Annotated in this window: 90 protein-coding genes, 2 tRNA genes, 1 pseudogene and 1 riboswitch; of the genes and pseudogenes, 37 read left to right on the top strand and 56 right to left on the bottom strand. The window is 56.8% G+C overall.

From position 1 onward, the window contains the following. Together AABO57_12135 and AABO57_12140 are read left to right on the top strand one after the other, a co-directional pair. A partial coding sequence (locus tag AABO57_12135; GenBank protein MEK6286482.1) for a hypothetical protein occupies positions 1-302 on the top strand: 302 nt, incomplete at its 5' end. Next, entirely contained in the window at positions 295-888 is a 594-nt protein-coding gene (locus tag AABO57_12140; GenBank protein MEK6286483.1) for a DUF1844 domain-containing protein, read from the top strand. The genes AABO57_12135 and AABO57_12140, both read left to right, overlap by 8 nt. A 25-nt stretch (positions 889-913) precedes the next feature. Here the strand turns inward: AABO57_12140 and eutB are convergent, their stop codons facing one another. Continuing rightward, positions 914-3001: an ethanolamine ammonia-lyase subunit EutB gene (eutB, locus tag AABO57_12145; GenBank protein ID MEK6286484.1), complete on the bottom strand. Its 2088-nt coding sequence runs from the start codon at positions 2999-3001 to the stop codon at positions 914-916. Between the two features lie 78 nt (positions 3002-3079). After that, positions 3080-4579 carry an amino acid permease gene (locus AABO57_12150; protein MEK6286485.1) on the bottom strand — a complete coding sequence of 500 codons (1500 nt, stop codon included), beginning with the start codon at positions 4577-4579 and terminating at the stop codon, positions 3080-3082. Between the two features lie 183 nt (positions 4580-4762). On the opposite strand from AABO57_12150, the gene AABO57_12155 reads away from it, so the two are divergent. From AABO57_12155 to AABO57_12205, 11 genes are all read left to right on the top strand, one after another. Further along, entirely contained in the window at positions 4763-5323 is a 561-nt protein-coding gene (locus AABO57_12155; protein MEK6286486.1) for a Uma2 family endonuclease, read from the top strand. A gap of 165 nt (positions 5324-5488) precedes the next feature. Then, on the top strand, positions 5489-6157 hold the full coding sequence (locus AABO57_12160) for a TetR/AcrR family transcriptional regulator (protein MEK6286487.1): 669 nt from the start codon (positions 5489-5491) through the stop codon (positions 6155-6157). A gap of 176 nt (positions 6158-6333) precedes the next feature. Next, positions 6334-7137, top strand: coding sequence for an enoyl-CoA hydratase/isomerase family protein (locus AABO57_12165; GenBank protein ID MEK6286488.1), 804 nt, complete (start codon positions 6334-6336; stop codon positions 7135-7137). Positions 7138-7247: 110 nt separating this feature from the next. After that, the gene (locus AABO57_12170; GenBank protein ID MEK6286489.1) at positions 7248-8693 is read left to right on the top strand and encodes an aldehyde dehydrogenase family protein; all 1446 of its coding nucleotides are present in this window, start codon (positions 7248-7250) and stop codon (positions 8691-8693) included. 69 nt (positions 8694-8762) lie between these two features. Continuing rightward, on the top strand, positions 8763-9335 hold the full coding sequence (locus tag AABO57_12175; GenBank protein ID MEK6286490.1) for a Uma2 family endonuclease: 573 nt from the start codon (positions 8763-8765) through the stop codon (positions 9333-9335). A gap of 40 nt (positions 9336-9375) precedes the next feature. Next, entirely contained in the window at positions 9376-9951 is a 576-nt protein-coding gene (locus AABO57_12180; GenBank protein ID MEK6286491.1) for a Uma2 family endonuclease, read from the top strand. A 34-nt stretch (positions 9952-9985) separates the two neighbouring features. Next, positions 9986-11422: an aldehyde dehydrogenase family protein gene (locus tag AABO57_12185; GenBank protein ID MEK6286492.1), complete on the top strand. Its 1437-nt coding sequence runs from the start codon at positions 9986-9988 to the stop codon at positions 11420-11422. Between the two features lie 48 nt (positions 11423-11470). Next, positions 11471-12253, top strand: coding sequence for an enoyl-CoA hydratase/isomerase family protein (locus AABO57_12190; GenBank protein ID MEK6286493.1), 783 nt, complete (start codon positions 11471-11473; stop codon positions 12251-12253). Positions 12254-12272: 19 nt separating this feature from the next. Then, entirely contained in the window at positions 12273-12920 is a 648-nt protein-coding gene (locus AABO57_12195) for a GNAT family N-acetyltransferase (GenBank protein ID MEK6286494.1), read from the top strand. Positions 12921-13024: 104 nt separating this feature from the next. Then, positions 13025-13804 carry an enoyl-CoA hydratase-related protein gene (locus AABO57_12200; GenBank protein MEK6286495.1) on the top strand — a complete coding sequence of 260 codons (780 nt, stop codon included), beginning with the start codon at positions 13025-13027 and terminating at the stop codon, positions 13802-13804. A gap of 72 nt (positions 13805-13876) precedes the next feature. Continuing rightward, the gene (locus AABO57_12205; GenBank protein MEK6286496.1) at positions 13877-16522 is read left to right on the top strand and encodes a M14 metallopeptidase family protein; all 2646 of its coding nucleotides are present in this window, start codon (positions 13877-13879) and stop codon (positions 16520-16522) included. Positions 16523-16637: 115 nt separating this feature from the next. Here the strand turns inward: AABO57_12205 and AABO57_12210 are convergent, their stop codons facing one another. The 13 genes and pseudogenes from AABO57_12210 to queD form a co-directional block, all read right to left on the bottom strand. Beyond that, complete coding sequence (locus tag AABO57_12210; protein ID MEK6286497.1) at positions 16638-18248, bottom strand: hypothetical protein; 1611 nt, start codon at positions 18246-18248, stop codon at positions 16638-16640. A 106-nt stretch (positions 18249-18354) separates the two neighbouring features. After that, positions 18355-19842, bottom strand: a complete 1488-nt coding sequence (locus tag AABO57_12215; GenBank protein MEK6286498.1) for a S8 family serine peptidase — start codon at positions 19840-19842, stop codon at positions 18355-18357. A 104-nt stretch (positions 19843-19946) separates the two neighbouring features. Next, positions 19947-20453 (bottom strand): hypothetical protein, encoded by a 507-nt coding sequence (locus tag AABO57_12220; protein MEK6286499.1) that lies wholly within the window; start codon positions 20451-20453, stop codon positions 19947-19949. A gap of 837 nt (positions 20454-21290) precedes the next feature. Next, complete coding sequence (locus AABO57_12225) at positions 21291-22259, bottom strand: hypothetical protein (protein ID MEK6286500.1); 969 nt, start codon at positions 22257-22259, stop codon at positions 21291-21293. Between the two features lie 28 nt (positions 22260-22287). Then, complete coding sequence (locus AABO57_12230) at positions 22288-23550, bottom strand: alkaline phosphatase D family protein (protein ID MEK6286501.1); 1263 nt, start codon at positions 23548-23550, stop codon at positions 22288-22290. A 191-nt stretch (positions 23551-23741) separates the two neighbouring features. Next, positions 23742-27530 carry a patatin-like phospholipase family protein gene (locus AABO57_12235; GenBank protein ID MEK6286502.1) on the bottom strand — a complete coding sequence of 1263 codons (3789 nt, stop codon included), beginning with the start codon at positions 27528-27530 and terminating at the stop codon, positions 23742-23744. Between the two features lie 27 nt (positions 27531-27557). After that, positions 27558-29498, bottom strand: a complete 1941-nt coding sequence (locus tag AABO57_12240; protein MEK6286503.1) for a hypothetical protein — start codon at positions 29496-29498, stop codon at positions 27558-27560. A 71-nt stretch (positions 29499-29569) separates the two neighbouring features. After that, a complete protein-coding gene (locus tag AABO57_12245) occupies positions 29570-30202 on the bottom strand; it encodes a glycoside hydrolase family 25 protein (protein MEK6286504.1) in 633 nt (210 codons plus the stop codon). Positions 30203-30304: 102 nt separating this feature from the next. Continuing rightward, positions 30305-31693: a hypothetical protein gene (locus AABO57_12250; GenBank protein ID MEK6286505.1), complete on the bottom strand. Its 1389-nt coding sequence runs from the start codon at positions 31691-31693 to the stop codon at positions 30305-30307. Between the two features lie 235 nt (positions 31694-31928). Then, positions 31929-32231, bottom strand: a complete 303-nt coding sequence (locus AABO57_12255) for a hypothetical protein (protein MEK6286506.1) — start codon at positions 32229-32231, stop codon at positions 31929-31931. Positions 32232-32668: 437 nt separating this feature from the next. Beyond that, positions 32669-33010 (bottom strand): annotated as a pseudogene (locus AABO57_12260) (6-carboxytetrahydropterin synthase). A gap of 87 nt (positions 33011-33097) precedes the next feature. After that, positions 33098-34738: a glycosyltransferase gene (locus AABO57_12265; GenBank protein MEK6286507.1), complete on the bottom strand. Its 1641-nt coding sequence runs from the start codon at positions 34736-34738 to the stop codon at positions 33098-33100. A gap of 83 nt (positions 34739-34821) precedes the next feature. Then, complete coding sequence (gene queD, locus AABO57_12270) at positions 34822-35196, bottom strand: 6-carboxytetrahydropterin synthase QueD (protein ID MEK6286508.1); 375 nt, start codon at positions 35194-35196, stop codon at positions 34822-34824. Positions 35197-35412: 216 nt separating this feature from the next. Between queD and AABO57_12275 the strand changes: the two genes are divergently transcribed. The 9 genes from AABO57_12275 (at position 35413) to mtgA (ending at position 43217) form a co-directional block, all read left to right on the top strand. Next, positions 35413-36411 carry an isocitrate dehydrogenase (NAD(+)) gene (locus AABO57_12275; GenBank protein ID MEK6286509.1) on the top strand — a complete coding sequence of 333 codons (999 nt, stop codon included), beginning with the start codon at positions 35413-35415 and terminating at the stop codon, positions 36409-36411. Positions 36412-36500: 89 nt separating this feature from the next. After that, entirely contained in the window at positions 36501-38027 is a 1527-nt protein-coding gene (locus AABO57_12280) for a leucyl aminopeptidase (GenBank protein ID MEK6286510.1), read from the top strand. Positions 38028-38217: 190 nt separating this feature from the next. Continuing rightward, positions 38218-39201, top strand: a complete 984-nt coding sequence (gene trxB, locus AABO57_12285; GenBank protein MEK6286511.1) for a thioredoxin-disulfide reductase — start codon at positions 38218-38220, stop codon at positions 39199-39201. Between the two features lie 16 nt (positions 39202-39217). Further along, positions 39218-39769: a DUF4149 domain-containing protein gene (locus AABO57_12290; protein ID MEK6286512.1), complete on the top strand. Its 552-nt coding sequence runs from the start codon at positions 39218-39220 to the stop codon at positions 39767-39769. A gap of 116 nt (positions 39770-39885) precedes the next feature. After that, positions 39886-40173 carry a hypothetical protein gene (locus tag AABO57_12295; protein MEK6286513.1) on the top strand — a complete coding sequence of 96 codons (288 nt, stop codon included), beginning with the start codon at positions 39886-39888 and terminating at the stop codon, positions 40171-40173. A gap of 16 nt (positions 40174-40189) precedes the next feature. Then, on the top strand, positions 40190-40465 hold the full coding sequence (locus tag AABO57_12300; GenBank protein ID MEK6286514.1) for a hypothetical protein: 276 nt from the start codon (positions 40190-40192) through the stop codon (positions 40463-40465). Between the two features lie 75 nt (positions 40466-40540). Continuing rightward, entirely contained in the window at positions 40541-40897 is a 357-nt protein-coding gene (locus AABO57_12305) for a hypothetical protein (protein ID MEK6286515.1), read from the top strand. A gap of 78 nt (positions 40898-40975) precedes the next feature. Continuing rightward, positions 40976-42421: an amino acid permease gene (locus AABO57_12310; GenBank protein ID MEK6286516.1), complete on the top strand. Its 1446-nt coding sequence runs from the start codon at positions 40976-40978 to the stop codon at positions 42419-42421. Between the two features lie 25 nt (positions 42422-42446). Next, entirely contained in the window at positions 42447-43217 is a 771-nt protein-coding gene (gene mtgA, locus AABO57_12315) for a monofunctional biosynthetic peptidoglycan transglycosylase (protein ID MEK6286517.1), read from the top strand. Here the strand turns inward: mtgA and AABO57_12320 are convergent. From AABO57_12320 to AABO57_12360, 9 genes are all read right to left on the bottom strand, one after another. After that, positions 43214-43600: a RidA family protein gene (locus AABO57_12320; protein MEK6286518.1), complete on the bottom strand. Its 387-nt coding sequence runs from the start codon at positions 43598-43600 to the stop codon at positions 43214-43216. The two genes, mtgA and AABO57_12320, sit on opposite strands and share 4 nt — an antisense overlap. Positions 43601-43682: 82 nt before the next feature. Then, complete coding sequence (locus tag AABO57_12325) at positions 43683-44606, bottom strand: cobalamin-binding protein (GenBank protein ID MEK6286519.1); 924 nt, start codon at positions 44604-44606, stop codon at positions 43683-43685. Between the two features lie 553 nt (positions 44607-45159). After that, positions 45160-45432: a YgiT-type zinc finger protein gene (locus tag AABO57_12330; protein MEK6286520.1), complete on the bottom strand. Its 273-nt coding sequence runs from the start codon at positions 45430-45432 to the stop codon at positions 45160-45162. 49 nt (positions 45433-45481) lie between these two features. Beyond that, positions 45482-45706: a hypothetical protein gene (locus AABO57_12335; protein MEK6286521.1), complete on the bottom strand. Its 225-nt coding sequence runs from the start codon at positions 45704-45706 to the stop codon at positions 45482-45484. A 38-nt stretch (positions 45707-45744) separates the two neighbouring features. After that, on the bottom strand, positions 45745-47661 hold the full coding sequence (gene thiC, locus AABO57_12340) for a phosphomethylpyrimidine synthase ThiC (protein ID MEK6286522.1): 1917 nt from the start codon (positions 47659-47661) through the stop codon (positions 45745-45747). After that, positions 47651-47760: riboswitch (TPP riboswitch) on the bottom strand. It overlaps the preceding gene by 11 nt. A 58-nt stretch (positions 47761-47818) precedes the next feature. Then, positions 47819-48370 carry a Uma2 family endonuclease gene (locus AABO57_12345; GenBank protein MEK6286523.1) on the bottom strand — a complete coding sequence of 184 codons (552 nt, stop codon included), beginning with the start codon at positions 48368-48370 and terminating at the stop codon, positions 47819-47821. A gap of 123 nt (positions 48371-48493) precedes the next feature. Then, positions 48494-49495, bottom strand: coding sequence for a phosphatase PAP2 family protein (locus tag AABO57_12350; GenBank protein ID MEK6286524.1), 1002 nt, complete (start codon positions 49493-49495; stop codon positions 48494-48496). Further along, positions 49492-50508, bottom strand: a complete 1017-nt coding sequence (locus tag AABO57_12355) for an NAD-dependent epimerase/dehydratase family protein (protein MEK6286525.1) — start codon at positions 50506-50508, stop codon at positions 49492-49494. The genes AABO57_12350 and AABO57_12355 overlap by 4 nt, the downstream gene beginning before the upstream one ends. 7 nt (positions 50509-50515) lie before the next feature. Further along, positions 50516-51808: an amidohydrolase gene (locus tag AABO57_12360; protein MEK6286526.1), complete on the bottom strand. Its 1293-nt coding sequence runs from the start codon at positions 51806-51808 to the stop codon at positions 50516-50518. Between the two features lie 297 nt (positions 51809-52105). Between AABO57_12360 and AABO57_12365 the strand changes: the two genes are divergently transcribed. From AABO57_12365 to AABO57_12375, 3 genes are all read left to right on the top strand, one after another. Beyond that, the gene (locus AABO57_12365) at positions 52106-54286 is read left to right on the top strand and encodes a prolyl oligopeptidase family serine peptidase (GenBank protein ID MEK6286527.1); all 2181 of its coding nucleotides are present in this window, start codon (positions 52106-52108) and stop codon (positions 54284-54286) included. Between the two features lie 112 nt (positions 54287-54398). Further along, complete coding sequence (locus tag AABO57_12370) at positions 54399-55553, top strand: sterol desaturase family protein (GenBank protein MEK6286528.1); 1155 nt, start codon at positions 54399-54401, stop codon at positions 55551-55553. Between the two features lie 228 nt (positions 55554-55781). Then, complete coding sequence (locus AABO57_12375; protein ID MEK6286529.1) at positions 55782-57347, top strand: OmpA family protein; 1566 nt, start codon at positions 55782-55784, stop codon at positions 57345-57347. Positions 57348-57515: 168 nt separating this feature from the next. Here AABO57_12375 and AABO57_12380 read toward each other — a convergent pair whose 3' ends face one another. From AABO57_12380 to AABO57_12395, 4 genes are read right to left on the bottom strand one after another with little or no spacing between them, the layout of a single operon-like run. Next, the gene (locus AABO57_12380) at positions 57516-58109 is read right to left on the bottom strand and encodes a hypothetical protein (protein ID MEK6286530.1); all 594 of its coding nucleotides are present in this window, start codon (positions 58107-58109) and stop codon (positions 57516-57518) included. Then, the gene (locus tag AABO57_12385) at positions 58106-58813 is read right to left on the bottom strand and encodes a lysophospholipid acyltransferase family protein (protein MEK6286531.1); all 708 of its coding nucleotides are present in this window, start codon (positions 58811-58813) and stop codon (positions 58106-58108) included. Before AABO57_12385 ends, AABO57_12380 begins: the two co-directional genes overlap by 4 nt. Before the next feature lie 20 nt (positions 58814-58833). Then, positions 58834-59784, bottom strand: coding sequence for a phosphatidate cytidylyltransferase (locus AABO57_12390; GenBank protein MEK6286532.1), 951 nt, complete (start codon positions 59782-59784; stop codon positions 58834-58836). A gap of 11 nt (positions 59785-59795) precedes the next feature. Beyond that, entirely contained in the window at positions 59796-60422 is a 627-nt protein-coding gene (locus tag AABO57_12395) for a CDP-alcohol phosphatidyltransferase family protein (protein ID MEK6286533.1), read from the bottom strand. Between the two features lie 695 nt (positions 60423-61117). Between AABO57_12395 and AABO57_12400 the strand changes: the two genes are divergently transcribed. From AABO57_12400 to AABO57_12425, 6 genes are all read left to right on the top strand, one after another. Then, positions 61118-62662: a clostripain-related cysteine peptidase gene (locus AABO57_12400; protein MEK6286534.1), complete on the top strand. Its 1545-nt coding sequence runs from the start codon at positions 61118-61120 to the stop codon at positions 62660-62662. Positions 62663-62757: 95 nt separating this feature from the next. Continuing rightward, complete coding sequence (locus tag AABO57_12405; GenBank protein ID MEK6286535.1) at positions 62758-65919, top strand: CHAT domain-containing protein; 3162 nt, start codon at positions 62758-62760, stop codon at positions 65917-65919. Between the two features lie 231 nt (positions 65920-66150). After that, entirely contained in the window at positions 66151-66594 is a 444-nt protein-coding gene (locus tag AABO57_12410) for a hypothetical protein (protein MEK6286536.1), read from the top strand. A gap of 40 nt (positions 66595-66634) precedes the next feature. Continuing rightward, a complete protein-coding gene (locus tag AABO57_12415; protein ID MEK6286537.1) occupies positions 66635-67588 on the top strand; it encodes a hypothetical protein in 954 nt (317 codons plus the stop codon). Positions 67589-67805: 217 nt separating this feature from the next. Then, complete coding sequence (locus AABO57_12420; protein MEK6286538.1) at positions 67806-68420, top strand: phosphoribosyltransferase; 615 nt, start codon at positions 67806-67808, stop codon at positions 68418-68420. Between the two features lie 37 nt (positions 68421-68457). Next, a complete protein-coding gene (locus tag AABO57_12425) occupies positions 68458-69480 on the top strand; it encodes an alpha/beta hydrolase (protein MEK6286539.1) in 1023 nt (340 codons plus the stop codon). A 67-nt stretch (positions 69481-69547) separates the two neighbouring features. On the opposite strand, the gene AABO57_12430 is transcribed toward AABO57_12425, so the two are convergent. Then, positions 69548-70663 carry a tetratricopeptide repeat protein gene (locus AABO57_12430; protein MEK6286540.1) on the bottom strand — a complete coding sequence of 372 codons (1116 nt, stop codon included), beginning with the start codon at positions 70661-70663 and terminating at the stop codon, positions 69548-69550. A 65-nt stretch (positions 70664-70728) separates the two neighbouring features. Between AABO57_12430 and AABO57_12435 the strand changes: the two genes are divergently transcribed. Then, a complete protein-coding gene (locus AABO57_12435; protein MEK6286541.1) occupies positions 70729-71235 on the top strand; it encodes a hypothetical protein in 507 nt (168 codons plus the stop codon). Between the two features lie 109 nt (positions 71236-71344). Here AABO57_12435 and AABO57_12440 read toward each other — a convergent pair whose 3' ends face one another. The 13 genes from AABO57_12440 to tsaB all read right to left on the bottom strand — a co-directional run bounded on the left by AABO57_12440 (position 71345) and on the right by tsaB (position 85893). Then, entirely contained in the window at positions 71345-72472 is a 1128-nt protein-coding gene (locus tag AABO57_12440) for a MaoC family dehydratase (GenBank protein MEK6286542.1), read from the bottom strand. Positions 72473-72562: 90 nt separating this feature from the next. Next, entirely contained in the window at positions 72563-72832 is a 270-nt protein-coding gene (locus AABO57_12445) for a hypothetical protein (GenBank protein ID MEK6286543.1), read from the bottom strand. A gap of 447 nt (positions 72833-73279) precedes the next feature. Further along, entirely contained in the window at positions 73280-73696 is a 417-nt protein-coding gene (locus AABO57_12450; protein ID MEK6286544.1) for a DUF1801 domain-containing protein, read from the bottom strand. Positions 73697-73719: 23 nt separating this feature from the next. Further along, the gene (locus tag AABO57_12455; protein ID MEK6286545.1) at positions 73720-75666 is read right to left on the bottom strand and encodes an ankyrin repeat domain-containing protein; all 1947 of its coding nucleotides are present in this window, start codon (positions 75664-75666) and stop codon (positions 73720-73722) included. Between the two features lie 14 nt (positions 75667-75680). After that, positions 75681-76742 carry an aldolase/citrate lyase family protein gene (locus AABO57_12460; GenBank protein MEK6286546.1) on the bottom strand — a complete coding sequence of 354 codons (1062 nt, stop codon included), beginning with the start codon at positions 76740-76742 and terminating at the stop codon, positions 75681-75683. A gap of 87 nt (positions 76743-76829) precedes the next feature. After that, positions 76830-80144, bottom strand: coding sequence for a PDZ domain-containing protein (locus AABO57_12465; GenBank protein MEK6286547.1), 3315 nt, complete (start codon positions 80142-80144; stop codon positions 76830-76832). Positions 80145-80338: 194 nt separating this feature from the next. Further along, a complete protein-coding gene (locus AABO57_12470; protein MEK6286548.1) occupies positions 80339-81319 on the bottom strand; it encodes a DNA-processing protein DprA in 981 nt (326 codons plus the stop codon). A gap of 2 nt (positions 81320-81321) precedes the next feature. After that, the gene (locus AABO57_12475; GenBank protein MEK6286549.1) at positions 81322-83412 is read right to left on the bottom strand and encodes a RecQ family ATP-dependent DNA helicase; all 2091 of its coding nucleotides are present in this window, start codon (positions 83410-83412) and stop codon (positions 81322-81324) included. Then, a complete protein-coding gene (gene msrA, locus AABO57_12480) occupies positions 83409-84071 on the bottom strand; it encodes a peptide-methionine (S)-S-oxide reductase MsrA (GenBank protein ID MEK6286550.1) in 663 nt (220 codons plus the stop codon). The genes AABO57_12475 and msrA overlap by 4 nt, the downstream gene beginning before the upstream one ends. 81 nt (positions 84072-84152) lie before the next feature. Continuing rightward, a tRNA-Cys gene (locus AABO57_12485) sits at positions 84153-84227 on the bottom strand. A gap of 72 nt (positions 84228-84299) precedes the next feature. Then, positions 84300-84374: transfer RNA gene (locus tag AABO57_12490), tRNA-Gly, on the bottom strand. Between the two features lie 122 nt (positions 84375-84496). Continuing rightward, complete coding sequence (gene rimI, locus AABO57_12495) at positions 84497-84994, bottom strand: ribosomal protein S18-alanine N-acetyltransferase (protein MEK6286551.1); 498 nt, start codon at positions 84992-84994, stop codon at positions 84497-84499. A 149-nt stretch (positions 84995-85143) separates the two neighbouring features. Further along, positions 85144-85893 carry a tRNA (adenosine(37)-N6)-threonylcarbamoyltransferase complex dimerization subunit type 1 TsaB gene (gene tsaB, locus AABO57_12500; GenBank protein MEK6286552.1) on the bottom strand — a complete coding sequence of 250 codons (750 nt, stop codon included), beginning with the start codon at positions 85891-85893 and terminating at the stop codon, positions 85144-85146. A 408-nt stretch (positions 85894-86301) separates the two neighbouring features. Here tsaB and mutS point away from each other — a divergent pair, with 408 nt between their 5' ends. Then, entirely contained in the window at positions 86302-88968 is a 2667-nt protein-coding gene (gene mutS / locus AABO57_12505; GenBank protein MEK6286553.1) for a DNA mismatch repair protein MutS, read from the top strand. 33 nt (positions 88969-89001) lie between these two features. On the opposite strand, the gene AABO57_12510 is transcribed toward mutS, so the two are convergent. Both AABO57_12510 and AABO57_12515 read right to left on the bottom strand, forming a co-directional pair. Continuing rightward, positions 89002-89454 (bottom strand): nuclear transport factor 2 family protein, encoded by a 453-nt coding sequence (locus tag AABO57_12510; protein MEK6286554.1) that lies wholly within the window; start codon positions 89452-89454, stop codon positions 89002-89004. A gap of 53 nt (positions 89455-89507) precedes the next feature. Beyond that, entirely contained in the window at positions 89508-90257 is a 750-nt protein-coding gene (locus AABO57_12515) for a hypothetical protein (GenBank protein ID MEK6286555.1), read from the bottom strand. A gap of 239 nt (positions 90258-90496) precedes the next feature. Between AABO57_12515 and AABO57_12520 the strand changes: the two genes are divergently transcribed. After that, positions 90497-92332, top strand: coding sequence for an ABC transporter transmembrane domain-containing protein (locus AABO57_12520; GenBank protein MEK6286556.1), 1836 nt, complete (start codon positions 90497-90499; stop codon positions 92330-92332). Between the two features lie 278 nt (positions 92333-92610). Here AABO57_12520 and AABO57_12525 read toward each other — a convergent pair whose 3' ends face one another. From AABO57_12525 to AABO57_12540, 4 genes are all read right to left on the bottom strand, one after another. Beyond that, entirely contained in the window at positions 92611-93366 is a 756-nt protein-coding gene (locus AABO57_12525) for a DUF6065 family protein (GenBank protein MEK6286557.1), read from the bottom strand. Further along, positions 93367-94128, bottom strand: a complete 762-nt coding sequence (locus AABO57_12530; protein ID MEK6286558.1) for a class II aldolase/adducin family protein — start codon at positions 94126-94128, stop codon at positions 93367-93369. A gap of 75 nt (positions 94129-94203) precedes the next feature. Continuing rightward, positions 94204-96228 carry a RiPP maturation radical SAM C-methyltransferase gene (locus AABO57_12535; protein MEK6286559.1) on the bottom strand — a complete coding sequence of 675 codons (2025 nt, stop codon included), beginning with the start codon at positions 96226-96228 and terminating at the stop codon, positions 94204-94206. Positions 96229-97416: 1188 nt separating this feature from the next. Continuing rightward, positions 97417-97617, bottom strand: a complete 201-nt coding sequence (locus AABO57_12540; GenBank protein ID MEK6286560.1) for a hypothetical protein — start codon at positions 97615-97617, stop codon at positions 97417-97419. A 231-nt stretch (positions 97618-97848) separates the two neighbouring features. Between AABO57_12540 and AABO57_12545 the strand changes: the two genes are divergently transcribed. Continuing rightward, a protein-coding gene (locus tag AABO57_12545) for an ISKra4 family transposase (GenBank protein MEK6286561.1) occupies positions 97849-99575 on the top strand; the annotation gives its coding sequence in 2 pieces (ribosomal slippage) (positions 97849-98227 and positions 98227-99575; 1728 coding nt in all). Between the two features lie 179 nt (positions 99576-99754). Here the strand turns inward: AABO57_12545 and dapF are convergent. After that, on the bottom strand, positions 99755-100642 hold the full coding sequence (gene dapF, locus AABO57_12550) for a diaminopimelate epimerase (protein MEK6286562.1): 888 nt from the start codon (positions 100640-100642) through the stop codon (positions 99755-99757). 408 nt (positions 100643-101050) lie between these two features. Between dapF and AABO57_12555 the strand changes: the two genes are divergently transcribed. Further along, complete coding sequence (locus tag AABO57_12555) at positions 101051-101443, top strand: hypothetical protein (protein ID MEK6286563.1); 393 nt, start codon at positions 101051-101053, stop codon at positions 101441-101443. Between the two features lie 62 nt (positions 101444-101505). Here the strand turns inward: AABO57_12555 and AABO57_12560 are convergent, their stop codons facing one another. The 7 genes from AABO57_12560 to AABO57_12590 form a co-directional block, all read right to left on the bottom strand. Beyond that, positions 101506-102426, bottom strand: coding sequence for a PfkB family carbohydrate kinase (locus AABO57_12560; protein ID MEK6286564.1), 921 nt, complete (start codon positions 102424-102426; stop codon positions 101506-101508). A gap of 182 nt (positions 102427-102608) precedes the next feature. Continuing rightward, complete coding sequence (gene bamD / locus AABO57_12565) at positions 102609-103022, bottom strand: outer membrane protein assembly factor BamD (protein MEK6286565.1); 414 nt, start codon at positions 103020-103022, stop codon at positions 102609-102611. Positions 103023-103039: 17 nt separating this feature from the next. After that, positions 103040-103912, bottom strand: coding sequence for an S-methyl-5'-thioadenosine phosphorylase (locus tag AABO57_12570; protein ID MEK6286566.1), 873 nt, complete (start codon positions 103910-103912; stop codon positions 103040-103042). A 120-nt stretch (positions 103913-104032) separates the two neighbouring features. Continuing rightward, the gene (locus tag AABO57_12575; protein MEK6286567.1) at positions 104033-105319 is read right to left on the bottom strand and encodes a peptidylprolyl isomerase; all 1287 of its coding nucleotides are present in this window, start codon (positions 105317-105319) and stop codon (positions 104033-104035) included. After that, positions 105320-105733, bottom strand: coding sequence for a methylmalonyl-CoA epimerase (gene mce, locus AABO57_12580; GenBank protein ID MEK6286568.1), 414 nt, complete (start codon positions 105731-105733; stop codon positions 105320-105322). Positions 105734-105855: 122 nt separating this feature from the next. Beyond that, positions 105856-106806, bottom strand: coding sequence for a methylmalonyl Co-A mutase-associated GTPase MeaB (gene meaB / locus AABO57_12585; GenBank protein MEK6286569.1), 951 nt, complete (start codon positions 106804-106806; stop codon positions 105856-105858). A gap of 11 nt (positions 106807-106817) precedes the next feature. Beyond that, positions 106818-107960, bottom strand: a complete 1143-nt coding sequence (locus AABO57_12590; protein MEK6286570.1) for an acyl-CoA dehydrogenase family protein — start codon at positions 107958-107960, stop codon at positions 106818-106820. Positions 107961-108165: 205 nt separating this feature from the next. On the opposite strand from AABO57_12590, the gene AABO57_12595 reads away from it, so the two are divergent. Next, the coding region (locus AABO57_12595) for a hypothetical protein (protein ID MEK6286571.1) at positions 108166-108387 on the top strand (222 nt) is incomplete at its 3' end.

Genomic DNA, 108387 nt, shown 5'->3' on the forward strand with positions numbered 1-108387 from the left:
GAGGATGGAAGATCGAGGATAGAAGATTGAGGATGGCTCGAGGATGGAAGATCGAGGATAGAAGATTGAGGATGGCTCGAGGATGGAAGATCGAAGATGGAAGATCGGAAGGAAGATGCCTCGATCCTCGATCCTCGATCTTCGATCCTCGATCTTCGATCCTCGATCTTCGATCCTCGATCCTCGATCCTCGATCCTCGATCCTCGATCTTCGGCTTCGCCCTTCGCTCTTCTCCGCCTCCGGTGTTAGCATAACTGCTCTCAATGATGAATCTCTTTCCTGGGTGAATCGATATGGCTGAACGAGAAGAAACTGGTTTCAAAGTTACCGACCGAAGAAAGTACAACACTGACGGGAGTCCGCGCGACTCGGCTGAACCAGAAGCGCCCGGCGTCGAGGAAGCCGAAGCGCCAGCTCCATTGCCTGAGCAGCCGGCCAGCAATGTCGTTTCGTTTCCCGGTGACGGGGCGAAGGGGCAACCTCAGGCGGGCGCTTCGCCTCAAGCCGCCGCCGCCGCGAGTGAAAGTAGCGCGACCAGCCCCGCTTCGACTAAGGCGCCGATTGCCGCGGGCCAGGCTGCCGCAGGCCAGGTAGAGCAGGCTTACAACCAGGCTCGCGGGCCCCAGTCTTCGAGGTTGCCCGAACCTTCCTTTTTCAGCCTGGCGAACATGCTTGCAGTCGAAGCCGCAGTGCACCTCGGTTTGATTCAGACCCCCGGCGAAGAAGCTCCCCCGCTGGATCTCGAGGCGGCGCGTCATCTGATCGATATGCTGGGCATGCTTGAAACCAAAACGCGCGGCAACCTAACGGAAGAAGAAGCCAATTTGCTTGAAAACGTTCTGGCCGATCTTCGGATGCAGTTCGTGGCGCTTTCGAAAGAAAGGTGAACGTCACCGTTTTTCGGCAGTGGCGCTATGTCAGCCCGACCCCCGAACAACGCTGCTCGAACATCCGATTCACCAATCGCGCGATCTCGTTTGCTGCTGCGTCAGGACGCTTCGCTTTACGATGAATACCACACACTGCGTTAGTCCACGAGTGGTCAACATCAGACCCCCATCTTGATTGGCCGGCCTTGTCCCGGCCGTAGGTCAAGTATGCCGACATCGTGTCGATCCCGGTGCCCGGCCGCTCACCGATGAAGTGAATGACCACCTCGATGTCGAGTAACAGTCCGACATGATAGCCTGCCCGCACGCGGCCGTTTTGGATGACAATGTCGATGTCGCCGACGCGATGTCCCGCTTGCACAAGGTGCCGGCGCACGACGGGAAGCACCAGGGGCAGGTTTTCATTGAGTGCGTTCGGATTGAGTCCGTCTGAGATCACCACCTGCACACGCGGGCGGCTTGATAGATAGAGCGCCCTGACGTGCGCGGCGTCCTCGTCGCGAATCGCCTCGCCGCAAGGCGGATGTGCGAGGTACTCGTCGCGGCCGGAAGCCTTGGTGCGAACGCGAAGAAAGTGCGGGCAGACTGCTCCGATGACGACGTCATCCAGCGTTGCGTACAGCGCTCGCCGGGCGTGTGAGTAGATCGCGTCGATTCGGGCGTTGACTTCAACCGGAGCCGTGAAATCCGCATTGCAGCCGTAACCGAGATCAAATCCGCGTTCGGCAAGAACAGCGATCCTCTTTGTTGCTTCCTCGCTCAACGTTGCAACCGCGCGAGTGTCGCCGCCAGCCTTCTGATAAGCCGCATAGAGCGACTGGGCGCCGTGTCCTGCGGCCTCGCCCGACTCCTTCATCACCCCGAGCGCAAGCAAGCGGCCCTTCATCGCAGAAGAAATCTGCTTGCTGCTTCGGTGGCGAATTGCAGGATGTTCCCTGAACGAAGTCGTGAGGTAGCCGAGCATCGGATCGGCATTCCCGGCTACCGCCATCAGGTAAGCTGGGGCCGCGCGTTCGACGATCGACTCGGCGAGCAGCCGAAGCTCGCGCGGTTCTATTCCCATATGAAACGTTGCACACACGTCGAGCCCCATCGTGATCCCGTGGAGCTTGGCCATCATCGTGTCCTCGAGACACGCGCGAAGAAGTTGATCGCCGGTGCGAAAAACTTCAGGCCCGATGAATCCGGCGACGTCGTTTACAATCATCCATGCGCCGGTGCGCTGCCGAAGATATCGAGCGACGCCGTATGCGCGAGCTTCGAGCGTGACCATGTCCACGCCTTCCGCTGCTTGATTGGTGACGGCCGAGCCCTGGCCTGTTTCGAAATAGAGGCCGTTGAATCCGCCCGCCAGATCGAGCAGCCCGTCCACGTCGAGCCCAACCATCCCCCTGATCGCTTTCGAGGTTCCAGCCAGGCTTTGAAAGCCTGCGTCGACACGAGTTCGCGCGCGTGCGCTGGTCTGTTTCACTATGTCTGACAGCACTGCGTAACGGGTGGGCAGTTCCAGACGCTCGACGACGCTGCAGAGTAGCTGCTCGAGACGGACGATTGTGTCAACGTCGTCGCTTGCGGGATTGAGACCGATGATCACGTCGCCGCAGCCGTAGGTCAGCCCTTCGAGAATCGAGAAGAGGATTTCCTCTTCGTTATCTCCCGGGCTGTTGGGCTGAATGCGAGAACCGAAATGCTGCTGTGAGCCAATCGCGATGCCGTCGCCAGGCAGCGGATTGAAAAGCGAACGCGACACCGATCCAAGCTCGTCGTTGGTCATCAGCTTCGCTGTGGCCGCAATCGCTTCGCTTGTGAGACCGTCGCGATATCGCCGCGCCCAGGATGCTGCATCAGCCGCGAGCAGGATTTGCTTCAGCTCACCGACCGTCAAGCGAGACAATTCGTTTGAACGTTGGGTGTCGATGGCCCGGCCGAGCGCCTCTGTGACTTGATCTTCAACCAGTGCCGTTTTGGCGATCTCGCCGAGGCGAATTGAAGCGAGCGCTTCGCGGGCTTCTTTGCGTACTTGCTCGTCGCGCGTCCCGCCGACCAGCAGATCGCCTTCTTTGAACTCGTTGGCGAGGGCGAATGTTTGCGTCAGCTCGTTGAGGTTCAAGTTGTTGCCTCGACTGAAGATCACCGCCGAGGCGCGAAGAACGCAGAGATCACGCAGAGAAGATGGCAAGTCTCTGCGTCATCTCTGCGGACCCTGCGCCTCTGCGGTGAGAGATGTTGCTGACCAGGCTGGTCCGGTGAACGTCCGTCGCGCTCTCACCACGTACCAAAACACGAGCAAGACCGTGACCGCCGCGATTGTCTTTCCAGCGCGACCGTTGTCGGGAACACTCAGAATCACACAGATGAATGCAACCCAGATGATCGCAACTACGTTGATCGCCGAGCTGTACCGTCCGAGATGCCACGGTCCTCGCTGCGCGTATTCGGCGCCGGCGTTCGATCGCCTGGCTCGCAAAGCTAGGAAGACCGGGATCGTATACGAGAAGTAGAGTCCGATCACGCTGATCGAGGTCACCACCGAATAGGCCCCGCCATAAACCGCCGCCGCGAATGCAACCGCGACGCACAGCCAGATTGCCGGCGCGGGGGTGAGGTGCTTTTTGCTTACCTGTTTCCAAAGCTTCGATGCCGGCATACCGTTGTCACGCGAGAAGGCGTAGATGACTCGTGAGCACCACGTCACCGCCGACAGTCCGCAAAACCACATCGCCATCGCCACCAACGCTGAGAACAGCGCGCCGGCTCTAGCACCGAGCGCACCGTCGAGAATCGTAATCACCGCGGGAACATCATTGCCACTCGCGTCCTTGGCGCTCAGCACCGCGGGAATGTCTTTGATAGCCAGGGTCAGTGCAATCAGCAAGAGGTATCCGACGAGGCTCGATACAACGACTGCCATTACCATTCCCCACGGCACCCTTCGGCGCGGATCGACGGTTTCTTCGGACACGCTCGCGGACGCGTCGTAGCCAGTGAACGTCCACTGCGCTTGCAGCAGCCCGACGATAAACGCCCACCAGTATGGCGAGCCTTGAGGGTTGTTAGTGACTGCGCTGAAGAAAAAACTCGCGGGCTGCTTAGGCGCGAAGATGAACAACGCGGCTACTATCGCGAACACGCCGATGATGTGAACGGTCACGCTAAAGTCGTTGAGCAACGCAACCAGTCGAATGCCGTAGTGGTTGATAAACGCGTGCGAAGTCAGGATTGCCGCATACACAAGCAACAGGTTCGTCGTCGTCGCGTTCAGGCCTAGAAGCGGCGTAAGAAACTGGGCGCAGCCGTAGTCGATCCCTGCGAGCACGGTTATGTTGCCGACGATGTTGAACCAGGCCGTGAACCAGCCCCATCCCTTGCCGCCAAGCTTCGAGGACCAGTGATACATCGCGCCGGCGGTCGGCAGCGCAGAAGCAAGTTCGGCCATGCTCATAGCGACCGTCAGCGTGAACAGCGTCACCAGCGGCCATCCGAAAGCCATCTCAGCCGGACCGCCCATGGTCAATCCGTGCCCGTACAACGTGACCGCCCCGGTGAGGATCGAGATGATCGAAAACGAAATAGCAAAGTTCGAGAAGCCGCCCATCGTGCGGAAGAGCTCCTGTGCGTAGCCGAGCTTTCCGAGTTCGTGTGCGTCTTGAACGGCGCTGTCAGTGTTGCGATCAGGGTGTTTGGTCATGCCGGATTTCGAGCGCCGGTATTCTACCACTCACTGCGCGATCGAAAAGGGCCGTCCAGCTTGTGGCCCAATGCTCTGTGTCGTTTCACTCGCTGTGAATAGTCCATCGCACAACCATTGTGGTATTATTTTGGCGCCGATGCGCTTTCGCAATCGGTCAAACAACACACAGCCTGGGTGATTATGTCGGTTCAATTTCAAAAGCACTACTTCACCGTTGATGAATACTATCGGATGGCGAAGGGTGGCGTCTTTTCCGAGGACGATCGGGTTGAGCTGATTGAAGGCGAGGTCGTAGAGATGAGCCCAATTGGCAGCACCCACCAGGGATGTGTAGACGCGTTGAGCACGATTCTAACCCGTAGGCTAGGGCGGGCGGCGATTGTGAGAGTTCAAGGACCGATTGGCATCGATGAGTACTCAGAGCCCCAACCAGATATCTGCCTGCTGAAGCCGCGCAGCGATTTCTATCGCCGTTCACACCCGGTGCCCGCCGATGTGTTGCTGGTCATCGAAGTGGCCGACACTTCGATACAGTTTGATCGCAACGTGAAACTGCCGTTGTACGCGCGAGTGGGCATTCCGGAGGCCTGGTTGATTGTATTGATGAAAGACTTCATCGAGGTTCACAGCGAACCCACGAACGGGAAATACCAAAAAGTCCAACGACTCAAGCGCGGCAAGAAGCTTATATCACCAACGATACCAAGCCTAACTCTCAACGTTGATAGCATCCTTGGCTAGGCGTTCGTCTCGCGTGTTCTCAGCAACCTAACCCCTCTCAGTTCTCCTACCCTCGAGAAATCGGAAACCGATCTCGGCCATCTAAAGCAGCTCGCCTTGACTGAGAGCCTTTCAGACTTCTATCATCGAACACTTGTTCGAGGCGTCATATTCGAGTCTTACACTATGCCCTCTGACCTGCAGTCAAAATACGACCAGAAACTAGTGCACGTGCTCAAGACCTCGGCGGCGGTGTTCGCGGACAAGGGCTACCACTCAACCAGCATGCGTGACATATCGCGTGCTACAAAGATGAGCCTGTCGGGGCTATACTACTACTTCAAAAGCAAAGAAGAACTGCTCTTTCTCATACAGGATTACTGCTTCAGCACGGTGATCGGCGATTGCCGAAGACTGCTCGAGGGCGTCGATGATCCAGTTCGGCGTTTGAAACTGCTCATCGAGAACCACCTGAATTACTTCGTTCAAAACATGAACGAAATGAAAGTACTCTCGCACGAAGCAGATTCGATCAGCGGTGACTTGTTCAAGAAGGTCAACGCGAAGAAGCGCCAGTATGTGAACCTTGTTATGAACTTGCTTGATGAGATAGCTCGTGAGAACCGGGTTGAAGGACTCGATGCAAGAGTCGCGACGTTCTCGCTATTCGGCATGATGAACTGGACTTATAACTGGTATAACGCGCGGAAGGACGTGGACGTGGCGGGGTTATCGAACAACATCACCCGGCTGTTTCTGAGCGGGTTCCTCGGAGACAAGGCGCTTGAAGCCGAGAGGCTAGAGACCGGGCGTGAGGCGCACCTGGCACGTTCGGTTTCAATTTGGCAGAAATGAATGCGGGACTAGCCACGAAGGCACAGGCGGGACTAACCACAAAAGCACAAAGACACAAAGGAAATGCTCTATATTGAGAACGAATTTAGCGAAACCTTTCTCGTTCCTGTCCGGCTTAGTGTCTTTGTGCCTTTGTGGTTAATTCTGTGTCGTGGTTAAGTTGATGGAGAGAATTCATGACTAGAGAAGCGATGGAAAACAAGCTGGTCAACTACAGCATTCAGAACGGCGTTGCGATCATCGAACTGCACGACCCGCCCGCGAACACCTATACCTACGAGATGATGCGCGATCTGGACGACGCGATCCTCGAAGCCAGGCTCGACGAGGACGTGCATGTGGTTGTGATTCGGGGGGCGGGTGACAAGTTTTTCTGCGCGGGCGCGAACATCAAGATGCTGTTGTCGGCAACGGCACAGTTCCGTTACTTCTTCAGCTTGCACGGCAACGAAACCCTGATGCGAATGGAGAACACCGCGAAGCTGATCATCGCCGCGATCAACGGCCATGCGGTCGGCGGCGGGCTCGAGATCGCGCTGGCTTGCGACGTGCGCATCGCGAAGAAGGGGCCGGGGATGCTCGGGTTGCCTGAGATTAATCTCGGTTTGTTGCCGGGAATGGGCGGGACGCAGAGGCTGCCGAGAATCATCGGAAAGGCGAAAGGCCTGGAGCTTCTTGCGACGGGACGCACGATCTCAGTCGAAGAAGCTCACGAGATTGGGCTGGTGAACCACGTGTTCGAAGAGGAAAACTTTTTTGAGAAGGTCCTCGAATACGCGCGGCAGTTTGTAGCACCGGCAAAGGCCAGCAAGGCTGTCGGACTGATCAAGCGCTCAGTCCAAACAGGGTTTGAGGTGCCGCAGGCTGAAGCGTTGGCGCTCGAACGCGAGCTGTTGCAACAACTGTTTGAGAGTGAGGATGCCCAGGAAGGGCTAGACGCCTACGCGAAGAAGCGGCAGGCGCAGTTTAAGGGGAAATAGTTATTAGTCCGAGTTCAGAGTTCAAGCTTTAGCTTGCGTTCCTTCAAAGGATCAGAACCGCAAGCTAAAGCTTGAACTCTGAACTCGGACCAAATCGGGAGGAATAATAGATGGCGAAGATGTTCATAGCAGGAGAATCGGTCGATGCGATCAGCGGCGCGACCTATCAAGTACACAATCCAGCCAACGGCGAAGCTGTAGACACCGCTCCGAAAGGCGCCGAAGAGGATGCGCGCCGAGCGATCGACGCAGCCGAGGCGGCTTTTGAAGAATGGTCGCACACGTCGGCAGAAGATCGCGGCAAGCTTCTCTTCAAGGCCGCGGAACTCGTAGTAGCCGAGCGCAAGAGCCTGGCGGAATTGCTGTGCCGGGAGCAGGGTAAGCCGTTTCAGGAAGCGAGCGGCGAGCTCGAGCACTTCGATCACGGCTTGCACTTCTACGCGGGACTCGCTTCGAAGGTGCGCGGCGCACACGTCCCGCTACCGGCTAAGAACGCTTATGGCATGGTGGTACACAAGCCGCTCGGCGTGTGCGGCGCGATCGTGCCATGGAATTTTCCGCTCACTTTGATGGGCACCAAGGTCGGGCCGGCGCTCGCGGCTGGGAATACTGTTGTCGTTAAGCCCGCTTCGACGACACCGCTTACGACGATTCGCATCATCGAGTTGATGAACCAGGCCGGCATTCCGAAAGGTGTGTTGAATGTCATCACCGGACCGGGCGGCGTTGTCGGCGAGGAGTTGCTGAAGAACCCAAAGGTGCGGCGCATCGCGTTCACCGGAGAATCTGCGACTGGCAAGCACGTTGCTGAGGTTGCTTGCGGAGACTTCAAACGGGTGACGCTCGAGCTCGGCGGATCAGATCCGATGATCGTCTGCGACGACGCCGATATTCAAAAGGCGATAACCGGCGCGATGGTTGGCCGCTTTTGGAATGCGGGTCAGGCGTGTCTTGCGGTGAAGAGGCTTTACATATTCGACAAGGTCTTCGATGAATTCGTCCAGGGACTGACGAGCAAGGTCGCGCGCTACGAAGTCGGCGACGGTATGACTAAAGCCGAGAAGCCGAAGATTCGAATGGGTCCGCTGCACACGGCGGCGCAGCGCGAAGAGATCGAATCACAGGTCAAAGACGCAATCGATCGCGGCGCGAAGGTGCTGCTCGGCGGCGCGCGACCTGAAGGCGCCCAGTACGAGAAAGGTCATTACTATCTGCCGACGATTCTTGTAGACGTTCCCGATGACGCGCGAGCTGTGCAGGAGGAAACATTTGGGCCGGTGCTGCCGATCTTCCGAGTGAGCAGCCTCGATGACGCGCTTCAACGCGCGAACGCGTCGATCTACGGGCTGGGTTCGTCGATCTGGACCAAGAACCTGGACAACATTGAAACGGCGATCGATAAGCTTCAAGCGGGGAACGTGTGGGTGAACTCGCTGCATTATGGCTACGATGAGCTGCCGTTTGGTGGTGTGAAGGCGAGCGGCTTCGGTCGTGAGCATGGACCTGAGGCGCTTGATTATTATCTGGAGCCTAAGGGTGTGGTTATTACGCGTTAACGTGAGATCAGTTTTTTCGTGGTTAGCGAGACGAGCCAAGCTTCACCTGGGGAAAGCGAGGTAGACAATATGAGTACAACGACACGTTGGACCTCTGCGGATCTCGAAAGGATGCCGGACGACGGCAATCGTTACGAGATAATCGACGGAGAATTGTATATGTCGACCCAGCCCCACTTCTATCACCAGTTCGTTTGCAGCAAGTTTGTTCATCAGCTCGAAACATGGAATGAAGAGGCGGGACTTGGCGAGGTAGCAATCGCGCCAGGCCTGATCTTCGCCGAGGATGACGATGTTGCGCCGGACATCGTCTGGATAAGCAATTCCAGATTGGCTGCAGCGCTTCGGTCGGATGGCCATCTCCACGATGCGCCCGAGCTTGTCATCGAGGTTCTGTCGCCGGGCAGCGTGAATGAGCGGCGAGATCGGGTGGCGAAGCTCAAGCTCTATTCTCGCCGCGGTGTCAGCGAGTACTGGATCGCGAGTTGGCAGACCCGCACCGTCGATGTCTATCGAAGAGAAGAGGCAGAGCTGAAATTAGTTGGAACTCTCGGTGAAGCTGACACGCTCCAGTCGCCCGTACTTCCCGGATTTTCCTGTCCGGTGTCGGTGCTATTCGCGCGAATCCCGATCGGGGAGTAGCCAACAGTTGTAGTCCTGCGGAAAGCGAGGTAGAGCGGATATGAGTACAACGACGACGCGATGGACCTCTGGAGCCTTGGAATCGATGCCGGACGACGGCACTCGATACGAGATCATCGATGGAGAGCTCTATATGTCAAAGCAACCGCATGCAAATCATCAAGATGTTTGCGGAGAGATCTTTGGTGAGTTGCGAGACTGGAACAAGACCATGGGTTTGGGAAGGACATACTTCGCCCCAGGTATTATCTTTGCCGAAGACGATGATGTTGCGCCCGATGTCGTCTGGGCTAGCAACGAAAGGCTCGCCATTGCGCTTGGCGCGGATGGTAAGTTCCACGACGCCCCCGAGCTGGTTGTGGAAGTCCTTTCTCCCGGCAGCGCGAACGAGCGTCGGGATCGTGAAGCGAAGCTGCAGCTCTACTCGCGCCGCGGTGTGAGCGAATACTGGATCGTAAGCTGGATGCTACGCTCTGTCGACGTGTATCGGCGGGACCAAGCGCAACTACACTTTGTCGCAACGTTATACGAAGCTGACAAACTTGAGTCGCCGTTGTTGCCGGGCTTCTCCTGCCAGGTTGCCCTGTTGTTCGAGCGGATATCCCGGAACGAATAAGCTTCAACCGGAACCCATCATTGGGAGAGATAGTATGGCTCAAATGTTAATCGGCGGCGAGTGGGTAGGCTCCCGTAGCGGAAACTCAATCGAAGTTCTCAATCCGGCGACCGGCGAGCTGGTCGATACCGCCCCGCGCGGAACGGTCGAGGACGCGCGCGAAGCAATCGACGCTGCCCATCAAGCGTTCGCCGTTTGGAGCGAGTGGACTCAAGCAAAGCGCGCCGATGTGCTGCGGCGGGCGGTTGGTCTGATTCAGCTTCACGAGAAGGAACTCGCGACGTTGCTGACGAAAGAACAGGGCAAGCCGCTGCGCGAAGCTACTCTTGAAATACGCCGCTACGCCCACACTATCGAATACTACGCCGGGCTCGGCAAGAACATCCGGGGCGGGTACATTCCGCAGATTGACGCCCACAAGTACGGCTTGATCATCAAGCGTCCTCTCGGTGTCGTCGGCGCTATTGTGCCCTGGAATTTTCCGGTGTCTTTGATGGGCAACAAGATCGGCCCGGCGTTGCTTGCGGGAAACACGATGGTGATCAAACCCGCCGAAACGACGCCTCTCACGGATCTCCGGGTAGTTGCTTTGTTCCTCGAAGCAGGCTTGCCCAAAGGGGCTCTCAACGTCGTCACCGGTCAAGGCTCTGTCGTCGGCGAAGAGATCGTCACCAATCCCCTGGTTCGCAAGATCGGCTTTACGGGCTCGACCGAAGTGGGCCGCCGGGTGATGGCTTCCGCGGCGCAAGGGATCAAGCGCGTTACCTTGGAGCTCGGCGGGTCGGATCCGATGATAGTGTGTGACGACGCTGATCTCGAGGAGGCGGTGAAGGCTGCGGCGACCGGGCGATTCTTCAACTGCGGTCAAGCGTGTCTTGCGATCAAGCGGCTCTACCTGTTCGACTCGATCGCCGACGACTTCACTGAAAAGCTTGCCGCGCGGGCCACGAAGCTCCGCGTGGGAAACGGAATGACTGAAGGCACTATGATCGGGCCGCTTCACTCAGCGAACCAACGCGACGAGGTTGAAGCTCAGGTGCAGGACGCGATTGATCGCGGGGCGAAGGTGCTGGCGGGAGGTGATCGCTTGCGAGGAGGCGAATACGATCGCGGATACTTCTACGCGCCGACGGTGCTCGCCGACGTGCCCGAAGATGCGCGCGTGGCGACTGAGGAAGTCTTCGGGCCGGCGCTTCCGATCTTTCGAGTGAAGAGTCTGGATGAAGCGATTGAGAAGGCCAACAACTCGATCTTTGGTTTGGGTTCCTCGATCTGGACCAACGATCTGAATCGAGCGACCCACGCCGCCGAACGCATCGATGCGGGCTATACGTGGATCAACTCGGCGCAGGTCATCTATGACGAGCTTCCATTTGGCGGCCTCAAACAGAGCGGCCTCGGCAAAGAGCACGGCATCGAGGCGCTCGACTACTACACCGAAACAAAATCAGTTGTCGTCGCGACGAAATAAACTTTGTGCTCTTTGCGAGTCTTTGCGGTCTTTGCGCGAAACGAGATCATGCCCTACAAGACAATCCTCTTCGAGCTTACCGGCCGCATCGCAACAATAACCTTCAATCGTCCCGACCGCCTCAACGCCATCAACGAAGAGATGCGCGAAGACTTCTCGCGCTTGTTCACCGAGCTTCAAACAAACGAAGACATTGGCGTCGTGATCTTCACCGGCGCGGGCCGCGCTTTCTCAGCAGGCGGTGACATCGAGTACTTCGAGCGCGACTGGCCTACGCGGAAGTTTCGAGCCGAGAACCACCGCCTCACTCAGTTCTTCGATGAGCTCGAGGTGATCGAGAAGCCCGTGCTTGCGGCGATCAACGGACCGTGCACGGGCGCGGGCTTGCAGATAACGCTGTCGTGCGATATTCGCATCGCCTCCGACCAGGCGAAATTCGGGTTTCGCGAAAACAACATCGGATTGATCCCCGGCGCCGGCGGATGTTCAAGGCTGGTGAAGCTGATCGGCTACGGCAAAGCGAAGGAGCTGATCTTCACCGGAGAGATGATACCGGCCGAAGAGGCCGAGCGAATCGGATTGGTCAATCGAGTGGTCCCGCACGAAGCGTTGTTGACTCACACTCGCGCTCTGGCCGAGCATTTGTTGACGCGAGCGCCCGAGGCGCTCGGGCTTGCTAAGCGAGTCCTGTGGCACTCGGTCAATAGCGACTTTCAGACCGGGCGCACGCTCGAGGCTCTCGCTCAGAGCATCCTTGTAAAGAGCAAAGACCATCGCGAGGGCATCCGCGCCTTTCGCGAAAAACGTAAGCCCGAGTTCACGGGCGAATAGCACCTTAGTGGCCGCGCGTATGCCCGAGATTGAGACGGCGAGACTGCTTCTTCGGATGTTCACAGCGGACGATCTGGATGATCTTTCGCGTATCTACGCTGATTCGGACGTGATGAAGTACCTGTCTGGTCACCCACTGACAAGAGACGAGAGTGCGAGCTGGCTCGCCTATTTCCTCGCCGGATGGGAGCAGTACGGCTTCGGTTGGTGGGCAATCACCCTGAAGGAGAGCGGGGAATTGATAGGTCACTGCGGTCTGCAGTTCATCCACGTGACGCCGGACGTGGAAGTCACCTACGGCCTCGCCAGGGCGTACTGGCGGAAGGGCTGGGCTTCGGAAGCTGCGCGAGCGTGCCTTCGATACGGGTTCGAGCAGTTGAAGCTTGATCGCATCTACGCCCTCGCGGACCCCGGAAACATTGGCTCGCATCGCGTGATGGAGCGAGTCGGAATGACGTACGACAAGACCGAGTATTACAAGGACAATCTTTACGAGGGTGACCTGATCTACTATGCAATCTCTCGGGGCCAGTATCGACCTGACGTAGCGCAATACAGCTTGCGACCGTTACCCGGAGATGAGGTTCGCATTAGCTTCGGCAAAGCGTTCGAGGAGCGTCAGCGGGAATGGAGCACGAGAGATCGGCCCAGTAATCTTCAGAATTGATGGGATTAACCGCAGAGGACGCGTTTAGGCGCGCAGAGGAATCCGAAGTTTCCCAGCGTTCCTCTGCGCCCGCCGCGGTTAGACTAAAGACCAGAGAGGAAAACATGGCACTAGAAAACGTACTGATCGAAAGGCGTGGGCGAATCGCGATCGTAACCGTGAACCGCCCGGACAAACTTAACGCTTTGAACATCGCGACGCGCAAGGAGATCCTTGCTGCGTTCGAGCAACTGAAAGGCGACGACGAAGTTCGGGTCGTCGTCATCACCGGCGCTGGCGAGAAGTCTTTCATCGCCGGCGCGGACATAAACGAATTTGCAGGCATGACCGCGCTTCAACAGCGGGCAGTAATGAAAGGCGGAAGAGCTTTTGACTCGGTCGAGGATTTTCCCAAGCCGGTCATTGCGATGATAAACGGTTTCGCGCTGGGTGGCGGCTGCGAGCTTGCGATGTCGTGCGACATTCGCATTGCGTCAACCAAAGCGAAGCTCGGCCAGCCGGAGATCAAGCTCGGGATAATTCCGGGTGGCGGCGGGACTCAACGGATGACTCGGTTGATTGGGGAAGGGAAGGCGATGGAGCTCATCCTAACCGGCGATATGATCTCGGCCGAAGAGGCCAAGCAGCTAGGGCTGGTCAATCACGTCTTCGCTCCCGAAGAGCTTGAAGCAAAGACGATGGAGCTTGCGAACAAGATCGCGGAGTTGAGCCCGGTTGCGCTGGCGATGGCCAAGGCATCGGTCAAAAACGCCGTGCGAATGAATCTCCGCGAAGGGCTTGATTCAGAGATCGACCTTTTCGCGTTGTGCTTTTCGAGCGAGGACAAGGAAGAAGGCGTGCGTGCGTTCATTGAGAAACGCAAGCCAGAGTTCACAGGCAAGTGAGGTATGGAAAAGGAGCCATTGATGAGGTTCTTACATCGCTCAGTTATGACACTGGTTCTAACTGGAGTCTTAATGTCAGCGCTATCTGCCATTGCCGCTGATCAACCTCCGACTCCGGAGAAGTTTCTCGGCTTTCGAGTCGGCGAAGACAAGAAGCTCGCTCGTTGGGAGAAGATCGTCGAGTACATGCGGTTGATCGCGAACGGTTCCGATCGCGTGCGACTGCGCGAGCTTGGCAGAACGACGAACAACAATCCGTTCATCCTTCTCGAAATCAGCTCGGCCGACACGATAAAGAACCTCGATCATTTCAAGCAGCTCGAACGCAAGCTCTACTTTCAGGGTGGTGCGCCTACCGGCGCCGAACGCGACGAAGTGTTCCGGTCAGGCAAAGCTGTGGTGCTTGTGACCTGCAATATTCATTCGACCGAGATCGGTTCGTCGCAGATGGTGCTCGAGCTGGTGCATCGTCTCGCGACCGAAGACTCGCCTCTAGTGAAGAAGATTCTCGACAACGTGATTTTCCTGCTGGTGCCGAGCTTGAATCCTGACGGCCAGATCATTGTCACCGATTGGTACAACAAGAACGTCGGGACCGAGTACGAAGCCAGCCCGCTGCCGTGGCTCTACCACCCGTACATCGGGCACGACAACAATCGCGATATGTACATGTTCACGCAGAAGGAGAGTCAGCTCACCGCGCGCTTGTTGTGGCACGACTGGTTTCCTTCGGTTTGGCTGGACGAGCATCAGATGGGAAACCAGGGCGCGCGAATATTCGTGATGCCGGCGACCGATCCGATCAATCAAAATGTGCACCCGCTCATCTATCGTTGGAACGGAATTCTCGGCCAATCCCAGGCGGCGGCGCTCGAGGCTGCGGGTAAGGAAGGGATCATTTACAACTCGACTTACACAAACTTCTGGCAAGGAGCGATGGCATGGAGCGGTTGGTGGCACAACCAGGTCGGCTTGCTGACTGAGGTCGCGAGCGCGCGCATTGCCAGTCCTATCGAGCAGCGCAAAGCCCAACCCGGCCAGCAGGCTATGGCCACGACCGAGGACTTTCAGACTCAGCAGCGCCGCCAGATGGAGAATCCCAACGAGCCATTGCCTCCGCCCCGCGACATCACTCCTCGCACTGAGTATCCGCGGCCGTGGCTGGGAGGGAAGTGGACTCTGCGCGACATAGTTGATTACGAATTGATCGCGACCATGGCGTTGCTCGAAACGGCGGCCGATCATCGCGAGCAGTTGCTACGTCAGATCTACGAAGTGAATCGCGCTACGGTCGAAGCTGGCGCGAAGGGCGATCCAGCGGCGATCATCATTCCCGTCGAGAAGCAGCACGATCCTCGCGAAGCGATGCACCTTGTCGAGCGCTTGCAGATGGCCGGCGTCGAGGTCTCACGCGCCGAAGCTGACTTCGAAGCAGACGGCAAGAAGTATGCGGCCGGAACGTTTGTTATCCCGATGAACCAAGTCTTCGCGCGCTATGCGAAGGACTTGCTCGAAAAGCAAACCTATCCTGAAGTGCGCCGGTCGCCGACCTCGCCGCCCGAGCCGCCTTATGACGTGACTGCGTGGTCGCTTGGGATGCAGATGGGAGTGGAGACGGTGTTCGTCAAGAAGCCTCTGCCCAACACAGCAAAGCTGAGCAAGCTGGATGCGGCTCCGAAGCCAGCCGGCGAAGTACGAGGCGAGGGCTCACGGTTCAGTTTCGACTATGCGGGTGCTGATTCGGCAATCGCGGTCAATCGGCTGTTGAAGGGCGGGGTGCAGATGGACATCGTTCTCTTATCGAGTAACGAAAAGCCCAGAGTATCCGGGGCGGGGGCTCCGCGCGAAATGCTTCAAGCGTTGTCCCGAGATTTCGGTCTCGTCATTCAAGCGGCTCCGGCCCCGAACGGCAAACCGGGCAAGTCAGCGACCCTTCCTGGCAAGATCGCGCCTGACAAGGTGCTGCCGCTTTCAACCTCGCGGCTGCGTGCGCCGCGCCTCGGACTCTATCAACCATGGACCTCGAATATGGATGAAGGCTGGACTCGTTGGGTGCTCGAGCAATACGAGTTTCCTTACACGACGCTTCACAACGCGGACATCAAAGCGGGCAAGCTTCGAGAGAAGTTCGACGCGATCGTCCTACCCGATCAGCAGCCACGCGACATTCTCAACGGTTACGACTTTAAGACAATTCGCGAGGAGTATCGCGGCGGTATAGGCGATGCAGGCCTCGAAGCGCTTCGTCAGTTTGTTCGCGAAGGCGGGACATTGATTGCGATGGGCGCGAGCTGCGATCTCGTGATCGACAAGTTCCCGATCCCGGTTCGCAATCTCAAGCGCGGGCTGACTCGCGACCAACACTTTGCACCGGGCACTATCGTTCGCATCCAAGTAGACAACACGCATCCGCTAGGCTTGGGCATGCCTGCTGAGACATATGGCTTCTACAACAACAGCCCGTTCTTCGCACTGGTCGAAGGCTTCTCATCGCAGAAAGCGTCGGTTGTGGCGCGCTATCCGAATTCAGACGTAGTCGCATCAGGCTGGCTGAAAGGGGAAGAGCTGATGGCGGGCCGAGCGGCAGTTGTTTCGATCGAAATGAACCTTGGCCGCATAGTGTTATTCGGCTTGCGGCCTCAGCACAGGGCGCAGACTCACGCAACGTTTTCGATGTTGTTTAATGCGCTGAATTGTGGTGCCGCGCGTGGCGTTTGACTGCGGAGGATCTCGAAGACGATGGCGAGGGCGAATGCCTCGCGGACACAGGAAGTCCCGCTGGATCATTGCGATCTCAGCGGAACTTCCCGAATCCTTCCTCAGGCCTTTCCAACTACTTAATCTTGTAGGTGAGTGATATCCCAACGGTCCACTTGTAGTTCTTTTGGACGGGTAACTCCGCAGTGCCTTCCGGCACGCGTGCTCCTTGGAAGAGATTTCCGAGCAATTGCTGCTTGCGTCCCGCGTACCCGCCGATTGTGAGGAATAACTGCTCGTCAGCCATACTGAAAGATGGCCCTACAAGGTATTCCACATCTGTTCCCTTGTTGTCGTTTTTGGCGGTTACGCCAAGAGACAGGTGCAGGCCATCTATAAACCCGCCCCATCGCATCAGCCTGCCGTTCAACTGAAGGAGCGGCAGAATGCGTGTCGGGGACTGTTCCTTTGCTTCCACAACGGTTGTAACTACCGGCTTGCCATCGACAATCACCTGATTGCCGCTACTATCAAGCTGGATTCCCTGAACACGGATGAACTCTTGTTTGACTAGGCGGGCGAAAACTATGCCGCCTGACAATGAAAAGAAAGGCGCATCTCCGAACTTGATCTTGACGGATTTGCTGGGGCCCGCTTTCTCTTCACCAGGCTTGCCGTCTACAGAAGAAATTTCCTTGGTAGTGACATCGATCTTGACTTCAGTTGTGCGGGTGAAGGGACCTATTTCAACTACTTCGACGAAAGACGACTTGTTTCCGCGAACGTTGTCTATGGCTTTCTTCAGATCGCCAAACTTGGTGATGTCTTCTTTGATGGTGTTGACATCAGTTTGAAGTACACCGGCACCAGTTCGAATGCCGGCTGCGAAGACGATCATAGTAGTGAGGAAATCTACTTGATCTGGCTTAGCGCAGCGTGCGTAACGCTTAATCGCATCCTTGGCTAGAGTGTCTACGACGGTTGCGTGTCCCGTCAGCGCGTCAATTTGATCTTGAAGGCTCTTGATTTCCGCCGGCGTGACGGTATCTCTAAGGCTATCGAGAAACCCGTAGGACGCAGAACAAAGCTCATCGCACCTAAGCCCTGCCGACAAGTAAAGAGTTGCCCTGGTCGCCGTGTAGACGGTTCTAACCAGCTCGTGTTTAGCCTTGAGGCGGGCCAATTCGGCTTTTGCGGCGTTCAGAGCATCTTTGGCTTTAACCGCCTCTAAATCTATTGTCTTGATTATCGCATTTAGTTGATCTCTGCACTCATCATCCGCCGTCCTGGTTAGTGAAGGCGCAGCGGTCCCCACGGCTGGCGGGGGCGCGGGCGGCTTCGCTGGCGTAGCCGCATCTCCGACAAAGGAGCCGAGGAGCGCAAGAAAGGCGCTGATGGCGGTTTCCTGGATAGTTGTTTCTGTCGTGTCAATCTTGTACTTGTATCTGTATGGGTTCTTGTTCTTGAGCACCACCGTGACTCTGTCGCTCTTCTTGTAGGTCAAGTCCCCTTGAGTCGTCATGTTGCTGGCATCGATTATGAGTTGCTTCACCCCAGCGGGTATGGCCGGGTCCGCGCAATTGTCTGTGCAGCGGGGATCAGGTGGCAAGCTGATGGCTTCTGCTCGGCCGGACCGGGGATCAGCCTTTACGCCCAATACCGGTCTGAAAGACTGGGCGCCAACCGATGTTGCGAGGAACATCGTTATGAAGATCAGATGGGCAATTCTCTTCGCGTCACGATACATGGTAGTTCTCCTTGTGTCGGTTAGAATCTGATTGATGCCAGGCAGGAGTTACCTGCCACAAAACGCTGTGAAGACTATCGAGTACAATTGCGGACGAACAAAGAGTTCATTGGTTGTCCGCTCGGCTGTTTGCTTCTCTTACCGCGGCCTCGGCATTCAGGAAAGTACCAACGGGCTTTGCAGCATCGGTTACTATGAAGGTTCCAGTGTCCCTAAGAATCGCGCTGACTTCAGCATGACTGAGCCGAGGGTTTACCGATAGCATTAACGCCGCTGTTGCCGCAATTTTTGGGGTTGCGCCAGATGTGCCACCAAAAGCATTCATATAACCGTCATCGGCGGCGCTGCTACAGGTCAGGTCGTGCGACGAGTCGCCCGGCGCGGAGACGATGATTCCAGATCCGAAGTTGCTGAAGTCGGCTCGCCTGTTTTCCGTCGGATGGTATTCGGTTGCTCCAACTAGAATTGAGCCTGTTGGTGGAATGGGATCGCCTAAATCGTCAATCCCGGCATCGCGGTCGCCGTTTCCCGCCGCCACACAAACGACTACGCCACTGGCTATAGCATCCTTTATTGCCTGGTTCACGGCCGGTACCATTTCAATGTTTCCGAACCCGCCTGTTTGGACCTCCAGGTTAATTATCTTGCGCCTCCCGCCGCTGTCAGTTCGCCGAACCCAATCAATCGCGTTCGCCCACGAGTCTCCGCCGACAGGTGTGCCGGGTCCGGAATCAGCTTGAATTGCCCAGAGGGTTGCACCATATGCAATTCCGGCCATTCCTAACTCGTTGTCTGCGCCACCGGCGATACCCAGCACGGCTGTACCGTGGCTAACCGAATCCCCCTGGGTAACATCGCTCCCTCCATCGAAGGAGTTATGTTTTACGCTTATGCGGGATTCCAGGTCTTGATGAGTTATGCGGTAACCCCAGTCTATGTCCGCGATGATGACGCCTTCGCCAGAAACTTCGTCATCCCAGATCCGATCAACGTTACACCGGAAGATGTACCATTGGTTTTCTAATCCGCTTCCAGGGTCAACGGTTACTTGGCCAGAAGTCCCCACTCGCGGCTCATTCCCTGGCGTGCCTGGTGGTAGGACCTTAGGAACCGGAACGGCGCGTTCGACTTCAGGCAACTGGTTGAGTTCTTCCGATATTCGCACCAAATCAGCGTCCTCTGGGAAGTGAAGTATGACAAAGTGCTCGCGATTTGACGGCTCGGGAGGCTGCAGGTCACGAACGCGCGCAGTCATATCCGCCGGCGACGGTACCGCCTGAAAACTCGGCTCCGCCTGTCGAAGACCGTTCGCCTGCAGTAGTTGATTCAAGTTACTGAGATTGACGTTCGCAACGCTACGAATCTCGGGAGCGAGAGTAGCCGTCGACGGTAGCAATTCCGGTCGAGTACCAATCTTGAATTGGACTTGAATCTTGCCGGCCTCCCAGTGTGGTTGTAAGTCACCGGCGGTTGGGTCTTTTGGCGAAAATCTCGGCGCTCCGGCATCATCTGGTTCTAGGAGTCTGGCGGTGAGTTTCTTGCTCCCAGATTTTGTTGATCTAGATTGTTTGTCCCTATAGCCCTTCTTTGTCATCTTCACTTCTCCCGTGCCTGTCTAGATGCCCCAGCCTGTGTTTGGGCTAGCGCCGCTATCTCAAGAAGAACCCGGCCGAATGCTGGTAGATCGTGGTGCGCAACTCATTGTGTAAACGGACCGGGGTCTGGCACCTCGCCCCTACCAATTCGTTTGCTAATGAAATGTGCGATCAATAGCCCAAGCCATTTGAGTCGAGGCTTCAGCCACTGGGCCTGTTCCAGGCAACTGATTTCGCCCAGCTCCAACACCAACTCAGCATCAGAGGTGTTCGCGAAGCCGAAGCCGTAGTAGTGCGAAAGATTCCGAGTGAAGTTGTCTGGCATCCACTTAAATGGCCAGTAGCGCGAATAGAGCGCCTTCCATTCGTCCGCTGCAGGCTTGTCAGTGCTGTCGTCGTACCCGATAGATGCGCCGCTCACGCAAACGTCATCGGCGCCATCGAAGTGAATGAAAACAGCTATCCGAACGTTGTACCTGCCGCTGAATTCCGCTTTTTCGCGGATGACCGAAACTCCGGCCGCTCGCAAAACCGCTGTCGCTTCGTCCGCGACAATTGGCGTCCACTCGATTTCATCGCCCAACGGCCCCGAAGCTCCGGTGGCACCCACTCTTCGCCCTTCATGGCCGGCCTGAATCAACACGTCGGCGTCCCTATGGAGGCTCCTCCGTTCGCTACAGTATGTGAAAACTATTACGCTCTCAGATGGGAATGAGAATTAGGCTAGAAACATTTCATCGCAGTTAGGATGCGACCCGAGATGAGGTGTGTTCGTCGCGACGAGAGGACTACTTCTTCGTATCATCAGCCGTTTCCGCGATGAATCCGAATTGAAAGGTATTTGTTCCGGCGACCACCGGCGGGAGGCTTCCCCCGTTGTAGGATATCTTGAATCCAAATCTTCCCGTCGGTGTGTCTGCCAAATGGACCTTGCGGTCGCTTTGAAAAACCAGTGCTCGTCTTAAGGCAAGGACTAGGTATGAAGGATCCCCCACCTGCGGTCGTGGGATTAAGGCACGTTGTAGTAGGAGCCACCGACACTAGAGCGGCTCACCAAGATAGACGGTGCTTATACGTTGCGCCCAGTCCTCCAGCGTAGCCCCATCCCTGACTTATCTGTTGCACAGTGTGAAGCCCCAGCATTCGATAGCTCTCAAACTGGTTTTCGCTGAAGGACTGGTCCGCGGTGCTCTCTCATGCGGAAGCAGCTTGCTCTGTTGTGCGCAATTGAACACATGTGCGGGCTCGCCTCCGCATATCGCAGGCTTGATGTAGATCAGTGTGCCGTCGTTTTCAGGGCCGCCTCCCGTCTACTTCCGAATAGCGAATCTTACCAACCGCGCAATACTCCCCGAGCTTGCAGCTCTTTCGAGAATAGATGATTCGTCTCTTCAGACGAGCGGTTTTCCTTCAAAACTCAAAAGGGCTTCCGGTGTACCTTCTCCGCTCAAACCAATTCGTAGCCAAGTTGCAAATTACGATTCGAGCGCAAAAGATATTCGTGAATATCGAACGGATGCGTTCCACCAGAGACAGGATGAACGAGAATGACGTCGATCAGGTGATTGAGGAGATCACCGTGCTCGTCAATATCCGCATCAAGGAGCAGCACATCCCTGCCTTCATTGTCTCGCGCCGGCGCCATCGTCAGTTGCAGGTTGGCCAGGCTCTCATCAGTCTTGATGCTGAACATCTTTGTCTTGAAGACGCGATAGTCGGGTAGATTGTCCTGTAGCTTCTGGAAATGGAGACTGTGATCGGCGCGCTCGTAGTGGTCAAAGCCGCGAATATTCTCGCGGATGCGAGCTACGATCTCACCCATTGCATCGTCAACCACGGCATACAGTCTCTGACGATCGATGACGAGAATCTGTCGGACGAAGGAGAACCAGGGAAGCAGTCCGCCAACCGGTTCGGTCGTCATCGTGAGTTTGGTGAACAGATTCAGCAGAGAGGACTTCGCAAGTTTGGTGCGCTCCGGGCCGGCTTGATCATACCTGTCCTCTGTGTACCTGCCGAGCGCTTCGCCCTGGATCACTTTGATAGTTGAATCGTTCAGCACTGTTTTCAAAGGCTCGAATTGTGACGGCAGTTGGGTCCAGGCGATAAAACTGGCCTGCCACTGTTGCGGGATGCGCAGGACGCGCAGGTCGTAAGACAGCTCTTGACGATCCGTGAGAGTGAAGAAATCGGTTCTGCAATCGCGGTAGCGTTTCGGACGCACCTCGCAGCGCAGGTTCGCTGCCTGCGGAAAGGCGTCCAGTTCCAACCGAGCAGGTGGCGGAAGGCGCAGATCTGTAAAGCGCGCGATCACTCTGCCGTCCAGTCGGATTGCATCGACTCTCGTCTTCGGATCGGCGGCTTCTTGGCCTCTTACATCGATGAGGCCGAGCTTGAGGAAACCTGTGTTGGCCATCGAAATACTCCTATGATCGATTTTCGTTTCACCGGGGAAAATCTAAGGGGAGGGACACCAATTCAGCGCTCTCGCGCTTGCCGGTTATAGTAACGCTCACTGTCGGCCCGCCTTCGTCATTGATGGTGATCAGCCCATACTGGCCCTTATGACGGTCAAAAATCCCGTGGCTGAAAGGCTCACCCTTGACTTTGCGGCTGTTGGGACGGTCCAGCGGCGCCGCGCAGAAAACTGGGAATCCACCGACTCCTGTCGAACCGCGATTATTCGAGCCGTCATCAAGGGCGATCATATGGGCATCCGCGTGCAGCATTAGCACATTGCGAATATCATTCTCCTCAATGAAAGAGCCGAGTTCGCTCCGCTCGGTCGAATAACTGTACCAGGCGTCAGTGTCGTCGTCTTCTTCGTTGGGGTCGCCAATCCATGGAACCGAGTTTACCCACACCAGCAGCGGGTAACGATCCTTGCCCGCAAGCAGTTCGTCCTTCAACCATTGTTTCTGTCTCGCTCCGAGCATGGTCTTCGCAGAGTTGTCCGTGGCAGTGCGGTTCGCCCGCATTGAGCGCGTGTCAGTCACCAGAACGCGAACGCGCCCCACAGTGAATGCCTGGTAGATGGCGACGTCGCCCTCCCCTTCCGCGAGGGGGTAATGCGGCACGCATCGCTGATAGGCCAGACGGGCCGCCCTACGACCAGCCGCTCGCGCGTCGCTAGCGTTGCCACAAAAGTCGTGATCGTCCCAGATGTAAGCAAGGGGCACCTCGCGGTAGAGTTGGGCCTGCCTCGGCTTGTTTAACACCTCGCGATAGGTCTCCACGTGGTCTGCGACGTTGGTGCTGCCAATATTTGCATAGTGTAGATCGCCAAGGTGGAGGAAGAAGAGTGGATTCTCTCCGCGGATGTGGTCGAAGACTTCGTGGTTTGAGTAGGCACGGAACGTCTCTCCCCCTTTTGCGTCGCCTGCGCAGGCGAAAGTAAAGGACGCTGGGGCGTCCGGAGGTGGAAACGTACGGAATCGGCCACGCCTATCGAGAGCGGGCTCCCCGTTAACCTCTAACGCATAGTGATATTCACGATCCGGGTCCAGCCCATCTACCTCAAAAGTGAAGACAGTCATCTCCGGTGAGGCGCTGATCCCAGACGGCGCCATTGACTGCGCGCCGGTCAGGTCGCTATTTTCGCTGACGAGCAATCTCACCGATGCGCCGTTCTCTATCCCGGCTTTAATGACCGACGACGTCGCCGTGACGGCTCCAACCCAAGGACCAAAGACTATTTGGTCTGACATGCCTTAAGCTCCTTTCATCTACAAATGGTAATCGCTCGAAAACATTTCAGCGGGTTTTCTGAACGCCACGCCGAAACAGGAACTGGAGGCTGAAGAATGTGAGCACGGAATCTTCTTGCGGTTGCGAGCGCGCGATTCGTTGTAGCGGAGTCTCACCGAAATAAGGGCGCTGCATAAGATGAGGCTCGGGCCTAAGCTGAATCTCCAGGTGAATCTTGAGCTGAGAGCCAGTCTATGAGCGGCTGTAACGGTTTTTCCTTGCCCTTCGAATGGTCGTAAGCCTTACCCAACAACTGTTTGATCGTGAGAGGGTCGTCGTCGTCTCCGCATATCTTGTCCATGATATAGGAACCGAGCATCCGGTGGCTCTCGAATTGGGGCTCGTCAAACCACTGGTCAGCAGTTGACTCGTGTGGAAAATCCGTGTTGGTTTTTGCGTAGTTGAAGATGTCGCGCGGCTCGTTTCCGTAGAAGGCCGGCTTGATGTAAAACAGAAAGCCATCGCCGGCTTCTTTTCCCTCAACTTTATCGACGCACGAATAGCGAATCAGACCAACCGCGCAATACCTGCCCTGGCCTTCTTTGACCTCCTCATCTCTGGTGTGTATGGGAACGCGGCCGAATTCAATTGGTATTCCAAGATCGATTCGTATCTTGCGAACAGCATTGCCTAGATCGGCGAACTCGCCTTTGGCGTCTCTGCTACCGTCCACGACAACAATCACCTTGCTGCGGCGCAACACCATCTCATAGAGACCGAGGTTCTCGAAGTGGCCGCCGTCGGAAAGAAGGACATAGTTATTCTTGTCATCAGTCCAGCCGAACGCTTCCGCGATGATCGGATAAACCGCGGATTTTGGGTATGCCAGGTGGTAGTAGCCCTGCCCAGCCGGTCCGGCGTTGCCCAGCCACCACCCCAGTCGCGCATTGAAAAGAGTCAGGACTAATGTGACCAGGGGTGATGTCGAGTAATAGCCCATGTTTGAGTTTACCGCTGCTCCGGAGATTGCCGCCGCCGTGCCAAGAGAGACGCCGTCTCGCCCGCCATATTCCCTCGATCTTCGGTAACCGCCGTAGAGGCTTCCACAATGCAGCGGCGAGATGGAAAAGGACTCAGCCCTTCGCTGTTGCCAGGCCAGCTTATCGCCGCTCACCAGATTGAGCGCAGTATTCACCACATGCATCAACCTGTATGGCGGGGGCGGATAGTGCAAGGGTTCTATTTCCTCCGCGAAAAACTGGTCCAGTAGCAGCCGATTGAAGAGGATGAGATAGTCACCGCGCAACAGTTGCCCAACCGCTTCCTTGATGTGTTCGTTCTTCCGCGACTGGGGCAGGTTCTCAATGGCCCTGGCTGCCGCTTCGTTCTGTTCGGCCAGAGGCAATTGCTGGAACAGGCTCTGGGTCCTTTCAGCCATGTCGGACTTGGCGAACGCCGCATCCGCAAAAAACTCCGCGCTTTCCAATATCCGGTTGAGGTCCTCGATCAGATTCACCTGTAGCGAGGGCGAAGGAACTTTTGGGCTTTGATAGCTATCCAGCATGTCCACCGTTTCTATGGACAACCGGCTTCTCAGAAACTCTGATGGAGGATCATTTCCAACACGGTCGGCCTGCAACCTTAAAACGAATTTCGTCAGTCCTGCTTCTCGGCCGCGGAAGCTGTTCGGGCGGAGCAGTCCGACCCGCAGCTCATGCATCTGCACATTGTCGGATGGATCGAACCCGGTAAACGCGTTGGGCTTTCGCTCGATGTTGTTTCTACTCGCTCCCAGGAATGCGCGTATCAGGCGATCCCGGTAGGCTGCGTGCAAAGAGAATTTGTTGAGGTTGATCATCTTTGACATTAGCAAACCGAATCCGAGGAAGAACAGGGACAGGCCGGCAACGATCCACCATGGCGCATAGTAGATGTTCTTCATCAGGCTCGCACGCCCGGCTGGCTCTGAATCGTCATTGAATATTGCCGGCTTTAGTTGATCGATGATGCTCGCGGAATCCATGGAAGTGACCCGGTCTACGAGTCCCCACTTTGAGATGTCGATGATGGGCGCCTTTGTAAAAAGCCATTTGATTATCAGACAAGTCAAGAATGAAAGCGATGCGGTTAAGAACAGCAAAAACACCAATGCAGCCAGCGATAGAGCATTGTGCATCACCAGCGAATAGACACCGCCTTTTGCTGCGTTCTCCTTGGTTGCCGGAGTGTTTGCGCTGCGCCCAGCCAATATGGAAAACAGAGCCGAGATGCCTCCGACAGAAGCGATGATCTCAGGGAGACGGTGTATGGCTAACGGGCCGAAGATCACCAGCGGGCTGGCGATGCTCCAGACCATGATTACTATTAACAGCCAGCCGGCAAAACGGGCCAACCATTCACGGTCTTCATCCTCGAGTGCAAATCGGCTGCTAATCCAGGGGCTTGGGCGCATGCCCCGTTTCCCGGTTCCTTGTCCCCCCCAGCCCTTACGGCTCGAGATTCCGACGAAGAAAGTGGCCGCGAGAAAAAAGGTCGCCATAAACAGAGGAAGCGCGAAGCAGACAAAAAGCCCGGTGATCGGGTCGGGGTGAGTAGCATCCTCCTTGGGGCTGGGCACTGGGTTCGGCAACACCTTCGTCGCCATCAGCCACAGGAGCCACCCTCCAACTGGTCCCGTGACAAACACGGTCGCGATGTCCGAGCGTCTGAACTTGCGAAACCAGATTGCGTAGATCGCCCAACCCACCAGATGAATCGCAAGTCCATAGAGCATGAAAACAAACCAGCTATATAGCGCCCAATTGGGGAGATAGCCCGCGAATGCCGAAGTGATCTGATTCTCCAGGTGCTCCTGGGAATCTTGAAAGTGACGAAACCATGCCCAAAAGGCGCTCAGAAGCATCGCCGACAAAATGAGTGGCACCAGGCAGAGCATCAGAAAACTCTGCTGATCTGTCCGGCGTTGCAACACTCCGCCACGCGCTTTGAGAGAGTCACTCGCGCTTGGTCTGTTCATGCTCACGTAGGCAATTGCCCACGCGGTTGAAAGTGATCCCAGCGCGAAACAACCCCATTTCATCCACCCGGCCGCTTGTTCCTGCACGGCGGCTACGCCAAGTCTCGGAATCGCGAAAACCGACACAAGAAGCGGAACGAGCACCAGCCAGTTCAGGATCAGGTTCCTGGCATACACTGCGACGAAGGCCCAGACGTCTGCTGACAAGAGGCCAAGTTTCGGGGTTATGAAATTGCTGTAGCTGCGAAGATAGCGAACGGGCTCCGGGTCGGGCTCAATCTTTGAGTCCTTTGGATTGTGCTTTAGTTCTTCGGTGACTCCCGCGAGTCCATCGGGATGGCGATGTGTCCACGCCGAAAGCCAGCTTCCGATGTAGCCGCCGCCCGAGACTGTTGATAAGTAGGTGAACTGATTGAGCATGTTATGGCGCGCAAGTCCTTGAATAATTCCAAGGGCAAAGCTGCCACTGCGCATGCCTCCGCCGGAAAGGCAAAGCGCGGCAGGCTCTTTCTTGTGGATGAGGCCGATTATGCTGCTAAGACGGATCTCGTGAATCCGTCTTATCCAGCCGGGATAGGCGTCTTCGAGAAGCAAACGATTAAAGTGCAGGAGGTCATCGCCTTCAAAGACGATGCCGCTTCCGTCTTCCAGACCCAGCTTGACGAACTCTTGCGTCTCTTCCCTCAATGAAACCTGCGCGAATGCTTTTTCGGAGTAGAGCCCTTGATCCTCGAGCAACTTGTTCAGTGTGGGAATCACCTGGTCCTGTTTGAAGTTCTTGAATGCCTCTCTCGTTTTGATATGCTCAGCTAGAGGCTCATCGGCGCCTGCCAGTCTGGATGCCAGGGACCTTATGCCGGCGCCCTTGAAGTGGGCTTCGCTGAAAATCCATTCAGGTTTCGCCTCGATCTGGCTGTGCAGGTTGATATATTCTTCTTCCAACACCTGGCAGAGTTGAAGGGGAAGCCTGGGAATGTTCGACATAGTGACGTTCCTATAGCAACTGGGTTTTCAGGCCGCTTGAGGCTTGGCGGCATCTCTCATCTCGCGCCGTGTTTTGTTACCGGTCATCTCTCGCAGACGTTCCATTGCCTGCGAGTTTTGTATGTAGATGTGCCAAACGAAAACCAGGTCAAACATCAACGCCGCGAGCCACCAGAGATAGAGAAAGCCCGCGAGTGCTAAGACCACCGGCCACATTGGGCCTTCCGCTCCACCCGCCGCTATGCGGTAGATAACCATTCCTAGTACCGCAAGAAACCCTGGCAGCAACAGCGTGTATAAACCTAGCTTGGGAAGGAAGTGGTTAAGCCAATAGACAATGATCACAATCGCGATGGCGAGTGCGAGTAATGGATCCATTCCAAGCCAATAGAAGATCAGCCGCGGGAAGTCGGAGAAGCGGTGTGCCGGCTCCTGAAAAGGAATTAGAAAATAGTAGATAGCCGCGAAAACAGCGAACCCGAACGCTCCCACCGGAAGTCCGAACTTCAAGTTAGTCAGTCGAGGTATTCTCGCCACAAGCGTCACGCCGGCCAGCAGACTGCCAAGTCCAACAACGTTTCTGAAGATGGTCCCGGATGACTCGGCCTGAGGTTGGGGAACGGCCGACCCTATCGCCTTGTAGAGAACATAGACCGCCGCGAACAGGATCGCTGCAACCACCAAATATGGGACTGTCTTGGTGGTCAGACGGCGCCCTGGTGCGTTGCTGGGCGGGTCGGGGAACTCCCTCAGCTTTTTGGTCCTGGTCCCTGCTTTCTCTCCGACTACGTTCTGGAAGAAGTAGCCAAAAAGCGCTTCATCGCCCCAATAGTCAACATGGGCCTTTCCAGGAAACCAATAACGGTAGAACCCCTTGTCATGAGCTTCGCCGTCGAAGTTGAAGGCCCCATCGAGTTTAGTCTTCTGCTTCAACCACTCTCGCGTTGTCTCTAATTCGAACCCGACAGGGTCTCCATAGTCGTAGAAATTGCGCCACTCAATACGAGGATCGGGGGGGTAAGGCTTGGGACTGTCTTTCTCGAAGTCTTGCCATAGTTCCGGCCACAGGATCAGATGCTTATCGATGGGCGAACCGATAGTCAAGAACCCGCGAACCTTGGTGATCCAATCCCAAGTAGCGGGCGCCTCGTGGTGTCTGCACATTGCTCTAAGAAGGCCCATGAATGCCACGACGGTACCCTCGCTGTGCGAGACGATATGGATATCGGCGTTAGGGTAGTGTTCTCTAACCCGCTTCATCACTTTGCAGAACTGTGACAATATCCCTTCCCGGAAATTCTCATACTCGGTCACTATCTGAACGTCGGCCAGGTAGTCTACAAGTATTTTTCTAAGGTCAAATTTGAAGACACCACCCTTCTCTGCCAGCGAGCACACCCTTTCAAGCACGGCCAGGGTATCAAGCATTTCCTGAAGAACGTTTTTAACCTTCTCATACTCTTTTTCACTCAGACCCTTGTTGCCGGCAGCGCAACGGAAGTGAAGGCGATCGACTATCGTTCGGGCCCACTTTTTCGACTCTTCAATAGTATGTCCTTCCTTGACTGGCGCTCGCGGGATATCGGCCCAGTACACTTCTGCAAAGCCTATGTGTCTAATCCCCTCGGGGTAGTCGTCACTTTCAAACAGGAAGGCGCCGGTTCCGCCAACGCGCTTCGCATGAAAGCTTCCCAGGGGAATGGCTGTAGGCAATTCGAAAAAGCTGCAGAAACGATGCGCTACGGTCTGGATTGTCTCGTAGTTGAACTGATCGCCGATACCGTGAACCGCTACGATCACCTTCTTGATTGCGGGGTTTGGCGCCTCGGAATCACCGAAGCCGCTTTTATTTTCCAGCGCTTCGAGTACTGCTGCGATCACTTGCTTGACATCGTAGTTTGACGGCTCCGAATCACGGGAGCCGCTTTTATTTGCCATCGCTTCGAGTTTGTCGTTTTGACCAGTCATTCCTAACCTCCACGAGGGATGTTTCAACAAGCATTGGCTAATTACGGTTGCTCCGCCGAAGCACGCCTCAGTCAAAAATCCGCAGGGCCCCACAGTTTCTTCAAAGCGTCGATGTCGCCGTTGAACTGGTCCCTGTCGCATGGCCCTATTCCGGGAACCGTGTGTGGCTGCGGGCCCAGGTTTCCGTCGGTGTATTGCCACAAAGTCCAGGTCGGCCAGTTAGGCGGGACTACGGCGGTTGGCCCGTATTGAGCTAGCCAGAAGAAGCACTGCGCGAGAATTGGATCTTTGGTGTTGCCGAGTTGCGCTTTGATAAGACTGCCAGAGTAGAGCCCGGAAAACCTTCCGATTTTGGCGTTGACCTCGCTCACGAAGGCTCGCGCATCATCGAGCGACATCGTAGCGCCCTGAGTATTTGGTTCGTAGTCGAGCACGATCAGAGTGTCTGGTTCGGGATTGACAGTGGCGAGGAAGAAGTCGGCCTGAGCCGCGCCGGCGCCGCCGACACCAAAGTGGTAAGCCCCCCAGAGCAGTCCGGCGTCCAGCGCCTTCTGGCGATTGGTTGTGTACATCGGGCCCCTATAAGTCAGACCCTGAGTAGCCTTGTGGATAACTCCGACAATGCCTGCAGCCGCGGCTTGTTGAAAATCCGGATTCGCGTTGTGATGAGATATGTCAATGACAGCGTTTAGCGATTGAGCCACGGCTTATCCTCCTATTGCCGGACGGCCATCACCGAGTTGCAGACATCGAACCGTGTTTGCCAAACTCCTCATCTCTTCTCGGCGATGGATTAACTCCGAGAACTATCTGGTTTTTGCTGTATCATCCGCGGTCTCGATGACAAAGCCGAATTGAAAGCTATTGGTGTTTGCGAAGACCGGCGGGAGGCTTCCACGCTTGTAACTAAGCTTGAACCCTAATCTTCCGGTTGGCGTATCTGACAGGTAGAACTTAAGGTCGGTCTGGAACCAGGGCTTGTGTCCCTTGTCCGTCATAACATTCAATTTGGTCATCTCATCGAACTTCACTTCGGACAGGAAGAGGTATCTATCGACACCCCGAATATCTGCCTCAACACGCTTGAAAGGAAAACGGGTCTCTGGGTCGCTGTAGAAGAACGTCAGCGCGCCGCCGAACTTGGATCGCGCGATGTAGTTTACATCTTGCAGTTCCTGCATTTGTTGCGGACTGCCCGCCTGCTGCGCATCATTCCCTGTATTCAGGTTCTTTCCGCCCTCCATGCCTCCTAAGAACCGCAGCTTCCAAAAGCCCTTCTTTGAACCCAAAAGGGTTTTGGTGCGCGAGACTAGCTGGATTGTGGCATCACCTACGAAGTTGGTCACCTCGAGATCCATTGCCTGGCCTTCAAGATTGCTCGCAACGTCCAATAACACGGCGCCCCACAACTGGGCCTGTCGCTGTTTAGTCAATTCATCGACTTTGATTTTGGCCTCTTCGATTTGCTGAGGTGTGCTGGCGGGGTTTCGGATAATCGCAAGCTGTTCCCTGGTTTGATCAGCCCCCTTCGCCCCAATTAGAAAACTAGAGCGATAGGTAATACCGCTCTGGAAGTACTTAGGATCGGCATTATCGGCCGTAGTCTTGTCCAGGTGCATCGCAACGGTCAGGCCTGGCACACCCAGATCATTACTGTTCAAATGTATTTCCGCACCGCCCTGAGCGTCGTTCCCCTCGCCCTTGGCAGCAAACCCACTCGCAAAAATATTCTTCTCAGTAGAGGTCTTTGGGGTTTGAAGGAGTACTTCATACTGCTTCTCCAATTGCGCGGCAATGTTCTCGGGATTCAGAATATCGCCTGTACCGCAGACCTGCGCGCTGGTCGCGTGCGGCTTACCGGCAGGATCAAGGAAATTGAGCTTTGTAAAGCAGACCTGAACTTGAATGTCGGTAGCCGGTATCGCAGGACTGCCAGAGAGGGTGATGCGAAGATTTCTGGGCGTGAACGGATCCCTGCTGACACTGGAAACCGCTGTTATCGGCGTATTGCTGGGCGCGGATTTAATTTGGACATTCGGAGAATTGAGATCCTCCGGATGTCTCCTATCCAGCCGATCCGAGAATCTGACGTCAATGTATTTTTGGGCGGGAAAATTCGTGAAGCTTACGTTGGCGATCTTATACTCTTCGGTCGGCGCTTGCGCGTAGGCGGATGAATGAATGAGGCAAAACAAGACCGAGCACATTACGAGAAAGCGCGAACGATATGGCATCGTTATCTCCTTTTGAGAAGTCTCCCGGGCACAAGCTGTTTGATCGGCCCGTTACTGCAAGATCGATTCTGCCGGTTTGGTGACGATAGCCCTGCGAGGCGAGCATGCGTGCCTATTGGCAAAAGCGAGTACCTAAGACCTGTCTTCTCCTCGCATCTGGGTTCGCCCGCCGAGCTAATCGAAATACCTCAGCCCTTCATTTCACCGAGTTATTGAGCAACGCCAGCCTGACAAACTCTGCGACCTGTTCGATCACCTGATTGGAGTTCTCGGGAATTCTATTTATGTCGGACTCAATCTCATTCAACAGTTTCACCAATTCCGCCTTGAATACGGCCATCTGGTCATCATCTATCCCGACTCCATTGTCGTTGAACGTACGGTCAAACAGGTCATCGGGATCCACTGTGACTGGATCCGTTTGTGTATCAACTGTAACCAGATCGCTTGTTCGCGCGATAGCCAGAGCGACTTCAAGCCTTCCGTCTTCGATTGCCATCAGGTCTCCTCCTGATCCCTTTTACGGCTTCGTTTCAGCTATTAACAACCAGTGTTCCATGGGTGAGAACAGAACAGACGAGACCAAGCCCTGTCCTGTTGTTAGAACTACTACAAACTCAGGCGGCGAGTGTAGGTTGTTTTGACTTACATTGTCAACAACTTTCTCGCGGCTCGTTGAAAGACTCGAACGGACTCCGAACCTCGGGGTTGCGCTCTTAAGTTTTGCCAAAGCGGAGATGAAAAGCCTGGCCGTCTATGTTCTGCGTACAGGTCAACCGGAGTCCCCAACTAGAATGGTTCAAGCAACCAAAGTGTTTCAGCCGATCCTGAAAACGATCCACGAGCGTGTAGAGGGAAGGAAAGATCAAAGGATTCTCGCGGAGAGGATGAGCAGAATCAGAGGAACTCAGCGGAAATCGACATCGGAGAGCCTGGTCAAACACTCACCTCATAAGTAGCGCGCGTGGATGGCGTTTCCCAAACTCGAACCTTGTAGACTCTCACCCGCTCGTCGCTAATCTCCTCGGCGACTTTGTGAAGGATGAAGCCGGCCAGATGCTCGCTGGAAGGGTTCATCTCAAGGTCAAACGGCTGAAGCCCGTTGAGGTTTTGATGATCGAGATACTTCATCACGCGACGCGTTGCGGCTTTGACCTCCTTGAAGTCAACCGGCATGCCAACTTGATCAATGTGCTCGCCGCGTACGTAGACTTCGACCTTCCAGTTATGGCCGTGCATGTTTTCGCACTTGCCACGGTAGCCCCGCAGCGCATGAGCGGCTGAGAATTCTTATTCGATCATCACTTCGTACATTGACTGAATTAAGGCCTAGATCACAACTTGCAGGTTCACGCGCCACCAAAATTAGAAGGATTGATTAGTGAGTGATCGAAGCTCTAACGCCAGCTTCCTGGCTATGTTCTTCCAATCATAGCGCCACCTGGCTATTTCTCGCAGCGTAGCCTTGTGCTTATCCCCGAGCGATAAAGCAGCCGTCGCTTTTGTCGCGATGTCGGCAACGGTTTGATTCTCGTCGGCGTTCAGCTTCATCAACTGCGAATCCTCAACGGGCATGCTGTCGGCGATTGAATCAATGCTCGCCGCCATTCCCGCGAAGTATGTGCCTAGCGGGAAGCTGCCCGATGCTAGTGCTTCGAGAAAAACCAGCGGCCCGGCTTCTGCTACCACCGACGGAAAGATCGCGACATCGCAGCAAGGGAAGAGATAACGAAGCTCGCGATGGGTCAGGTAGCCTGTGAAGATTACTCTGTCGGCGGACAATCGGCGCGCTTCTTCAAAGTACTTATCAAGCTCTCCGCGCTCATCAAGCTGATCGTAAAAGCGCCGAGCTTCGGTGAAAGGCTTCGGCGCGGAGCCCTCCAACGCGCTGCCCCACTCGACGATTTTTTCGACAAGCGATAGCTCCCCGTTTCGCAATGCCCAAACGAAAGCTTCTAGTGCTTCGCGAAGCGGGCCGTGCCCGACCGCGATCAATCTTGCGTTAGGATGTTTGCTCAAAACCAAAGGCAACGCGGCTACAATAGATTGCAATCCCTTGCTGCCTATTAATCGTCCGACAAACAGGATTATTCTGTCATTAGCCCAATCAACTGTCGCGAGCTTCGCTTCAAGGTCGGAATCGGGCCGCTTCGAGGTGTAATCGCGCGTCGAGGCGATGGCAGCGTGCAACTCGTCGATACTCATATCGCCGTGAAGGTTTTCAAGCATCTTCCGAGACATTTCCGCCGACTTGCCGCGCGGAAGGCGGGCTATCAGTTCCAGCATCTCTCTGATGTTTCTCTGGCGCCCCTCGCGTGGAATCGGCTCAAACAAGCTGGTGTCCACGCCGAGGTTTAACCCGGTCATTTTTGAACCGATGTCCGGCACTGATGCGAACACTTTGCTCACCCGGCCTCGCATCTCGCGGCCCACAACAAAGACGCGCTTTGCAGCCGTGAACGCCGCGACTGCGAGGCGAAGGAATCGCTCGTCTTTCTTTATTGCGTACTCTATGTCGCTACCGTGAGGCATTATCGCGAAGGGAATCGAAGTCGCCCGGCTCGCGCGCTCGACCGCCACAGACATCAGCACTGCATGGTTCACATGCATCGCGGTTATGTTGTGCGCGATTACTATTTTCATCAACGCTTCGGTGTTGCGATCAAGGTAGTAGTTGATCGCTTCGTCGGGCAGTTCGATCATCGGCACTACTTTTGAGAACTCTTCGTAGTGGTCCCAAACGTAGACCGGCAGCGTGTCTCCTATCTGCGGCTTGTGCATTATGCACCGGCCACTGTAAGGCACGTCGCGCCGAAACATTGTCTCAACGCTTCCGTCGAGGTGATAGCGGTAGCTTTCCGCTATGAAGTCGTACAATGGGGGATGCGGCTCCTGGCAGACGAGGTGAACAATCTCGCCTTCGCGGCAGAGTGCCTGAACGATTAGGCGGGTCCACAGATTGCTGCCCGACCCGTCGAGTAAGTAGCCGTGTATTATGCAGATCATCAGCGTTAGTCAGTCGTCAGTTTGAAACATACACATCAACTGATGACCGACAACAGTTTACTGACCAAGGAACTGATTCTGGGTCAATTCAGTTCGAACGTTGCACACGTTGACGGCGTTTCCCAAACTCGCACCTTGTAGACTTTCACTCGTGCATCGCTGATCTCTTCGGCGACTTTGTGCAGGATGAAGCCGGCGAGATGCTCGCTGGAAGGGTTCATCTCGATGTCGAAGGGCTTAAGCTCGTTGAGGTTTTGATGATCGAGGTACTTCATCACGCGACGCGTCGCGGCTTTGAGCTCCTTGAAGTCGACCAGCATACCAACCTGATCCAGCTGCTCGCCGCGCACGTAGACTTCGACCTTCCAGTTATGGCCGTGCATGTTTTCGCACTTGCCACGGTAGCCCCGCAGCGCGTGGGCGGCTGAGAACTCTTCTTCGATCATCACTTCGTACATGTGTACTCCTCGTGAACTCGATGTGTCGGATCGATCTTTGATTAGAGGCTACAAAGGTGTAGGAGCCTTTGTCAATTATGAGGAGTCAGTGGTCACGAACGACCGACTACGGACTTCGGACTCCGGACTCCTCTGGTTGTCTGCCCGGAAGCCAGTCGTATATGATTACACGCTTGCGGCGGGCTCGATGGGCCTGTCCTTGAGGAGGCATCCAGGTTGAAACACAAGATCACGCTTATACCGGGCGACGGCATAGGCCCCGAGGTCACAGGCGCGACCATATCGGTACTGAGAGCCACTGGCTTTGAAGCGGAATGGGAGACGTTCGTTGTAGGGGCTGAGGCGTTGTCGCGCTTTGGCGATCCGTTGCCTCAGGACCTGATCGACTCGATCAAACGTAACAAAATCGCGCTGAAGGGACCGGTCGCGACTCCGATCGGAACGGGCTTCGTCAGCTCGAATGTCCGCTTGCGAAAGGCGCTTGATCTCTATGCCAACCTGCGGCCGATCAAATCGCTCAAAGGCGTGCCAAGCCGCTACGAGAACGTCGACCTGATCGTCGTGCGCGAAAATACCGAAGATTTGTACTCGGGCCTCGAGCACGAAGTCGTTCCCGGTGTAGTCGAAAGCCTGAAGATCATCACCGACAAGGCCTCCCGCCGCATAGCGAGGTTTGCATTCGAGCACGCCAGGCTCGAAGGGCGCAGGAAGATCACCGCTATTCACAAGGCAAACATAATGAAGCTGTCCGACGGCCTTTTTCTGCGCTGTTTCCGTGAGGTCGCAGAGGATTATCCCGAAATCGAGGCCAACGATTTGATCGTCGACAATGCCTGCATGCAGCTCGTGATCGACCCGACTCAATTCGATATGTTGCTGCTCGAGAACCTGTATGGCGATATTGTCTCGGACCTGGGAGCGGGACTGATCGGCGGGCTTGGCGTTGCGCCGGGCGCTAACATTGGTGAAGAGATCGCCGTGTTTGAAGCAGTACACGGCGCAGCGCCGTCCATTGCGGGTCGCGGCATTGCCAATCCAACCGCGTTGCTGCAGAGCGCCGTCCTGATGTTGAAACACCTGAACGAGCGCGAAAGGGCATTGCGGATCCAGGCCGCTCTGGAAAAGGTTTTGGCCGAAGGGAAAGTCTTGACGCGCGATCTGGGCGGTCAGGCAACGACGCTCGATTTTACTGAAGCGATAATTCGCGCACTGTAGACAGCCACATGCGTTTCTTCGCGCGCAACGGAGTTTTCGCGCGCGACTCGCTATCGCAAGGTTGCAGAAGAGGGAGCCGCCAAGATCAAATGAAAATCACCGCCAGCCGCACCAGTCTTGGGGAAATAGGCGAAGACGTACTCGTCGTGCCGGTTTTCGAGGGCGAATCTCCGCGCGACGCTGAGAACGCGTCAGCGTTAGCGGCATTGGATCACCTCACCGGCGGCGCCGTCGCCTCGCTCTTCGATGATGGTGAGATGACAGGCAAGCTCGATCGTTGGGTCCTTCTTCACAATGTCGGCCAGTTCTCGACTAAGCGGCTGCTGCTGTATGGAGCCGGCAGCGCCGAGAAAATCGACTCACTCAGCGTTCAGAGGCTTGCGGGCGCCGCGGTCCGAACTCTGATCAAACACCGTGGCATTCGTTCGGCCGCGTTCCTGGTTACCCGCAAGCTCGAGAGTGAGGCATTGGTGCGCGCTATAGCCGAGGGCGCGCTGATCGGTCAGATGAGCGGTGAGCTCTACAGATCCAATGGCGCGGACGCGGCGGTGATAGAGACCTTCGATGTGGTAAGCGAATTGCCGGATCCACCTGACTTCGAGCGCGCGATCAGAGTCGGAATCGCAATGGCCGAGGCGACGAACTTCGCCCGGATGCTTGGCTATGAACCGTCGAACGTTATGACTCCGAGCGAGCTTGCGCTTCGGGCAAAGAAGATGGCCGAAAGCGAGGGGCTCGGGTTCGAAGCGCTCGGCGAAGATGAAATGAAGCAGCTCGGGATGGGTGCGCTGCTGGCGGTCTCGCGGGGCAGTCAGGAGCCGGCGCGACTGATCGTGCTGAGCTACGAGCCCAAAAGAGCCGGCGGGCAAGACGACCGCGCTTCCGGCGAGTTGATCGCGCTGGTGGGCAAAGGAATTACGTTCGACTCGGGAGGGATCTCCATCAAGCCGGCGGCCAAGATGGAAGAGATGAAATACGACATGGGCGGGGGCGCCGCGGTGATTGGCGCTATGCAAGTGATCGCGCGGTTGCGGCCGGACGTGCGAGTCATCGGCCTGGTGCCCGCGTCAGAAAACCTGCCTTCGGGTCGAGCCGTCAAACCGGGCGACGTGGTGAGAAGCTTGAGCGGCAAGACAATCGAAGTGGTTAACACGGATGCCGAGGGTCGATTGGTCCTCGCCGACGCGATTACCTACGCGATCAGCCGGGGCGCCACCTGCCTAGTCGATGCAGCTACGCTGACCGGTGCGTGCGCAATAGCGCTAGGCGACGTTCGTGCGGCGGTGATGGGGACCGATCAGAATCTGATTGAGGAGCTGGTCAAGGCGGGCGAACAGTGCGGAGAACGGGTTTGGCCGCTGCCGCTTGACAATGACTACGGCGAACTGATCAAGAGCGAAATTGCCGACGTGAAGAATGTCGGCAATCGAACTGCCGGCTCGATCACCGCCGGATTTTTCTTGAAGCACTTTGCCGGGTCAACTCCGTGGGCTCATCTGGACATAGCCGGGACGGCGTGGACCGAAACGGAGAAACCTTACATCGCGAAGGGAGCAACAGGTTTTGGGGTTAGACTGATGGCCAATTTCGTGCTCAATCGCTCGGCTTCCAGCTAGGGGTAGTCTCGTTGAAGCTGAGTCAAGTTCAAGCTGATGGACGTTCAGAGTTCAACCTTTAGGTTGCTCGTTCGAGGTTAAGCAAGCTAAAGCTTGAACTCTGAACACTTGAACGCTGAACATTGGTATTAGCGGTACTGACTACTGCCTTTCGAAAGGAGTTTGGAGAGTATCTATGTCGAAAGAGACGATGCATAAGGAGGTCGTGATTCTCGGCTCGGGACCTGCGGGCTTGACTGCCGCAATCTACGCCGCTCGAGCGAACCTCAATCCGCTGGTGGTTGAAGGTCCGGAGCCGGGCGGCCAGTTGATGATCACAACCGACGTCGAAAACTATCCGGGCTTTGCGAACGGGATCATGGGTCCCATACTTATGGACGAGTTTCGCGGGCAGGCTAAACGGTTCGGAACAGAGTTCATTGTAAGCTGGGTGAGCAAAGCCGACTTAAGCCAACGGCCGTTCACTATCGAGACGGAAGATCACATAATCAAAGCAGAATCGTTGATCATTGCAACCGGTGCTTCGGCGAAGTGGCTTGGCATTCCCGGCGAAGCGCCGACCCCGGTCGGCTTCGGCGGCAACGGCGTTTCGGCTTGCGCGACCTGCGATGGGTTCTTCTTCAAGGGCAAGCCGCTGGTTGTCGTCGGCGGCGGCGACACCGCGATGGAAGAGGCGACATTCCTTACGAAGTTTGCCAGCGGGGTGACCGTTGCTCATAGGCGCGATTCCTTGCGCGCGTCGAAGTTCATGCAAGACAAGGCCTTCAATAATGAAAAGATCGATTTCATTTGGGATACGGGGGTTGAAGAGATACTCGGAACGCGTGAGGGCGGCGTCACCGGAGTGCGGTTGAAAAACTTGAAGACAGGGGAAGAGCGAGTGCTGCCTACCGGAGGGGTGTTTATCGCTATTGGCCATCGGCCAAACACCGATCTATTCAGGGGGCAGCTCGATATGGATGAAGTGGGCTACATAAAGACCGGGGACCGTTCGACGGCCACGAACATTCCGGGTGTGTTTGCGTGCGGCGACGCGCAGGACTCGGTCTACCGCCAGGCTGTCACCGCGGCGGGAACAGGTTGCATGGCTGCGATTGACGCCGAGCGGTTTCTCGACAATCATCCGATCGCCGCGGAAGATGGGAAGAAGGAAGCAGAACTCGCCGTGCAGTAACGAGAGGGTACTCAAGTTGGCCAGCAGTATCACCACATCACCCGCCGTAGAAGTGGCTCCGGCAGTCCGGTTGGGGGTCGCTCAACAGATTGTCGCGTTCACTGAAGTCTTGCTGATTGGCGTATGGCTAGGCTCGATGATCTTCTTCAGCTTTGCAGTAGCGCCAAGCGCGTTCGCGGTGCTCCCAACACGAGAGATGGCCGGCTTGCTGGTCACCAGCACCATCGGCAAGATCGAACTGCTCGGTCTGATCATCGGTCCGCTGCTGATTCTCATAAAGGCGCTCGGATTGCGGGCCAGGCGATTGAGCGGGGCAAGCAAGACTCTGGAAGGTGTTCTCGTCCTCGTAATGATCGCGGCTGCTGCGCTGTCGCGGTTCTGGATTTCACCGAGCATGGTCTCGCTGCGTGCCGCGATGGGCGGACACATCGACGACGTGGCGGTGACTGACCCACTCCGCTTGCAGTTCAACGATCTTCATCAGTATTCGGTGGCGCTGATGAGCGCTGCAATGATTTCCGGATTCGTGGTGCTATTTCTCACTGTTCGATCATGCCTCAAGCGGTAGACGCGACAAGAGTCGGGGCGCAAGACCGATTTCGTTCACTACTCGGCGGCCCCGCGAACCTCCAGGAAACAGACAACAGATTGACTTGAGCAGACACACCTGAATATTATCGTGATATGAGCGAGCCGCTTATCATCGAAGAAGGTCCGATGCCACCGGAACTGGCCGTTCGGTTCGAGAAAGCCAGGCGTAACCTGCTGTGGTTTAACGAACACGTCAGGGAGCTAAAGGTGTACGAACGCTATCGGGGTTGTTACGTCGCTGCTGCCAGCGAGGAATTGTTTGTTGCCGATACGCCGGAAGAGCTTAGACGTCTAGTCAACGAGAAGTATCCTGACGAGGCGCCACACGTCCGCTACATCCCGCACAAGAACTTGAGCCGCATCTATGCGTCTCAATGGTGAATGTTGGAGTGTAAGGATGGACGACAAGATCATTATAACTGAGGAACCAGAGAACCCAGAACTCAGCCGGCGGCTGGCGCAGTTCCGTAGGAACGGGCAATGGCTTACCCAGCACGGAGCACCGTTTTTCGAGCAATTTCGCGGTCAATACATCGCAGTGTCCGAAGGCGAGATTTTCGCTTCCAGCGACGCCTCAGTTGCGCAAAGCCTGGCCAAACAGAAACATCCCGACGACGAGCCGTTCGTGCAGTACATACCACAAGAAAGATACGAACGAATCTATTCGTGTTGAAGGTCGCTGGCATCTATTCGACGATGGCATTCTGAGGCCAGTCGTTGATTCATTCGTGCAGACGCCCGACGGAACATGGCAGGCTGCCATGTTGCTGCTGGATGCAGGGCTGATCGGACGGTGTTTGAGGCCCGGCTCTTGACCGTGCTTCAGAAGCTTGCCGTGCCTGCCGATGAAGCACCGGAACTCGGAGGCGTCGGAGGGAAAGCCGCCTGCATCTTCGCTCGGACTCGCCTCGGCTTCGTGCGAGACGACGGGCAACTGGTGAACGTTCAAGGGCTGTTTGGTGTTTTCACGAATCTTACTAGCAGCGACGTTTCTATCCTCGGCCGGGACGTGACCAACAATTTTGATGTCATCTACAGCTTCCCTCATCGCGAGGTGATGCTCCTCGCGCCGCCCCATGGCTACCAAATTCTTTCGCCAGCTTGAGCGCCGGTTTCCGATCCAAATGAAGATGCATTCCTGCCTTGACGATTGTCGAAGCGGACTATAATCTCGCCTGAACTCGTGGAGACAACAACAGAGAAGAACGAAGCGGGTCCGGCCGAAGCTCACGGTCGAACCTCGCTTCCTCGAAGGCTGGGCCTGATCAGTGCGATAGCTGTGTTGATTGGCTCGACCATCGGCAGTGGGATTTTCCGTTCTCCCGCCGGAATTGCGTTAAAGGTTCCTGATGAAGGTTTGTACCTTCTGCTGTGGGCTCTCGGCGGATTCTTCTCTCTATGCGGAGCATTGACTCTTGCCGAGCTTGCTGGCGCGTTGCCCCACACCGGCGGAGTATTCGTGTACTTGCGCGAAGGATGGGGACGCTTGCCGGCGTTCCTGTTCGGTTGGTCGGAGCTGACGATCATCCGCGCGTCCGCGCTCGGCGCAGTCGCAACCGTATTCGCCGAATACTTTCTGCGGCTGCTTGGTAAAGAAAGTCCAAACGCCGTGCACTACGTTGCCGCGGGTGCGATTGCGGTAGTCGCCGTTGTCAACATCCTCGGCGTCCGGATGGGCGCGCTTGTCCAAAACCTCACAACCGGAGCGAAGTACGGCGCGTTAGTAATCCTCGTGCTGGCGGCGTTCTTGATTGGAGGAAACAATTCCGCGCCGGTTCCCACTCAGCCAGTCAACGTTCCAAACGAAACTTCAGTGGTGACATTCGGGCTGGCGTTCATCTCTTTGCTGTGGGTCTACGATGGCTGGGCCGACGTGACGTTTCTCAGCGGAGAAGTGAAGCGCCCCGAGCGCAACCTGCCGCTGACCATCATTGGCGGAACGCTCGCGGTGATTGCGATCTACTTGCTGGCGAACTTCGCTTACCTGCATCTGCTGGACATCAGACAGATCGCCGGCTCGAAGCTCGTTGCCGCGGATACGGCGTTTCGAATCGTGGGCGAGACCGGCGTGAAGCTCGCTTCCATCGCGGTCATGATTTCGGCGTTCGGAACCCTGAACGGGTCGATGATGACCGGCCCGCGAATCTTCTTTGCGATGGCCGACGACGGACTGTTTTTCAAGAAGATCGCCTCGGTGCATCCGCGCTTCAAGACTCCTTACGTCGCGATCTCGCTTGCCGCAGCGCTCGCCATCGTGTTCGTGATGGTCAGAACATTTGAGCAGTTGGCCGACGCGTTCGTGTTGGCGATATGGCCTTTCTACGCGGGCGGGGCGGCGGCTGTTTTCGCGCTTCGCCGCAAGCGTCCAGATCTTCCTCGCGCGTATCGAACGTGGGGTTATCCGGTCACGCCGATTCTCTTTATCCTCGCCGTGATTTTGTTGATCGGAAACGCGCTGGTAGATGATCTCGGTCACGGTCTGCGTGACAACTTCAGTTACTACCGCGCCTTGTTCACCGGAAGCGCATTGCCGTATGAGTCGAGCGGGGCGCTGCTGGTTTTCGCGATCGTGCTCGCAGGAATCCCGGCTTATTTCATCTGGAACGCGACCCACTCAAAGCGAAGTTAGAACGTCGACGCCCGTCAGAGTTATAATGCCTGCCATGGTTCAGACCACTCAGGCCCGACCTCGACGCACCGCACGCCCCAAGAGCCGGTCTCGATGGTGGAAGTGGGCTAAGATCACAATCCTGGTCATACTTGGCGTCGCGATTGCTTATCAGGGATGGACAGTCTTCAGCGTATTTCGATACCGAAGCTCGAATCCGTCAAGTACGGCGCTGATGGATCAGCGGGCCTCTCAAGCGAGGGCTCGAGGCGAAGAGGTCAAGCGAGTGCAGACTTGGGTTCCTTATGATCGGATCTCGCGCAATCTCACGCGTGCGGTGCTCGCCGGAGAAGACTCCCGATTCTTCGATCACGCGGGCTTTGATTGGGAAGAGATCCGCAAGGCGCTTGAAGAGGATTGGAACGAAGGCGAGTTCAAGAGGGGCGCCTCGACTATAACTCAGCAGTTGGCGAAGAACCTTTTTCTGTCCACCTCGAAGAATCCCCTCCGCAAACTCCATGAAGCGGTGATCACCAAAGAAATGGAATGGATTCTCCGCAAGCGCCGAATACTGGAGATCTACCTCAATGTCATCGAATGGGGTGATGGGGTTTATGGAGCGGAGGCGGCGGCGCGTACTTATTTCAACACATCGGCCGCCGCACTGAGCGCCGATCAGGCTGCGTTTCTGTCGGCCATCATTCCAAGCCCGAACGGGGCGTTTAATCCCGCCACTCATCGACGCCGAGTCGAGCGGCGCAAGAACCTGATCGAACGGCTCATGCGTCACGTCGTTGTGCCGAGAGACCTCGACTAGAGAATAATTGCGTCCGCTTCTATCTCGACGAGCATGTCAGGATCAATCAACCGGCTCACCTCGACCATGCTGGTAGCCGGCCGGATATCGCGAAAGACCTCGCCGTGCGCGCGCCCGACTTTCTCCCACTCGCCGATGTCAGTCACATAGATTCGCGTGCGAACGACATCCTTGAAACTGGCTCCAGCAGCCCGAAGCGCGGTTTCGATGTTCTGGAGAGCTTGCACGGTTTGAGCGTAAAGGTCGCCTTTACCGACGATGTTGCCGGCTTGATCTGTTGCCGTCGTGCCTGAGACGTGAACCGAGGGTCCAACGCGAACCGCGCGCGAGTATCCGACAATCGGCTCCCACGGCGTGCCGCTGGCGATGTTTGTTCTTTGCATGATTGCCTCCAGGGACCTAACCACAAAGGCACAAAGTCACAAAGGCTCAAAACAAACCTTTGTGACTTCGTGCCTTTGTGGTTTAGGTGTATTTCACCCAGCCGCGGCCTTCGTGGCCAAAGTGAAAAACATTCGGGTGGATGATCTCCGACAGGATCTCCAGCGACTCGGCGAGCCTCGGTCCGGGCCGGTTGAAGTACTGATTGCCGTCGGCGACAAACACCCTCCCGCTCTTGACCGCCTTCAGTTGCTTCCACTCCGGCTTAGTACTGAGCAAGTGCATCTCTTGAAGCGTGCGCTCGATACTGAAGCCGCACGGCGAAACGAAAATTATGTCCGGGTCTTTTGCGACCAGCTCTTCCCATGTCATCCACGGCGAATGCTTACCCGCTTCGCCGAAGAGGTTGACCCCGCCGGCCATCTCCACAAGCTCGGGCATCCAGTTGCCGCCCGCCATCAGCGGCTCAATCCATTCGATGTAAGCGACAGTCGGATTCAATTCGAGCCAGTGAACGCGCTGGACGATGTCGTCCATTCGGCTCTCGATCTTGTTGATTAGACCTTCCGCGCGCTCAGCGGCGCCCAGCGCCTCGCCCACGCGACGAATGTCAGCCCAGACGTCGTCCAGGCAATTAGGTTCGAGGGAGACGATCACCGGACTCGAGCTTGTCATCTCGCAAACGGCCATCTCGACGTCCTTGAGGCTGACCGCGCACACCTCGCATTGTGATTGAGTGATTATGTGAGTGGGCTTCAGTTCTTCAAGCAGGCGCGGATCGACGTGATAAACGCTCAACGCTTCCAGCAGGGAAGCCTTTACGCGCTGATCGATCTCGGAGCTCGTGCCTTCGACGTTGAACTTCGGGCGGGTGAGTTGCGGGAGGAGCTTCACCGACGGCGGGTAGTCACATTCGTGCGAGCGTCCGACCAACTGGTCTTCGAACCCGAGTGCGCACACGATCTCAGTTGCGCTTGCTATGAGGGAGACTACTCTATTGTTCATCATCTATGAGGCCACAGTCACAACAGCGAGAACGGTGATATTCATTGTCTTCCGGCGAGCCGGAGCCCGAACACACTGCAGCAGAATTCAAGGCCCTGACCGCGTCTGCTGGTTAGGTGCTCCCATGAAACGCCTTGAGATGAGCATCTAACTCTGCCTTACTGATCACGGAGCCACAAAACTTGCAGATTTTGCGAGCCGGACATTTCTTCAGATGAGCTTCATAGACTCGTACGTTCTGACCTTCAAAACAGTACGGACATTGTCGTTCATCACGGACCACGTGTCTCTTCAGTGGGCTTGAGCGGGTGGCAGACATCTTCTACTAGAGATCATGTCGAACATGAAGGGCAACCGTCAGCGGCGATCCTGTCGCGATCATCCTTCCTACAGACCTCCGCGCCCGCCTTCTTGAACTCCTCAGCCTTCTCCTTCAAAACGAGCTCAAGCGCGACCATTTCGTTCAGGTTGCGCCGAGCCGCGTAGTCCCGCACCTCCTGGGCGATCTTCCTCAAATGGGCGGGTCGTTGTCCGCGATAGAAAACAACGAGGCTGTTTAAGCGACTCGCTCTTCAAAGAGGATAACCGGAACGTTCAGGGTTCTACTCCTGCGTTTGCGTCGCTGATTGGTCAGCAATTCCGCAACGGTTCGCCCGACGTCTGACTTTACTACTCTTTCACCGCATCTCGGACAAACGCCAGCGGGAACGCCGTCTAGAACGATCAGCTTCCCTTTGATCCAGAAGTCTTGCTTCACTCGCTGTTCTGTCATCCGCTCACCGCAGGTCTGGCAGTTTCCATATTCGTACTCTTTGGTCAGCTTCTTCATCGCGTCACTCGAGAACGTAGTGTAATGAAGAGGAGCTTGCCGGTTTCTTTTATCCTGCAGATAACCGCAGCTTCTCGTCCGTCCGTTGTTGGGCCGGCAACTTCCCGCCGCGGGGGTCGCGTGTGAAGCGTCGGCGGATTCGTCCGCAGGCAATGACCATTTCAATATCCGCAAGGATGAGATCGTCATTTGCCATCTCCTCGAAGAAGTGTGGGATCGTGAATTCGTACGTGTGCTCCTGCACCTTCTCTCGGATAGTTTCAATGATCGTCACATTCTGTCCCTGAAGAGTCGGTGCTCTAACGCGTTGGCTCAAGCCTTCGAATAAATCACCGCACCCGCTTGCTTGAACTCTTCAGCCTTTTCCTTCAACCCGCTCTCGAGCGCGACTACTTCGGTCAAGCTGTGCTGCGCCGCGTATTCTCTGACCTCCTGCGTGATCTTCATCGAGCAGAAATGCGGCCCGCACATCGAGCAGAAGTGCGCGAGCTTTGCTCCCTCTTGCGGTAACGTCTCATCGTGAAACTGCTGTGCAAGCTCAGGGTCGAGAGCGAGATTGAATTGGTCTTCCCATCGAAACTCGAATCGAGCCTTTGACAACGCGTTGTCCCAGTACTGCGCGCCAGGATGTCCCTTCGCCAGATCGGCTGCGTGCGCTGCAATCTTGTATGCGATCACGCCGTCCTTCACGTCTTGTTTGTCGGGAAGCCCCAGATGCTCTTTCGGCGTGACGTAGCACAACATCGCCGTCCCGAACCATCCGATCATCGCCGCGCCTATCGCCGACGTGATGTGATCGTAGCCCGGCGCGATGTCGGTCACCAGCGGACCAAGCGTGTAGAACGGGGCTTCGTCGCAAACTTCGAGTTGTCGATCGACGTTCTCTTTGATCAGGTGCATCGGCACGTGACCGGGCCCTTCAATCATTACCTGGCAGTCCGTCTCCCAGGCGATCTTCGTCAGCTCGCCGAGAGTATCAAGCTCCGCAAACTGTGCTTCGTCATTCGCGTCGGCGATCGAGCCCGGCCGCAAGCCGTCACCAAGGCTGAACGACACATCGTATGCGCGCATGATCTCGCATATCTCGCGGAAGCGAGTGTACAGGAAGCTCTCCTCGTGATGTGCCAGACACCACTTCGCCATGATCGAGCCGCCGCGCGAGACGATGCCCGTGGTGCGTTTCGCGGTCATCGGGATGTATCGCAGCAACACGCCGGCGTGGATCGTGAAGTAGTCGACGCCCTGCTCGGCTTGTTCGATCAACGTGTCACGATAGATTTCCCAGGTTAGTTCTTCGGCCTTGCCGCCGACTTTTTCGAGCGCCTGATAGATAGGCACGGTTCCGATTGGCACCGGCGAGTTGCGAATGATCCACTCGCGAGTCGTGTGAATGTTGCGGCCGGTTGAAAGATCCATCACCGTATCCGAGCCCCACTTGATCGACCATCGCATCTTCTCGACTTCTTCTTCAATCGAGGAGGCGACCGCGGAATTGCCGATGTTGGCGTTGATCTTTACGAGGAAGTTGCGCCCGATGATCATCGGCTCGCCTTCGGGATGATTGATATTCGCGGGAATGATCGCGCGCCCGCGAGCTACCTCGTCGCGAACGAACTCGGGCGTGATGTGCGAAGGCAGCTTGGCTCCGAACGACTGCCCCGCGTGTTGAAAGCTGAGCGCGCTGCGGTCGCCGTTCTTTGCGGATTCGAATGCTCGCACGCGGCCCATGTTCTCGCGAATCGCGATGAACTCCATTTCCGGCGTAATAATGCCGCGCTTAGCATAGTGCATCTGGGTGACTGCGCAGCCGGGCTTTGCGCGAAGCGGACGACGACGCGCTCCGGGGAAAGGATCGAGGCGGCCTTTGTCTTTCACGAGCGCGTATTCGCGGGCGCCTTCGGTCAGGTAGCCGTCGTCTTGCGGCAACACGTCGCGGCCGTCGTACTCTTCGATGTCGCCGCGCGCGATGATCCACTCACGCCTTGCTGCAGGCAGGCCGTCGTGGACGCTACAGATCGCGTTGGGATCGCCCCACGGACCACTCGGGTCGTAGACGCGAACGGGCGGGTTCTCTTCAACCGAGCCGTTCACGCCGCGAGTCACGTTCAAGTGTACTTCGCGCATGGGGACGCGAATGTCCGAGCTGCTGCCCTCGACGTAGATTCTGGATGAGCTTGGAAACTGAAACTTACTCTCGCTGTGCGGTTCCGAATTGTTTGAAGTTGTCATGGTTTCTCCCTTCGACGGCATTATCCGTATCAGGTTCAAGGGGTCTCCCGATTGGGACTCTCAGCCGCGTCGTTTGACGAAGCTCCCCCGGAATAGTTATTCGTAAAAGCGTGATGCGTGACCGGATCGGTACGACGCGTCAACGCCAGATTAGCAATCAGGCGAATAGATCATCAACCGGCATCGTCCACCCAGGCAACGCCGGTTCAGCGTCGGCAATGTCGCCGCAGTGAAACAGCCTTGGGGCATCAGGATCATCAGCGCGGTAGCATCTTATGACTTGATCTCTGAGCACATCGACGTCCCACACGAGGAGCGTTCCGGCTGCGAAGTAGTCCGCGCGTTTCTTAGCCATTTTCTCCTCAGCCCTCCGACCGTAGTCGCCCTCGCTTCGCACCTCGACAGCGAAGATTGGCGCGCCATCAAGAAACTTACCGCCAGTACGCGGACCAATGTAGAAAGCGGCATCCGGGCTGACTGATTTGCGGTTAGGCAGGTTGACGATGAAGGCGGCATTGTCGTTGTACGCGCGGCCGGTTTTTGTGCGGCGCCCATATTCGCGCAGACTGACAAATACCTCGCTGGCCGCCGTGTTGGGCAAGTCTCCTGTGGGGCTCATAAGTACGAGTTCTCCATCCACAATCTCGGCCTTACCGTCTTCGTCAACATGGTAGAGATCTTCGATTGTGGCTTCAGTTCGTGTGCTCATACTAACCTTCTGATTAACGCCCCAGGAAAGCGCAATGCTAAATGCGTTGATTACTTGTCGACGCTGGGATTATACGCCTACCCACGCCCGCGTTGCACCGTACGCTGAATAGCTTAGCGAGGATCACTGCGATTCGCGAGCTTCATTTCCGCCGAGCACTCTATACAACGGTTTCGCCATCATCACGATCGCGACCGCCAGGAGAGCGCCCGCCACAACATCAACAACGTAATGGTAGCGTAAGTACACCGTCGAGATGATCACGCCCGCTCCAAGCGGAAGAAGCCACCAGAAAGTCTTCCGGTGAAATCTGTGCGCATAGTAGAGCACCAGCAGCGTGAGTTCCGTGTGACCGCTGGGAAAGCAATCGCGCGTGATACCTTCGGCGCGGTCCAGCATCGCGCGAACCGGCTGAAACAACCAGATTCCCGTAAGCGGCTTTGTCTGGGCTTGCACTATCTCCGGCAGGAAGCGCGGTCCGATGGCAGGAACTAGAATGTAGCCCAGATAAGAGAGGTAAAATCCCAACACCACGATGAACACCCAGAAGTGAAACTTTTCAAACCATCCCTTTCGCCAAAGAACAACGCCGAGAATGACCGGCAAAAGATAGTAGCTCGAATATGTGAGCTGAAGGACTTCGGTTAATGGTGGCGATGTGAACCGCTCGAGCCAAACCGTCGGATGCACGCCAAGAAAACGTTGATCAATCGCAGCCAGCTCCCCGTCAAAATCGCGCGGGTGAATGAGCGGTATCAGATAGCTCAGTTCCTTATAGGTGATTGGTATCAGCGCGACCGGATACCAGCCACGGACAAAAAGCGTGAGGGGGAGAGCGGCTGCCGAGTGTGCCGAGTTTCTCCATCGGGCTAACAACACGACCAATGCGATCAGAAAAGCATGTCCCCCAAAAAGCAGGCCCCACCATTGGATCCTGTAGCTGAAGATCAGAATCAACAACGCGGTAACTGCAAGATACCCGATAACAACTTTGTCGGCAGGATTGAGAAAGGTCTGTTTACTCGAGTCGCGAGCATCTCCTGGCGCAGGATCGGCTAGCCGCACTCTCGCCGCGTCTTTCTGCCTAGTTTCTCCGTCGCCCTCTCGAAGGTCTGTGCTGCTCACAACCAGCCCTCGCTTTTGTACCAGGCGATCGTCTCGCGCAGCCCTTCTTCGAGCGGCACACGAGGATTGTAGCCGAGCTCGGTCCTGGCGCGTTCGATCGAGCAGGTCCAGAACGCCTGCGAGAGGTCGGTCACCTTGTCACGATTGATAACCGGCGGCTTTCGCATGAGGGCTGCTGCTCCTTCGGCAACAAGCGCGACGCCGTAAGCTACGGACCGGGGGATGGCAATTGCGCGCAGCCTTCTATGCATGAGCGCGGCCATCAAATCGGCGACCGCGCGCATCGAGTAATCGTCTTCGCTCGAAACAAAGTAGGTGCGTCCGGCTGAGACATCGCTCTCGCCCGCAAGAATTATTCCCTCGACCAGGTCGCGCACGTGGACGAGGCTCACTCGCTTATCGTGACGGCCGATCATCGGGAACATGCCGCCCTTCACGGCCTTGAAGAACTCGAAGATGCCGTAGTCGCGAGGGCCATATACCGCGGGTGGCCTGACGATTGTGACTGGCAACAGGTCGGAGACGGCGCGCACTGCTTCTTCGGCCAGGAGCTTGCTGCGTCCATAGGGCGTGATCGGCGAAGGCGGTGAATCTTCGTCAACTGGCTTTCCGTCGCTGCCCGGCCCGACCGCCGCAAGCGAGCTGATGTATACGAACCTTTTTATCCGATCGCGCCGCTTGAGCGCTTCGGCAAGAATCGCTTCAGTGCCTCGGTGATTGACGGTGAAATAATCCTTGGCCCGCCGCGCGAATGTCGTGCCCGCTACGTGATAGATGGCGCCGACACCGGCTAACGCGGCGTCCCAATCGGTCGAATCGTCGAGCCCGCCATATGCCAGCTCGATCTCAGGATGCTTGAGGTAACGCAGCTTGCTCGTCTTTCGCGCGAGGCATCGGACGGAGCTCCCGCGCTCGACGAGGTGGTCGACGAGATGGCTTCCGACGAAGCCAGTTGCGCCGGTTATCAGGACTTTTTTGTACTCGCTCGGGTCGATCATATGATCACTCGTCATTCCTGTACTATCTGTTCGCAGCGTGGCGATCGAGGTAATCGAGCAGCACGTTCGACATCACCTTCACTCCGACCACCAGGCTCTCTTCATCAACATCGAATTCCGCGGTGTGCCACGCCGGCATCAACCCTTTCGCTTTGTTGCCGACGCCCAGAAAGTAGAAGAAGCCGGGAATGACTTTCTGATAGTAGGAGAAATCTTCGGCGGGCATAAAAGGCTTGAGCAAGACGACGTTTGCGTCTCCGACTAAGCGCCGAATCGTCGGCAGCGTTTCGTCAACCAGCCGAGGATCGTTGTAGGTCACAGGATTCGAGTCGTCGAACGACAGGTCAAACTTTGCATCGTAAGCAGACGTCACGCTACCGAGAGTTTGCCGCATCAACTCGTGCGCGCGCGAGCGAACGTTTTCGTTCAACGCGCGCATCGTGCCTTCCATCTTCACTTCCTCAGCGATGATGTTGTTGCGGTCACCGCCTTTGATCGTGCCGATAGTGATGACCAGCGGTTCAAGCGGATCGATCCGACGGCTGCGAATTGTCTGAAGCGCGGTGACGCACTCGGCGGCTACAACGACCGCGTCCACGCCAAGCTGCGGCTGCGCGCCGTGAGACCTCTTGCCGCGAATCGTTATCGTGAACCGATCCGAAGAAGCCATCGCCGGTCCTGAGTGATAACCGATCTGACCAACTTCGAAGCCGGCGGTGTGCAACCCAAAAATAGCCTGCGGGCGCGGGTTCTCGAGCGCCCCTTCCTTGATCATCAAGCTCGCGCCGCCTTCTTCGCCTTGCGGCGCGCCTTCTTCCGCGGGTTGAAAGATGAATTTGATCGAGCCCGCAATCTGATCGCGCATCTTGCTCAGCACTTCCGCGACGCCAAGCGCAACCGTCGTGTGCACGTCGTGACCGCAGGCGTGTTTGACTCCGGGAGTCTGCGACTTGTACGGCACGTCGATGGTCTCTTGAATCGGGAGCGCGTCCATATCGGCTCGCACTGCAACGACGGGTCCGGGCTTGGAACCCTTGAGCAGAGCGACGACTCCGTACTTGCCGACGCCGGTCTTCACTTCATCAAGTCCGAGCGCGCGAAGTCTCTCCGCGACTACTCGCGAGGTGCGCTCTTCTCGATTCGAGAGCTCGGGATGCATGTGAAAATCGCGGCGTTGTTCGATGAGCTTCGCGCGCAGGGCTTCGGCTGCTTGAGCGATTTGCTGCTCGCGTCCCGTCGAAGGCTTCTCCGCCGCCACCATGAGCGGTGTTAAAGCGAGAAACAACACAAGAGCGGCAACCGGCTTTTGTTTCATCTATAGTCTCCGTTGCATTCGTCTGGACTCACGGGTGAATCGCAAGCGAAGAGTATTGCTTGCGTTGACACAGGGTCAAGGGCGTGTTGCGGCTCGACGGATGGAAATTGCGCAAGGTCGTCACATGTGTTGTGTGACGGGTGACGATATCGCTCAAACTCGCCGTCAAACGCGACTCGGGTCGCCAGGTCGCGGACGATTGACTCGCTTCAAGCGGCGTGATGTAATCGCGGGTCTCAGAAGCCCAAGCTCTCGGGCGCAATGGCGGATCCAGGCTTGGCCAGGGAGGAATAGATTATGAAGCGCACGATGTTTGTTCTGGTTGTTTCGCTCTCGGTTTGCATAGCGGCGCTCGCGCAGCAGAAGCGAGCTATGACCTTCGAAGACGTTCTCGCAACGAAGAGCGTTTCCGATGCGCAAGTCTCGCCCGATGGCAAGTGGGTCGCTTACGTCGTCACCTCTGTCGATATGAAAGAAAACGCCAACGACGCCGACATCTGGTTGGTTTCGACTGCGGGAGGCGGTACCCTTCGGCTCACTACAAACAAGAAGAACGACACCCAACCTCGTTGGTCGCCTGATGGGAAGCGCATTGCGTTCATCTCGGCTCGCGAAGAGAAGCCGCAGATCTTCTTGATCTCGCCCTTTGGCGGCGAAGCCGAGAAGCTCACCGACTCGAAGTCCGGTGCGCAATCCCTTCAATGGTCGCCCGATGGAAACCGCATCGCTTACGTTGCTCAGCAGGAGCTCACCCCCGACGAAGAGAAGAAACAGAAAGAGAAAGACGACGCGCAAGTGGTGGACAAGAATTTCAAGTTCTCGCGCATCTGGGTCATCGACGTGAGCACCAAGAAGGCCAGCGAGCTGGTTAAGGGCGACTACAACGCCGGCGATCCACAGTGGTCGCCGAACGGCAGCTCGCTCGCGTTTGTCACAAACCCGACGCCCAAAGCCGACGATGGCAGCCGGTCAGATATCTGGGTGATCGATGTGGCGACCGCTGCGAGCGCCGACGTGGGTGTCTTCCAGAAGAAGCTCGCGGCGCTTACAGAGACGCTTGCGGGTTTGGAAACGACCTTCGGGCCCAACAACCCGCGAATCATGGAAGCTCGCGCCCAGATTGAATCCGTGCGGAAAGAAATGAATCAGAAGCTCGGGCTGCGAAAGCTGGTCGACAACGAAGGCCCGGACAGCGCGCCGCGATGGTCTCCCGATGGCCGGCAGATCGCTTTTTCGAGCCGCGATTCGAAGAACGGGGAGATCGGCCAGCAGAGACTGATGATCGTTGGCTCGGAGGGCGGGACACCTCGCGAGGTCGCGCCCCGATTTGAATATCAACCGGGTCCGCCGAAATGGTCAGCGGATGGCCGAACCATCTACTTCAATGCCGGCGTGCGAACAACCAGCCAGTTGTTCTCGGCGCCGGCAGCCGGGGGCGAAGCGAAGCAGGTTTCGAACAACGCCGGTGTGATGGGTCAAGCAACGTTTTCGCGCGACGGATCGGTGGCAGCTTTCACGAAGTCCGACACGCAACACGCCGATGATGTTTACGTAGCGAAGTCTCTTCCTATCGCTGAACCGACCAAGCTCACCGATCACAATCCGCAGGTGCGAGAGTTGACACTCGGCGCCAGCGAGGTGGTTCGTTGGAAGGGCAAGGACGGCATGGAGATCGAAGGCATCGTGATCTACCCGGCCGGCTATCAACAGGGCAAGCGTTATCCAACCGTCGCGTTGATCCACGGCGGTCCTGCCGGTGTATGGACGCAGAGCTTTCCAAGTTCGTGGAGTAACTTTGGGCACGTATGGGCAGCCCAGGGGTGGGTCGCTTTTTATCCGAACATCCGCGGGTCGTCTTCATACGGCGAGAAGTTCCTGCTTGCGAATGTGCGTGATTGGGGCGGAGGCGACTATCAGGACATTCAAACCGGACTCGATCACTTGATCGCCAAAGGAGTCGCTGATCCGGATAGGCTGGGGCAGGCAGGCTGGAGCTACGGCGGATACATGACGGCGTGGACCTTAACTCAGACCGATCGTTTCAAAGCGGTGATGGTTGGAGCGGGTCTGACGAATATGTACTCGATGTACTCGACGAACGATTTACAGCGCATTCTGGAGGCTTACTTCGGCGGGCAACCGTGGGATGACACAGAATTCTACTGGAAGAGGTCGGCGATGGCTTTCATCAAAAAGGCGAAGACGCCGACGCTGATCTTGCACGGAGGCTCCGACACGCGCGTGCCGCCGAGCCAGGCTCAAGAGCTATACATGGGGCTTCGCAAGAACGGTGTTCCTGTCGAGATGGTGCTCTTCCCGCGCGAGCCTCACGGACTCGGAGAGCCGCGTCATCGCCTGGACAAAATGCGCCGCGAGTATGCGTGGTTCTCACGGTATGTGCTCGGGGTTGAAGTGCCCGAGCCCAAACCAGCAAAGGACGAGAAGAAGTCAGAAGAGAAGCCTTCGCAGAATCAATAGCTACCTGTCTCAACTTCATCGACCCCAACGGTGACGTCGTGATGATCACCATCCCGGTCTGACAGCGTTGGAGCCGCCGACGTTTTTGTTGAGCCCACATTGGGGAACAGTTGTGAGCCAGCAGCCTTCTAGCGCGCCCACACCGGCGGCTGCAGCGCAGCCGACGCGCTTCGGGTCGGGCTGGATCAGCGGCGTTCTCTCTACAGCCTTTGGCGCTATCGGCCTGGGTGCCGTGTTCTGCTTCCACTACCCGGGGCTTCTCACGATGCCGGCGTTACGCGGGCTTTACCCGATCCCGTACGTGCGGGCGGTGCTGCACCTCGTATTAGTCGCTTCCTTGGTGCTCGGCGTTCTAAGTGTCTGCCTGCGGCGACGCAAAGCCCTCGGGCTGAGCGGTATCACACTCACTTTGGCGGCGGGCCTGCTCGGCGGCTCAAGCGTGCCGCTCGATGGAGAGTTGACTCACGGTCCGTTTCTGGGTCTCGACTGGTTTCTGCTCAACTTGATCGCTTACTCAGCCGTCTTCATACCGATCGAGCGGATGTTCGCCCGGCGACGGGACCAGCCGATTTTCCGCTTCGGATGGCGGACCGATCTGGCGTACTTCTTTGTCAGTGCGCTGCTGGTCCAGACCACGACGCTGTTGACCATGAAGCCGGCGATGGTGCTCTTCCATTGGGCGGCGCACCCGGGCTTGCAGGCCTGGGTTGCTGCGCGGCCATTCGCGTTGCAGTTTGCCGGCATTGTTCTATTTACTGACTTGACGCAGTACTGGGTACACCGGCTGTTCCATAGGGTGCCGGCCCTGTGGCGATTCCATTCGATTCACCATTCGACGGAAACTTTGGACTGGTTGGCGGGGTCGCGGTTGCACCTGGTTGATGTGGCCGTGACCCGAGGGCTGACTTACGTCCCGATCTACCTACTCGGATTTGCGGCGGCGCCGCTCGTCGCCTATGTGGCGTTCGTTAGTGTCCAGGCTACCTTCATTCACTCCAACGTCCGCTTCACGTTCGGTCCCCTACGATGGCTCGTGGCCACGCCGCAGTTTCATCACTGGCATCACGGCGCTCAACGGGAGGCTTTTGACAAGAACTTTGCCGTGCATCTACCGGTGCTGGACTGGCTGTTTGGCACGTTCTTGTTGCCGAAGGACCGCTGGCCCGCGTCCTACGGTCTTGGCGGCGGCGATCCGATTCCTCTAGGGTATTTCCGACAGTTCCTCTATCCGTTTCTGCCGCTGCGTCACGGCAAGTTCGGTTCATAGCTCGGCGGGCAATCCAGAGGAACCCCTCACCTGGCTAAGTCTAGTTGATTAGATATGTTGGGCCCGCCTCCGCAAATCTGAACTGGAACAATCCTTGCCCCCCATAACGATCCTGCATTGATTCACCGCGAATCTGTAGCCTTTGAGGTCGGATCGCGCTTGGAAATGCAGCATTTCAAGAGGGGTCACACATTAACTGTCTGTTCTTCGAACACACGGAGGATCGCAATGAAATCAAGAATATTCACAATCGCTAGCGTACTGTTGCTGTCGGTATTTGCAGGTACCACGCCGGCTCAGACCGTCGAAGTTAGGCGCGTAAACTCGGACGAGCAGTGGGTCGTCGTTAAACGCCACACGCTCGCGGTCAGGTACAAAGACAATGACGACACGTCGGTCAACATGGCCGGAACGCCGCTAAATGCTCAGGCGATCGGTAAGGCTGATGTAAAGCGCAAAGAGGGGCGCACCCGGGTCAAACTCAAAATGCAAGGCCTTGGTCATCCGCAGGCGCTCGGAGCTTACTACACGACGTTCATTCTTTGGGCGATTGCTCCCGAAGGACAGGCAGACAATCTGGCGGAATTGCCGATCAAGAATGAATTCGAGCTCGACGTCACTACCGCGTTTCAGACCTTCGGCCTGATCATCACTGCCGAGCCGCATTCTGCGGTCAAGCTGCCCAGTCCGGTCATCGTAGCGGAAAACACTCTTCGAAAAGGTACTGAAGGTGGCATTGAAGGGAGCCGCATAGAATATAGCGGCGATCCAGGCACTCTCTATATCGTAGCGACCCAAGACGGACCCGCAATGAGCGCCGACTACAATACACCGCTGCTGATACTGGGCGCGCGCAGGTCCGTCCAGATCGCCAGGCGCGCAGGCGCTCATCGATATGCGGAGCCGGAATTGAGAGAAGCTGAAGTGAAGCTGGCGGCTCTCGAGCAGACCTGGCCGCAGCGGAGAAAAGACGAAGAAAAATTCAGCGGCCTGGCTCACGATGTGATGCGGCTGGGAGAGCGTGCGCGAGAACTATCGGTCGAGCGCCTCATTCAAGCCAGACTTGAAGCCGAACGTCGCGCTGCAAGCAATACTATCGCTGATGCGCGAACTGAAGCTGACCGCTCAAGGGATCAAGCTGACCGCGCGAGGGATGACGCTGGACGGGCAAGGGAAGAAGCGGCTGCTTCACAGAATGCCGCCAGCCGGGCCGAGCGAGAACTTGCCGAAGCGCGTCTTCGGGTCGAGCAGGCCCAGACCGAAGCCGATCGAGCCAAGGCCAATGAGGAGCTGGCTCGCGCGGAAGCCGGGCGGGCGCGCCTTGACGCTGACCGAGCGAAGCAGGACAAGGACGAACTACAACAGCGGCTCTTCACCTCGATCTCGGCGATTCTGGAAACCAGACGCGAAGCTCGCGGGTTGATCGTCAACCTGTCGGACGTGTTGTTCGATTTCAACCAGGCTTCTCTCAAACCCGGCGCGCGTGAAAAACTCAGCAAGCTGGCTGGAATACTGATGGCTTATCCGGGCACTTTTCACATAGAGATCGAAGGGCACACGGACGCCGTCGGCTCGCAGGACTACAATCAGAAGCTCTCCGAAGACCGCGCTCAGTCGGTTAGTGGTTATCTGTTGAGCGCGGGCATCAAATCTGATCGGATCATGGCGGTGCGCGGCTTCGGCAAACTCAGACCGGTCACAACGAACGACACGCCGGAAGGCCGACAGATGAACAGGCGCGTCGAGATTGTGATTGCCGATCTCGATAAACAGCCGGTGACTGACAGGCGGTAGCCCCCGCCGAACTGCACGCGGCACTCCCGCGTACTCTGCGTCTTTGCGGTGAGACGGAACCCGAAAACCACTCACCGCAAGACGCCGAGAGTGCAGAGTTAAGATCTACAGGCCGTCGGCGGACGAAAAGCCTCAACAGACAGCAGCGTCACAATAATCGCGGGTGCTTTACCAACCGAAGCGCGCGAAGTAAAAGCTGTAGAAGGCTGTCCATATTATCGACAGGATCGCCAGCTCGATGGCCGCTCGATGATGGGTGAGCGGCTCGATCAGTCTGGCCACCGCTCGCGCGGCGACTGCTGCTAAAAAGAATCGCACGTAGCGCGCAGGGATCGAGATCAGCAAAAACGCGAGGAAGCTGCCGCCTTGCGCGCCCCACTCAACAGCGTAGATCTTGTACGGGATTCCCTTCAGCGGACCGAGCAAAACAGCCAGGAGCCCGCTCTCGCTTATTTGAGCCGCGACCCTCGCTATCAAGGGCGGGCTAATCGCCGGAACATGATCCAGGAAGGCCACGGCAGCATCCGGCTCGCCGGCGCCGAACGCGTACATCAGCGCTCCGCCGGCAAGCGCACCGAGCAGCGCTGCCGCAGTCGCTTTCACCGCGGGTTTCAGCGCGCGGCAAGCGATCAAAGTCAGCAGCACGTCAGGAACGATGAAGAAGAACGTTGCCTCCGCCAGCCCCCAGGCGAACGCTAGCGCGAGAACGGCGCTGCTCGATGTGAAATCATCCAGCGAAGACTTGCCGGCCGCCCTTGTCATCTTTCCTTTGCAAGCTCACGGGCAAGCTCGCGTACTGCGGCCTCCAGTGCTCGGGTGATTTCCTGGCGGCTGCCTTGCAGAACCCGCGGCGCGCCGATCCGAATCTCGCAAAAGAATGGTACCGGTATGAACTCGCCTTTGGGAAGGCTTCTTCCCATATTCACGAGATAGGCGGGAACTACCGGCACGCCGGGAATCTTTTCAATAAGGTGAGCAACGCCGGAGCGAAACTCTCCCATTTCCTGACCCGAACCTCGGGTGCCCTCAGGAAAGATGATTATCGAGTCTCCTGCTTCGATCGCTTCGCGCATTCGGCGCAGCGGATTGTTCTCGGGCGTGATGTTCTTTCGGGCAATCGGCAGAATGTTGAACAGCGTCTTGGTCAACAGAGAAACGAATTTATTGCGCTCGAAGTAGTCGGCCGCGGCTACAGGCCGAATGCGCCGAAGACGATTGAGCGGAAAGAGGCTTAGCAGAGAGATGGTATCCAGATGGCTGGAATGATTCGCGATGAGAATGAACGGCGTGGAATCGGCAAGATGCTCGCGGCCGCGCACGCGGAGGCCAATGAACAGCGCCATGAAAGGCTTGATCGCGAGCGCAAACACGATCATCTGTACAACGTTGCGAAGCGTCGGTCGATTCACCTTCACTGGTGTTTTGCCGGCAGTTGCTTCACTCGCCGATTCGGATCCGCTCGCCAAAATCAGTCTCTCCTGTTGGTTTATTTGATGTAGAAATAACGAACGTAGTGAAAGAAGATAGGCGCGGCGTAGCAAAGCGAATCGACGCGGTCCAGCATTCCGCCGTGACCTGGTATAACGCTGCCGAAATCTTTCACGCCGAAGTCTCGCTTGACTGCGCTCATTACCGCTCCGCCGCAGAAACCCGCAATGGTGATGAAAAACGAAACCAGCAGTGTCTCTCCGATTGAAAACGGAGTGAGGAATCGAATGGCGAGGCTCAACACCATCGCGCTTGCTATACCGCCGAGGAAACCTTCCCAGGTTTTGTTGGGGCTGATGGTTGGAATGATCTTGTGCCGTCCCAGCGTCTTGCCCCAGATGTATTGAAGAACGTCGCTCATCTCGACGACGAATACCAGAAACAGGACCAGGGTGCGGCCATTCGCACCGCCGTCGCCCAGAGAAGGAAAGGTGAGCAGGTATGCCATGTGGCTCAAGCCAAAAACAAATATCATCATTCCCCAGTGAATCTGCGAAGCGGATTCTACGAAGCCTTTTGTCTCTTTTGACAACACCATTCGCACCGGCAGCGCCAGCATCATGTAAACGGGAATGAAGATGATAAACATTCCGTACCAGGGCGGATCGAGCGCGATCCACAGATACTGAATGGGTATCGCAAGAAACGTGAAGACCAGGGCATGATGGTCAGCCGGGCGCGTTCTGAGAAGCGTGACATATTCCTTCATCGCCCAGAAGCTCAGCAGCGCGAAGAAAACCAGCGATATGCGATTGCTGGTTAGTATTGCAGCGAAAAACACCGCCGCCATGATCCACCAGGCTCGGACCCGCGCGGAGAGTTCAGAGAAGTCCTTTACGGGCCGCGCGCGCCGAAGCACAGCGACGGCAACGGAGGCGGCTACCAGCACGCCAAGAACCAGCAGTCCCATCTGTAACATCGGTGAGAGGTTCTTTATCGATGTAGGCATAAGAGGATCATTCAGCGATCTTTCACTTCGCGCGAGCGCAACTCCTTGAGCGCTTGTGACACCCGGTTCAAACAGGTGACCGCCGTCAGCAGCGCCGCGACCGCAAATATCCAGGGCCACGCGGTGACGATAGCAGGAAACAAGAACGCCGCGAGCCCCAACGCGCCGACGACAAAGGCGCGATCGCTTTTTCCCATCGGCCCTTCGTAGTGACGGCTCGCCCCGAGCGCGCGGCCAAGGACGCCGCTGAACTCGGTAAGCACCGCGCCGATCGAGAACGCCACTACGGGCCATCGCGCCGGTTCATGGACAAAGGCGAGCGGCAAATACAACCCGAGATCCGAAACCGCGTCTCCAAGCTCGTTGAGCACCGCGCCTAGTTGAGTCGACATACCGAGCTCTCGAGCCATCATCCCGTCGATGGCATTGAGCGCCATGCGTACGAATAGCCATGCCGGCAGCAAGAGCAACAACGCTGGCCGAGAGTGGCCGAACGAGACGGCAATGCCGACGGCGATGGATCCAACGATTGCGATGACTGTGACCGCATTCGGAGTCAAGCCAAAGGCCGGGAGACGGCGCATCAACGGTCTAAGCAAGGCCTGGAATTTTGGTTTGAGATCGTAAACGGACGCCATATCTCAAGGATTGGTTCCATCCCTTTATCTTGCGAGCTTTGATTATCCTTGGGCAAAGACTTCGATGCGGATTATAGTCGATTCCGATTGTCTTTAGGTAGGAGCTTTCGATTTGTCAGACAATTTCACCGGTCGAGAGTCCTGGCTGCCTAAAGTCTCTCCTGACCAATGTCCGTCAGCTAAAATCTAGAATCTGGAGCGAGCTGTGACATGTTTTTGCGAAGTTGTCATAAAAGAATGTAGCAACTTGGGCGGACTCTGAGGGTTCGCGCCGCGGGAGCCGAGCGTTTCTTGGAGTACGCGCATTGATGATGACACGGCCTGACTCATTGACGCGCAACTGCGCCCTGAGAATCACCTCGATTCGGCGCCGTTGATAGCAGGGACGCTGCGTACAAACGACAGCGAAGACGATAAGGCAACCAGTAGCCGCGGACGCTCTAACAGATAGTCGTTGAGTCGAATCGCGAGCTGTGATAGAAGTAGCCGCCTAAGACTATTCGAATCGCTCAGCGATTGTAGGATCGGCCCATCGGTTGGAGTTTCTAGGTCAGGTTAAGTCATCAAGTTTGCTCTGGGTTTGGTGTGAACTGACGCATTGGACAGGTCTGTGAAAGCGATCGTTAACCCGCGGGAGTTGCCCGCAGTCTGAAACACTCGCGCGGATGGATTGATTCAGAAAGGTGGGAGAAAAGATGGCCAATAAGAAAAAAGAATGGTTAGTGATGATCTACTTGTCCGCCGATAACGACCTGTCAGAAGAAGCGGTCTGGTCTCTACTGGAAGTCCTTCGGGCCGGCCCAAGTGACGAAGTCGGAGTGGTTGTACAGATCGACCCCAGATTCGAGGGTATACGACGGTTCGACTTGGCCAAGCTTTTCGTGGGGGAAGGAAAGAAATTGCGGTCTAACGTTGCGGCCCATCGTGATCAGGTCCGCAGTAAACTGCTCTCACGCGGGCGGCGAGTCCGTGCTCGAGACAATATGGCGACCGTCAAGGCGCTCACGGAGTTCATAATCGAAAGCAAGAGGCCGCCCAATGAGGCGAACCGCCACTTGTTGATATTGTCCGGTCACGGCGGCGGCCCAACCGGCAGCTCTTTTCTGGTAGATCAGTTTCCAGCGCAGGGGGTCAGCATGAGGGGTGTTAGAAAGGCAATCAGGAAGGCGCGCGGAGTGGATGTTGTAGGAATGGACTCTTGCGGGATGGGGATGGCAGAGATCGGAAATCAGTTGAGCGACTGCGCGGAATTTCTCGTCGCTTCTGAAGGCTTCGAGTTGAATACCGGTTGGCCTTATTTTCCGATCATTGAGGCACTGAAAAAGAACCCGGAGATGGATGCTCGAACCCTGGCGGCCACAGTCGTCCAGATCCACACAGACTATTATTCAAACTATCTGATGGCGGGAGTTTCGACGGACATGGCTGCTTGCGATCTCAAGAAAGCGCCGGACCTCACCTCTAGCATTCAAGAGTTGGCGCGGGAATTAACCGGAAATCTCCTGCTGCGACAAAGGTTCTCACACAAAGCCGACTCACCCCGTGATAAAAGAGTCTTCGTTGAGGATTTGCGGCTCGCCAAGCGTTCCGTCGCCGATGCGATCATCCTCGCCCACTGGAGGGCGCAGTCCTATCGGTTTGAGCGCCACACCGACCTCTACGACTTTTGCGACCTTCTCGATGACGGATGTCGGGACGAAGGCGTTAGCGAGGCATGTAAAAAGGTCAAGTCTATTATCAAAGGAAAGAAAACCGATGACGGTACATACGACGGGTACGTCATTAAGTCCTGCCACAGCGGTGTCATGTTTCAGCACTCGCATGGAGTTGCTGTGTATTTCCCGTGGGCGGCAGTCGACAAGGATTATAGTGAGCTTAGACTATCGCGGAAGGCCGGCTGGGATCTTTTCCTGAAGGCTTATGTGAGAAGAACGCGGCGGCGTCCTCGAGATGACTCTGGCGTAGTTGAACTAGTCGCGCAAGCGGATGATAGTGCAAGTGCCATGCGCGATTTTCCGGAACTCGGCACCAAGGATTTCCCGGAACTCGGCACCAAGGATTTCCCGGAACTAAGCACCAAGGATTTCCCGGAACTAGGCACCAGGGATTTTCCGGAGTTAGGTACAAAGGACTTTCCGGAGTTGGGTACGAAGGATTTCCCGGAACTGGGCACCAAAGGGAAAGTGCTCATTCCTGAAATGAAGAATCCACCGGATATCTTCTTTAAAGACCCATGCTGAGACGAACACTCGCCGCAATTGCAGTGCTCTCACTGTTGTCGGAAACGTCAATTGGCTGTTGCTTGTTCTCTAGCGACAGTTTTGTCCTGACCGCCATGAAGGCGGCCCGTCGAAGCGTATTCCACAGCCTTACGCACCGGACGCCGCGGAAACAAGCGGCAACCGCACGGCATGAGATAAGAATCAATGGGGCGAGGCGGTCCACGGAAAGAGAGGGGCGCCGAATCGCAGCGGAGAGGCTTTCCGCGGAGGGAGCCCGACTCCGTGCCGAGGGAACGGCGAAGTCCGCTCGAATAGCCATCAGCAAGTATGAGCAGTCTCTGCCATTTTGGCGGGCGGCCATCGACAAACGCGGGGAGACCCGCGCCTTGATGTACATCGGCGAGATATATCATACGCTCGGCGAGCCGAAGAAAGCGCTCGAGTACTACAACCGCGTCTTACTGCTCAGCCAGGAGGCGGATGATCGCCAGTTAGAATGCGAAGTGCTTAACGATATTGGGTATGTTCAAATCCATCTCGGTGAGACTCAGAAAACCCTCGAGTATTGCACAAGAGCCCTCAAGCTGAGTCAGAACATCGGTGATGCAACGAGCGAAGCGCGGGCGCTCAACAACATTGGAGGGGCTTACTACGCGATCGGCAGCCGACAGAAAGCGCTCGCCTATTACCAGCAGGCATTACCCATTTGGCGTTCTCAGAACAATCCCGCGGGCCAGGCGCAGACGCTATTGAATTTCGCTAATGTTTACTCTGACCTTAGCAATACAGGGCAAGCGTTGGAGTACTACGCGCAGGCGCTTTCATTTTGGCGCGCTGTGAAGGACAAGAGAGGCGAAGCCAGCACGCTTACGGCGATGGGACACCTTCATTCCAGGGTAGGTAAGAAGCAAGAGGCGCTCGATCTTTACGAGCAGGCGAGACATCTTATCCAGTTGGTGGGAGATCGAGTTGAAGAAGCGAGGATACTGAACGGCCTCGCTTATGTTTACAAGGAACTGGGTGAATTGGAAAGCGCTCTCGGGTATTACAATCAAGCATTAAGTCTCTTTCAAGCTACAAACTACAAACGTGGACAAGCCGGATCACTGATTGTAATTGGCGGCCTCTACTACTCAAAGGGAGACTATCAGAAAGCTCTCAACAGTTTTCAGCAGGCGTTGTTGAGGGTTCGGGAATTGAAGGACAGACACTACGAAGCTTACGCGCTCAGGAGTATCGCCGCGCTCTATGATTCCCTCGGAAACAAGAGGCAAGCCCTCGACTACTACAAGCAAGCCCTTCTGTTGCACGACAGCTTGGGCGATCGGCGGGGCGAAGCATATGCGCTCAACGGCGTTGGTAAAGTGTATGACGCTTGGGGTGATACGAAGACGGCTCTTGCATACTACAACGAGTCACTCGTACTCAACAGAGAAACCGCTGACCGTTTTGGAGAGGTATCGACGCTCTTCAACATTGCCCGCCTCGAGCGCGACATTGGCGACCTCACCGACGCCCGCGCTCACATCGACGCCGCCACAAGCAAGGTCGAATTGCTGCGGGCGGGTGTCGCCAGCCAGGAATTGCGTGCGTCTTTCCTTGCCACCGTGCGCCAGAATTTTGAGCTAAGCATTGATCTGCTAATGCTCTCGCACAAGCAGAACCCCTCACAGGGATTCGACGCGAAGGCTTTGAGCACGAGCGAGCAAGCTCGCGCTCGGAGCTTGATGGAAATGCTCGTGGAAGCGCGCGCGGATATTCGACCCGGGGTCGATGCAGCCCTCTTGGAGCGCGAGCGATCGTTGCAACAGTTGCTCAGCACAAAAGCGGAACGCTACAGCCTCTTGCTAGCTGGCAAGCACACTGAAGAACAAGCGAACGCTGCGGCGAAAGAGATTGACTCAACTACAATCGACTTCCAGCAAATACAAGCGCAAATCCGCTTCACCAGCCCGCGGTATGCAGCGCTCACTCAGCCGCAGCCGCTCTCGCTCAAAGGGATTCAGGAACAGGTCCTCGATCCGGACACGCTCCTTTTGGAATACGCGCTGGGTGATCAACGCAGTTATCTCTGGGCAGTCACTTCAGATTCGCTCACCAGCTTCGAGCTTCCAAAGCGGGCAGACATAGAAGCCGCGGCTCGTCGCGTCTATGATTTGCTGACAGCGCAGAATCAGATCGTGAACAGCGAAACAGAGATGCAGAAGGGGAGGCGAGTGGCGCGTGCGGATGCCGACTACTGGAAAGCAATTGCGGCTTTGAGTCAGATGGTGATTGGCCCTGTAGCCTCGCAACTCGGAACGAAGAGACTGCTGATCGTAGCCGACGGCGCCTTGCAATACATCCCGTTCGGCGCCTTACCTGCGCCGACTCCGATGGGGATGGCAGTTTCGGCGCGGGCGTTAGCAAAGCAGGATATGGACGAAGCCCCGACCCCCAGTTCGCGACCCCTGATCGTGGAACACGAGATCGTGAGCCTGCCGTCGGCGTCGACGCTTGCGGTGATGCGGCGCGAATTGGCTAACCGAAAGCCGGCTCCAAAGGCGGTCGCCGTCCTCGCGGATCCTGTCTTCAGCCGCTTTGATCCGAGGGTCAACTCATCGCAGGGCGGCGCTTCTCGTCAGGGTGGTGTCTCCACGGCGAGGGGCTTCGAGCGCGCGATCAAAGAAGTGCGCGTCTCGCGAAAAAGAAGCGGCGTCGCCCGGCTTCCGTTTTCCCGAACTGAAGCGGCGGCCATCAAGGCGGCTGCTCCAGCGGGTCAATCCATGGAAGCCGTCGACTTCGACGCCAGCCGCGCTACGGCGACGAGCGAAGAGCTTAGTCAATACCGCATTATTCACTTTGCCACCCATGGCCTCCTCAACAGCCAACATCCCCAGCTGTCGGGAATGGTCTTCTCGCTCGTTGATCGTCACGGCAAGTCTCAGAATGGCTTCCTTCGCCTCCACGAAGTGTATAATCTCAACCTTCCTGCGGAGCTGGTAGTCTTGAGCGCGTGTCAGACGGGATTGGGCAAAGATGTGAAAGGCGAAGGCCTGGTTGGTCTCACACGCGGATTTATGTATGCTGGCGCGGCGCGAGTGGTTGCGAGCCTATGGCAGGTGGACGACTCGGCAACAGCGGAGTTGATGAAGCGGTTTTACGCGAAGATGCTTGGGGACGGCTTGCGTCCGGCGGCGGCTTTGAGAGATGCTCAGGTTGAAATGTGGAAGCAGAAGCGATGGCAGACACCCTACTACTGGGCGGGCTTCATGCTTCAAGGCGAGTGGAGATAGATCTGCGAGAGAGTCGAATAAAGAAGCATCTTTGCCTGGCCGCGCTTTCGCTAAGGGGAGAATCAGATAAGCAAGTGGGATCTCGATCAGGAGACCTTCGATAAGCTTCTCGCGCACTTTGACCCGGACACCAACCGCGCGGGAGAGAAGTATGAGTCTGTTCGCAATGGGATCATAAAGTACTTCGAATGCCGCGGCTGCGGTCCGGCGCTCGAGCTGGCCGATGAGACAATGGATCGCGCGGCGCGCAGGATCGTCGATGGAGTGCAAATCCACGAGCGCAGCTTCTCGGCTTACTTTTACGGCGTGGCTCGGAATGTTTTTCACGAGCATTTGCGCAGTCCCGATCGAAACCAATCGCCGATTGAATTGCTACCGCCGCATCAACACCCTTCCGAGGACCCGGCTGAGTTAAGCCGGCGCCGGTCCGAGTATGTCGAACTGGAAAGACGGCTGGCGTGCCTTGAATCGTGCATCGAGCAGCTTGCGCCGGAGGCGCGCGGAATGATGTTGACTTACTATCAGGGGAAAGAGCGCGTGCGGATAAACAACCGAAAACTACTGGCTGAGACGCTCGGTGTGCCGATGAACGGCCTACGGATCCGCGTTCATCGCCTCAGAGAAAAGCTCGAAGCATGTCTGGTGGACTGCCTGGCCGAGACCCCAGCCGGGTGAAATAAAAATGGCGCTTTTGGCACTAACAAGTAGGGGGAACTTGAAACAGGCAGATGACAACGATGAATTGCTAGTCCAGTACTTGCTCGGTGAATTAGGCGAGGAAGGGCAGGAAGCCGTTGAAAAGCGGTACATCAGCGACCCTGAGTTTTACGAACAGCTTCTGGTTGTCGAAGATGATCTGATTGACGCATATACGCGCGGTGAGCTTCGCCAGTCCCGGCGGAAGAACTTCGAGAACCATTTCCTTTGCTCGCCTGATCGTCGCGCACGAGTCGGGTTTGCCGACGCCTGGACAGCGTACCTCGGGCGGCAGTCAGAAGCTGGGGCCGTCGCACAGCGCCCGTCGCGCCCGCGATCGCTGCTCGAGTCTCTTAGGATTGGCCATTGGCCCGCGACGCTTCGTGTCGCAGCCGCTATCCTGGTGCTGCTTGTCGGCGCGTCGCTGATAGCCGAAACGATCAGACTGAGGAATCGAGTTAACCAGGCTGAATCGCAGAGGGCGACGCTCGAAGAAGAGCAGCGTGCGCTCGAGCAGCAAATGGAGGCAGAGCGTCGCCACAGCCAGGAGCTTTCATCGCAACTCGAGCGTGAACGCAATGCGCGCGATCAACAAACGACCAATCAGACCAATCCCGACCAGACAGCTTCGGGCATCATCTCACTTGTGCTTACGCCTGGACTCGTCAGGGGCACAGCCGCCGCGAAGAGACTTGTCATCCCACTCGATGCGCGTCTGGTTACGTTGCAGATCAACGTTAGAGGGAACGACTATAAGAGCTATCGCGCAGTCATTCGAACCGTCGAGGGACGCGAAGTCTGGAGCAAGTCGGACTTGAAAGCGCAGCCGAAAGGCAACGGCAGGGTCGTTGTCTTGAGGCTGCCTCCGAGCGCGTTGGCGACCGAAGACTATATCCTGACGCTCAGCGGAGTAGATGTCGCTGGCGCGGCCGAGGTCATTGACGAGTATTCCTTCAGCGCTTCGAAAAAATAGGATCGAACAAACCCGCGCCTGGGAGGGCAGGCATCCTTGCCTGCTTGGAATTTCGCTAGAGGAGGCAGGCAGGGATGCCTGCCTCCCAGGGCCAGCGCGACGCAATTTGCCTTTTGTTTCCTGCCTTCCTATAATCTGACTCTCTCAAAGAGCCTGGATTAACGCGCCCATTCGATGAGAGCCAGTCGTAGCCTTCTGCCAACTACGCGGAGGATCGATGCTAGTTCCAAAGGTTCAACTGATACCGTCGCCCGAGCAGGTCACCGATCTGCTGCGAGAGACCGGGGCGTTGCGAGAAGGCCACTTCGAGTTCCCCACTGGCCAGCACTCCACTCACTACTTCCAGATGCCGCTGGCCATGCGCTACCACGGTAACGCGCGGGTCTTGAACGTTGCATTATCGCGGCTGTTTCGCCGGGAGCCGGAAGTACTGGCGGCGCTTCCAGGCTGCGCGATCGTAGCTCCCGCGGCCGGAGGCATACCGGTAGCTTTTGGCGTCCGTGAAGCGTTAAATGCTGATCAAATCTTCTGGGCCGAGAAGGACGACGGGCGTTATTATTTTCGCCAGTATCTGGATTGTGAGGGAATAAGGTGCATTCTCGTCGACGATATCGTACGGTCGGGCAAAGTCATCAGTTGTATGGTCGAACTGATACGAGACGCGGGAGCGGAAGTGGTCGCGATCGGTTCGCTAGTGCACTTCAAGGACGCGCACGTCGATACAGGAGATATACCTTATTATTCGCTTCTTGAGGTTGGCACTCATTTCTATGACCCGGAAGTGTGCCCGTTGTGCAAGACCGGCGCACCGCTCCACTCGGTTTGGGCGTAGAACAACGTCAACGATTTTTTTTAACAAAGGAAACAATATGAGCAAACTTGTAAAGCAGGACCAGTTTGGCCGAACACGTTACGGGGCTTCGGCCGCGCTTCTTCTTCTGATGATCTCAGCCGCATCGCTTGCGCAAACTTCTCATCTGGCTCCGACATCTCCCGCCCAACCTGCACTAAGCTTGAGCCGCGTCCCAACCTTGGCCGGCGCGCCCGCCACAGAAGCTGGGGCCGCGGCGACTCAGGACGCGGCCATCGCGGACAAATATGCAACGGTGTTCGGCGCAAAGATTCACTATCTCGAGGCAGGCAGCGGGCCGGTTGTGATTCTGCTTCACGGGCTCGGCGGGAGCACGGCAAACTGGGCGCCGACGATTGCGCCGCTCGCGCAAAAGTATCGAGTGATCGTGCCCGACCAGATCGGTTTCGGTAAATCGGACAAGCCGATGCTGAACTACCGCGTGGGCACGCTTGTCGACTTTCTCGATGGCTTCTATAAGCAGGTTGGCATTCAGAAGGCGTCGCTTGTGGGCAACTCGCTGGGCGGATTCACGGCGGCCGCTTTTGCCATTGCTTATCCGGAAAAAGTGGACAAGCTGGTGCTGGTCGATGCGGCCGGTTTTGCGATCACCGGTGATCTGGATCCAAAAGTCCTCAAGGGCTTGAACGCTTCGACGCGGCAACAGGTAAGGGATCTCATATCGCTTGTCTTCTACAACAAGGCCCCCTTCAGCAGCGATATGGCAGTTGATGCATTCCTGGCGAGCAGGGTGACCGCCGGCGATGGGTATACGATTTCGCGGTTCATCGACTCGATCGCGCACGGCGAAGATATGCTCGACGGCAAGCTCGGCGCGATCAAGCATCCGACGCTGATCATCTGGGGAAGAGAAGACGGGCTAACGCAGCTTGCGATGGGCCAGCGCTTCAACAAAGAGATAGCCGGCTCGCAGCTTTTTATCATAGAGAAGTGCGGCCACGTTCCACAGCTCGAAAAGGCCGCGGAGTTCAACGCCGCGCTTATGAAGTTCCTGGGCGGCGCTGACGCCGCGAGCAAGTAATCCGGCCGCGAGTTCTCGCTTTTTGCTTGCAAGCTACCGGCAAGTGCAGTAATGAGGAATCTCTTGTTTAGCATTGCTTAGTTGCGTTTAATGGAAATCCGACGCGCGCCAGCAGCACGGTTAACCGCGCATCAGATCGCAGGCCGTCCAGTAGCGGATCAACTTTGAGACATATCATGCCCAGATCTCGGTCCTCATAGGCTCGTTCCAGATATTGGATGGCGCGGTCATTCTCGCCGAGCTGCGCATAGCATTGTGCTAAATAGTAGCTCGATACCTTCATTGCCTTCGACTTCTCAAGAGTCGTGGCGATTACCACCTGCCACCAGCCCCTCGGCCCCGACGCCGCATACGCTTCGCCCAGGCTCGCATTAGTCCTCCGTCTTTCTTCAGACCAAGACTCTGTGTTGATCAAAACCGGTGACATCGCTTCATCATACATACCGCTTGCGACATAAGCCTGCCATCTAATGGCACCAGGGAGATAGAAGTTCGGATCCATCTCCAGTGTCTTGCTTAGCTCTTCTATCGCTTCGTCGTATCTATGAGCTAGATAGAGAATCCATCCCAGGTTGGCATTGATAATAAGCGAATGAGGATCCAGGTCCTGCGCTCGTTTCATCTCTTCAAGGGCTTCATCAAATCGCCCCATCGCCGCCAGGTACTCGGAATACCAGTGATGAGCGGTGGCATAGTTGGGTTTTAACTCAATTCCTCGCTCGAAATGCCGCTCGGCCCCTAACCAGTCCCAATCGCAATACATCTTAGCGTAAGCAAGTGAAATGTGAGCCTCGGCCAGCGTTTCATCAATTGACACCGCCTCTGTCGCCTCTGCTTTCGCTTTCAGGAACGCTTCCCGCGGTGAAGAGATGCCGAAGATGCCTAGCAATACGTGAGAGTCAGCCAGCCCCGACTTAGCGAGCGTGTAGCCCGCATCTTTCTCTATTGCCTCCCCAAAGTACTTAATGGCTTTCTTTAATCCTTCTTCAGTTCTCGTATTCAAGAAATAGCGGCCCTTTATGTATGCCTGCTGCGCCTCTGTGTTTTCCGTGTAGTGTTTCGTCAGCAGCGATTCGCCGCCGGTCAGGTCCACACCCAGGACTCGCACCATCTGTTTGGAGATCGCATCCTGTACATCAAATATTTTCGAATACTTCCCGTCGAAAGTACCCGCCCATATCAACTCTCCGCAGCGTGACTTGTACGGTTACTGACTCAGCTAACTTGACGTCCGCGTGCAGCTTCACGGTGACAGTGACTGCTCCACAGCTCACCGCGCTTGGCCCAGCCAAGGTCTGGATAGGTCTGAAAAACAGCGACGACGTAGGAACGAAGTTCGACCTGCTGGCCGAAGTGATGAGAAACGGCGTAGTGATAGGTTCGGGTCAGCTCAACGCTGTGCCCGGGGGCAGTAGCGGCTTCAACAATGCGATTCTGGACACGATCAACCTGGCGTTGTCTTCGCCCTCTGATTTCTGCTCAGGCGACACGTTGAGCTTGCGCCTGTCGGTACGCGTTGCTGCCAGCAGCGGTCACTTTAGCGGCACGGCCAGGCTGTGGTACAACGATTCTGCTGCCAACAGCCGGTTCACGGCCACGGTTGGAGGAACGACAGCCGACTATTTCCTGTTGAATGGCTTTACGTTGGGTACATCCGCTGGGCCGGGACCGAAAAAGACGATAGACGTATTAGTAAACCGTAACGCGCGTGGAAATCCATTCAAACCGTTCGGGACGTGGACCAAGACGTTCTGATCACAGAACGAAATCGCGGCTGCTCAGGATCATTACCCGAGCAGCCGCGTTTCATTGTCGATCGAGCAGAGCTGAACAGGCCGGAGATGAACTACAGCGATAGAGCCGGCTAATGTCTCGGCAACAGGACGGTCCGCTCGATCTCGAAGACCTTCTGATCAAACTTACCTTCGAACAAATCCAGGCCCGCGGCCAGCAATGTCGCGGGCCTTTCGTTCTTCACCCCTACAAGTTTGAATCGCACGATGCCGCTTCGCTCGTCACGTTCCTGCTTTTCGATCACGCGCGATGCGGCGTAGAGCGTGTCTCCCGCTAGCACCGGATTCGGATGGCTGCCTTTGTCGTAGTCCAACTCCCACAACGCATTCGCAGTTGTGTCGCGGCTCGCAAGCGAAGCCGCCCACGCGAAGACCAGCCCGCCTTCGACAACGCGAGTCTTCGTGAAGCTGTGCTCGCGGCAGTAGACTTCGTCGAAGTGCAGCGGGTGGCTGTTGCGAGTCAAGATTGTCAACTGCATGTGCTCGCTCTCGCCGACCGTGTGCCCGATGCTGTGAAGTATCACGTCTCCGGGTTCAAAGTCTTCGAATAAGCCTCGCGGCCGCCCGGGCCAGGCAGGAGCCTTGATCTCGCCGGCGAGTTCTTGTGGCGCAGACTTCAGTCTGTGTTCCTTGCTATCCGCTTCAGAGCTTGCAAAATCGGTGCCTGACTCGGTTGTCTCAGGTGTAGCTTGGACTGCGTCGGGATGCGCGCGGCCTTCGAGCTTGCCGATTGGGATGAGAGCCTTGCGCTCGAAAGTTACGACCGCGACTCCGTCTTGATTGACCCCGGTGGTTCGAAGATGCACCACTCCGCGATCGGGCTTCGATTCAGACACTCGCACGCCGAGGATTTCCGAATACACCGAAAGCGTATCTCCCGAGTAAGCGGCGTTGGGAAACGTCAAATCAATGTAAGCCAGATGCGCGATCGCTTGTTCAGAAATATCGTGCACGGTGAAACTCAAAGCGAGGTTCAACAGCACGAGGGGATGGACTACACGATCGTGGAAGCCGAGGTCTCGAGCAAAGCGGCGGCTTGAGTAGAGCGGATTCGGATCGAGAAACGAGGCCGCGAACATCGCGAGCATCCCGTCGTCAATGGTAACTTCCCAGGGGTGATGATAGACGTCGCCGACCTGAAAGTCGTCAAGCAGCCTGCCATATTTCGGTTCGACGGTTCTGAGCTTCAACGATCCCATCGCTGGCCTCTAACACGGCGCGGCTGTTCCAAAGATGTTGAATCTGCGTGTGTGTGACTGCTTTGAAAGCGGATACCTTTTCATCGTGGCTCATTGACTCGACAAAACAATATGCTCATTCGTCTCGATCAGAAGTCTCGTTCCAACTTCGGCCATTTGATCAAAGAGCCGCATTCGCTCGCTTACTCGTGCAGGCAAGGGGACGCTAACAATCGTGCGATTGTCTTGTCTCGCTATCACTCGTGCCGCCCCTTTCGCTAAAGGATAGATCTCTTCCAACGCAGTGAGATATTCGGCTATGGCGTCTCGGCGGACTTCTTTTGCGGCGCGCCTCATTTCTTGATTGGTCTTTCGGCTCATACTGTCTCTCCTAACGCCTTCTTGATCGCCGCTAAGAATCTATGCGCTCGCTCATACGCGCGTTTCGCTTCTCTTGCTGTTACCGACTGTGGTTTGTAATCCGCCAGGTGTCGGAGTTCAATCAGGTCCATAGGAATACGTCCCAGTTCAGATGGTAGCAATTTCTTCCGCATAATCAATTGCCGGTTGAGCTCCGCTTGCACCTGACCGTGCTGCCACTCATTATCCATAGCGCGAATGGTGGTTAGTTTGATGAGCGCCGCGATGCTTGCTAAGAAGACCGCATAGTAAGCGCGACTCGCACACACGTTGTATTTCTTACTCCGCAACGCCAAGCCAGCGATCTCAAGATTCTCTTTGCCCTTTCGCTAATAGTCTTCCCATTCCATGAGAGGCCCTTAGGCGGGAATGTGCGTCGTCTCGCAGCGGTTCCGAGCGCGCACCTTCTTATTTCTTCAGTGCAGCAAGGTCCGCGACGGATTGCTTGATCAATTGTTTCAGCGTTGGCAAATCTACGTCCTCGAGCTTCTTAATGTACAAGCAAGACTTTCCCGTCTTGTGCTTTCCAAGCTTCTTCATCAGCGCCGGGTAACGCTCGAGTCCCCCCATGATGTACAAGGTCAGGTCTTGTTTGCGCGGCGAGAAGCCTGTCAGGAACCACTCCAACTCGCGCCCACTTTCGTACTTGTACTGATGACGGCCAAAGCCGACTATGCTCGTTCCCCACATTGCCGGCTCAGATTTGGTCGCCGCTTTCATGATTTCCAAGACGCGGAAGCAGTCCTTGCGCCGCTGTTCATCGGCGACGCTGTTTAGGAACTTCTCGACGCTCGCGGTGTTCTTTCTTGTTTTGAGTTCGGCCATTGCTAATACCCCCCCGGGGATCTTCACCGCGCTGCCGTCTTCTGAGACAACAGGTTCGCCATAGTCTCGTGATGGTAACTCTTCGCCAGGTCGAGAGCCGTCAGACCCTCCTTGGTCTTCGCGTTCAGGTCGGCGCCTGCGGCTATCAGCTTCTCAAGCACCACCGTTTCGCCGAAGTCTATCGAGGCCGCGTACAGCAGAGGCGTCATCCCAAGGTTGTCCACGTGGTTCACCTTCGCGCCCCGCTTGAGCAGCACGTCAACCGTGGCTGCATGATTACCGATCGCCGCAGACCCCAGGACCGAGATTCTGTCACTGTCCAGTTCATTCGGGTCCGCGCCCTTTCCGATCAGGTAATCAACCAATGTCGCGTCGTCTTCGAATGTCGCGAAGCTCAAAGGGCTCGTGAAGAAAGTGCCAAGCACTTTCATTCTGTCTTGGAGCCTGGCCCCTGCGTCAAGCAGCGCGCCGACAGTTTGGAGATCACCGGCCATAACGGCAAAGAACAGGGCGCTAGCGTCGTTACGGACCTCGACTCCTTTGTCCGCGTTCGGCTTGGCGCCTTTCTTCAGCAGCAGCCGGACGACCTCCGAGTTGCCTCGGTACCGCGCGGCGACCATCAGCGGCGTGAGGCCCGTCGCAGCGCGGGCATTCACGTCTGCACCGCGATCGAGAAGAAGTTTCACCTTCTCGAGATTGCTAGCCGCAAGCATCAGCGCTGTAGTCCCCTCGGCAGTCTTGGCGTCGGGTTTCATTCCTCCGTCGAGAAGTTTCTTCAGATCGGCGGCGCTGCCGGTCAGCGCGACCTTCACCCACTCGGCTTGCTCGGTGGGCTGGAGGGCAGCCAGCGCGGGCCTTATCGAGTCTTTTCCTGCTCGCGACGGGATCGCTTGCATCAATGCGGCAGCGGCCCAGGTCGTTCCCATAATCGAGATGAACTGGTCGTGCTGAAACGGAGGAAACTCCACGTTCATGAACGGCGGGCTCACGGGCGCGGGTGGATGAAGACGCGATTTGATTCGCCATGAGCCGTCCGCTTCCTGGGTTTTCAAAAGGAAGCTCACACCGCGCTGATATGAAGCGTCGTTAGTCGGGAGCCCGGCCGCTTTGTGCAAGGCGAACAAGACCTCGCCGGTCGCATATGCGTCGCTGGCCAACGTGGGCAACTGGGCCCACCCGCCATCTGCGCGCTGCTCGGCCACAAGTTGACGCGCGGCTTTCTGTCGAGCCTTCTCGTCCGCGCCCGTCCAAAGCAGGCCAAGTAACCTAAAAGTTGCGTCCTCAGTTGTTCGAGGTTGCGACTTGAGCAGCCACTCTCGGGCTCGACGCACTCGTGCTTCCTTCTCTTCCTTGAACTGTTCGGGCAGATAACGTGTCAGGGCCTGGGCGCAGACCGCGGTGGCCGTGAATCGGCTGTGGGATTGTGGCGGCCGGTTGTCCATTGTGGGCCAACTGCCATCGGCGTGTTGGCGCGAGGCGATGAACTGGGCGGAAGCCGCTGTCGCGAGGCTTGCGCCGACACCGGCTACGTCGGCGGCGTATAGCGCCCAGCCATCGAATAACACGTCTATGTAATCGTACCCCTGGACCTGCGAATCAAGATCTTTTAGATATGCGAAGGCCGACGCGGTCGTGTCCCGCGCTATTGTCTCATCAAGAGGCACTCCGCGCTCGCGAGCCAGCTTGATCGGGATTTCGGTAAGCAGTTGGTGATGGCAGGAAGTGCAAACCTGCTTCTTGTACCAGACGACCTGCGAGTGCTGGACGAGCTTGAGGGCTTTTGCGGAGGCCGCGCGTAGCCCAGCCTCCTCGAGCTTTAGCTTTGTCGCGGGTTGATCTGAATCGACAGCGCCGGATACTGAGCCGGCCGCCTGAAACGCGTACTGAGGCGTTGTCTGCATTTGAGACTCTCGTTCGAACCCGAAGAAGATCACGAGTGATGTGAAGCCAAGTAGCAATAGTCTTTTCATTGAAGCACCTCCTATTAACAGATCATCAACCGCTTTGCGAGAGCGTCATCCAACCGCCCCATCGCGTAAGCCTTCTTCAACGTGTTTCGATTCATGCGATCCGTAGCGCGATCGGCCATCTTGCCGTCAATCATCGTAGCCCCTCGACCCGACGCTTCGGCTTCGAGAAACCGGGTTGCATTGTTGATCGCGCGTTCGATCTCATCATCCGGCGTCTGGAAGATCTCGACCGCCATCGCGGTCTGATCAGGAATGCCGGTCCACTTGCCGGCGAATCCGAAATCGCGCGCCAGCAGCGCGTCGCGGCGAAACTCTTCCATCGCTGCGCGGCGTTCTTCGTCGCTCTTGTCGCGAGTCGGGTAGTTCGTAGTCATCTCGGCGATCGCCGGTATCCCGGCCGACGCGGCGGCCTTCACGATGCGCCCCCGAGCTTGCGCTATCAGCGGATGATCCGCCCGGTAACTCGAAGCTCCCATGCCCAGGCTCGCCCAGTAGTCATACGACCCAAAGACCAATCCGGCCAGCCGCCGCGACGAGCGCGCTATCTCGAAGACGTTCTCTTCCGCCGACGCCGACTCGATCAACGGTTCGATTCGTATGCCGCCATGCGGAAGTCCAAGCGCTTCTTCCAAGGCGGTCAGCGTCTCGTCGATCGAGCGAACTTCATCGGCGCTTTCGATCTTGGGGTAGATCAAACCGTCGAGTTTCGAGCCTGCGCCTTCCACGATCGTCGCGATATCTTCGAACGCCGGATCAAGCTCGAGTCCACGAGGGCGAAAAAATCGAAGCCGCGTTCCCCAGTCCAGCTCATTGAAAGCGCGAATGACGTTGACTCGTCCCTGTTCGAGCAGCTCCGAGTTGTCACGGGGGATCGAGTCTTCCAGATCGAGCATCACCAGGTTGGCTTTGGACTTCGTGACCGCGCTCTCGACGTACTTCCACACAGTGGCCGGCGTCGTGAGATGAGCCATCTGCAGGAGGTACTTAGGCTCGAGATCGATCGTCTGATCGCGGTACTGATCGATCAAACGATTGTTTCGTGCAGCGGACGCCGCGGTGATTTCTTCAACTGCCATCGGTTTGGAACCTGACACTAATTGCGCATAGCGCGAATCATCACCAGTCTTGATTGTGATGATTCGCGCTACCGGCGGTTGGTGGCCTTATTTTCCGGCGCGGCCGTTGGGCTTGTGATAGTTCGGATAAGGCGGACGCGTGCGAGTGGGCGGCGGGTTCTTACTCAGCGCGCTCAGCACAACTTCGACCGCCTTCTCGAGTTGCGGGTCTCGCCCCGCGCGCCACGCCATCGGGTCGAACTCGACTTCGATGTCGGGAGTGACGCCGGCATTCTCGACATCCCACTTGCCTTCGGGACTCCAAAAAGCGACACGGGGCGCGGTCACCTGGCCGCCGTCGATTAGCGTGGGATAGTCATAGATACCGACGAGCCCGCCCCAGGTACGTTTGCCGATCAGAGGCCCGACGCCCGCCCTGCGAAAGTACCACGGCATAGCGTCGCCGCCGCTGCCTGCGTACTCGTTGATGATCATCGCCTTCGGTCCGTAGATCGAGCCGACCGGTGTGGTGAAGTCCTCGCCTTCGCGCGTTGCCCAGTAGCTCAGCAAGGGGCGGCGCATGTAGTCGATGATGTAGTCGGCAGCGGTGCCGCCGCCGTTGAACCGCTCGTCGATCACCGCGCCCTGCTTATCTATCTGAGCGAAGTAGTAACGGTTGAAGTTGGTGAAGCCGCCACCCCCAGTGTCGGGCAGATACACATACGCGAGCTTGCCGCCGCTCATCTGATCGACCTTGCGCCGGTTGTCTTCGATCCAGGCGAGGTTCCTCAATCCCTGTTCACCCTCGACTGGAACTACGGTGACCTCGCGCGAGTTTGCGCCGTTGGGGTCCGAGCCGACTTTGATGACCACCGACTTGCCGGCGGCGCCTTCGAAGAAGCTGTAGACGCTATCGCTTGCTCGAAGCTCGCGTCCGTTGACCGCCAGCAGGTATTCGCCGGCGGCGACGTTCACCCCGGGCTGAGTCAGCGGCGCGCGAAGCTGCGGGTTCCAGTTCTCGCCGTTGTAGACTCGCGCGAATCGGTAGCGGCCGTTCTCAATCTTGAAATCCGCGCCCAGCAACCCGCCCTTCACTTTCTTTACCTCGGGTGCATCCCCGCCCCCCACGTAAAGGTGTCCGACCGTAAGCTCGCCGAGCATCTCGGAGAACAGATAGTTAAGATCGGCGCGATGAGCCAGGCTGGCCAGGTAGGGCGCGTACGCGGTTTCGGTCGCTTTCAGATCGAGGCCGTGATAGCCCGGATCGTAGAAGAAGTCGCGCTCGATGCGCCACACCTCGCGATACATCTGATTCCATTCGGCGCGCGGGTCGACCCAGACTTCCATCTCGTCGGTCTTGAGCATGCCTTCGCCGGGCTTGAGCGGTTGAGCCGTCGAAGCGATGAACCAGCCAGCTCCTTGTCTGAAGAGCATCTTCTCGCCGTTGGCGGACACGTCGAAGGCGGAGACTCCTTCAAGGACTTTGTCGGTCTTGCGCTTTTCGAGATCGAACTTGTGAACGATTGCCGCGGAGCTGACGCCTGGAACTCGCTGGGCTTCCAGAATGTAAAGCGTGCCGGCCTTGCCGACGCTGGTGCCTACATAGTTTCGCGCGGGAAGCGGAAGCGCAAGAATTCGCTGGCCGATGTTGTCGAAGTCGATCGAGACGGCGACCGCTTCTTTCTTGTCAGCCGGCTTATCGGCTGGCGTTGCGGGCGCGGCTGGCGTTGCGGGCGGGGCTGCGCCGGCGGCCGGCGGCGTCTCCGCAGGTTTCTTCTCATCTTGAACCTTCTCTTCGTCGCTTTCCGGAGCGAGCGGCGAAGGGAGGTCCCGCCGAAGCACGATCACGTAGACGCTGCGAGTAACCTCGTGGCTGAAGCTGGACATGTCCAGCCATCCGGTCGTCGGGCCGGCATCGGTGCTGGCCGTGAAATAGACGTACTTGCCGCCCTTGTCGAACGTGGCGAAGCGCGCGTCGCTCAAACCGTCAGTTACCTGCGTGCTCTTCCCGGTTTCGAGCGAGTAAACACAAACGACGCCAAGTCGATTCTTGAGCTGCCTGGTGTAGGTCACCCATCGGCTGTCGGGGGACCACGACGGATCAAAAACGCGCCAGGGGTTTTCATAAGTCGTGGTGTCCACTTTTACCGGCGCGCCTTTGTCGATATCGACGTACCAGAGGTTCAGGCGCTTATCGGTGTAGACGATCTTTTTGCTATCGGGCGACCAAAGCGGTGAGTAATAAAACGAAGGCGGATTGCCTAGATTGATCTTCTTCGGCTCACCCATGCCGTTCTGATCACGAAGGTGAAGCGCATACTCGCCCGACTCATCCGAGAAGTAAGCGATCCACTTTCCATCGGGTGACCACGACGGGTCCCGTTCGGCGGCGCCCGGCGTCCTGGTCAGGTTGCGCGCGTTGCCTTTCTCGGCCGGCACGGTCAGGATTTCGCCGCGAGCTTCGAACACGGCTCGCGCGCCGGTCGGAGAAAGCGTCGCGTTGAGGATGCGGCTCGCCACTTTTTCGAAGCGCGGACGCACCGAGGCCATGTCGCCCGCGGCTCTAAGATCGAGCTTGTGAGTCTTGTCAGTCTTGAGGTCGAGCACGTGGAGCGCGCCGAACTGCTCGTAGACTATCGCGCCGGGTCCTGCGGTGGCCGACTTGATATCGAGCCCATCATTGCGAACGACTTGAGAGACTTTCCTGGAAGCCGTGTCGTAGGCAAACAACGTTACCGCACCGTTGCGATCCGACAGGAAGTAGACTTTTCCTTCGACCCACATCGGGTTGAAGTCGTTTGAATTGTCACGCGGAACTTTCTCGACGCTCGAATCCGCAAGCTTTGCCAGCCAGACCGCTGTAGTCTGGCCGCCTCGATAGCGCTTCCACGCGGTGAATGCGCGCGGCAGTGGACAGTAAGCCAGCCGCGAGCCGTCGGCCGAGAAGGAGCCTTCGAAGGCCATCGGCAGGGGAACTTCAACCGGAAAGCCGCCGTCGGTCGAGATAGTGAACAGGCGCGCGAACCGCGAGTAACTATTCCGCCCCGAGCCGAAGAGGACGCTCTTGCCGTCGGTTGTCCAGCCCGCGACAATGTCGGCACCCGGATGATAAGTCAGCCGCCGCGGGACTCCGCCCGCAGCCGGGACTACATATGCGTCGATGTTGCCGTCATACTCGCCGGTGAAGGCGATCATCGACCCGTCGGGCGAGAAGATCGGGTTAGTCTCTATGCCGGTGCCGGTCGTCAGACGTTTAGCGTCTCCGCCTTCGCGTGGGGCTATCCACAAATCTCCGGCGCAGACAAATGCGACTTGAGTGCGGCTTATGGTTGGCTTCTGAAGCAACAGCGGCTTCTCAGCTTGCGCAAGCGCGCCGGTTGCAAGAACGAACGCGACCGCGAGTATTCCCAGGGCTCTTTTCATTTGATTAGGCTCCTATAAGCGTTAACTGAGAGGGAAGAGAAGTATCCGGCAAGAGCGCGAGTTATTCAACCTGACGGGTTTCGCGGGGTCCGCGTCAGGTTTTCGCGCATCACAGTCTCTGTCAGAGGTGATGCGCGAAAACCCAACGCGCGCCCTAGGCGCCCTGCGGCCTTGCGAGGCCAAGGCATACCTTGCTAAAACAAACTGCCCTGTACGGCCTCAGGCTGCTTGAGCCGCGCGTGTTCCTCGAGCCAATCCCCGAGCGACGACGGCGAATCGCTAAACGAATCCGGGAAGGGAAGCGCGCCGCGTTTGATCAGCAAACGATTGCCATCGGGCGCGTCAGGACCCTCGACTACGAACACAGGAACCATTGCGGCCTTCAAGGCTTCTTCGGCGCCTGCCCACGTGCCGCCTTTTTCGGCATCGCTGGCGATCACCAGCGCGAAGTCCGACAGCGCATAGATCAGCTTGTTGCGGGCCATCGCCGTGCCGACGTTGAAACTCGCCTGCGGAGAGTAGGGCGTCGCGAGCACGAGCTGTCCCTCTTCCATAGCCGTTCGAGCGTCGGCGGCTCGGATAGCTTTTTCGAGGCTGTCGGCGAGCAAGCCGGCCGCGCTGCCGCCTGCCGCGAGCGCCGCGCCCATCGCGGTCTTGTCCACGCCGCGCGCGCCGCCGGAGTAAACCGTCAGATTCGATTCGGCGCACGCGTTGCCGATGAACTCGGTCAACGCGAAGCCACGCTGATCGATGTTCCGGGAGCCAACTACCGCCAGCCCGCGACGATTCAACAGCCGCGCGCTTCCGGCGCCGTAGAGCATCACCGGCGCCGCGCCCCTCAATCGCTCGGTGAGCCGGGGCGGATAGTCTTCGTCAAATCGCGTGATGATCCAGATGCCAAGCTCCGCCAGCCGTTCGATCTCCTGCTCCATCGCTTCGACCCGGTCAAGCAAGCTGGCAAGCCGCGCGGCTTCGTCTTCGCCGGTCTGAAGAGTCGATTTGATCTGCTGGGCGGTTAAACCCGGCAGTCCCGCCACGTTAAAAGAGTTGGCTGCGAGCTTCTGTTCCAGTTGATTCCATTCTCGCGCGCTGAGTGGTTTCGCGTCGGGCTCGTCGGGCAGACCGAGGTGCGAACATAGCAGGAAGAGTGCGAATGAATCGTTACTAAGTTTCATGGTCAAGTCTTGCGTGCTGTTGCGCGAGCCAAGGTAAACGGATGAACCACGCCGCTGCCTTTGTTTCTCAGCAGCCATCCGGCGAGCGTCAACGTCCAGCCCGAATCGACTATGTCATCAATCAACAGGACTGCGCCGCTCGGAACGTCTTCGATCGTGGTGAGTGTACCCGCGATGTTGCGCGCTTGCATCGAGCTGTTGGCCATCAACTTTTGTTCGGGCGCTTCCGACGTTCGGACGAGCGCAGCGACGAACGGAATGCCAAGCGAACGGGCCAACCGCGCGGCGAAATCATACACCAGCCCCGGATGGCGTCGCGAGGGTATTGCCGTGACCCAATCAGGAAACGGCTCAGGCTGCCATCGCTCGCGAATCAATAGCGCGGATGCGTCCACCATCTGGTCGTCGAATTTACCGCGTTCATACTTGCCTTCGCGCACCAGCCGGCCCCATCCGGCGTCGCCGTAGTAACAAAGCGAGCGGCCCGGCGCGTTGCGCATTTCAGCAGGGATGACCGACGTCTCCGAGAGAGACATATCCAGAGGCCAGCGCTTCTTCGGTTCGAGCACTATATCGACTCGTCCAAGAAACTCGGCGGCTTGCCGGACCAATTCAGTTGACGTTTCGGCGCGAAAGCCTCGCCCCTGACAATTGGCGCACACGCCGCAAGTCTTTGCGTCGGGATCGTCCAGCGCGCGGGCGAGGAATTCCATCAAGCAACCGCGATGAGCGACGTACCTCTGCATCTGGGCAAGCTCGGCCCGCCGCAAGGCTGTGATTCGATTTGTTCGATCGAGGTCCGGCTGCCATGGAATCGCGCTGCGAAAATACAGAACCTTCTTGTCGAACTTGATCACGATCGCGCCGTCGATCTCTAACAGCTTCAGCGCTCGGTTGGCCATCGAATGCGAGACGTTCACACGAGCAAGCAACTCGTTGATCGATAGACCATCGCTGGCGCCGACCACATCGAGTATCGAGGTCATCGTATCAGGAGCGGGGAACGCGCTCTCGATGAAGTAGTCCTGAATATCATCGTCTTCGCTTCCGCTTAGCAATATCCCGTAAGCGCGATCGACCGCGCGCCCGGCTCTTCCGACTTGTTGATAGTATGCGACCACCGACCCCGGCCGCTGAAAGTGAATCACAAACGCGAGATCCGGTTTGTCGAACCCCATGCCGAGCGCGACCGTCGCGACCAACGCTTTGAGTTCGTTGTTGAGCAGCGCCTTTTCGAGGGCTTCGCGATCGATCTTCGCATCGTCGCCCGCGTGATAGGCTTCGGCGGTGATGCCTTGTGACTTGAGCCAGTTGGTGACGCGTTCGACATCCGCGACGGTCAGACAGTAGATGACGCCGCTCCCTTTGAACTTCTGAACGTTTTCCGCGAGCCACGCGAGCCGTTCAGCCTGGCTCGATAGCACGATGTTTTGAAGCCGCAACGAGGCGCGTGCGAGCGGACCTCGCAAGACAACCAACTCGGGTCCGAGTTGTTGTTGAACGTCTGCAACAACGCGATCGTTGGCCGTGGCCGTAGTTCCGAGCACCGGCATTCCGGCGGGCAGGCTCTGCATCACGCGAATAATCCGCCGGTAGTCAGGTCTGAAGTCGTGTCCCCAATCCGATATGCAGTGAACCTCATCGACTACGAAGAGACCTGCGCGGCCCGAGACGCCCGGAAGCACTGAGCGCATGAACCGGTCGTTGCCAAGGCGTTCGGGCGAGATCAACAGGATGTCGCAAGAATCTTTGGCCAGCGCGGCTTCGGCGGCATCCCATTCCGCGCGGTTCGAGCTGTTGATGGTGAAAGCGCGAACGCCGATGCGCGAGGCGGCTTCGATTTGATTGCGCATCAGCGACAGCAACGGGCTGACCAGAATCGTAGGCCCTGCGCCTTGCTCGCGCAGAAGCTTTGTCGAGAGGAAGTAGACGAGACTCTTGCCCCAGCCGGTGCGTTGGACAACGAGGACCCGGCCGCGGCTCGTGACGATGGCGTCGATGGCTTGCCACTGACCTTCGCGAAACTGAGCTTGCGGCCCAAGCATCTGCCGCAGTAGTTCTTGCGCCCTTCCAAACAAATTGCTGGTCGTCATTTCACATAAAGATTGGGAAACTGCTTGCGAAGATTAGCAACCTTGGGAAGGTCATGCATCACGATGTACGGCTCGTTTGGATGATGCACGACGTAGTTCTGGTGGTAAGACTCAGCTTGAAAAAAGGATTTACCCGAGGCGACCTCACTGACAATCGGGCGCTCAAAAGCCTTGGCCCGATTTAGCTGGTCTATGTAGGCTTGCGCGATGCGCTTCTGGTCTTCATTGGAGCAAAAGATAGCCGAACGGTATTGTGTGCCGGTGTCGGGGCCCTGCCGGTTTAGTTGCGTAGGGTCGTGCGCTACGGAAAAGAATATTTTGAGAAGTTGACCGTAGGAGATCTGCGACGGATCGTACTTGATTCGAACCGATTCGGCGTGCCCGGTGTTACCCGAGGAGACCATTTCATAATGAGCGGTACCGGCTGATCCCCCGGCGTAGCCGGACTCGGCGTCAATGACTCCTTTGACGTGTTCGTACACGGCTTCAATACCCCAAAAGCAGCCTCCGGCAAGGACCGCCGTCTGCTCGCCCTTGGCCGCAGCAAGTGGCGCGTCTATCACCGGGTCCGGAATTGCAACGGTGGCGGTGGCCACGTTGCAAGCCAGATCAAACACGACCAGAAAGATGGTGAGAATCCGGAGCTTGATACGGGACATAACGCTTACCTCTCGAGTGCGAGTGACTATCGCTCGTGTCGGTGAAGCCGAGCGGTCACCAACGGATTTGAACGAGGGTATTGGAGGCGGCGATCGGAATCGAACCGATGGATAAAGGTTTTGCAGACCTCTGCCTTACCACTTGGCTACGCCGCCATGAATTTTCAAACTAAAGGGCGAAGGCAACTCTCGCGGATCGCTGAGTCTTCGCCTTCGCCCTTAAAACTCTGGAGCGGGAGACGGGATTTGAACCCGCGACTTCGACCTTGGCAAGGTCGCACTCTACCGCTGAGTTACTCCCGCTCGGCGAACTTGATTCTATCCGCGCAAAATTCGTTCTGTCAACTTGAGGCACTCTCAGGGCTCTTGCTGCCGGTTCCGTAGTCGATCTATTAACGCTCGCAGCTATTGGCTTGTTCGAGCGATTAGAACCGCAGTCTCATCATTAGCGCATCCTCGGTGGGAAGGCGATAGTAGTCTCGCCGCCGGCCAATGAAGCTGAAACCAAGCTCTCTGTATAACAACTGAGCGGCCTCATTTGACGCTCGCACTTCGAGCACAACCTGCGCGCCGCCTCGACGGCTTGCTTCATCGATCGCGGCTTCCATCAAGCTCCGGCCAATGCCTATACGGCGATACTCCGGGTGCGAGGCTACGTTGTTGACGTGCAACTCGTCTTCGACGACCCAACCGGCAAAGAAGCCGACGACTGGCGGGCCCAGAAACAGGTTGCGCGCCACGATCAATATCGAATTCGGATTTGTGAACAACTCGCGCTGGTAGGCGTCGTATCCCCAGCGATTCAGCCCGCTGGTCTCTTCGATCTCGACCACGTCAATCAGATCGCGGTCGCGCATCGGCTCGATGAAGTACGGCCGGAACATCGCCTCGTATTCGCGGCTTGTAAGATTGCTTATCGACACCGCAACTCCCGTTTGGGCTTAGAGTTCAGAGTTCAGAGTTCAGAGTTCAAGCTTTAGCTTGCAGACTTGCTTCTCGAAGAAACCGGCAGCCTGAAGGCTGAACTCTGAACTTTAAACTCTGACCTCTGAACTCTGAACTTCTTTCATCGTCATTCGAGCTTCATGCTCCGTTTGATCTTAGAACCCAGAAGGCCCAACGACAACTTTATTTCAGCCTCGGATGGCCGAACATAGCAGGCCTTCAAACTCTCCGCCGTTTCCACCTGGCCGCGCGCGTTTTTCAAGAAGGCCAGCGCCGCGATGTCTTCCGCCGGACACTGAGCCGGCTGCTTGCTCACCCGCTGACTCGTTCTGCCGGCGACCCCTGCTCCGCCTGCCGCGCCGCCGCCGGCCAAAACTAGTTCATCGACATCAGCGACTCGCTCGACCGCCTGTTCAAGGCTGGACATCATCGGATCATTCAGCGCAGCCGGGACACCGTCCCGATCAAATGAAAACAACTGCGAATAGACCTCACCCTTATACGCATTCACGATCGCACAGACATACGGCGCCGGACCTGCGGCGAACGCTGCGGCTTCGAGCGAAGTAACTGCAACGATGGGCTTGTTGTTTGCCGCGGAAAAGCCCTTCACCGCGGCCATCCCCACGCGCAGTCCGGTGAAACTACCGGGTCCGACGCACACTGAGTACACCTCAACATCGCTTATCGTCAGATCGAGTTGCACCAGCAGAGCCTGAACGTCAGACCATAGCTTATCCGAACGCTTCTCATCCGGCGGCGCCTTGATTGATCTCAACAACTTCGCGCCCTGGCTAACCGCCACGCTTGTTGTCTCAGATGACGTGTGGAGCGCGAGAATGACTGGGTCTAGTGTTGTGAACTCTTGTTTATTCAATAGGGCCGCCGCCCGTTGAAGATTGCAACACTGACCAGGGTGCCTAAAAAGCCGCTAGCGGATTCCAAATACCCCCAACTGAAGTTGGGGATATTTCCGGAGTTTCACACAATCTCGGACTTGCGTGAGATTCCCGGAGTCTTTGACACACCGTTAGTGGGATTGCCATTAAATCTTCGTGTCCTCTACGTTTCAGCAAGCCTGGTCTAAAACAACAATGATGCTCATTGCTGGAAAATACTTTGAACAGGTTTGACCTGCCGATAGCCGATTATATATTCTGCCCATGGCCGAAACAACCTACGCGCTGACAACCTGGGCCCAACGCGGAGACCTATTAAGCACCTGAGATTGTTGGAAGCGTTCTCGCTATGGTGAGCAACTGATCACCGACTACTGACCAATTTCATGCAGACACCCACGCCAATGCTCAGGCAGTACCAGGAGATCAAGCGCCAGCATCCCGGAACGCTTCTCTTCTTTCGCCTAGGCGATTTTTATGAGCTCTTCTTCGACGATGCGGTGATTGGCGCGAAAGAGCTTGAGATCACGCTGACGGCCCGCCATCGCGAGCGCGGCAACCCCGTGCCGATGTGCGGCGTGCCCTATCACGCAGCGGGCGGCTATATAGCCAAGCTCGTGCGCAAGGGTTATCGCGTCGCGATATGCGATCAGACCGAAGATGCAAAGAAAACCACCAAGCTCGTCCGGCGCGAAGTCGTTCGAGTAATCACACCCGGCACTGCAATAGATTCCCAGTTGTTGGACGCGAGAGAGAACAGCTATCTGGCTTCGGTGTTCGGCGCGGGTTTTGGAATGGCGGCGGCTTTTCTGGATCTTTCGACTGGCGAGTTTCTGGCGACTCAGTTCTCAGGCGAAGCGGCCTGGCAGCGCGTGTTGGAACAGCTCGAATGCTTTGGCCCGCGGGAGATCATTTTCCCAAAGTCGCTCGAGCCACTGTTCACGTCCGGGCGCAAGCCCGAAGGCGACAGCGGCGCGATCACAGCCGAGGGCGATTTTGTTGCAAGCGGGTTTAGCTTCTCAGGATATCAACCGGCGCTGAACCCTCTCGACGAGTGGTTCTTCTCCTTCGATCGTGCGCGCGAGCTTTTGCTGACGCACTTTGGCGTTGCGTCGCTCGAAGGGTTCGGCCTTGGCGGACGCGATCTGGCGGTCGCAGCGTCGGGCGGCGTGCTCCACTACGTTCGCGAGACGCAGAAGGACGAAGCTGCTCACATAACCGGGCTCTCTTACTTTGAGCCGAATGACTATTTGATTCTGGACCAGCCAACCGTGCGGAATCTCGAGCTTGTGGAAGCGCTCGACGGCTCGCGCAATCGCACATTGCTTGCAGTGATCGATGAGACTGTGACAGGCATGGGCTCGCGACTGTTGAAGCAGTGGCTGTTGCGCCCTTCGATGAAGCTTGGCGAGTTGAATGCTCGGCTCGATGCGGTCGAGGAACTTCGGAATGCGTTGATACTTCGCGATCGGTTGCGCTCCGAGTTGAAGCGCATCGTCGATCTCGAACGCTTGATGGCGCGCATAAGCCTCGGGCGAGCAAACGCCCGCGACCTTATGGCGCTGAAGACTTCAGCGGACGCGATACCGATTATCAAGGAGATGCTTGCTGATGCGACTGCTTCTCTGCTCGAGGTGTTAGCTGAAAGCCTGGACGAGTTGCAAGACTTGCGCGATCTGATCGGCAAGAGCATAGCCGACGATCCCCCCGCTACGCTCACCGATGGTGGCTACATTCGTTCGGGTTACAACGCGGAATTGGATGAACTGCGCGGCCTTTCGGCGTCCAGCAAGAGCTTCATCGCGGCGATCGAATCGCGCGAGCGCTCGCGCACAGGCATCTCGTCGATGAAGGTTAAGTTCAACAACGTGTTCGGCTACTTCATAGAAGTAAGCAAATCGAATCTTAAGAACGTGCCCCCGGACTACGAACGCAGGCAGACCCTGACCAATGCCGAGCGCTACACCACGCCCGAGCTGAAAGAGTATGAAGCCAAGGTCCTCGGCGCCGAAGAGCGGATCAGCGAGATCGAGCAGGTTCTGTTTACCGAAATCAGACAAACTGTGTCCGTTGAAACCAAGCGCGTGCAGTCGGTCGCTCATGCGCTGGCGATTCTGGACGCCGTGCTATCCCTCGCTGAGGTGGCCGCTCGGCGCAACTACTGCCGGCCGGTGTTGACCGAAGACGACGAGCTGTACATACGCACTGGCCGTCACGCGGTGATCGAAGCAACCGGCGAGCGATTCATTCCGAACGATACATATCTGAACAACTCGACCGATCGGCTGCTTATCATCACCGGCCCGAATATGGGCGGCAAGTCTGTTTACCTGAGGCAAGCTGCGTTGATCTCGATACTCGCGCAGATCGGTTCATTCGTCCCCGCGGATGAAGCAAGAATCGCAATTCTCGATCGCGTGTTCACTCGCGTGGGCGCGTCGGACAGTCTGGCGCGCGGACGTTCGACCTTCATGGTCGAGATGACCGAGACCGCAAACATCCTCAACACCGCTACGCCGCGCAGTCTGATCCTGCTTGATGAAGTTGGCCGCGGCACTTCGACGTTTGATGGATTGTCGTTGGCGTGGGCGATCGCCGAGTATCTGCACGACAATCCGCAGCACGCGGCGAAGACGCTGTTCGCGACGCACTATCACGAGATGACCGAGCTTGCGAAGCTGCTGCCGGGAGTGCGCAACTATCAGATGGCAGTCAAGGAGAGCGGCGGCACGATCGTATTTCTTCGCAGGGTGGTCGAGGGAACGGCGTCGAAGTCTTATGGCATCGAAGTAGCTCGATTGGCTGGCTTGCCTCGAACGGTGACCGAGCGGGCGCGTGAGATACTTTCAAACCTGGAGGCGAATGAGTTGGACGTGACCGGCAAGCCGAAGTTCGCTCGTCATCTGCCTTCGCGAAAAGTCGCTCCCCAGCCGACGTTGTTTGAAGCGGCGAATGACGTGGTCGTTGATGAGTTGCGGAACCTCGATACGGAAGGGCTGACTTCAGAACAAGCGTTGGAAGTCGTGCGCAGGCTGAAGGACAGACTGATGTGAACTTCGCCGTTAGTTGTTGCGTCCGCCTCCTAACTATTGCGCGATCTGAGTGCCTTGCGACGCGACGGCCTGCCAGCGCCCATCACGCTTTACGAAAACGTCGGTGAACCGTTGGGTTACGCTAGCCCGCTTTCCCTGGTAGCTGCCGGCGAGTACCGAGCGGCCTGTGACCACCGCGGTGTCGCCAAACACTCGTACGTTGAGATCATCAACCGATCGGGATTCGATCTTCCGCTCGCCCGAGCCGAGCTCCTGCATCACCTGCGCCTTGGTCAACACGTGACCCGTCAGGTCAATCACCGGCCAATCGGCAGCTAGAATAGAGTCGACCGTTTTGCGATCTCCGTCGAGCCATGCCTTTACGAGGCGATGCTCGATCTGAGTCAGCTCCGAAGCGACTCCACCGGTTTGGCGCTTGGCGACAACGTCACCCGGATGTGCCAGGCTCACAATGACCAGTGCTGCCAGGCTGAGGATTCGTAACATCTCGCACCTCTTCATGGATGGACAACGTACTTCGAGCTTCGGGGGAGCCCATTTCACTTATTTGAGTTGAGATAGCTCACGCGTGCGGAGAGGCGGCCCGCATCGTGGCAGTTCATGCAGGTGAGACTCGTGGTCGCCGCTGCCTCAGGATTTGCCTTCCACTTCTTAGCCATAGACTCGTAAGGTGTGTTGGCCATCACAGCTAGCATCTTGTCGACCAACTGTGCCGACTCTTCCGCGTGACCGGTACGCTGCGCCGACTGAGCAAGCCCGGCGAGAACCTCACCTCTAAGATGCACCGGCAGCCGATCGACGATCCCAGCCTGCAGGTTGTAGAGCGCCTTGTAGGAGTCATAAGCCTGTGACCAGGCGTGCGTGCGATATTCCTTCGGAAGCCGGTCCCCGAAAATTGCGAAGCTGCCACCGGTGATCGCCGCGACTCCATCGTTCCCCGTGGTGGGCTTTGCGGCCTCGGCGAAAGCATCGAGCGCCTCGCGGTAGTATCGCTGAAACTCATCGGTGCGCTTGTCTTCGTAGGCGCGTACGGCGCGATAGAGAGAGGCACCGCCCTTCCACGACATCAGGTTGGCTCTTTGGGCAGGGCGTTGTTCCAGCAGCAACTGAATGTTCTTTTCTCCCCTCGAGAAGCGCTCCATGTCGTCCGCCATCCAGCCGGCGAAGATATCCTCGCGAACGAGAGTGTGAACGGTAAGTCGAGAGTCCGAGAGCGGCGACTGTGGCGACTGGGCCACGGCCGCAGTCACGAATGCGACTACGAGAAGAGTTTTGGTGATACGAAACAAAGCTTGCACCTCCTGAGTTGAAGTTCCTGAATTGCCGTCGAGTCTAGCAGCCGGGAGACCCGAGATCAACGACGCAACGGCTCACGGTACTCAGAGTCGTTAAGCGGGAGTCTTGATAGCGGCGCTCCCTGTTTGCTGAACGCCAGGATGTCGCAAAGTGTTCCGAGGATCGATCGGACAGTCCAAACGCTTGACCTATGCGAGCGCTGTAGTTGAAGCTATTAGCCACTGTGAAACCAATGCCGGCACGACCCGACAAAAGCTCCGCAAAAGAAGCCACTGACGCGAAAGAAAAGCCAAGAGTGTCGCCCCGAGATCTGTTGCGGCTGCTGTCCTACGCGAAGCCATATCGGGTCAGGCTCGCCGTTGCGTTGCTCTCGCTGTTGATCGCTGGCGGACTTGGGCTGGCGTTTCCTCAGGTGGTGGGCATGCTCATAGACGCCGCCTTCGTCCAACGCGATTCGCACAAGCTGAACCAGTTCGCGTTGCTTCTCGTCGGGGTTTTTGGCGCCCAGGCAGGATTCAGTTTCTTGCGAACCTACCTCCTCTCGTACACTGGCGAACGGATCGTCGCTGATGTTCGCACTCAGGTCTACAACCATCTCACGGATCTTCCCGTGTCGTTCTTTGCCAACCGCAGAGTAGGCGAGCTGACTTCGCGATTGGCGTCGGACGTGAGCGTAGTCCAGACCGTAACCACGGGCAGCATCACCGAGCTTCTCCGATCGGGGTTGTTGTTGGTGGGTGGCGTAACGATTATCTTCATCACCAACGCCCGATTGTCGCTGCTGATGCTCGCCATCGTGCCGGTTGTAATTGTCGCGGCGCATTTGTATGGCCGCTACGTTCGCCGATTGAGCACCCAGGTCCAGGACCGCCTCGCCGAAGCAAACTCGGTCCTCGAGGAGACGCTGTCCGCAATTCGCATCGTTCAATCGTTTGTCCGCGAGGAGTATGAACGCGCGCGCTATCGCGACAGGATTCAGGATTCGTTGAAACTGGCCGTGAAGCGCGCGGTCGCAAGCGGCGGCTTCATCGCGTTCATCATTCTGGTGGTCTACAGCGGCATAGCGGTGGTTCTGTGGTTTGGGAGCCGCATGGTTATTTCCGGTCAAATGACCGCTGGCGATCTGATCAAGTTCGTGCTCTATACATTCTTCGTTGCCGGAGCGGTCGGCGGGATGAGCGAGCTTTACGGCCAGTTCAATCAAGCGATCGGTTCGACCCGGCGAGTGTTCGAGTTACTCGATATCAAACCGGAGATAAAGGACCGCGACAATCCTGAGCCGCTTGAAAGCGTTCAAGGCCACGTTGAGCTGATCGACGTGCAATTCACTTATCCCGACGAGCGAGCGCTGCCCGTCTTGAAAGGCGTGACCATCGAAGCGAAGCCCGGCGAGCTCATTGCGCTGGTCGGTCCGAGCGGGGCAGGGAAGTCTACGCTGGTAGCATTGATCCCGCGCTTCTACGATGTGAGCTCGGGCGCGATTCTGATCGACGGCCACGACATCAGGTCAGTGCGACTTGTGGACTTGAGGGGCGCGATTGGAATGGTGCCTCAAGAGACGACGCTTTTTGGCGGGGCCATTCGCGAGAACATCGCTTACGGCAAGCTGGGCGCGGTCGATGACGAGATTGAGGCCGTGGCTCGCGCGGCTCATGCTCATGAGTTCATCTCGGAATTCCCGGACGGCTACGACACGATCGTCGGCGAGCGCGGAGTAAAGCTTTCGGGTGGCCAGCGCCAGCGAATCGCAATCGCGCGCGCGCTGCTGAAGAACCCGGCGATTCTGATACTCGACGAAGCGACCAGTTCGCTCGATTCTGAATCGGAGCGATTGGTGCAAGACGCGCTCGAAACGTTGATGCAAGGCCGCACAACATTCGTGATAGCTCATCGGCTCTCGACGGTGCGACGCGCGGACCGGATCATCGTGCTCGATGAAGGACGGATTGTCGAAGAAGGCACGCACGACGAGTTGTTGGCTGGTGGTGGACTCTACAAGCGACTTCATGAGATTCAGTTTAGAGATTACCCGACCACTCTCGGCGACGTGGGTCAAACGGAGTGGTGATTTCTCGTGACTCCTCGCAACTCGTCTCTGAGAACCTCGACGCTCTCCGCGGTTTCGTTCGGCTAGAGGCCCCGGAGCTGCCCCCCGTCGCAACGGACCAATCACAGAAGCTCCTACTAAGCATCGTTCACCACGAGTTCGGTACAATCCAACGCTCACACTTCTGGGATCACTGGACGACATGAATACGATCGCACAACTGCTGGAGACTCTCATGGTAAAGCCGGGAAGCAAAGCCAGCCGGGAGTGATCCAGATGCAATCAAAAATGTATTGGAATCAGTCAACCCCACGCGAACGGGTGCGGCGCTTGTAGGTTCCAGGCTTACGGTCGGGTTTCGAAGCATCCAGCAGTGTCTTCGCGAAGGCGTCCCATAGGTCGGATGTCAAGGTCTGAACTCCCATCATCGACTTCGCCTCGGTCAAAGTTTTGGAGCGGTAAGCGCCTCTATGGACCAGTTGAATCTGCGCATATGGGCGCTGCTTTCGAAACTCGATCGTTAGATCGGATTTCGTAATTCGTATGGGCGAAATCAGAGGACCCACCCACCAGTCTGTTTCAATGATCCCCTCGAGCACATCAAATGCGGCTTCGCGCGGATAGTTTGCTAGCGGCCTAACAAGCACTACCCAATCCGGCAGGGTACGTACTACCAACCCGGACCAGATTTGAACTATGCCGGATTCGGGCGCATGACTTAGAAAAGGAAACGAACCGGGACAGATTCTTCCGGTTCGCGTCGAGTGCGCTGCTAGCTCCGCAGCCATTTCCTCAGCCACAACGCTTCGCAGCGGTTCCCAGTCGCGCGTCGCCGCACTTCTCCATACGCTCGCATGCCCGTCCCATCTTACGTCGAAGTCGATCGGGGGAAACATGTACCACCCGTAACCTGATGCAGACGTGAATGGTTCACAGTACTGGAAGGCTCTAAGCGAGATTGAGCCAACGATGCTTGGATCGGCGGGCTTTGGCGCCAGAGCATCCGGCCAGAGTTGATAGAATTCAATAAGGCTGTCGTGCTTCACCGTAACCATTCAATTATTTTCCAAAGGGAAGTGTGCGTACTCACTTGCGTTCTGCGAAACTAAGTGCGAAAGCGTAGGCCAGACAGCGCTCGCGTGGTGGTGGATGAGCGCGTCAGCTTGACCGCTTATCGCAACGCATACTTCTGTTAGCATCGGCAGCAACGGAACCCCCGCCATTTGGCCCGCTATCTGCGACTCACAGGCCCGTTGTAGCAAGTGCATCCGCACAAACGCTTCTGGAACATTCCTTCCGCACACAAGCAGGCCGTGATGTCGAAGTATCATCGCGTCATTTTTGGCAAGATCACGGGCGGTGCCGGCTGGCTCATCCTCTCCCAAACGAGCTTCGTGATATGCGAGCTTGCCGAAAAACATCGCCGCTTGGTTGCTCAGCATTTGGAGTCCGGATTCCTGCATAGAGACAGCAATTCCGGCAGTAGTGTGGGTGTGTAGCACACAGTGTATATCCTTCCGCGCGGTGTAAATGGCGCTGTGTATGGCCACTCCAACTCCCTCTTTCTGTTCGCCTTGCCGTAAACAATCATTCTCCGCGCGAAGACTGTGGCGATAGAGCAAGTCTTCCCGCATCGCACCCAACCAACAACCGTGTGGATTGATAATAAATCTCTCTTCAAGACTTCCCTTAAGGCGGGTAGAAAGATGCGTGGCTCCCAAGTCGGTCCACCCAAAGCGCGCGAAGAGTCGGCATGCGGTTACTAGATCGTGTCTGATAGCCGCCTCATCGTCGTGAGTCTCGCCTGCCATTGCCATAATGCACTCCCTTGGCCGAACCCCGTGCAGTCGTAGTTGATCAATGGGTTTGGGAAATGGACGCCCAGCATTTCACTAACACACAAGCAGATGGCTCTCACGCTCGATTATTAGATCGTCATCATCACCTGAAGCCACAGATGCTGATTGGATGGCCGCCGCCACTTGCGCAAGGCCATCACTTTTTGGCGAGTACTCTTGCAATGACATTGCCAGTGACAGCACAGAACCGTTGTACTCCAGCACGATGCCGTTGGCCACCAAGGCATCGAGCGCTGCTGTGATGAGCGCGGCTTCGGGCTCACCTCCGCGGCGAACTGCTTCCTGCATCAATTGTGTTTTGGCGGTGCGACGCCAGCAGGTGCGCACGATACTACTCGCAAGACGATCCAGGATCACCACGGGTTGAACGGCTATCGGTCGCGTGTCCACAATCAAAACCTCTTCACCCTGATCTACATATACTAGTTCTGATTTATCATGTTCTCGAAACCACATACCCAGCGATTGCACAAGTGCGGAAGTATACCTGCTTACGTCCTGCGGGGGCTGGTAATCGAAAGTAAAATAATACGCCATTTTTTCCAGTAGTTCCGGTTTCAACCCAAAAACATATTCATACGATGCATATGGATGCAGATTGGCCAGGCCCCAAGTTTTTGGATCATTGAAATATGGGCTGAAACGGTCGAGCCGGACTGAGCCTCCGCCATTAGGCGGAGGAAGGTGTGTGAGGAGAGGCATCAATCTAGCTATCGAATCGTATTGTTCGGGAGATTCTCCCGGGAATCCCCATAGATAGTTCCAACTGACCTGAACCCCCAATTCCTTGCACCACTTTAGAAGTTGGATATTCTGGAGGGCGGATACGCCCTTGCGCATCAGCTTCAACGTCTCATCTGTAAGGCTTTCAATTCCCGGCTGCAGCCGATCGATGCCGGCCTCCGCCAACGCCTTTAGTTGATCCCGCCTTAAGTTCGACTTCGTCTCGAAAAAGATGGAGACTCCGAGATTCATCTCCGCAACGCTCGGAACAAACGAGTCTAAATATTCATGGTCGAGAATATTATCCGTCATATCGATCGGAAGACTTCCGTAGCGGCGAACTAGGTCTTCAAGCTGTCGTGCCGCGAGTTCTGGGGACTTTGACCGAAACCGCATCGTTTGTCCGTTCAAGCCACAGAAGGTACAGTGTTGCTTCGCACCCCACCAGCACCCGCGCGATGTCTCAAAGGGAAGATGAATCGGAATCTTATCTCGCCATTCCATTTGCCCAATGGTATCGAAGTACTCTTCAAAATGTGGCAGCAGATCCTGGGGAACCATAGGGCTCGAAGTTCGTAGATCAACCAGCTCTCCGCACGATGCGGATGGGTTCGTCTGAGGACTCTTGACGCTGCGGATGACTAGGTTACCTATAGAGCGAAGAGGTTTGTCAGACGCAACTTGATGAAGAAGGTCAATAAAGGCAACCTCGCCCTCCCCGCTAACGATTGCGTCTATGAACTCGTAGGAATCGAGGAGCGTTTCCCCCATCGGCTGTTCAAAATTGGCCCCGCCGAACACGATAATCGTATCAGACGCCAGTTCCTTGATACTTCGCGCTGCCGCAAGCGAAGCTGCCGTTTGCTGGAATACTGAAGTGAAACCAACAATCTGCGGCTGTTCAGCTAGTATGAAATCGACTTCCGCGTCAATGAAATCCTTGGCAAGGGAAGTCGCCCGATCAATGTCCGCTAACACCCGTTCGAGTTCGATGCTTCGAGCGCTTGGGTTATAGCAACGGGAGGCTTCAGATTGGCGCTGGAGCCACTCGAAGTAAACCTCTCGTTCTTTCCAACCTTTTCCCGGCAGCAAGCCCGAGAAGATCCATTCACCAGCAAGCGACGTCGGGGCTGGGAACCCCTCTGCCATCCTCTGGTAGGCCTCGATGCCAAAAAGATCCGCGAAATAGAGCGTCGAATACCGGATCGTGCAATTGTAGGTCTCTTGTTGAGCCGCTGCCTTTAATAGGCCTAGAGCCAGCGACGGAATGTAAATCGGGCCAAACGGCATCGTTGCGAGGATCGTCTTTGGAGAAGTATTTCCGGCTATATTCATAAGCACACACCATTTGCCTGGTCACAAAACCCGACCAGTTCGCGCAACGCTGACGAGGCCGCTGACGATACCAGCAATGAGTCTCTTAGCACTGGCAACCGTCGTTCAACACGTTTAAGGTCGTCGACTGCGCGATCAACACCTGCCCCACTAGCATTCGAGGACACGATCCAATGCAGGAAGTCTAGAGTAGCTGAATAAATCAGATATGCTTGAGCCATCACGGGGGCAGGTACAAGTCGTTCGGTGAATGGCGAACGCACCACAGCACCATTTTCCTCAACGGCCAAACTAGGCCGAACAAACCACAAAGACCAAAGCTGCTGATGGCAGTACTCATGCAAGAGATGAACTGCAGTATCAATAACGTCGCCTGGAATTACGTCCGCGAAGATGGCTCCATAGTAACCAAGCCTGCAACTGAAACTTCGACGCGGCTGCTCGCCAAGTGGTGGCGTAAGCGCTATTGTTCGAATTCGCGACAAGAAGTTCACACATAACTCCGACGAATACTCTCGGAGAATCACGATGGCTGACTCGATTGTTGCGACGCGATCCAAATCAAAAGAGTCTGCCTGTTTTTGTTCATATGGGGGATACAAGTGAACTGGAAGAAAATCATCGAACAGCCCGTTGGTGGGCATAAGCACACATAAGGGAGCCAAGTTAGGCGCTACCGCAATCGGAGAAGCACACACCGACCAAGCGCCGTTGGATAAGCGAAGAATCTCTCCATGCGAATGGACAAGACGCAGAAACGCTAATCCAGAACCCGCAACTGTGTCAGCATCTGCCAAATGACAATGGACAAGCAAGAGGGAAGCGTGGACGTTCCTCAGTTGGTCGTCTGCCGCGTCAGCCGTAAGCGCATACAGGCGGAGAAACACCTCCGGGTCAGCTAGCCTGTATGATTCCCCTTGATGCTCCCAGTCCAGCCAAGTCCGCAACAAGAGAGCCAACATTGACCGCAGAACTGTCGAAGGTGAGGCTCGAGCCAAGGCCTGTTCGCACAGACCTCTCGCGATTACGCCCCAGTCCTCATCACCTTCTAGAGTTCGAGACCGAAGCAATCCAGCCAAGTCCGTACGATGTGGGTGCGGTTTGGACCGCATTTCACTAGTGACGACGCACGAAAGGCACATCCTCGGCCTCACGCCGACACTGCGGCATGCCTGCGCATCGTTGCTCCTAGAAATCAACGACCACGCCTATCCTAATCGCGGCGATGTTGGGGTCGAGAGCAGTCTTTTCGAGACTCTCTGAAAGGGCTTTATTCAGAGCCTTGTTTTTTACCAGGATGTTGCCCTTTGCATCGGTTGTGAAATTGTCTTTAAGCAAGGTCTTCTTATCCGCTTTAAGCTCCACAGCAGGACTACGTTTGACAGGCATTTTATCCTCCGATTTTAAGGTGTGCGTTGCAGAGAGTTATTAGCTCAGAATAACCACTCTCTCCTTTGTAGCTCCGGCAGCCTACTATATCGTGTGGGATATGTCAATCACACATCACAAAGGGTGCGCGACAAATTAATAGGTAGGATTTGCAGGTTCTCTTTTTTTGTCATAGAATCTGAATGCAAATAAGCATTCAGAGAGGATGATATCCTCTGAAGGGAGGACGGGATGAAAGAGAACTTGGAGGCGCTGGAAAGCCTTAGGAACGATCTCCGTCGCCAATTGGATCAGTTGGGAGACTTTCGGCGAGGCACGATCTCAGTTAACTACCGCAAGTGTGGAAAGGCGAACTGCGCTTGCGCCCAACCTAATCACCCCGGGCACGGGCCGCAGTATCTCTGGAATAGCACGGTTGGGGGTAAGAGTGTGGCCCAGAACCTGCGGTTAGGCCCGGAGTTGGAGAAGGTCAGAAGAGAAGTCGAGAACTACCAAGCGTTTCTGCGGCTGACAAAAGAGTTGGTCGGAGTTAACGAGAAGATTTGCAGGTTGCTCCCGGTGGAGGAGATAGAGGAGGAGCGAGAACTCGATGAGTTGAAAAAAAAACTACGAAGGTGGTTCTCCAGGAAGCGGAGCAAGAAATAAAACAAGTGGTCGGCAGGATTCTGGGGGACTATCGGCGAGGCGGCCGACTCGATCTGGAGGCGTCAGAGACGGCTGTCCGGGCGGTAATGCACAAGGTCGGAGGGAGCTTGTTGGAGAAGCTGCTCAACGCGGAGTTGGGTTACCGTGGAGCGAAGGTGGACTGCTCCAAAGGGCACCATGCGAAGTTCATCCAGTACCGGTCGAAGCAGCTTGTTACAGTGCTCTCAGATGTAAGTATAGAGCGGGCCTATTACTACTGCGCTAAGTGCGGCAGTGGAGTAATCCCTAAGGACGAGGAGTTAGATATCACTGGCACAAGTTTCAGCCCCGGTGTTCGACGGATGATGGGACGAGTAGGCGGAAAGGAACCGTTCGATGAGGGCCGGCGGGACTTGGAAGAACTGGCCGGTATCGCGGTTAAGACGAAGGAAGTGGAACGTACCTCAGAAGCAATTGGCGACCGGATAGAGAGGCTGTCTGGACAGGAGCGAGAGCTGATCAAATCGGGCAAGGTTATGCCGATGGGAGGGGCAACAATACCAATACTGTATGTAGCAATGGATGCCACCAGTGTTCCGGTAGTGCCTCGGGAAGTCGAGGGGCGGAGAGGAAAGGGCGAGGACGGCAAGGCGAAAAGCCGGGAGTCGAAGCTTGGATGTGTATTCACTCAAACTACTGAAGACGAGAAGGGGCGTCCGGTGCGGGACGCGGATTCGACATCCTATGTTGGCGCGATCGAGACGGCGAGCGAGTTCGGATGGAGAATCTATGCCGAAGCGCTGAGGCGTGGTCTGGCGCGGGCACTTAGAGTAGTTGTGCTTGGGGATGGAGCGCCATGGATATGGGCGCTGGCAGCACTGCACTTTCCGGGCGCGATCCAGATTGTGGATTTGTTTCACGCCTTGGAGCATCTGAGCAAACTAGCAAAACTGTTATATGGTCAGGGGAGTAAGAAGGCAAAGCGGATGACGGAGATGTGGAGCGCGAAACTGAAAGAGGGAGACGTGGAGAGTGTCATCACTTCGCTCAAGAGACTCAGGCCCCTGGAAGTTACTGCAAGCGATGCGGTGGCAAGAGAAATAGCATACTTCCTGACGAACGCTGAGCGGATGCGATATGGGGATTTCCGCAGGGCGGGGCTGTTTGTTGGATCCGGCGTGGTCGAAGCCGGGTGCAAAACGGTAGTCGGCCACCGGCTCAAGCAATCCGGCATGCACTGGACCGTAAGGGGCGCAAACTCAATCATCTGGCTTCGATGTTGCCAGATGAGCGGCCGTTGGGAGGAATACTGGGAGGCTAGCGCTATTGCCTGAAACCCCACCAACAATTTTGACGCGCACCCCATCACAAACTTCCTTCCATCACAAACTTCTATCACCTTTCGTCACGAACTTCCAAATGCACATGCGTCTACGAGAATGTGCCATTTCTGAACGGAAGCGATGACAATCCGCAAGGCGAAGGGTGAATAGGCCCATTGGCGGCCGACAATTCAGAGTACGCTACGAAGTCTAATATTTGGCGCTCTCGTAAGCCACCGGCCTTCGTAAACGACTTCCGCCGAAGCGGTGAGCATCACTCGATCATCATCCCGCCAGTCTACTCGAAGCACGCCGCCTTCGGTGCGCACCCGGACACTGCGATCGGTCAAGCCATTCAAAGCTGCCGCCACCGTTGATGCGCACGAGCCGGTTCCCGATGAGAGCGTGTGCCCGGCGCCTCGCTCCCAGATTCGAATCTCGATCTCGTCGCGTGAGATCACACGCGCGAACTCGACGTTTGCGCGATCCGGGAAGATCGGATGGTCTTCGATGAGCGGGCCGATCTCTTCCAGGTTTACCGCGTTCAAGTCCGTCACGAAGATGATGCATTGTGGATTGCCCATCGACAGGCAAGTCACTTCGAGCACGTCTCCGCCCAGGTGCAGCGGGTATCGCACCACGTGTTCGATCGGCGGAGTAATAGACATCGGCACCGCTTCGCTCGAGAGGTTCGGTCTGCCCATATCAAACTCGAACTCGAAGCGCGCGCCCTCGCGTGCTACTAATCTGCCCTGCTTCACACCGGCAGCGGTGGCGATTCGGACCTGAGGTTCGCTCCACAATCCTGCGTGATAAAGATAAGCTGCGGCGCAGCGGGTGCCGTTGCCCGACACTCCGGCTTCGCTCCCATCGGCGTTGAATATCCGTGACGCGAAGTCCGCGTCCTCGTGGCGAGCGCGAGTGACCAGTACGATGCCATCAGCTCCGGCGCCGTAGTTACGCTGGCACATCTCACGTGCAAGCTCGCTCGCCGTCCGGAGGGTGGCGACGTCTTCCACCTCGATGATCAAGAAGTCGTTGCCCATGCCCTGGGCCTTTGTGAATCTGATATCGCTCACTGGATATCTCCAACAATCGCAGGTGTTCCGATCATTCCGTGGTTCCTCCTTCTCCGAGAGGGTGCGCGTCAGATTTTTGCGCTCTGCCGCTCTGTGGCAGCCCTTCATACCCACCTCGTCAGAGGTGGGTCCCTGATGATGAAGCCTACAAACGAATGCCTCGGCCGCGCACACCCACCTCGTGAGAGGTGGGTTATTGATGCTGCAGCCTTCACGGTACGCCTGTCTGACCGCGCCATCGCACATCGTAGGCTGGAACATCACGGACCCACCTCTCACGAGGTGGGTATGCGTGAAAATCTGACGCGCACCCCCTGGACACTCGATGCTTGACTGCCCCTACCCGGCATGGTACCTTCCGAGTTCCCCAAGCAATCTAGCGGTTGATAATTGAAAGGAGCGTAAACTGTGGCAGGCCTCCAAGCTCGAAGCCCGTTACGCAGTGCCCACCCGCTGTTCTTTGTTAACAAACTCGTATCTCTTACTGCCTTCATTATGTTGCTCGGCGTGGGATGGGTGGTAGTCAGTTTCCTCAAAAGTGACACGTTTGATCGCTGGCGAAGCGGCTCTTCCGACACTGTATCCGCGTCAAAGAGCGCGACGGCGCCGGTCAGAGAGACCAGTTCGCCCGAGGTCAAACCGCTGATGGCGCCAGCCCGACTGGTCTATTCGTGCGCCGCTGACAAGGATTTCTATCACGCCTCGACGCACTTGCCCGCGCGTTGCGAACGCACCGCACTTGGCGAAGAAGGCGCCATTCAGCGAGGCTTGAAACGCTGCAAAACCTGTTTCCCGGACTAATGCACCGCAGTGACCGCCGACCGATGACCGCCGACCGTCTGCGGTCGTCCGTCGTCAGTCACTTAGAACGGTGGCGCATCGGCTTCTTCGAAATTTGAGAATGCGCGCAACTGGCGGAAGCGCGCATTGATTTCATCGTAGGTCAGCCTGCGCATCCTATCGCATCCGAATTCTTCCACGCTAAAAGACGCCATCACCGAGCCATAGATGATCGCGCGCCTCACAGCCGCTTCGTCGGTTGCATTGGTGGCCGCAAGATATCCCATAAAGCCGCCCGCGAAGCTGTCGCCCGCGCCCGTCGGGTCAAACACCTCTTCAAGTGGATAGGCCGGGGTCGCAAAGTAAGAGCTCTCGGTGAAGCTCGCCGCGCCATACTCGCCGCGCTTTACCACCAGTCTCTTCGGACCCATCGAAAGTATGCGGCGCGCGGCGCGAACGAGGTTAGCTTCCTTTGCGATCTCTCGTGCCTCGGCGTCGTTGATGACAAGAAGGTCAACGCGCTTGAGCATTTCGGTCAGCTCGCCGGGGGTGTTGTTGATCCAGTAGTTCATCGTGTCTGCCGCAACCAGCTTCGCGCCGACCTGCTCCCGCACTTCGACCTGAAGCTGCGGCTGAATGTTGCCCAGGAACAGATAAGGCGTCTCTCTTGCTTTCTCCGACAGCTTGGGCTTGAAATCAGCGAACACGTTCAATTGGGTGTCGCGGGTGTGAGCAACGTTTAGATCGTAGCCGTATTCGCCGCTCCAATGAAAGCTGCGGCCCGGCACGCGTTCGAGGTCCGATGTGTCGATCTGGCGTTCGAGGAACACTGCTTCGTCTTCAGGCCCGAAGTCATCACCCACGACGGCGACCACTCGCACCTTGGTAAAAAAAGAAGCGGCGACGCTGAAGTACGTCGCCGAGCCGCCCAGTATTCGATCTCTTTCTCCGAATGGCGTCTTGACCGAGTCAAACGCCACGGATCCCACCACGAGAATTGACATCTATGAGTTCACCTCTGTTCCGGCCCGGCGAGTGATGCGTGATGCGTGATGCGTGATGCGTAATGCGTGATGCGTGACCGGATCGGATCGCCTGTTTCTCAGTCACGCATCACGCATCAACGCATCGCGCCTCTTCACGATCCGGTCACGCATTACGCATCACGAATCACGCATCACCCGTCTCATTTTCTCTCCGGTTGAACCTTTAGTTCATCCAGCCGCGCCTGCGCCTTCTTGGCGAACTCGCTCTCGGGATAAACCTTCAGCAGCTTGCCGTAATAGTCCGCGGCTTTTTCGGTCTTTCCAAGCTTCAAGTACAACTCGCCCATCAGAAAGACGACCTCGTCCATCCGTGAGAAATCCGGATATGTATCGATAATCTCTTGAAGCCGGTCCCGAGCCCCTTCGTAGGCCTTGCGCTTGGTGATGCTAAATCGCGCGACGTCAAGGTTGTGCCTCGCAGCGATTTCCAGCGCCGCGTCGCGCGGTGCTTCTATTGGCTTTCCCGGTCCCTGCGCGAAACTCGCCGGATCACCAACAGCCGAACCTAGCAGCGCGAATATGAACACTGTGGCAAAAAACTTCATGCCGGACATCGTTAAACACCTCTCACTCAACTGATGTACTTTCCGATGATCGCCTTCAGCCGCTCTTTAGCCTCGGGCGCGATCTTGTCGGCCGCAGTAATAATAGCATGTCGAAGAGAGCCTCCACATTTGCAGGTGCGCTCCTTGCCCGCTAGTTGTTTAACTGCACCGGCGATCAACTCCTGGGCATTTGCGGCGTTGCGGTTCAGATACTGAATGACCATTTCGACCGTCACCGAATCGTGATCCGGATGCCAGCAATCATAGTCGGTCACCAGCGCCATCGTCGCGTAGCAGATTTCGGCTTCGCGCGCGAGCCTCGCTTCTTGAAGGTTGGTCATACCGATGACCGACATCCCCCACGAGCGATAGACCTCAGACTCGGCTCTGGTCGAAAACGCGGGGCCTTCCATGCAGATGTAGGTGCCCCCGCGATGTATAGCGAGTCCCCTGAGCCTGGCTCTCGCAGTCTCTTCCAGGGTGTCGACCAGATCGCGGCACACGGGATCGGCGAAGGTCACGTGGGCTGCGATGCCGCCGCCAAAAAACGTGGAAGCGCGATGGCGAGTGCGGTCAAAGAACTGGTCGGGAAAGACGATATCCATCGGCCTAAGCTCTTCGCGAAGCGAACCAACCGCGCTTGCCGAGATGATGCGCTCGACTCCTAGCATCTTCATCGCATAGATATTCGCGCGGAACGGTATCTCGGTTGGCACAAGCGTGTGGCCTCTTCCGTGACGCGGCAAGAAGGCGACTCTCACTCCGGCAAGCGTGCCGATGAAGAACGCATCCGAAGGATCGCCAAACGGAGTCGACAAACGAACCTCTTCCACATCGGTGAGCCCTGCCATCTGATAGAGCCCGCTCCCGCCGATGACCCCGATGCTTGCGTGTGGCACTATCGTTTCTCCGAGAGATGAACAGGGATTCGCGGGATTGAGAATTGAGAATTGCAAATTGAGAATTTGCAATTTTCAGTTTCCAATTTTCAATCGTTTCGGTCCCTGTGTTGAAAGTTTCTAGTTCTCTTCGGGCTTTCCCGCTTCAGCGGTCGATCTGTTGCTCGAGGTCTGAGGCTGACTGGCTACCTTAGGGGTCGTGTCGAAATCCTCCGGGACCACGACGCTGCTCTTTTCTGAGATCTCAGCGATGCGAGCCTCCAGCTTCTCTTGCTTGAGCTTGTCGATTATCTGCTGGCGCACCTTTTGATCGGCGGCGGGAGACGCCGCCGCGCGTCGCTCCTCGAGCTTGATGACGTGAAAGCCGAACTGCGTCTCGACTGGCTCGCTGATCTCGCCGGGCTCGAGCGCGAACGCGGCCTTCTCGAACTCGGGAACCATTTTGCCGTGCCCGAAAAAGTCGTATTCGCCGCCCTTGTCCTTCGAACCGGGATCATCCGAGTTCTCCGTAGCCAGCTTGGCGAAGTCTTCACCTTTGCGCGCGCGCTCTAAAAGGTCCTGAGACTTCTTGCGCGCCTCTTCTTTGGTGAGCGTCTTTGGCTTGTCTGCCGGCTTCTTGTCTGCCGGCTTCTTGTCTGCCGCCTTCTTGTCCTTGGGATCTGTCGCCTCGGTTTCGGCCTCAGGCTCCTCTTTGGGCTGGGTGCTTATCAGGATGTGACGCACGCGGACTTCGTCAAAGTCGGCCGGATGATCCTGGTAATACTGGTCGACGTCGGCGTCACTGACCAGCTTGTCCGCATTCTTCTGAAGCTCGCTCAGGTAAGCGCCCGCCAAGGTCTGGCTGCGATCGAGCAGCATCTGCAACCTGGAGACGTCCTCGCGGTCCAGCCCTTCCTTGCGCGCACGCTCGGCGATCACCTTGAACTCACCGAATTGTTTTTTGAGTTCCTCTCGCTGGGGTCCCTGGGCTTGCTGCTGGAACCGTGGGTTGCTCTGCAGGAAGTCGTCAAAATCTTTCGGGTTAGCCAGGTGGTAAGCGTTGATTTCTTCGTCACTCACCTTCGCGTCAGGACTCTTCTTACGGAACGCGTTGTTCAACGCGATGTCCTGTTGAAACGAAAGCTGGGTCTGCAGATCGGCGTGCTGGGCGTAGCCCTCTTGTTCGGCTACCTGGGCGACCGCCAGAAGCTTTTTGATCTCGGCAACGAGTTTCTTTCTCTCTTCGGGGTCGGCGGCGATCTGTTGCTGCTTCTGAGGCGGCAACAGTTCCTGAAAGATGACCTGCATATCGTGTGCGGTAAGCTTGACTGTTTTCGGAGTCGAGGATGACCACTGAGCGAATATTAGGCCTGATGTAAGCAAACCCAAAAGAACAAGGGTCGCAATGACCTTGGTAGATAGTTTCATTTATTCTCCTTGTGGATGTCTCGCCTTCTCCACCAGCTCGACGAGGACGCCATGAGCGCTTGCCGGATGCAGGAAGGCAACAAGTTTTCCCTCAGCGCCGCGCCGCGGGTAGCCTTCCAGCAATCGCACGCCACGCGACCTGAGCTCGTCCAACTTAACAGCGAGGTCGTCAACCTCATAACATATGTGATGCAGCCCCTCACCGCGTTTTGCGATAAAGCGGCCCACCGGGGTCTCCTCGGAGAACGGCTCCAGAAGCTCGATGCGAGACTCGCCCGCCCAGAGCAGGGCCACGTGAACGCCCTGGTTCTCAACCGTCTCCGTTCCTGCCAGTTCGAGCCCGAGCGCCTCGCGATAGAAAACCAGCGAGTCCGATAGCGAGCGAACAGCAATGCCTAGATGATCGATCTTCATAGTCCGTGGTCCGTGGTCCGTAGTCCGTAGTCCGTGGTCCGTGGTCCGTAGTCCGTAGTCCGTGGTCCGTGGTCCGTAGTCCGCGGTCAGTTGAGTAATAGCCACTGACTACGGACTACTGACTAAGGACCAATTCCCAGCCTTGCAATTATTTCATCAACCACCGAGTACGGGTCGCGGCGGCGATCGGCGACGGCAGCCGCCATCTCGCGTAACTCGTCTTTGCGCACGCACTTGTCAAGAGCAGCCTTGAGCAGCCTCTCGCGCAACAGCTCGACTATTCGATACTCGGCAATGTTCGCTCGCCTGCCGTCTGACTGCTCGCGATGCAAACCAGTGAAGTTTTCGTAGTCCGCGATCGCCGAAGCCAGCGCGACGGTTCCATTGTTCTCGGTCGCTACGGTCTTGATAATTGGCGGCGTCCAACCATCGGGCCGCTCCGAGATCGAAAGTAACATTTCAAGCTCTCGCTCGGTCCTCAAAACGCCGTCGCGGTCGGCCTTGTTGATGGCGAAGATGTCGCCGATTTCCATGATGCCGGCCTTCATTGCCTGCACCCCGTCTCCCATCCCCGGCACAAGCAAGACGACGGTAACATCCGCGGCCTTCACGACATCAACTTCATCCTGACCGACGCCTACTGTTTCAATGATGACTTTATTATAACCGGCGGCATCCAGTATCGCTACCGCGTCAACTGTCGCGCGAGCAAGGCCGCCAAGGTGTCCTCGCGAGGCCATGCTGCGAATGAAGATTCCCGGGTCGGTCGCCTTGTTCTGCATGCGTATGCGATCGCCGAGCACCGCACCGCCGGTAAAAGGACTCGAAGGATCGACGGCAATAATTCCGACTTGCTCGCCAGCGGCGCGATAGTGGGCGGCAAGCTGATCGACCAGGGTGCTCTTGCCCGCGCCCGGCGCTCCGGTTATGCCGATGACCAGCGCTTTGCCGGTGTGAGGAAAGATCTCCTTGAGCAGCGTGACCGACTCTGCGCGCGCATCTTCCGCCGCGCTGATCGCGCGAGCGATCGAGCGCTTGTCGCCGGCGAGGATCTTCTCTGACAATGAGTTCATCAATGATCGTTTCACGCCCTCAGAATCTGGCGCGCGATCACCGTCCGCTGTATCTCGCTAGTCCCCTCGCCGATGGTGCACAGCTTGGAATCGCGCCAATATTTTTCCGCCGGATAGTCTTTGATGTAGCCGTATCCGCCGTGTATTTGCACGGACTCTTCAGAAACGCGAACGGCCACTTCGCTTGCGTACAGCTTGGCCATCGAAGATTCCTTAGTCGTCGGCTTGCCTGCGTTCTTCATCGCCGCCGCGCGATATGTCAGCAGTCGAGCCGCGTCGATCTGTGTAGCCATATCGGCCAGCTTGAATTGTATCGCCTGGAACTCAGCGATGGACCGCCCGAACTGGTGGCGCTCCTTCGAGTACTTGAGCGCTGCTTCGAAGGCTCCTTGCGCGATTCCAACCGCGAGCGCGGCGATCGATATTCTTCCGCCGTCCAGCACCTTCATCGCTTGAATGAATCCCTGGCCGGACTCTCCTATCAGGTTCGAGTCGGGCAAAAAACAGTCGTCGAACACCAGCGAAGCAGTGTCGCTCGCGCGCATGCCGAGCTTGTTCTCTTTCTTGGCGACGGAGAAGCCTTTGGTTCCTCGCTCGATGATGAAGGCCGAAATGCCGTGTGAGCCGGCGGCTCGATCGGTGATCGCCAGCACGACCGTTGTCTCGGCGAAGGTCGCGTTGGTGATGAAATTCTTCGAGCCGTTCAGCACCCACCCGCCGGCTCGCCGCGCCGCAGTCGTTCGCATCGAACTGGCGTCCGACCCCGAGCTTGGCTCGGTCAGACCCCACGCGGCGAAGTGTTCGCCCTTCGCGAGCGGCGACAGATATTTCTGTTTCTGAGCCTCGTTTCCTCCGATGAAAATGTGCCCGGCCCCAAGCGAGTTGTGCGCGGCAATCGCCAGACCGATGGACGCGTCAACGCGAGCTAGCTCCTCGATGATCGTCGCGTATTCGACGTAGCCCATCCCGGCGCCGCCGTACTCTTCGGGGAACAGCACCCCCATTATTCCGAGCTCGGCAAACTTGGGCTGCAGCTCGACAGGGAAGCGGGCGGCCTCGTCCCATTCCATGACGTGCGGTTTCAGCTCGGCTTCGGCGAACTCGCGAATTGTTCGCTTGATCTGTTGCTGGTCTTCGTTCAACTCAAAGTCCATCGTGCCTCCAGCACTCGGTGCGAAACCCGCGCCCGAGCCTCTTATGTCAGCGACCGGGGGCTGGCGCGAACTGAACATTCTACACGCGCGGGAAGGAAAAATCATGCTTGACAGCCGGCGGTAAACTGACAATTCTTAAGCCTGGAAGCAATCCGGCCTGGGCGAGTTCACTTCCCATCACGATCTATGAAGTCATAGGAGGCGCATGGATATCGAAGGCACTATTCAGTTCATTCTCGACCAGCAGGCTCAGTTTTCCAGTGATATGGCGCGAATCGACTCGACGTTGGAACGAACGGGTGAGTTTCTGGCGACCCTGGCGCAGCGTCAAATAACAACCGAGGAGACCACACGGGGTTTAGCGAACTCTCAGGAACGAACGGGTGAGTTTCTGGCGACCCTGGCGCAGCGTCAAATAACAACCGAG

The sequence above is a fragment of the Acidobacteriota bacterium genome (assembly GCA_038040445.1).
GTDB classification, from domain to species: Bacteria; Acidobacteriota; Blastocatellia; order UBA7656; family UBA7656; genus Onstottus_A; species Onstottus_A frigus.

Excerpts from the sequence above, each read along its gene's own strand:
- AABO57_12425 (MEK6286539.1), top strand. The coding sequence starts at position 68,458 with ATGAGCAAACTTGTAAAGCAGGACCAGTTTGGCCGAACACGTTACGGG.
- AABO57_12520 (MEK6286556.1), top strand. The coding sequence starts at position 90,497 with ATGCCGGCACGACCCGACAAAAGCTCCGCAAAAGAAGCCACTGACGCG.
- AABO57_12185 (MEK6286492.1), top strand. The coding sequence starts at position 9,986 with ATGGCTCAAATGTTAATCGGCGGCGAGTGGGTAGGCTCCCGTAGCGGA.
- AABO57_12460 (MEK6286546.1), bottom strand. The coding sequence starts at position 76,742 with ATGGCAGTTGAAGAAATCACCGCGGCGTCCGCTGCACGAAACAATCGT.
- AABO57_12560 (MEK6286564.1), bottom strand. The coding sequence starts at position 102,426 with ATGTCAATTCTCGTGGTGGGATCCGTGGCGTTTGACTCGGTCAAGACG.
- AABO57_12590 (MEK6286570.1), bottom strand. The coding sequence starts at position 107,960 with ATGGACTTTGAGTTGAACGAAGACCAGCAACAGATCAAGCGAACAATT.
- AABO57_12280 (MEK6286510.1), top strand. The coding sequence starts at position 36,501 with ATGAAAATCACCGCCAGCCGCACCAGTCTTGGGGAAATAGGCGAAGAC.
- AABO57_12360 (MEK6286526.1), bottom strand. The coding sequence starts at position 51,808 with ATGAAACAAAAGCCGGTTGCCGCTCTTGTGTTGTTTCTCGCTTTAACA.
- AABO57_12530 (MEK6286558.1), bottom strand. The coding sequence starts at position 94,128 with ATGGCAATGGCAGGCGAGACTCACGACGATGAGGCGGCTATCAGACAC.
- AABO57_12375 (MEK6286529.1), top strand. The coding sequence starts at position 55,782 with ATGAAATCAAGAATATTCACAATCGCTAGCGTACTGTTGCTGTCGGTA.
- bamD (MEK6286565.1), bottom strand. The coding sequence starts at position 103,022 with ATGTCCGGCATGAAGTTTTTTGCCACAGTGTTCATATTCGCGCTGCTA.
- AABO57_12155 (MEK6286486.1), top strand. The coding sequence starts at position 4,763 with ATGTCGGTTCAATTTCAAAAGCACTACTTCACCGTTGATGAATACTAT.
- AABO57_12325 (MEK6286519.1), bottom strand. The coding sequence starts at position 44,606 with ATGATGAACAATAGAGTAGTCTCCCTCATAGCAAGCGCAACTGAGATC.
- AABO57_12295 (MEK6286513.1), top strand. The coding sequence starts at position 39,886 with ATGAGCGAGCCGCTTATCATCGAAGAAGGTCCGATGCCACCGGAACTG.
- AABO57_12150 (MEK6286485.1), bottom strand. The coding sequence starts at position 4,579 with ATGACCAAACACCCTGATCGCAACACTGACAGCGCCGTTCAAGACGCA.
- meaB (MEK6286569.1), bottom strand. The coding sequence starts at position 106,806 with ATGAACTCATTGTCAGAGAAGATCCTCGCCGGCGACAAGCGCTCGATC.
- AABO57_12265 (MEK6286507.1), bottom strand. The coding sequence starts at position 34,738 with ATGATCTGCATAATACACGGCTACTTACTCGACGGGTCGGGCAGCAAT.
- AABO57_12140 (MEK6286483.1), top strand. The coding sequence starts at position 295 with ATGGCTGAACGAGAAGAAACTGGTTTCAAAGTTACCGACCGAAGAAAG.
- msrA (MEK6286550.1), bottom strand. The coding sequence starts at position 84,071 with ATGTCCCGTATCAAGCTCCGGATTCTCACCATCTTTCTGGTCGTGTTT.
- AABO57_12390 (MEK6286532.1), bottom strand. The coding sequence starts at position 59,784 with ATGCCTACATCGATAAAGAACCTCTCACCGATGTTACAGATGGGACTG.
- AABO57_12535 (MEK6286559.1), bottom strand. The coding sequence starts at position 96,228 with ATGAATATAGCCGGAAATACTTCTCCAAAGACGATCCTCGCAACGATG.
- AABO57_12355 (MEK6286525.1), bottom strand. The coding sequence starts at position 50,508 with ATGACGAGTGATCATATGATCGACCCGAGCGAGTACAAAAAAGTCCTG.
- AABO57_12255 (MEK6286506.1), bottom strand. The coding sequence starts at position 32,231 with ATGGCAATCGAAGACGGAAGGCTTGAAGTCGCTCTGGCTATCGCGCGA.
- AABO57_12200 (MEK6286495.1), top strand. The coding sequence starts at position 13,025 with ATGGCACTAGAAAACGTACTGATCGAAAGGCGTGGGCGAATCGCGATC.
- AABO57_12400 (MEK6286534.1), top strand. The coding sequence starts at position 61,118 with ATGGCCAATAAGAAAAAAGAATGGTTAGTGATGATCTACTTGTCCGCC.
- AABO57_12440 (MEK6286542.1), bottom strand. The coding sequence starts at position 72,472 with ATGGGATCGTTGAAGCTCAGAACCGTCGAACCGAAATATGGCAGGCTG.
- AABO57_12300 (MEK6286514.1), top strand. The coding sequence starts at position 40,190 with ATGGACGACAAGATCATTATAACTGAGGAACCAGAGAACCCAGAACTC.
- AABO57_12210 (MEK6286497.1), bottom strand. The coding sequence starts at position 18,248 with ATGTATCGTGACGCGAAGAGAATTGCCCATCTGATCTTCATAACGATG.
- AABO57_12180 (MEK6286491.1), top strand. The coding sequence starts at position 9,376 with ATGAGTACAACGACGACGCGATGGACCTCTGGAGCCTTGGAATCGATG.
- AABO57_12410 (MEK6286536.1), top strand. The coding sequence starts at position 66,151 with ATGGATCGCGCGGCGCGCAGGATCGTCGATGGAGTGCAAATCCACGAG.
- AABO57_12215 (MEK6286498.1), bottom strand. The coding sequence starts at position 19,842 with ATGACAAAGAAGGGCTATAGGGACAAACAATCTAGATCAACAAAATCT.
- AABO57_12205 (MEK6286496.1), top strand. The coding sequence starts at position 13,877 with ATGTCAGCGCTATCTGCCATTGCCGCTGATCAACCTCCGACTCCGGAG.
- AABO57_12170 (MEK6286489.1), top strand. The coding sequence starts at position 7,248 with ATGGCGAAGATGTTCATAGCAGGAGAATCGGTCGATGCGATCAGCGGC.
- AABO57_12160 (MEK6286487.1), top strand. The coding sequence starts at position 5,489 with ATGCCCTCTGACCTGCAGTCAAAATACGACCAGAAACTAGTGCACGTG.
- AABO57_12470 (MEK6286548.1), bottom strand. The coding sequence starts at position 81,319 with ATGAAACTTAGTAACGATTCATTCGCACTCTTCCTGCTATGTTCGCAC.
- AABO57_12380 (MEK6286530.1), bottom strand. The coding sequence starts at position 58,109 with ATGACAAGGGCGGCCGGCAAGTCTTCGCTGGATGATTTCACATCGAGC.
- AABO57_12225 (MEK6286500.1), bottom strand. The coding sequence starts at position 22,259 with ATGGCCAACACAGGTTTCCTCAAGCTCGGCCTCATCGATGTAAGAGGC.
- AABO57_12450 (MEK6286544.1), bottom strand. The coding sequence starts at position 73,696 with ATGGCCGAACTCAAAACAAGAAAGAACACCGCGAGCGTCGAGAAGTTC.
- AABO57_12175 (MEK6286490.1), top strand. The coding sequence starts at position 8,763 with ATGAGTACAACGACACGTTGGACCTCTGCGGATCTCGAAAGGATGCCG.
- AABO57_12395 (MEK6286533.1), bottom strand. The coding sequence starts at position 60,422 with ATGGCGTCCGTTTACGATCTCAAACCAAAATTCCAGGCCTTGCTTAGA.
- AABO57_12455 (MEK6286545.1), bottom strand. The coding sequence starts at position 75,666 with ATGAAAAGACTATTGCTACTTGGCTTCACATCACTCGTGATCTTCTTC.
- AABO57_12525 (MEK6286557.1), bottom strand. The coding sequence starts at position 93,366 with ATGGTTACGGTGAAGCACGACAGCCTTATTGAATTCTATCAACTCTGG.
- AABO57_12165 (MEK6286488.1), top strand. The coding sequence starts at position 6,334 with ATGACTAGAGAAGCGATGGAAAACAAGCTGGTCAACTACAGCATTCAG.
- thiC (MEK6286522.1), bottom strand. The coding sequence starts at position 47,661 with ATGACAACTTCAAACAATTCGGAACCGCACAGCGAGAGTAAGTTTCAG.
- AABO57_12575 (MEK6286567.1), bottom strand. The coding sequence starts at position 105,319 with ATGAAACTATCTACCAAGGTCATTGCGACCCTTGTTCTTTTGGGTTTG.
- trxB (MEK6286511.1), top strand. The coding sequence starts at position 38,218 with ATGCATAAGGAGGTCGTGATTCTCGGCTCGGGACCTGCGGGCTTGACT.
- AABO57_12405 (MEK6286535.1), top strand. The coding sequence starts at position 62,758 with ATGAAGGCGGCCCGTCGAAGCGTATTCCACAGCCTTACGCACCGGACG.
- mutS (MEK6286553.1), top strand. The coding sequence starts at position 86,302 with ATGCAGACACCCACGCCAATGCTCAGGCAGTACCAGGAGATCAAGCGC.
- AABO57_12465 (MEK6286547.1), bottom strand. The coding sequence starts at position 80,144 with ATGAAAAGAGCCCTGGGAATACTCGCGGTCGCGTTCGTTCTTGCAACC.
- AABO57_12235 (MEK6286502.1), bottom strand. The coding sequence starts at position 27,530 with ATGTCGAACATTCCCAGGCTTCCCCTTCAACTCTGCCAGGTGTTGGAA.
- AABO57_12195 (MEK6286494.1), top strand. The coding sequence starts at position 12,273 with ATGCCCGAGATTGAGACGGCGAGACTGCTTCTTCGGATGTTCACAGCG.
- mtgA (MEK6286517.1), top strand. The coding sequence starts at position 42,447 with ATGCCTGCCATGGTTCAGACCACTCAGGCCCGACCTCGACGCACCGCA.
- AABO57_12190 (MEK6286493.1), top strand. The coding sequence starts at position 11,471 with ATGCCCTACAAGACAATCCTCTTCGAGCTTACCGGCCGCATCGCAACA.
- AABO57_12445 (MEK6286543.1), bottom strand. The coding sequence starts at position 72,832 with ATGAGCCGAAAGACCAATCAAGAAATGAGGCGCGCCGCAAAAGAAGTC.
- AABO57_12305 (MEK6286515.1), top strand. The coding sequence starts at position 40,541 with ATGGCAGGCTGCCATGTTGCTGCTGGATGCAGGGCTGATCGGACGGTG.
- AABO57_12230 (MEK6286501.1), bottom strand. The coding sequence starts at position 23,550 with ATGTCAGACCAAATAGTCTTTGGTCCTTGGGTTGGAGCCGTCACGGCG.
- AABO57_12510 (MEK6286554.1), bottom strand. The coding sequence starts at position 89,454 with ATGTTACGAATCCTCAGCCTGGCAGCACTGGTCATTGTGAGCCTGGCA.
- AABO57_12345 (MEK6286523.1), bottom strand. The coding sequence starts at position 48,370 with ATGAGCACACGAACTGAAGCCACAATCGAAGATCTCTACCATGTTGAC.
- AABO57_12475 (MEK6286549.1), bottom strand. The coding sequence starts at position 83,412 with ATGACGACCAGCAATTTGTTTGGAAGGGCGCAAGAACTACTGCGGCAG.
- mce (MEK6286568.1), bottom strand. The coding sequence starts at position 105,733 with ATGAAGATCGATCATCTAGGCATTGCTGTTCGCTCGCTATCGGACTCG.
- AABO57_12320 (MEK6286518.1), bottom strand. The coding sequence starts at position 43,600 with ATGCAAAGAACAAACATCGCCAGCGGCACGCCGTGGGAGCCGATTGTC.
- AABO57_12240 (MEK6286503.1), bottom strand. The coding sequence starts at position 29,498 with ATGACTGGTCAAAACGACAAACTCGAAGCGATGGCAAATAAAAGCGGC.
- AABO57_12330 (MEK6286520.1), bottom strand. The coding sequence starts at position 45,432 with ATGAAGAAGCTGACCAAAGAGTACGAATATGGAAACTGCCAGACCTGC.
- AABO57_12365 (MEK6286527.1), top strand. The coding sequence starts at position 52,106 with ATGAAGCGCACGATGTTTGTTCTGGTTGTTTCGCTCTCGGTTTGCATA.
- AABO57_12420 (MEK6286538.1), top strand. The coding sequence starts at position 67,806 with ATGCTAGTTCCAAAGGTTCAACTGATACCGTCGCCCGAGCAGGTCACC.
- queD (MEK6286508.1), bottom strand. The coding sequence starts at position 35,196 with ATGTACGAAGTGATGATCGAAGAAGAGTTCTCAGCCGCCCACGCGCTG.
- AABO57_12540 (MEK6286560.1), bottom strand. The coding sequence starts at position 97,617 with ATGCCTGTCAAACGTAGTCCTGCTGTGGAGCTTAAAGCGGATAAGAAG.